Below are 114,354 nucleotides of genomic sequence, written 5' to 3'. Positions count from 1 at the left end.
GTGCGGGATGGCCGGATACCCCGATCCGGTCGAGCTGGCCGGTGCCGAGTGGACCACCCTGGTACCCCGGGCGGCGTTGCGCGGGGATGCCCGTAACCTCTTCGAGGTGGACGACCCACGCCGGTACACGCACGTGCGGCTGCGGATCTACCCCGACGGCGGGGTGGCCCGGCTGCGGGTGCACGGTGTGGTCGTACCCGATCCGGCGCTCTTTCCCGACGGGCAGCTCGACCTCGCGGCGCTTGAGCACGGCGGCCTGGTGGTCGGGTGCAGCGACATGTTCTACGGTTCGCCACGGCAGTTGATCGCGCCCGGCCTGGCCCGGAGCATGGGCGAGGGCTGGGAGACCGCCCGGCGGCGCGACGACGGCAACGACTGGGTACGCGTCCGGCTGGCCGCCCCCGGCCAGATCCGGCAGGTCGAGCTGGACACCAGCCACTTCAAGGGCAACGCACCGGCGGCGGCGACCCTGCGCGGCATCGACACCCGGGTCGCCGACCCGGCGGACGAGACCGCCTGGTTCGAGATCCTGGCGCGCACCCGGTTGCAGCCGGACACCCGGCACCGGTTTCCGGTCGACGCCGTCCCGACCGCCACCGAGGTCCGGCTGGACATCTTTCCCGACGGCGGCATGGCCCGGCTGCGGCTGCCCGGCCGGATCGCCCCGACCGACCTCGGCCGGCTGCGCCGCCGCTGGTCGGAGTCGTTGCCTGCGGCCCAGGCCCGCCAGGTGGGGCAGGTCGGCAGCCGTCTGGGAGCATGGTGGCCGTGACCCGGACCGTACTGCTGCACCTGCTCGACGGCGCCGGCCGGCCACTCGGCGTGCTGCCGAAGTACGACGTGCCGACGCCCTGGTGGCAGGAGATCGGCGACGTGGTGACCGGTGCCCGGGCCCGGTACGGCCTTGACGTGGCCGTACTGCGGCTGCTGCACACCGACCGTCCCGAGCCGCACGGCGGTACGGTCGGCTACCTGGCCCAGCTCGCCCCGGGCACACTGGTGCCGCCCGGCGTACCGCTGGCACCGTCCGAGGTGGACCTGTCGGCGGAGCCGCTGCGGGCGCCCTGGGCCGAGCCGGGCGGGCCGGCGGCGAGCCTGCGCTGGGCCGCTGCCGAACTGCACCGGGCCGGCCGGGGTGCACACGTCGCCGTGCCGCAGCGGGCCTGGAACCTGTCGGCGATCTGGCGGCTCGACGTCGCGGGGGCGGCCGGCGGGGCCGGTGCGCCGGTCTGGCTCAAGCAGGTACCCGGGTTCCTCGCGCACGAGGCGGTGCTGCTGCGCTGGCTCGGCACCGTGGTACCCGACCTGGTGCCGGTGCTGCTGGCCGCCGACGGCTGCGGGCGGATGCTGTTGGAGCACGTGCCGGGCGAGGACGGCTACGGGCTGCACCCCGCTGGGCGGGACGAGGTCGCCGCCGACCAGCACCGGATCCAGCTCGCCTCGGTGGGACAGGTCGAGCGGCTGGTCGCGGCCGGCGTACCGGATCGGCGCGGCGCCGCCCTGGCCCGGGCCGTACGCGATCGGCTGACCGCGCACGGCGTCGACCTGGGGCCGGTGCGGTCGCTGCTGGACGGCCTGCCGGACCGGATGGCCGAGGTGGACCGCTGCGGACTGCCGGACGTGCTGGTCCACGGCGACCTGCATCCCGGAAACGTCCGGATCGACGGCGACCGTCGGGTGATCATCGACTGGGGGGACGGTTTCGTCGGCCATCCCGGCTTCGACATCCTGCGGCTGACCGAGGCACTCGACCCGGAGCCGGCCGGCGAGCTGCTGCGATCCTGGGTCCGGCGCTGGCGGTCGAGCGTTCCGGGCAGTGACCCGGCCCGGGCGGTTGAGCTGCTCCGCCCGGTCGCGGCGTTGCGGCTGGCAGCGGTGTACGCCGACTTCCTGAGCCGGATCGAGCCGAGCGAGCGGGCGTTCCACGCCGCCGACGTGCCGGCCTGGCTCGACCAGGCGGCCCGAACGCACTGAGCCGGCGGAGGTGACTGTCGACTTTCCGTCTCGCCTGCGCTTGTCTGCGCCCGGGGCCGGTCGTAGCGTCGCGGCTATCCCGACGCGACAGGAGCCCTGTTGAGCCAGCCTGTTCCGCCGCAACTCGTCCTGCACTGCCGGATGCTCCACTTCGGCTGGGTGCCGGCGGATCCCGAGGCGGTGGCGGCGACGGTTCCGCCGGGTCTGCGGCTGCCGGCGAACCGGCAGGTCTTCCTCCAGCAGTACGTGGTGGACGACGCGGTCCAGACCTCCGGGCTGGAGAGCTACTCGGCGGCCGGCCTCGGCCCGGATCTCGACCTGACCGACGCGGGCCGGGCAAGGTGGTACACCCACCACCTGAGTTCGAGCCCGCTGGCCCAGGCCCAGGCGGCGGTACGCGGGGTACCGACGGGTGCCGGCCGGACCACGATCGAGATCATCGGCGAGGCGCTGGTGGCGGTGACCGAAGTGGACGGCGCGGCGCTGATCCGTACCACCGCCCGGGTGGGCCACACCACCTCCCGGGTCTACCGGGGCCACGTCCGCTATCTGAGCCGGCTCGGCAGCCAACTCGTCGGCGCCACCTGCCCGTACATCTTCGAGCCGGTCACGCCGTTCGAGATCGAGTCGGTGGAGTTCCTCGCGCCGGACCATCCCGTGTACGCGCTGCGGCCGGCCAACCCGTTGGAGTTGCTGTGGGGCTTCTATTCGCCGCGCTCGTCGTTCGTGCTGCCGGGCAGCGAGGGCTGGGTCGGATATTGACTCCGTCCGGGCCGGCCCGTCCGGTGGGCCGGTCATGACGTCGGCGGCCGAGCTGCGCTCCCGGTACGTCGACCAGCTGCGCCGAGACGGCCTGCTCGGCGGTGCCGACCTCGTCCGGGCGTTCGACACGGTGCCCCGGGAGGAGTTCGTCGCGACCGGTTTCGACGACGGTCAGGGGCGTTGGGTCGGGCCGGCCGATCCGGACTTCCTCTCCCTCGTCTACCGGAACCACCCGCTGGTCACCAAGGTCGTCGACGGCGTGCCGGTCAGCTCGTCGAGTCAGCCGTCGCTGATGGCGGCGATGATCGAGTCGTTGGCGTTGCGCCCCGGCAGCCGGGTACTCGAGATCGGTGTCGGCACCGGTTACAACGCGGCCCTGATGGCGACCCTGGGCGCCCGGGTCACCACTGTGGACATCGCCCCGGACGTCGTCGAGCGTGCCGCTGCGGCGCTGCGCCGGGTCGGGCTCTCCGACGCCGTCGACGTACGCCTCGGCGACGGCTACCTCGGCGCGCCCGGAAACGTCGGCTACGACCGGGTGGTGGTCACGGTCGGGGTGACCGGGGTGTCGCCACGCTGGCTGGACCAGCTCGCGCCGGACGGTTACCTGCTGGTACCTGTCGAACATGCCGGAAACCACCCGGTGCTGCGGGTCCGGCCGGTCGGGCCGGGGTTGGGCGAGGCGCGTGGCGAGCTGCGCGCCGGGTTCATGTCGGCGGCCGGGCCGTTGGCGGTCCGCTCTCCGCAGGCGCATCCGGCGCCCGACCGGAGTGGCACGTTGCCGCCGCCGACCGTGCGGCACGGACCCCGCTGGCGTCCGCCACTTGATGTCTTCCGCTATCACGACCTCTGGTTCGCGGTCGGGGCCTGGGACCGGCGGGCGACCTTCTCCGTCGGTCCACCGGGCGGGTGGGGCGGCCCTGGCGGCTGCCTGTTGCTGGACGAGGTGCACGGCGGCGGGGCGGGACTGCTCGCGGACGGTTCGGTGCAGGCGGCCGGACCGTCCGCCGCCCGGTACGCCGCGGACGCGATCGGGCTGCGGGACCGCTGGGTGGCCCGGGGCGAGCCGACCATCCGCGACTGGACCGCCCGGCTGGTGCCGGCCGGCGATCCCGACCAGCCCATCCTGGTGCCGACCGGCTGGATCCAGCACTAGAGACCCGGTACGGCACCGAAGCCGCCGGACCTGGACAGGGCAAACCGCACAGACCGCTCGTCCGGCCCCGATCCGGTCACGCCCCGTCCGGCCCGGTCTGGGCCAGACGGCTCGCAGTCGGGCCGTTCGCGCACGGTGGGGGGTTTCGGGCGGGTCCCAGCGGGGCAGGCTACCCCGGAATCGGCCTGAGCTGCGGGGTTTCTGATCGCCCAAAGCGGCAACTCCGATGTCGGGTTGCCCCGATCGTGCATGGCGGCGGGGCCGTGTTCACCTGCGGCCTCCGGGCAGCCCGGGCGCCCCGTGGGGTGTCAGGCGAGGACGACCGGCGCGTACCAGCGGTGGCGCCGGGTGACCGGTCAGTCGGCGGCAGAGGTCGTGCCGGTACAGCGCGTGGTCGTCCTGCCCGTGTCGGAGAGCAGGCGACGACCAGGGGAGGACAGTATGTCCAGCGAGATCATGGAAGCCGAGCCGGATCGACCGGACCAGGCGGCGGTGGAGAGCGAGCGCGGAGCTCTCGTCGCGGTGTTGGTGATGGTGGTGCTCGGGGTGGCCGGCATCTTCGCCGTATCCACCTGACGACGTTCGATCTTCGCTGACCGGACCCGCCGGCCGCCAGCGCGGCTGGCGGGTCCGACTCCCGTCCGGTCAGTTGACCACCGGATCCCGCTCCGGCACGGTCCCGGCACCGCCGTCGGACCGGGTGCGCTGGCCGGAATCATCCGGCCGTTCGTCGGTGCCCGGCTCACCGGGGCGTCCGGCGCGCCGGGCCGACCGCAGCGCGACCAGCCCGGTGCCGAGGCAGAGTAGGGCGGCGACGACCAGTGGCAGGCGGTGGTCCGGCAGGACCAGTCCCGCGCCGAGTGGCGTGGCGAGCGCGACGGGTGCGAAGAGCAGGGTGTTGGCGCTGCCCGACACCCGCCCCAGCAACGCCTCGGGCGTGCGGGACTGCACCGCCGTGATGGCGGCCACCAGGGTCCAGGGCAGGCCGATCCCGACCAGCACGGAACACGCCACGGCCGCCGGGGACCAGGGGACGATCCGGCCGAGGGTGCCGAGCGCGAAGAGGGCGGCGCCGAGTGCGCCGACCGCGAGGCTTCCCCGGGTACGCAGCAAGCGGCCGACCAGCAGACCGCCGAGCAGCGATCCGGCGCCCTGCCCGGAGGAGAGCACCCCGACGAACGCGGCCGGCTGGTGCAGGTCCTCGGTGACGACCGCGTAGACGGCGGCGGTGGTGAACCCGGACATCGCGATGGTGACCGAGCCGACGAGTACCGGTGTGCGCAGTTCGGGGTGGCGCCACAGGAAGGCGAGACCCGCCCGGATCCGCCCGCTCCCGTCCTCCCGCCGTGCGGCGTTCGGGGCCTGCGGGCGGAGCTTGAGCAGCGTGTAGAGGCCGGCGGCCACGGTCAGCGCCACGGCGGTGAGCGCGGCCACCGGATGCCCGCCCTGCCAGACGAAGAGTCCAGCGCCGGCCAGCGGGGCGACCAGCTTCACGCCCTCCTGTGCGCTGGTACGCAGCCCGTTGACCCCGCCGAGGGCGGCCGGCGGGAGAGCGGCCGGGAGTACGGCGTTCTCGGCGGCGTCGACCAGGACGAGGCTGGTGCCGTAGCCGACCATCACGAGATAGACCAGCCAGACCTGGGCGTCGGTGCGCACCGTCAGCAGCGACAGTACGGCCACCGCGGTGAGCAGGTGCGTCCAGACGATCAGTCGTCTGCGGGGCAGCCGGTCCACGAGCGCGCCGAGGATCGGTCCGAGCAGGGTCGGGGCGAAGAGGCAGAGGCCGGTGAGCGCGGCCAGGCTGCTGGAGCCGGTGAGGTCGAGTACCCAGATCCCGGAGGCGACGTTGAGCGCGGTACCGCCGAATCCGGAGATCAGCGAGATGCCGACGAAGATCGGGATGTTGCGCCTCTCCGGGCTTCGCCACGCTGCGATGGGCACGTTCCAACCTCCGAGGGCTTGAGCCGTAGGGACTCACATCCTCGGTTCACGAGGCGGCGCCTGTCAACCAGAAGTTAAGTCGAGTTGACTCAACTTGCCTGGTCGACCGCACGGCGCAGTCGGTCCAGTGCCTCCGGCAGGGCGCCCGCCAACTGCTCGGACGGGATCGAATCGAGATCCGCGACGGCCTGGACGGCGAGCGCGTACAGTCCGCCGGGCTCGGCGGAGCGGGCCAGTCCGAGGGTGGTACGCGCGAGTCGGGCCCGCGGATGCCAGTCGGCCCCGTTCGGATCCGTGCTCAGTCGCCGGTGTGCGGCCAGCACCGCCGCGCGGAGCCGGGTGATAGTCGCCCCGTACGAGCTGTCAACGGCCTGTTGACGTTTGCGTTCGGCGCGTACCCGGGCCGGATCCCGGGTCGCCGCACCCGAGAGCCGTACCCAACGCTGCTCGGCCGCCTGTCGGCTGGCCAGCCCCAGTGCCGTGGCGATCTGTGCCCAGCTCGCCCGCTGCTCCCGTGCCGTCTCGACGAGCCGGCGCTCGGCCTCGTCCAGCCCGGCCCGTACCCCCTCCAACAGCCGCAACGCGGCCAGTGGTGGGGGATGCCCGGTACCGCTGCCGGAGGCGGCACCGAGCACCGCCGCGTACGCCGTCAGCAACCGTCCCGCCTCGTCCGACGCTGCGCCGGCCGGCGGATGTGTCGACGGGCTCCCTGACCGGTCCACTTCCTCGGGTTCCTCGGGTGACATCCCAGCATGATGGGACGCCGACCCGGATATGTCAACGATTAGTTGACGCTGAGACGGTCACCCACCCGTTCCGGCCCTGCCTTGTCTCGCGAGCGAGGTTCCAGGAAGTCACCATGGTGACTTCCTGGAACCTCCGTCAGTGGGACGGTGGCTCTGCGGCGTCGGCGGCGGACCCGCGTCGCTAGGCTCTGACGGGTGGAGGAACTGGAGTTGGCGGACTGGCGCGAGCAGGTGACCAGGCTCTACCTGTCCGACCTCGACCTGGCCGGATTCCGGGCGGCCCGGGACGCCCTGTTCGCCGGGCATCCGCAGTCACCGATCCCGCTGGCCGAGCGGGCCGGGTTCACCGGCCTGCGCTACTTCCCGCCCGAGCCGTCGGCCATTGTCGACGTGCCGGTACGCCCGGCCAGCGGCACGCTGAGCATCGACACCGGCGGGCCGGGCGGAACGGTGCGCTACCGCCGTTCGGGCATCGCCGAGACTCCCTGGGGACCGCTGACGCTCTGGTGGATCGAGGCGTACGGCGGTGGGCTCTTTCTGCCGTTCCGGGACGGCACCGCCGGCCGGGAGAGCTACGGCGGCGGGCGCTATCTCACCGACACGGTCAAGGGGACCTACGGTCGGGGCGTGACGGTGCTGCCCGGTGGCCGGCTCCGGCTGGACTTCAACTACGCCTACAACGCCTCCTGCGCCTACGACGACACGTGGGCCTGTCCACTGGCGCCGGAGGAGAACCGGATCACGGCGCCGATCCGGGCCGGCGAGCGCGCCTACCACTGACCCCGCCGGCCCGACCGGTACGCCGCAAAGGTGCCACAGGTCAACCGGTGGCACCGGCCTGCCGCTGGCCCTGCCAGTTCATCCGGCCGATGAGCTGCCGCGCATGGTCGGCGAAGGTCGCGTCGACGGTCACGGCGTACTGGTTGGCCCGCAGGCTGCTCGCCGAGGTGAAGTCGCGCCGGCCGCCGGTCATGGCGTGCGCGATGGCGCCGAAGATGGCGCCCCAGACGGCACCGATGGCGAGCCCCACCAGGATGACGGCCCACCAGTTGCCCACCGTGAAGATGCCGAAGAGCAGGCCGATGAAGAGCCCGAACCAGGCACCGGTGGCCGCGCCGGCAAGTGCGGCCCGGGCGGTCGTCATCCGGCCCAGCACCGTTTCGACAAGGGTGAGGTCGGTGCCGACGATCGCGGCCCGTTCGACCGGAAACTGGTTGTCCGAGAGATAGTCCACTGTGTACTGCGCCGATGGGTAGTCCGGGTACGAGGCGACGGTCACCGTGGACCGCTGCTCCGGCGCGGTCCCACCCTCGCTGCTCGGCGCGTTGAACTGGTCGCCGGACGGCCCGGCGGGAAGGTTGTTTCCACCGGCAATACCAGGCATACCGGACTGCCAAGCCGCCGTCGGGTTCCTGGACATCATGAATCAGCCTCCTTCGTCACGGCTCGATTTCCCGCCTGCCCTGTCTGGTAACCCGTTGCGAGCGCGGTAAACGGAATGGGCCAATTGGGCGCAATCTCCCGTAAGTCCGATTACTGGAGGCGCGGCCTCGAGCCGGCGCGTCGGAGGCGGTCAGTGCACGGGCGCGGTGCCGACCCGTCGCTCCTCCTGCTCGGCGGCCGAACGCACCGCCGCCGCCGTGTGGTCGTCGAGCGGAAAGAACGACTCGACGGAGAGTTCCGCCACCGTCACGTCCAGCGGGGTGCCGAAGGTGAAGACGGTACTGAAGAAGGCGAGTTCCCGGTCGCCGTGGCGGATCCGCAGCGGTACCACGACGTCACCCGGCCCCGGGATCTCCACCTCGGGCTCCGGCTGGTCGCAGGGGTACCCGCGCAACTCGGTGTAGAGGTCCGACAGCTCGGTGTCGCCGCTCAGCGCGACCTGCCGGCGGAGCCGCCCGAGCAGGTGTGCCCGCCACTCGCCCAGGTTGGCGATCCGGGGCGCCAGCCCGGCCGGGTGCAGCGCCAGCCGGAGTGCGTTGACCGGCGGGGTGAGCAGCGGTGCCGCCGCCCCGGCGGTGAACAGGCCGATGCTCGTGTTCGCCTCGACCAGGTACCAGCCCCGGTCCACGGCGATCGCCGGATAGGGCTGGTGGGCGGTGAGCACCTGGCGGACCGCGCCGCGTACGGCGGCCAGGGCCGGAGAGTCCAGCGGGGTACGCGGGTAGATCGGCGCGTACCCGGCGGCGAGCAGCAGGTGGTTGCGCTCGCGCAGCGGCACGTCGAGCTGCTCGGCGAGCCGGAGCACCATGTCGCGGCTCGGCATCGCCCGGCCGGTCTCCACGAAACTCAGGTGTCGGGTGGAGATGTCCGCCTGGATGGCGAGTTCGAGTTGGCTGAGCCGGCGCCGCTCACGCCACTCGCGCAGCAGTTGGCCGACCGGTCGCTGCCGCTGTCCGGCGACCGTCATCTCGTCATCACCATTCCGATCGTACGGCCGGCTGGCGGCTGCGGCCCGCCCGGCCTGGTCAGGGGTGGTATGCCCGGGTGGCCGGGTCACCGCCCTCGCGTGTGGCGGGCGGTGACCCGGGCCGGGGTCAGCTCGTGCAGGCGTTGCCGTTCAGGGTGTAACCGGTCGGCGTGGCCAGGGTCCCGCTGTAGGTGCCCTGGAATCCGATGCTCGTGGTGCCACCGGTCGGCAGCGAGCCGTTCCAGGCCGCGTTGCCGACGCTGATCTGACTACCGGACTGGCTCCAGACGCCGTTCCAGCCGTTGCTGTACCGGACGTTGGAGCCGACGTTGAAGGTCAGGGTCCAGCCGTTCACCGCCGGCCCCTCGTTTGTCACCCGGATCTCGGCGGTGAATCCACCGGTCCAGGAGTTGGCGGTCCAGGTCACCCGGCAGCTCGTGCCGGCAGGTGGGGTGGTGGGCGGTGCCGTGGTCGGTGGCACGGTGGGCGGTGCCGTCGTCGGTGCCGTCGTCGGCGGGGTGGTCGGCGGGTTGGTGGGCTGGTTGGGGGCGGCCATCGCCATGTCGTACGCCCGCTGCGGGACGAACTGGCCGGCGGTGGCGATGCAGCCGTCCGCCTCGCCGGGCAGTTTGATCCAGAGCAGTGCGTCGACCGCCGAGTCGCCGGTCTGGTTGGTGCTCGGCGTGCCGATCGCCCTACCCGCCGGATCGCACCACTCGCTCTGCGGGTCGGGACCGTTGCCGTTCCGGCTGGTGTCCACCACGATCTTGAGGTTCGGTGCGCCGGTCGCCGCGACCACCTGCTTGGCGTAGTTCACCGACTCGGACGTGGTGCGGTAGTTGGAGACGTTCACCGAGATCCCGTCGGCGCTGTTGGCGATATCCGCCCCGACCAGTCGGGAGGCCATCACCGGCGGGCTGAGCCAGGCCGAGTTCGCCGAGTCGAAGTAGACCCTGGCCTGGCTGGAGGCCGCCTTGAACCGCTTGCCGGCGTACGCCATCGACGCCTGGGTCTCGGCCTGCTGCGAAGAGTTCATGCAGTTCGACATCAGCGCGAGCACGTCGGGTTCGAGGATGATGGTCGCCGGCCGCCCGTTCAGGCCGCCGGCCACCTGGTCGATCCACTGCCGGTAGGCGGTGTGGTTGGGCAGCCCGCCGCTGCTGGCGCCGCTACAGTCCCGGTTGGGGATGTTGTAGACCACCAGGATCGGGATCTTCCCGGCCGCGGCGGCGGCGCCGACGAAGGAGTCGACCTGACCGCGTACGGTGCTCGGGTTGTTCTGGGTGAACCACCGGCCCTGCGGGACGCTGGCGATCCGGTCCCGGATGACGGCGGACCGGAAGTCGTTGGGGTTGGCGGCGACCCAGCGTGCGGCGCTGGTGTCCGGGTCGACGTAGAACGCCGAGTCGGCGGCCTTGGCCGGGGTGGGGTTGAACAGGCCGACACCGACCGCTGTCGTCGCGGCGAGTGCCGTGACAGCGACGGCACCGGCCGCGACGAGCGCGGGTCTGAGGTGCATGCGGTACTCCCTTCGGGACGGTGGGAGATCGAGGGGCATCGCTGGAAGCGCTCCCACAGACATCGATTACGGTAGAGCCATGTTGCGTCCGTGTGAAGCCCCGGTTTCGGCCGTACGCCAACACCGCAGGTCAGCGGCTTGCGGCGGTACGCTGCCGGCGCCCTGCCGAGCGGCCGTCCGGCCCGCTCGGCGGCGTTCCGGCACCGCTGAGCGGCGGTCCGCTGACGCTGCGTGGCCAGAGGTTGCCGCTGCCGCGTACGCTGCCAGACGGAGGTGGGCGGTGAACGCGTCGCGTACGACCGGCGGACGATGACATTCGAACCAGCCGCCCGGCCGGAGGCCGGAACACTGCGGCACGACGCCCTCTTCTACCGCGGCGACGACGACTACGTCACAGGCATCGGCTCCTTCGTAACGGCCGGGCTCACCGCTGGTGAACCGGTGCTGATCGCGGTACCCGGAATCCGGCTCGACCTGCTGCGTGCGGCGCTCGGCACCGGCACCGACCTGCGCTTCGTCGACATGGCCCGGGAGGGGCGCAACCCCGGATGGATCATCCCCGGAGTGCTGCACGCCTTCGTCGAGGAGCATGCGCCGCTGCGGGTACGTGTCGTCGGGGAGCCGGTCTGGCCGGGCCGCTCGGTGCTCGCCTACCCCCGCTGCGTACAACACGAAGCCCTGATCAACATCGCCCTCGCCGGCCGGCCGGTCAGCCTGCTCTGCCCGTACGACGCGGCCCGGCTGGACGTGGACGTCATCGCCGATGCGGCCAGCACCCACCCGTTCCTGATCCGCGACGGCGACCGGCGGGCCAGTGCCGGCTACGGCCGCCCGGAGAGCGTGGTCGACTCGTTCAACCTTCCGTTCCCGCCCGCGCCGCCGTCGGCGTCCACGTTGTTCTTCGAGGCCGCCGGCCTCTCCGGGATGCGTGCCATGGTCGCCGCGCTCGCCCGGGAGGCCGGGCTCGGCCGCGACCAGGTCGAGGACCTGCGGGTGGCGGCGAACGAGATCGCCACCAATGCGGTGGTGCACTCCGGGCGCCCGGCGGTGGTCCGGGTCTGGCTCGACGACGAGGGAGTCGTCTGCGAGATCACCGGCTCCAGCGTGCTCACCGACCGGCTCGCCGGCCGCCTGCCGCCGTCACCGGTCAGCGACACCGGGCGCGGCCTGCTGCTGGTCAACTACCTCTGCGACCTCGTACAGGTGCACACCGACAGCACCTCGACAAGCGTCCGGCTGCACATGCACCGCCGGGCAGGCCGGTGACCGGCCCCGCCCCGACCGGTTCCTGACCGCGCCGTGACCCGGTCAGCTCCGGGCCGGTCCGTCCGGCGCGGCAGCGGCAGCGGCGCCCTCGCCCGCCCGTGGCGCGGGTACCTCCGCCGTCCGGCTGTCCGGCCCTCCGTCAGCGGTCCGGCCGCTCGGGGTACGGCTCTCCGGGGTGCCGTCCGGGGTGTGGCTCTGCGGGGCCTCGTCGGAATCCGGGCCGGAGGTGCGGTCCAGGCGACGGTCCAGCAGTTGCATGACCGGGGTGGCCGCCACCCCGTGCACCACCACCGAGACGAGCACCACCAGTCCGGCCGTCGCCCACAGCAGGTCGGCACCGGGGAAGTGCGCGTGCGACGTGGCGTACCCGAGGTAGTAGAACGTGCCGACGCCACGAATGCCGAAGAACGCGATCACCCAGTGCTCGGCGGGCCGGCCCGGCGCACCGACCAGCGAGAGCCGGCCGGTCAGCGGGCGCACGACGAAGATCAGGATCAGGGCCAGCGCCACCGCCGGCCAGGTCAGCGGGGCGAGCAGCCCGGTGACCACCGCGCCGCCGAAGAGCAGCAGCAACAGTACGGTGAGCAGCCGCTCCACCTGCTCGGCGAAGTTGTGCAGCACCTGGTGGTACTCGTGCGACCGCTCCGCCGCCCTGATCGCCCGAGCGGTGACGAAGACCGCCACGAAGCCGTAGCCGCCGACCAGTTCGACCAGGCCGTAGGAGAGGAAGGTGGCGGCCAGCGCGAGGAAGCCCTCCGAGTGCCGGGCCAGCCGCAGCCGCTCGGAGCGGGCCCGGAAGAACAGCTTGCCGAGCAGCCATCCCACCAGCAGCCCGCCGGCCACCCCGAGCAGGATCCGGTAGCCGACGTCCAGGGTCAGCCAGCGCGCCAGCCAGTCGCCGGGCGCCAGCCCCACCATGGCGATCGTGATCGCGGCGTAGACGAAGGGAAAGGCGAGGCCGTCGTTCAACCCGGCCTCGGCGGTGAGCGCGAACCGTACCTCGTCCTCGTTGTCCTCGGCGTCGGTCGGCTCGCCGACCTGCACGTCGGAGGCGAGCACCGGGTCGGTGGGCGCCAGCGCGGCGGCCAGCAGCAGCGCGGCGGCCGGCACCAGCCCCAGCCACCACCAGCCCAGCAGCGCCACCATGGCGATGCAGAGCGGCATCGCGATCGCGAGCAGCCGCCAGGTCGACGACCAGCGCCGCCGGCCGAGCGGACGGTCGATCTTCAGGCCGGCGCCCATCAGGGCCACGATCACGCCGATCTCGGTGAGCTGCGTGGTGATCTCGGCGTGGCTCAACGGATCCGGCTCGGGTAGCCCGAGCGGAAGCAGGAAGACCAGCATGCCGAGGCCGAGGAAGGCGATCGGCATGGAGAGCGGGCGCCGCTCCAGCACCCGGGGCAGGATGCCGGCCAGCAGCGCCCCGACGCCGATCAACGCGTACGAGGTAGCGGAGAGATCCACGCCGGCACTTTTCCCCGCCGGAGTGCTCCGCACGCCTGCGACAGCCGTCAGTCGCCGGGCCGATCCTCCGTGCCTGTCTGCGCCGGAATCATCATCTCGAACCAGACCGTCGAGCCGCGTACCGTCGGATCGGTACCCCAGGCGTCGCTGAGCTGCTCGATCAGCCCGAGACCCCGGCCCCGGCTGCTCAGTTTCTCCGTCCGGGCCCGGGTCACCGCGCCCCGGGTGCCGCTGTCGGCGACCGAGACCAGCAACCGCTCCGGGCTGAGGTCGATCTCCACCCGGGCGGCGGTGCCGGCGTGCAGCAGCGCGTTGGTGGTCAGCTCGCTGGTGCAGAGCACCGCCGCACCTACCACCTGCTCGGGCACCCCCCACAGGTTGAGCTGACCGGTCATCCAGTGCCGTACCCGGCCCGGGGCGGTCGGCTCCGCCGGCACCTCCATGCTCGCCGACCGGCTGGGCGTACTCGCGTGTTCGACGGCGAGTACGGCGACGTCGTCCTCGGTGCTTCCCGGCACCGCACTGCTGGCCAGCGCGCAGAGCGTACGCGGGTCGCCGGTCGCCGAGCCGGCCACCGTACCGGCCAGTGCCTCGAACCCGTCACTCAGGCTCCGCTGCCGCCGCTCCACCACACCGTCGCTGAACAGCAGCAGCGTGTCCCCGGGCGGAAAGTCCACCGTGACCGCCGTGCGCCGCCCGTACAGCCCCAGCGGCACTCCGGGGGGCACCTCGAGGTACCGGGCGGTGCCGGGCTGGCCGGGTGAGCCGCGCCGGACCAGCGGTGGCGGGTGGCCGGCACTGGCCACGGTCAACCGGTCGGTCTCCGGCTCGATCACCCCGTAGACGACGGTGACGAACAGCTCGTCGCTGTGCGCCTCGGCACTCAGGCTCGCCACCAGCCGGTCCAGCCCGGCGAGGACGCCGACCGGGTCGGGATCACTCAGGGCCAGCGCCCGCAGCGCGGCGCGTACCTGCCCCATCAGCGCGGCGGCCTGCACGTCGTGCCCGGCCACGTCGCCGAGGACCACCGCCAACCGGCCGTCCGGCAGCGCGAAGGCGTCGTAGAAGTCGCCCCCGGCCGCGTTGCCGTCGACCCCTGCGTCGTAGCGGGCGGCGATCCGCAGCAGTGGCAGGTCGGGCAGGTGCTCCGGCAGCATGCTGCGCTGGAGCAGTTGCGCGGTGCCGTGCTGGGTCTCGAACCGGCGGGCCCGCTCGGCAGCCTGGGCCACCAGCTCCGCCGAGGCGGCCAGCAGGGCTCGCTCGGCCGGTGGCCAGCGGTGCGGCTGCCGGTAGCCGACGGTCAGTCCACCGCGCAGCGTCGGCGTACGCAGCGGCAGCGCGGCCAGCGCCCGGATCTTCTCGTCGTGCCGGTCCACGGCACTCTGCAACAAGGGCTGGCCGTCACTGGCGAAGCTCGGCGCACCGGTGTCGGCGCTGCGGATCAGCGGGGCGGGGGAGTCGGCACCGTGCCGGCGCCACAGCGGGGGAAGCCGCTCGTCCGCCTCGTCCAGCACCTCTCCCCGGATCCGCCGGACCACCCGCCAGCCGCTGCCGTCGTCCACCCCGAACTCGACCTGGTCGGCCACGAACGCCGACAGGGCGTTGCGCAGGGCGACCCGGGCGACGTCGTCGAGGGTGAGCGTGCCGGCCAGCGCCGAGGCCAGCTCGCCGAGATTCTGCAACCGCTGGGTGACCTGGGGCGCTTCGGCGGCGACCGTGAGCACTCCGATGATGTCGCCGGTGGAGTCCCGCACCGGCGAGTAGCCACGGGTGAAGAGGGGGTGCTCCCGGTAGCCGGGTTCGTCGCGGAAGAGCGGCAGCGGGGCGTCCCGCTCCAGGAACGGCTCACCGGTCCGGTAGACCCGCTCGATCACGTCGCCGACCCCCGGCACCTGCCACACCTCGGCGAAGACCTCGGCGGCCGGCCGGCCGAACGCCTGCGGATGCTTGGTCGGGATCAGCTCGGCGAAGCTGTCGTTGTAGACCAGCGCGAGCTGTGCGCCGTAGGCCAGGGCCATCGGCACCGGAGCCGAGCGGACCAGGTCGACGACCGCCCGCAGCGCGGGATCCCACCGGCCGGGTGGACCCAGCGGGGTCTCCGACCAGCGTCGCTCGGCCGGCGGCCCGGCCGTGGCATCCGGAGTCGGCCGCGCGCCGGCGACGGTGGAGGGGGGAGCGGGTACCCGCCCGACCGTGCCTGGCATGCCAGCAGCCTAACCGGAGCCGCCGAATCCGCTCGTCGGCCCGGTCCGGTACGCCCGATGTGCTGTGATCCCGCCCGCTTCGTGAGCAGGCGGGCGACGGGAGGGGAGGCGGTCGACCTAGCCGGCGTCCACCGGACGGCGCCGCATGGCGTCGTCGGCCAGGATCACGGTGGCGACCATCAGCGACACGCAGAGGCTGAACAACCACGAACTGTCGTCGACCAGCCGGGCGGAGACCGGCGCCTGCACCGCGGTGAGCAGGAAGGCGAGCCACGCGAGGCGACGCTGACGGATGGAGAGGAAACCAGGAGCCTGACGCATCCCGAAATTCTGCCCCGCCAGACGCCGATCGCCGGTCGTCCGTTCGGACGAATTCGGGGCACCTGTCCACTTGATCCGGCTCTGCGGCGCCGCCCGTACACCCCCGGCCAGGCTCGATGGCCAAGCGTCGAGCCGTCCGGCATCATCGGCGAGCGTGTCAGTTCCCTCACGCCGCAGCGCGGGCCTCGCCGTGCTCGTCCTGGCCTATCTGGCCTTCATCAGCCTAGGTCTGCCCGACAGCCTGCTCGGGGTCGGCTGGCCGTCGATCAGCGCCGACCTGAGGGTGCCGACCGAGGCGGTCGGGCTGTTGCTCACCTCGGCCACGGTCGGCTACCTCGTCTCCAGCGTGGTGGCCGGGTTCAGCATCGCCCGGCTCGGCGTCGGCTGGCTGCTGGCCGGCAGTACCGCCCTGGCCAGCCTCGCCCTCGCCGGCTACGCCGCCGCACCCGAATTGCCGGTGATGATCGGCTGCGCGCTGCTCGTCGGCCTCGGCTCGGGTGCGATCGACGCGGGGCTGAACGCGTACGCCGCCGACGCGTTCGGGCCGCGCCAGATGAACTGGCTACACGCCTGCTTCGGGCTGGGCGTCGCCATCGGGCCGCTGGTGATGACCACCGTGCTCGGCGTCGGGCTCGGCTGGCGCTGGGGGTACGGCATCGTGGCCGCCGCCCAGGCCGGGCTGGCGCTGGCCTTCGTGCTCACCGTACGAACCTGGGAGCGGTCGCGCCCGGCCGACGCCGCCGACGGCCGGGACCCCGCACCGGCAACCCCGGCCGGGCCGGTACGCATCGGCGCCACCCTGGCGCTGCCGGCCGTCTGGTTCGGCGTCCTGACCTTCGCGGTGTACGTGGCGATCGAGGTCGGCGCCGGGCTCTGGGCCTTCCTGCTGCTCACCGAGGACCGTGGGGTCAGCCCGACCGTGGCCGGCCTCTGCGTCTCGCTCTACTGGGGCAGCCTCTTCGTCGGCCGGGTGGTGCAGGGGTTCGTCGCCGAGCGGCTGGGCACCCGGACGGTGCTGCTCGGCAGCATGTACGCGATGGCGTTCGGCTCCGCGCTCGTCGCGGTACCCGGGCCGGGTTGGCTGGCGGTGGCCGGCCTCGCCGTCGTCGGGTTCGGCGCGGCGGCGGTCTTCCCACTGCTCACCCTCACCACCGCCGAACGGGTGGGGCGGGAGCACGCGGACCGGACGATCGGATTGCAGATCGGGGCGTCCGGGCTGGGTGCGGCGATCATCCCGGGCGGGCTCGGCGTGCTGATCGGGCGTACCTCGGTCGCGGTGCTCGGGCCGGCCCTCGTCGTACTCTCCCTGATCATGATCGCGCTGTACTGGGCGTCCAACCGACGGGCGGCCCGGCACCCCGTACCGGCCGGCTGAGCGGGTTATCAGTGCGGCCCGTTGCGCCCGGTGGTCGAGGGCCGGTAGCGGCGCTGCTCGTCGGTGCGCTGGTCGGCCTGCTCGGCGTCGTACGGCCGGTCGGTGTCGTCCGCCGCCTCGCCGTGCCCGAACGCCGACTCCGCGCCCGCGTCGTTGCCGGTGACGTCGTCGACCTGCCCGTCGGGCGTCGACGCGCCCATCGCCTCTTCCAACTCCCGTAGCGGCAACTTCTCCTCGTCACGCCAGACGTGGCTGTCCCTGTCGGTCATACCCGTGGCCCTACCCGGCCCACTCGGCGGGCAAACGCCGACGATCCCGCCCGTACCCGCCGATGCCGGGACAGTACGACGGTGGCCGCCGGAAGGGGACTTACCCTTCCGGCGGCCACCGAAGATCGTCGTAGCCGTGCGTGCTACGGCTGCGGCCGGGCGACCGCGCCGCGCCAGGCACCGGTCTCGGTGCCGCGCCGCTCGATGAACTCCTTGAAGCGGTTCAGGTCACCGGCGACCCGCCGGTCCACCACGCCGAGCTTGTCGCCGGCCTTCTCGGCGATCCCGTGCGGTTCGAACTCCATCTGCGCGGTGACCCGGGTGTGGTTCTCGTCGATCCGGTGGAAGGTCACCACCCCGGCCTGCCGGGTGCCGTCGGTCGAGGTCCAGGCGACCCGCTCGTCGGGCAGCTGCTCGGTGATCCGGGCGTCGAACTCCCGGTTCACCCCGCCGATCTCGACCTTCCAGTGCGTCATCGTGTCCGAAATCTGCCGGACCTCCTGGACGCCCTCCATGAACTCCGGAAACTCCTCGAACTGGGTCCACTGGTCGTACGCGGTCCTGATCGGCACCGCCACGTCGACGGACTTGGTCACGCCACTCATCTGGCTCCTCCTTGTCGGTCGGTCTGGTTCTGGCCGTTGCGCCGGTGAAATCCGGGGGCGGTCACCAGCGGCGGGTCTCGTTCGGGTGTCCGAGTGCGGCCCACACCTCGGAGACGGTCTGGAACTGGGTATCCGCCGGCAGCCGATCCAGTTCGGCGAGGATGTCGTCCGGCGCCTCGTTCTCCTCGGCGCTGCGGCGCAGTCCGTCGCGGTCACCGGGCAGCGCGGAGAGCGGGATGAACCGGCCCAGCCGGCTCCGCTGCTCGACCTCCTCCGAGGTCATGCCCTGCGGCGCACCGGAGCGGGTGTCGTTGCCGGGCGCCCTGGTCAGGCCGGGCTGGTCCTCGCCAGCCGGCTCGGGGTCGCGCCACTCCTCCGCGCGGCCACCGACCGAGCCCTGCACCGCGCCCTGCACCTCCCGGTCCATCTGCTCGTCCAGGCGGGGGCCGTGCTTGCTGTTCCCACGTTCCATGTCTGATGCGCTACCCGAGGGGAATCGCGCTAAACGGGATACGGCTACGCCGATCGTCACGGGATCCGGCTACGTCAATCGTCGTCCGCCGGCGACCTGGGCGGCAGCGCGGGCTCCACCGGGTCCTCGGCGCCGCCCTGGCGGGCCCGGCCGCGCTGCACCTCGGCGTTGATCTCCACGCCGAGCATCACCGCGCAGTTGGAGAGGTAGAGCCAGACCAGGAAGGCGATGATCGCGCCGAGGCTGCCGTAGGTGACGTTGTAGGAGCCGAAGCGGGAGACGTAGAAGCCGAAGCCGGCCGAGACGACGGCCCAGGAGACGAGGGCGACCGCGCCGCCGACGGTGAGCCAGCGGAACCGGGGCTGCCGCACGTTCGGGGCGATCCAGAACAGCAGCGAGAGCAGCAGCATGACGATGGCGACCAGAACCGGCCACTTGGCGACGGTCCAGACGGTCCGGGGCGCGTTCCCGAGCGCCAGCGCGTCGCCGACCGCGTCGGTTACCGGTCCGCTCACGATCAGCCCGGTGGCCACCACCGCGAGCAGTACCAGCGCGATCGCGGTCAGCCCGAGTTGCAGCGGCCGCAGCAGGTAGAACGGCCGGCCCTCGGCGACCCCGTAGATCGCGTTGGAGGCCCGAGTGAACGCCCCGACGTAGCCCGAGGCAGACCAGAGCGCGGCCACCACGCCGAAGCCGAGCAGCACCCTCGCCGACCCCTGGCTCTCCACCACGTCGCGCAGCACGTTGAGCACCCCGTCGTTGGCGATCACCGAGCCGGCGCCGATGTCCTTGGCGAGCCCGGCGATGGTGTCGATGGTCTGCTCCCCGTTGGAGACCAGGCCGACCAGCGCGACGATCACTATCGCGCAGGGAAAGAGCGCCAGCACCCCGTAGTAGGTCAGCGCGGCGGCCCAGTCGGCGCAGTTGTCCGTCAGGAAGCGCTTGACGCTGCGAAAGAGTACGCCCCGCCAGGTCGACAAGCGCAACTGGCGCAGCCGGCCCGGGAGGCGGCGATTGCGCCCGGGTGCCTCGGTGACCGGTTCGGTGGTCGACGCCATGCTCGCCCCCTGGTTGGCGGGGCCGGTCGGGCTCGCGGTCGCGCGCCCGGCCGGGTTGCGCTGCCCGGTACCCCGGGCGGGAAACGGACAAACTCTCCGGCCGGCGCGCGGCAGGCCCGGGTTTGTCGACGGTGGCTCGGGAAAGCGAACCAGGGAGACGACCAACCATCCGGAGGAGGAAGATCATGCCCGGACGCGAGGTTCTGCCCAGTACCCTGCGACGCTCGCCGCGCAAGGCCCAGGACACCTGGGCGAAGACCCACGACTCGGCGGTCGAGACGTACGGCGAGGGGCAGCGGTCGCACCGGACCGCGTTCGCCGCGCTCAAGCACTCGTTCGAGAAGGTCGGCGACCACTGGGAGCCGAAGGGGCGTAAGGGCCCCAGCGACGAGCAGGCGGCCGGCGGTGGACCGGCGCGCCGTGCACCGACCGCCGGTGGCGTGGACGCCAACGCCCCGAAGGAGCACCTGATGGACGTGGCCAAGCGGCTCGACGTCAAGGGGCGGTCCCGGATGACCAAGGCAGAGCTGGTCGACGCGATCCAGAAGGCGAACAACCGAAAGACCACCGCCGCCCGTGGCCGGGAGAAGGCGCGCAACCGCCGCTGACCCCGCCGCGAGGCGTTGCCGAACCCGGGCGGTCAGCCGCCCAACTCAGCCGGCACTCGGGTCGCCGGCACTCGGGTCGGTGGGCAGGGTAGGGGTGCGGCCGGTTTTCACCACCGGCCGCCGTCCCCGCCCGGCCCCTCGATGTGTACCACCTTGGTGACGGTCAGTTCGTCGAGCAGTTCGGGGCCGTACCCGAAGCCCTGGCCGCTGCCGCCCCGGGGCTCGGCGGCACCGCCCGGTGCCCCGCCGAAGACGGCGTTGATCTTCACCGTGCCGACCGGAAGCTCCCGCCAGGCCCGCTGCGCGTGGTTCATCGACCCGGTCAGTACCGTCGCCGCCAGCCCGTACGGTGAGTGCGCCGCCCGTGACAGCGCCTCGTCGAACGATTCCACCACCATCACCGGGGCGACCGGGCCGAACGTCTCCTCCCGCATCACCGCCATCTGGTCGGTGCACTCGGCCAGTACCGTCGGCGGGTAGAAGGAACCCGGTCCGTCCGGCACGGTACCGCCGGTGAGCACCGTGGCGCCGTCCGCGACCGCCGCTTGGACCTGCCCGTGCACATGGTCGCGGTGTCGCCGGTCGACCAGCGGCCCGAGTTCGCTCATCGGGTCGCGGCCCGGCCCCGCCCGCAGCGCCTCGGCCCGCTCCACCAGGGCGGCGAGGAACCGGGTCGACACCGGCCGGAGCACATAGATCCGCTCCACCGCGACGCAGAGTTGCCCGGCGTTGGCGAAGGCACCCGTGGCAGCCTGCTGGGCCGCCCAGAGCGGGTCGACGTCACCGTCGACGATCAGCGGGTCGCTGCCCCCGTTCTCCAGCAGCGCCTTGGCGCCGGATCGGGCGCAGGCGGCGGCGATCGACCGACCGGTGGCGGTCGAACCCACGTGCGCGACCACGTCGACCTCCTGCCCGGCGAGCGCGGCACCCACCTCGGCGCCGCCGGTCAGCAGCGACAGCACCCCGGACGGCAGATGCTCGTCGAGCAGCCGGGCGAGCAGCCAACCGCTGGCCGTACTCCGCTCGCTCGGCTTGTAGACGACTGTGTTCCCGGTGACCAGCGCCGCGCCGAGCAGGCCGCAGGAGACCGCGACCGGGTCGTTCCACGGCGTCACGACGGCGACCACGCCACGTGGCTGCGGCACCATCAGGTCGATCGCGTCGGCGTTGCCGCCAAGGGTGCGGCCGCCGCGCACGGGGGCGAGTTCGGCGTACTGGCGCAGCGTCGACACCCCCGCCTGGACCCCGGCGCGGGCGGCGGCCAGCGGCCGGCCCATCTCGGCGGTCTCCGCCTCGGCGAGCCGGTCGGCGGCGGCCTCGATCGCGTCGGCGGCGAGCCGCAGCGCGCCCGCCCGGTCGGCGGGAGCGGTCCGGGCCCACCGGGGCGCCATCGCCCGGGCCGCCTTGACGGTCGCCTCGACCTCGGCGGCGGTCGCCGCCGGCACCTGGCTGACCGGGGTACCGTCGGCCGGATCGAGTACGGTCAGCCATCCGGCGTCGCCGCTGCCGTCCCACACACCGGCGATGAGTTGCTGCACCTGATACATGGAGCGCAGTTTGCCCCGGTACGGGCGGTCGAAACTATTCCGCTGAATGTGGCGGTGCAGGTCCGTGCAGCCGGTGCCCGGGGCCGGGGTGGCCAGGGGTGAGCCGGGGTAGGGTGCTCGGGTGACGGTGCTCGGGGACACCGCCGACGCGGTCGTCGTCGGAGCGGGGCACAACGGACTGGTCGCGGCGAACCTGCTCGTGGACGCCGGGTGGGACGTGCTGGTGCTGGAGGCGACCGGCGAGCCGGGTGGAGCGGTCCGGTCGGCCGAGGTGACCGCCCCCGGCTACCTGAGCGACCTCTACAGCGCCTTCTATCCGCTCGGTTACGCCTCGCCGGTGCTGCGCCGGCTCCGGCTGGACGAGCACGGACTGATCTGGCGGCACGCGCCGGACGTGCTGGCGCACCTCTTCCCGGACGGCGGTGCGGTGCTGCTCAACCGCGATCCCGAGGTCACCGCCGCCTCCGTGGCGCGGTTCGGCGACGGTGACGGCGAGCGGTGGCTCGACGCGTACGCGCAGTGGCGGCAGATCTCCGCGCCCCTGCTCGACGCGCTCTTCAGCCCCTTTCCACCGGTACGTGGCGGACTGGCGCTCGCCCGCCGGTTGCGTACCGCCGGGATGCTGCGGCTGGCCCGCCGGATGATGCTGCCGAGCACCCGGCTCGGGGCGGAACTCTTCACCGGCTCGGGCGGCCCGGCCCTGCTCACCGGCTGCGCGCTGCACACCGACCTCGCTCCGGACGAGCCCGGTTCCGGGGTGTACGGCTGGCTACTGGCCATGCTCGGCCAGCAGGTGGGCTGGCCGGTACCGGTCGGCGGGGCGGGGCGGATCACCGACGCGCTGCTGGCCCGGCTTCGTGAGCGGGGCGGCCGGCTGCGCACCGGTACTCCGGTCGACCGGGTTCTGGTGGCCCGGAACCGGGCCGTCGGGGTCCGCTCGGCCGACGGCCTGCTGTGGCGGGCCCGCCGTGCCGTACTGGCCGACGTGCCGGCCCCGGCGCTCTTCCTCGACCTGGTCGGTGCGGAACGGCTGCCGCCCCGGCTGGTGGCGGACCTGGAGCACTTCCGCTGGGACGGCTCCACGGTCAAAGTGGACTGGGCGCTGGCCGGGCCGGTGCCGTGGCGGGACCCGGCGGTCGGCGGCGCCGGTACGGTGCACCTCGGCGGCGACCTCGCCGACCTGCGACGGTACGCGGCCGCACTGCACCGGGACGAGTTGCCGGCCGAGCCGTTCGTACTGGCCGGGCAGATGACGGTGGCAGACCCGAGCCGCTCGCCGGCCGGTACCGGGTCGCTCTGGGCATACACCCACCTGCCGTTCCGGCGGAACTGGCGGGCGGAGGAGGTCGGGGCGCACGTGGAGCGGATCGAGGCGCTGCTGGAGCGGGCCGCGCCCGGGTTCGGCCGGCTCGTGAGGGCGCGGCACGTGGCCGGGCCGGCGGAGCTGGCGGCCGGCAATCCGAGCCTGGTCGGTGGTGCGGTGGGCGGCGGTACGGCCGCTGCCTACCAGCAACTCTTTCTCCGCCCGGTGCCCGGGTTGGGCCGGGCGGACACCCCTGTCGACCGGCTCTTCCTGGCCAGTGCGTCCGCGCACCCGGGCGCCGGGGTGCACGGCAGCCCGGGGGCGAACGCGGCCCGGGCGGCACTCGCCAGGGACCGCGCCCTGACCGGCCGCGCGTACGCCGCCGCGCTCGCCCGCGCACAGCGCGCCGTCTACGCCTGACCCGGGCCGCTCATCGCCGGCCCGGGCCGTTCAGAGCCGACCCGGGCCCTCACAGCTGACCCGGGCCGATCACGCCTTACCTGTGCCGCTCAGGCTTGACCTGTGCCGCTTGTGCTCGACCCCGCGCCGCTCGCGCTTGGCCGGGCTCGCTTGCGCCTGGCCGGGGTCGTCGGGGCGGCCAGCTTGTCGGCGCTGCCGGCTTCGTCGATTCCGGCGAGGTCGGCAGCCTCCGTGGCCGTCACCGACTCGGCGGCTCCCGCCCCCTCCGTGCTCTTGGTCGACTTCGCGGCCCTGGTCGCCTTCGTAGCCTTGGTCGCCTTCGCAGCCGGGGTCGCCTTCGTCGCCGGGGTCGCCTTCGCAGCCTTCACCGCCTTCGTGGCCTTTGCCGGCCGCGCAGCCTTCGTCGGCTTCGGCGCCTCGACCGCCGCTGCGGCCTCGGTCGGCGTTGCGGCCTCGGTCGGCGTTGGGACTTCGGTCGGCGTTGCGCCCTCGGCGGGTGCTACGGCCTCGACTGGCGTTGCGGCCTCGACTGGCGCTACCTCGGCCGGCGTTGCGACCTCGGCCGGCTTCGTGGCCTCGACCAGCGCTACAGCCTCGGTCGACTTCGTGACCTCGACCAGCGTCGGCGTCTCGACCGGTGTCGCGACCACGGCCGACTCCTCGACCTTCACCGGCTCCTGGACCTTCACCGACTCCGTGACATCCGCCGGCGCCGGTACCTCGGTTGACGGCGACGGCGGGATCTCGTCGGCAGCCGGGCGTTCGACCGTACGGGATGTACCCGGCAACCGGGTGATGTTGCGGTGCCGGCCGCGCAGCTTGAACGGCATCAGCGCGCTTTCGATCTTGGTCGCGGTGGTCATCTTCGAGTCGCCCTCGAGGCGCTCCTGGAACCGGATCGGCACCTCGAGGATCGTGTGCCCGAGCTTGGTGGCCAGGTAGTGCATCTCGACCTGGAAGCTGTAGCCGTTGGACTGCACCCGGTGCAGGCCGATGTCGCGCAGCGCGTCCGCCCGCCAGATCTTGAAGCCGGCGGTGAGGTCCCGGATCCGCACCTGGAGCAGGGTGTGCACGTAGAAGTTGGCCCAACCGCTCAGCGCCCGGCGGTACAGCGGCCATGCCTCGTCGAGCTGTCCTCCGGGGACGTACCGGGAGCCGATCACCACACCGGCCCGGGTGGAGAGCAGCGAACCGAGCATCCCGGGCAGCGCCTCCGGCGGGTGGGACAGGTCCGCGTCCATCTGTGCCACGTACTCCGCACCGGCTTCCAGGGCGCGGGTCATCCCGTCGACGTACGCCCGCCCGAGCCCTTCCTTGCCGGCCCGGTGCACCACCTGGATCCGCTCGGGGTGCTCGATCGCGAGCTTGTCGGCCACCTCGCCGGTGCCGTCCGGGGAGTTGTCGTCGGCGACGAGGATGTGCAGCCCGGGAAGCGGCAGGGCGAGCAGTCGCTCGACCAGCACGGGAAGGTTCCCCGCCTCGTTGTAGGTGGGAACGACGACGGTCAGGCGCACGTCCCGCCAGGGAGAGGGCAGCTGTACGGGTTCGATCATCGGGGCATCCTCGGTTGGCCGACAGCGGTCAGGGGCAAAGCCTAACTTGACGCAGCGCGCGGGCCACAACACGGCCCGGAGGGGGCGAAAACCGGCCCGTACCTCGATGAACTCCGTCTGGGGGCCCGAAAAATCGCCGGCTCGGCGCGGGTAACGGTTCGGCGCTGGATAGCGGCGAGCCGGCCGGGGTATGCCGACGGGTGACGGTGACCGGGCGTCACCGCAGGCCCGACGGGGACGTCGGTCGGGTCGGGCGCGCCCGTCCGGCCGGGGCGCAGTGATGTTTACTCCTCCTGCCCCCGGGAACCCGCCGGCCGTGCGCAACGACCAGGTCGACCCGCATCAGTGCAGGTCAGGGGCACCGCACGGTGGCCCGGCCGGGGTGTGGACCACCGCCGGCCTGTTCGACGCGGTGCTCTTCGACCGGGACGGCACGCTTGTCCACGACGTGCCGTACAACGGGGATCCGAGGCTGGTCCGACCGATGCCGGGTGCCCGGGAGGCGCTCGACCGGCTCCGTGCGGCGGGGCTGCGGTTGGGGGTGGTGACGAACCAGTCCGGGGTGGCCCGTGGCCGGTTCAGTTCCGCCGATCTGGCCCGGGTCAACGCCCGGGTCGACGAGCTTCTGGGCCCCTTCGACACCTGGCAGGTCTGCCCGCACGCCGAGCCTCCACCTGGTGAGTCGGGCTGCCGCTGCCGCAAGCCCGCACCGGGAATGGTCTGGGACGCGGCCCGCGCGCTCGGTACCGAGCCCACCCGATGCGTACTGGTCGGCGACATCGGCGCGGACATGACCGCGGCCGGTGCGGCCGGAGCGAGTGCGGTACTGGTACCCACCGCGGCGACCCGGCCGGAGGAGGTCGCCGCCGCGCCAGCCGTCGCCGGTGACCTGGGCGGCGCGGTCGACCTGATCCTGCGGCGGCACCGCTTGGCCGGCTCGGTGCCGGACGTGCCACGTGGGCGTCCCCGCTGTGTGCTGGTGGCCCGGCCGGACTCGGCCGGGGACGTGCTGGTGACCGGTCCGGCGATCCGGGCCGTGGCCGCCGGAGCCGACCGGGTGGTGATGCTCTGCGGGCCGCGCGGCCGGGACGCCGCCGAACTGCTGCCCGGGGTGGACGAGCTGGTCGAGTGGCGGCTGCCCTGGATCGACCCCGAACCCGGCCCGGTCGACCGGGCCGAGGTGGAGCTGTTGACCGCCCGGCTCGCCGGGACCGGTGCCGAGGAGGCGGTGCTGTTCACCTCCTTCCACCAGTCCGCGCTGCCGCTCGCCCTGGTGCTGCGGATGGCCGGGGTGGGCCGGATCTCGGCGATCAGCCCGGACTATCCGGGCTCGTTGCTCGACGTGCGACACCGGGTGCCGGCGGGGATACCCGAGGCGGAACGGGCGCTGTCACTCGCGGCGGCGGCCGGCTTCGTGCTGCCGCCCGGGGATCAGCCGGTGCTGCGGCTGCGCGCCGGGGCGGAGACGGCGGCGTCCGCCGACGGTACGCTGCCCGACCCGGGGTACGTCGTGCTGCATCCCGGGTCGTCCGTGCAGGCCCGGTCCTGCCCACCCGAACTCTGTGCCGAGATCGTGTCGGCGCTGACCGGCGCCGGGCACCGGGTGGTGGTGACCGGCGGGCCGGGGGAGCGGACCCTGACCGCGCGGGTCGCCGGGCGTACCGGGATCGACCTGGGCGGACAGACCTCGTTGACCGGGCTGGCGGCGATCATCGCCCGGGCGGGTTGCCTGGTCGTCGGCAACACCGGGCCGGCACACCTGGCCGCCGCGCTCGGCGTACCGGTGGTGAGCCTCTTCGCCCCGACCGTCCCGTTCGGACAGTGGGGGCCGTACCGGGTGCCGACCGTACGCCTCGGTGCCGCCGTCGCCGGCTGCCGGCACACCCGGGCCACCACCTGTCCGGTACCCGGGCATCCGTGCCTGTCCGGCATCGAGCCGGCGGAGGTGGTCGAGGCGGTCCGGTTGCTCGGTGCCTCGCCGGCCGCACCACCGCCGGTGGCCGCGCTGGCGCCGCTGGCTCCGGCGCTGGTCGGCGTCGAGGAGGTGCGGCCGTGAACATCCTGCTCTGGCACGTGCACGGCTCCTGGACCACCGCCTTCGTGCACGGCAAACACCGGTACCTCGTCCCGGTCACCCCGGACCGGGGGCCCTACGGCCTGGGCCGGGCCCGCACCTACCAGTGGCCGGACACCGTCGACGAGGTGACCCCGGAGGAACTGGCCGGCGCCGACGTGGACCTGGTGATCCTGCAACGCCCGGAGGAGATCGATCTGGTCGCGCAGTGGCTGGGCCGGCGGGTCGGCCGGGACCTGCCGGCGATATTCGTCGAGCACAACACCCCGAAAGAGGGGAACGTGCCGAACAGCCGCCATCCGCTGGCCGACCGCGACGACCTGCTGATCGCACACGTCACGCACTTCAACGCGCTGTTCTGGGACACCGGCGGCACCCGGACCACTGTGGTGGAGCACGGCATCGTGGCGCCGACCGCGCGGTACACAGGTGAACTCGACCGGCTCGCCGTGGTGGTCAACGAGCCGGTACGCCGCTGGCGGGTCACCGGCACCGACCTGTTGCCGCTCTTCGCCGAGATCGCCCCGCTTGACATCTTCGGCATGGGCGTGGCCGGCCTACCGGACCGGTTGGGGCTGCCCGCCGACCGGCTCGCCGTCTACGACGACCTGCCGCAGGGGCGGATGCAGGCGGAGATCGCCCGGCGGCGGGCGTACCTGCACCTGTGCCGGTGGACGTCGCTGGGGCTGAGCCTGATCGAGGCGATGGCCATGGGCATGCCGGTGGTGGTGCTCGCCGCCACCGAGGCGGTCGAGGCGGTACCGCCGGAGGCGGGTGCGCTCTCCACCCGGCTCGACACGCTGCTGGCGGCCACCCGGCAGCTCGTGGCGGAACCCGAGACCGCCCACCAGCTCGGGGGACAGGCCCGCGAGGTCGCGCAGGCCAGGTACGGCCTGGACCGGTTCCTGACCGACTGGGACCGGTTGCTGGAGGAGGAACTATGCGCGTCGCGATGATCTCCGAGCACGCCAGCCCGCTCGCGGTACTCGGCGGCGAGGACGCCGGCGGGCAGAACACGCACGTCGCCGAACTCTCCGCCGCGCTCGCCGACGCCGGCCACGAGGTGCGGGTCTACACCCGGCGGGACAGCGCCGAGGCACCGGAGGCGGTACGCCTGCGCGACGGGGTCGAGGTGGTGCACGTACCGGCCGGACCGGCGGAGCCGATCGCCAAGGACGAGCTGCTGCCGTACATGAAGGATTTCAGCCGCTGGCTGGTGGCGCGCTGGCGCGGCGACGAGTGGGTGCCGGACGTCGTGCACGCGCACTTCTGGATGAGCGGGCTGGCCGGGATCGCCGCCGGCCGGCAGACCGGGATACCTGTGGTGCAGACCTACCACGCGCTCGGCACGGTGAAGCGCCGCCACCAGGGCGCCGCCGACACCAGCCCGGCCCGCCGGGTCGGCTACGAACGGGCGCTGGGCCGGGCGGTCGACCGGGTCATCGCGCAGAGCCAGGACGAGGTGCGCGAGCTGGTCCGGATGGGGGTGCCGCAGGCCCGGATGACGGTGATCCCGTCCGGGGTCAACGACGAGACCTTCTCGCCCGACGGCCCGGCCGTGCCCCGGGTGCCCGGCCGGCCCCGGATCCTCACCGTCGGCCGGCTGGTCGAGCGGAAGGGCTACCAGGACGTGATCAGGGCGATGCCGATGATCCCGGACGCCGAGTGCGTGGTGGTCGGTGGGCCGCCGGCCGGCGAGGTCGACGACGACCCGCAGGTCCGCCGGCTGCGCGCGCTCGCCGACGAGGTCGGGGTCGCCGATCGGGTACGCCTGATCGGCGCCGTCCCGCGCGAGGAGATGCCCTACTGGTACCGGTCGGCGGACGTGCTGGTCGCCGCCCCCTGGTACGAGCCGTTCGGGTTGACTCCACTGGAGGCGATGGCCTGCGGTGTGCCGGTCGTCGGTACCGCCGTCGGCGGGCTCACCGACACGGTCGTGCACGGGCGTACCGGCGATCTGGTGCCGCCGCGTGACCCGGAGGCGCTCGGTACCGCCGTCCGGGACCTGCTCGCCGACCGGGTACGCCGGTACGGGTACGCCGCCGCCGCACTCGACCGGGCCCGCCGCTGGTACTCGTGGACCCGGACGGCAGACCAGATCGCCGCCGTCTACACGGCGGTCAGCGAGGTGCGCCGGCCGAGCGGGGTGGTCGCCGGATGACCGCGTCGATGGAGGTGCTGGACAGCCACCTGGCCGGGCTCGCCGCCGCGCTGCTGCCGTACCGGACCGAGGCGGCCCGGCTGGCCCGCTGGGGCGACGAACTGGCCCGGCTGCTCGCCGGGGGAGGCCGGATCCTGGTCGCCGGCAACGGTGGCAGCGCGGCCGAGGCGCAGCATCTCACCGCCGAGCTGGTCGGCAAACTGCGCGACGACCGGGCGCCGCTGTCGGCGATCGCGCTCTGCGCCGAGACCTCGTCGCTTACCGCGATCGGCAACGACTACGGCTTCGACGAGATCTTCGCCCGGCAGGTACGCGCGCACGGCCGCCCCGACGACGTACTGCTGCTGCTCTCCACGAGTGGGCGCAGCGCCAACCTGGTCCGGGCGGCCCGAGCCGGACGGGAACTGGGGATGCGTTGCTGGGCGCTGACCGGCCCGACGCCGAACCCGCTCGCCGACGCCTGCACCGAGGTGCTCGCCGTACCCTGCCCGGACAGCCAGGTGGTGCAGGAACTTCACCTGGTCTCGGCACACGTGCTCTGCGCCTACGTCGACGCGTACCTGCCGGTGCCGTTCGGCCCGGCCAGCCACGTCAACCCGGTACCGGCGGTGGCCAGCGTGGCGACGTCACCGGGTACCGGTCCGGGCCGGCCGACCGGTGCCGCCCCGGTACGCCCCTCCGGGGTGGAGGACGAACTGGTGCTGCGGGTACCCGGCACGCTCCGGCCGGCCGGAGCTGAGGAGGCGCCGTGACCGGAAGAATCGTGGTCGTCGGTGACACGCTGCTCGACCGGGACGTGGAGGGCGTGGTGAACCGGCTCTGCCCGGACTCGCCGGTGCCGGTGCTGGACGAGAACAACTGCGTCGACCGGCCGGGTGGTGCCGGGCTGGCCGCGCTCTTCGCCGTCGGGCGCGGGTACGAGGTCGCCCTGGTCACCGCGCTCGCCGACGACGAGGGAGGCGCTCGGCTCAGCCATCTGCTCACCGCTGCCGGGGTGCAGGTCTACGGGCTGCCGCTGCCCGGGGCGACCCCGGAGAAGATCCGGTTGCGGACCCGGGGGCGGGTGCTGCTCCGGCACGACCGGGGCGGGCCGGCCGGACCACCCGGCGAGCCGAGCGAGGCCGTACTCGACCTGCTGGCCGGGGCGGCCGGGATCCTGGTCAGCGACTACGGCCGGGGGGTGGCGAGGCTGCCGGCCCTGCGTACGGCACTGGCCGGCACCGCCGCGCCGATCGTCTGGGACCCGCATCCGCGTGGCCCGGCGGCGGTACCCGGCGTCCGGCTGGCCACCCCGAACGAGGTGGAGGCCCGGGAGTTGGCCGGGGTGGCGACCGGCGGCTCCCGACTGGTCGGCGCGGCACGGTCCGCCCAGACGCTGCGCCAGCGCTGGCGGGTCGGCGCGGTGGTGGTGACGATGGGCGGGGAGGGCGCGCTGCTCTGCCACGCCGGGTCCACGCCGCTGGTGGTGCCGCCGCCGACCTGCGCCGACGGTGACACCTGCGGTGCCGGGGACCGGTTCGCCGCCGCCGCCACAGTGGCACTGGCCGACGGGGCGCTGGTCTCCGAGGCGGTGCAGCAGGCCGTGGCGGAGGCGTCCGGGTACGTGGCGGCCGGCGGGGTGGCGAGTGCCGTACCGGCGGCTCCGCCCCGGGGCGCGGCGCAGCGTACCGGTGCCAGGTCGGCGCCCGGCGGACCCGACTCGACCCCGGACGGTGCCCGGTCGACCGCCGACTCGCCACCCGGCGGCACCGGGCCGGCGTCCGACCCGACGCCCGACGGCGCGCGGTCGGCATCCGGCCCGAGGCCCGACGGCATGCGGCGGGCTCCTGCCGGCCCCGTCCCGGTGGCTCCCGTCGACCCGGTCCCGGCGGCCGGCGGCGGTGCCGACCCGGTGCGGCGGCCCGGGGCGGCGGGGCGGCCTGGTGTGGTGGCCCGGCCGGGTGCGGTGGGGCGGAGCCGTTCCGGAGGTGCACAGCAGCTGGACACCGTGCCGATCACGGCGGTGGACTGGAGCGACCGGATCGGTCCCCGGGCCGCCGGTGAGGTGGTCGCCCGGGTCCGGGCGGCCGGCGGCACGGTGGTGGCCACCGGCGGCTGCTTCGACCTGCTGCACGCGGGGCACGTCGCCACCCTGGAAGCGGCCCGCCAGCTCGGCGACTGCCTGATCGTCTGCGTCAACTCCGACGACAGCGTCGCCGGTCTCAAGGGTCCGGACCGGCCGCTGGTCCGGCACGCCGACCGGGCCCGGCTGCTGGCCGCGCTCGGCTGCGTCGACGCGGTGGTGGTCTTCGACGAGTCGACTCCGCACGCGGCGCTGGCCTGGCTGCGCCCGGACATCTGGGTGAAGGGTGGCGACTACGGCACCGGTGCCGACGGCCCGGACCTGCCGGAGGCCGAGATCATGCACCGCTGGGGCGGTCACACCGTGGTGGTGCCCTATCTGGACGGGCGTTCGACGACCGGGATGATCGCGGCAGCGCGGGCCGGCCGCCGACCGGTGGGACGGACCCGGTGAGCGGCGGTCTCGACGGGGCCGGCGGCGCCCTGTCCGCCCAGCCCGGTGGCCTGTCGTCGGCAAGTGGCGCCGCCGCCGCTGCCGGTGCCCTCGACGGAGCGGTGCTGGTCAGCGGCGGGTCGAGCGGACTCGGCGCGGCAGTGGTGGCCGCGCTCGCCAACTCTGGCGGGCGACCGCTGGTGCTCGACCGCCACCCGCCGGTCGCACCCACCCCCTGGCGGCAGTGCGATCTCGCCGACACCCGGGCCGCCGAGGCGGCCACCCGGGAACTCGCCGAGCAGGCCGGCGGGCTGGCCGGGGTGGTCACCGCCGCCGGAGTCGACGTACCGGGGCGGCTCGGCGAGGTGCCGGCGGAGACCTGGGAACGGGTGGTGGCTGTCGACCTGCTGGCCACCGCCGCCGTGATCCGGGCCGCGTTGCCCTACCTGGAACGCTCGCGCGGCTCGGTGGTCACCGTCGCCTCCACCCTCGGGGTCAAGGCGGTCGGGGACGCGACCGCCTACTGCGCGGCGAAGTTCGGGGTGGTCGGCTTCACCCGGGCACTCGCCGCCGAACTGGCTGGAACGGTCGGGGTGACGCTGCTGATACCGGGCGGGATGCGTACCGCCTTCTTCGACGAGCGCGACCCGCAGTACCGGCCGGGCGCCGACGCGGCACTCAACGATCCCGCGGACGTCGCCGAGGCCGTACTCTTCGCCCTGCGCCAGCCGCCCGGATGCGCGATCCGGGAGATGGTGGTCTGCGCCGACCGGGAAACGTCCTATCCGTGATCCTGGTGCTGCGGGCGCTCGGAGTGGGTGATCTGGCGACGGCGGTGCCGGCGCTGCGCGGGCTGCGTGCCGCGTTTCCGGAGCACACCCTGACGGTGGCCGCCCCGGACTGGCTCACCCCGCTGGTGGAGCTGGTCGGCGACGTGGACAACGTGCTGCCGACCGACGGGCTGGACCCGGTCGACTGGGCCGGGCCGGCACCGTACTGGGCGGTCAACCTGCACGGTAGGGGTCCGCAGTCGCACCGGCTGCTCGCCTCCGCCGGCGCGGAACGGCTCTGTGGCTACCACTGTGCCGAGGCCGGCCATCTCGACGGGCCGGAGTGGCGGGCGGAGGAGCACGAGGTACGCCGCTGGTGCCGGCTGCTGCGCTGGTACGGCATCGCGTGTGACCCCGACGACCTGGACCTGCGCCGCCCGGCGCCCCGGCGGGTACCGGTCGGGGTGACGGTCGTACACCCTGGCGGCAAGGGGAGCGCGCGCCGCTGGTCGGCGGAACGGTTCGGCACGCTGGCCCGGGAGCTGACCCGGACCGGGCACCGGGTGGTGGTGACCGGTTCACCGGAGGAACGGGATCTGGCGCAGCGGGTGGCGACCGGGGCCGGACTGCCGAACACGGCGGTACTCGCCGGCCGGCTCACCCTGGTCGAGCTGGCCGCCGTGGTCGGGCACGCCCGACTGGTGCTGAGTACGGACACCGGGGTCGCGCACCTCGCCACCGCGTACCGGACGCCGTCGGTGGTGTTGTTCGGGCCGATCCGGCCGCAACTCTGGGGCCCGCCGCCGGACCGGCCCTGGCACCGGGCTCTGCACCGGTCACCGGGTTCCGGCCGGGCCTGGCAGCCGGACGAGGAGTCCCGGATCCATCCGGCGCTCGCCGCGATCGGGGTGGACGAGGTGCTGGGGGCGGCCGGGGAGGTAGACCGACTGGGGCGGGGCAGCCGTGCGGTTGCGGCGTAGCGACCTCTCCGCCCCCGGGTACGGGCGGCGCCGGCACGGTCGCGGCGTGGTCTTCCTGGACACGCGGGGGCAGGCGATCCGGGACCGGGACGAGCTGACCCGGCTCCGCGAGCTGGTGATTCCGCCCGCCTGGAAGGACGTCTGGATCTGCCCGCACCCGGCCGGGCACATCCAGGCGGTCGGCACCGACGCGGCCGGGCGCCGGCAGTACCTCTACCACCCGACCTGGCGGGCCCGACGGGACCAGGCCAAGTTCGACCACGTGCTTGAGGTCGCCGCCCGGCTGCCGGTGTTGCGGGAGCAGGTCTGTGCCGACCTGGCCGGGCGGGGCCTGCGCCGGCCCCGGGTACTGGCGACCGTGGCCCGGCTGCTCGACATGGGCAGTTTCCGGATCGGCAGCGACCAGTACGCGGCCGGCGACGACCCGACGTTCGGGGTCGCCACCCTCCGGCCCGAGCACACCCGTACCCGCAACGGCGCGGTGGTCTTCGAGTTCCCGGCCAAGGGCGGCATCGACCAGGTGTGCCGGATCGACGACACCGAGGCGTGCCGGGTGCTGCGGGAACTGCGTCGACGGCGGCGTGCCGCCCAGCGGCTCTTCGGCTACTGGGACGGCCGCAGTTGGCGGGACGTGCGCAGCGACGAGGTGAACGACTACCTGCGTACGGCCAGCGGGGGCGAGATGACGGCGAAGGACTTCCGCACCTGGCACGCCACGCTCTGGGCGTCCCGGGCGCTCGCCGAGGCGGGGCCGCAGCGCTCGGTGACCGCCCGGCGTCGGGTGATCGCCGAGGCGATGCGCCGGGTCTCCGGCCGGCTCGGCAACACCCCGGCGGTTGCTCGGACATCCTATGTGGACCCCCGGCTGATCGACCTCTACCAGAACGGGACGGTCGTCGAGGTGACCCCGGACAGCACCGACGCCGACGCCGAACGCGCCGTACTGGCGCTTCTCACCAGGTAACGAAGCCCCGGTCGCACCGGCCGAGACCAGCGAGTCGGCGCCACGCGCCACGCATCGGCGACCTCCCGGCCGGCGATCCCTGACCCGCATGGTGACGTGCCACAATGCCAGCAATCTCGGCTATACAGGGGAGGCGCCATGTCCACGGCGGCGAAGGCGTCCTCGGTACCCGGCGATCCCGGCGCGATTTCCGCGGTGGCGTTGGTCGGTCGCCACCGTGAGCTGGCGGTGCTGGTCGAGGCGGTGAGCCGACCGCCCTCGCTCGTGGTGGTGGACGGCGAGGCCGGCATCGGCAAGACCCGCCTGGTGGACGAGCTGCGTTCCCGCGAGCCCGACATCGGCCGGCCGGTCGTGGTGGCGGCCTGCCGGCAGGTGACCGACCCGTTTCCGCTGTTTCCGGTGATCGAGGCCGTCCGCCTGCTGCGCGGAGCGCTGCGCGGCGCCAGTCTCTCCACGGTGGCCGGTGCCCTGCGCCCGTTGGTGCCGGAGCTGAGCGACGTACTGCCACCGCTGCCCGAGCCGACCACCGACCGGCGCGTCGAGCGGCATCGCGTCTTCCGCGGACTGGTCGAGTTGCTACGGGTGGCGGGGCCGCTGGTGCTGGTGCTGGAGGACCTGCACTGGGCCGACGCGGACACCCCTGACTTCCTGCGCTACCTGCTGGCCGACCCGCCGTCCGAACTGTCGATGGTGCTGACCTACCGGGACGAGGAGGTCGCCGCACCGGTCCGTGCGCTCTCGGCCCGCCTGCCGGCGGCGGTGCACCAGGCACACGTACGCCTGGCGCCGCTGGACGTCGCCGGCACCGGTGCCCTGGCCGCCGCCATCCTCGGCGTCGACCGGATCTCCGAAGGGTTCGCCGGTTACCTGTGCGAGCGGGCCTCCGGCCTCCCGTTCGCGATCGAGGAGCTGCTGGCGCTGCTGCGCGCCAAGGGCAGTGTGGTGTACCGGCAGCGCAGCTGGGCCCGCCGCGCGCTGGACCGGCTGGACGTACCGGCCGGAATCCGGGACCAGGTGCTCGAGCGGATCGGCCACCTTGGGCTCGACACCCGGTCGGTGCTGGCCGCCGCGGCCGTTCTCCAGGGCTTCGTGTCACTGGCGGTGCTCACCGACACCTGCCGGCTACCGCCACCCCGGGTGTGGGGCGCGGTGGAGGAGGCGCTGGCCGCCGGGGTGCTGGCCGAGGATGGCGACGGGGTGGGCTTCCGGCACGTGCTGGCGGCCCAGGCGGTCTACGGCGCGATCCCCGAGCTGCACCGTGCTCGGCTGCACGCCCAGGCGGCGGAGGCGCTGCGGCTGCTGGACCCGCCGCCGCTGGGCCAGATCGCCGCGCATCTGCGCCGGGCGAGCCGTACGGATTCCTGGGTGGACGCCGCCGAGCAGGCTGCCGAGCAGGCGCTGGCGGTGGGGCACGGCGCGCAGGCTGTCCGGCTGCTGGAGGAGCTGCTGCGCGACGCGCCGCTGACTGCCGATCGGGCGGGGCGGATCGCGGTGACCCTCGGTCGTCTGTTGAGCGGCGGCGACGCCGGCGACGAGGATGTCGTGGACCTGCTGCTGGCGGTTCTGGACCGGGACCTGCACCCGCTGGTCCGGGGCGAGCTGTCCCTGCTGACCGCGATAGCGATGGACGCGGGTCGCAGCGACCTGTACCAGCAACGGGAGCTGTGCCGGGTGGCGGTGGAACATCTCGATCCCCGCCGGCACGACCTGCGGGCCTGGGCGATGGCCTGCCTGGGAATACCGCTCGACCTGGATGTGCCCCTGGCCGAGTACCGGGACTGGCAACAGCGTGCCCTGACCGAGCTGACGCAGGTAACCGCTGCGGAGGTCCAGATCCGGATGCTGGGCAAGGTGGCGATGGTGCAGGTGCTGCACGGAGACCGGCACTGGCCCGAGCTACTGGACCGGCTCGACCGGATCGCCGCGGCCGACCCGGGGGCGGCGCGGCGGCAGCACCGGGTCGAGGCGTGGGCGTGGTACGCGATCGGGGTCGAGGCGTGCTATGCCGGACACCACGACCGGGCCGCCGAGCTGATCGCCCGAGCGTCGGCGTACCCGGGCGCGTGGGAGTTGCCGCAGCGCGGCGCCAGCCTCTTGTCGGCCCGTGCTCTCCTCGACTACTGCACGGGGGAGTGGGACGGCCTGCTGCCCCGGGTGGAGCGGCTCTTCGACCAGCTCGTCGACTTCGTACCGGCGCGGACCGAGGTGGAGCTGATCGCCGGTGGGCTGCGGCTGGCCCGAGGGGAGGTGGCCGAGGCACGGGAACGGCTGGGCGCGCCAGCCACGGACGGCTCGGCCGTGCTCAGCCACGGCGGCCTCGGCACCGCCGCCGCCCTTCGCCTCGCGCTCGCCGACGGCGACCCGGCAGGCGCGGCGGCTATGGCGCGGCAGCAGATCGCGGTGATCGTGCGACGAGGCATCTGGGCCCCGATCGTCCGGTGCCTGCCGGCGATGACCGAGGCGCTGGTCGCCGCTGGCGATCTGGCAGGTGCTCGGGAACTGCTCACCCGGGCGGCCAGGGAGCTGCGAACACTGGATGTCCCGCTGGCCGGGGCAGCCCTGCGCCATTCGAGGGGAGTGCTCGCGGCGGCATGGCACCGGTGCCGGTCCGCCGCCACAGGCCTGCTGGCTGCCGCTGCCGAGTACGACCAGCTGCGCTGCCCGTACGAGGCGGCGCAGGCCCGGGAGCGGGCGGCCGGGTGCCAGTTCGCCGGTGGGGACCCGGCGGGCGCTGAGTCGTTGCGTACGGCACTGGCGACCTACCAGCGGCTGGGCGCCAGCTGGGACCTGGACCGGGCCGCGCGCTCCGCCCGCCGGTACGGGGTGGCCGTCCCGGCCCGGCACCGCCGGGGTCGGCGCGGCTACGGTGACCAGCTCTCCCCCCGGGAGCGTGAGGTGGCTGCGCTGGTGGCCGACGGCCGGACGAACCAGGATATCGCCGACGCGCTGTACCTGTCGGTAAGCACCGTCGAGAAGCACGTCGCAGCGGTGACCCGCAAGCTCCATGCGGGCTCCCGCAGGCAGGTCCGGGACCGGATCTCCGGCGCACCCGCCAGCGTTGCCGGTCCACCGCCGATTTAGTTGGCGGTCTTTCCGCCATTGCTACGCCGTGCCGGCCTGCGCACGCTGCAAGCGTGAATGCCGGACCCTCCTTGCCCGACCCGGAACCGACGACCGTGACGCGGCAGCCGGGTGACAGCCGGGTGGGCAGAAATCCGGCTGCTCCACCGTCTGCGGTCACCGCCGCCGACGACGGTGGACCGACGGAGGCGGACCAAGGTGGACCAACCGACGAGGACTGGCTGCCGTTGTGAGCGATCGGGCGTCTGACCGCTCGGCAGAGGTGGCCGGGGCAGCGAGGGCTCAGATCCGCGGCAGAGATCAGGTAGGAGAGCAGATGCGTCCATTCCGTCGATGTACCGTTTTCGCCACGGCCCTGTTGGTGGCGCTGCCGCTGACCAGGGCCACCGTCCCGGCGAGCGCCGAACCGCCAGGTGCCCTGCCGGCCGTCCCGGCGCTGCGCGAGCTCGCCGGCGGCACACCAAGGGTCCATGACATCACGCTGGTCACCGGGGACCGGGTGCAGGTGACGATCCCCGCCACCGGAAAGCCTCAGGTCGAGACCGAGGTGTCGGCCCGCCCGGACGGCCGGCAGGTCCTCGTGCGGGCCCTGGTAGACCAGGACAACCTCTACGTGCTGCCGTCGGACGCGGCGGAACTGGTCGCGGCCGGGCGGCTGGACCGGCGACTCTTCGACGTCCGGCGCCTGATCGAGGACAATCGCACGGACGGCACGGCCGCCGCGCTGCCGGTGCTCGTCGGCTACCAGGGGCCCGGCCCCGACCTGCGGTCGGCCCGTTCGAGGGCGACGGCGGAGAAGGAGTTGCGGGCCAGGGCGGACGACCTGCCCGGCAGCCGGGAGGTGCGGGCTATCGACAGCATCAACGGTGCCGCTCTGGACGTGGTGAAGAGCGAAGCGGCGGCGTTCTGGGCGCGCGTGTCGCCCAAACCCGGCCAGCTCGGCGCGGGCCTGGACCGGGTGTGGCTGGACGGCACCGTCCGGGTGTCGCTGGACGTGAGCGTCCCACAGACGGGTGCGCCGCAGGCGTGGGCGGCCGGCTTCGACGGCACCGGCGTCACCGTCGGGGTGCTGGACACCGGTGTCGACGCCCAACATCCGGATCTGGCCGGCAGGGTGACGGCGAGCCAGAGCTTCGTGCAGGGGCAGACGGTGGCCGACGGCCACGGGCACGGTACCCATGTCGCTGCCACGATCGCCAGCGCCGGCGGCAGCTTCCGGGGCATGGCACCCGGCGCGAGCCTACTGGTCGGCAAGGTCTGTGACGACGGCGGTTCCTGCAGCGACTCAGACGTGATCGCCGGCATGGAGTGGGCCGCCGCCGACCAGGACGCCGACATCGTCAACCTGAGCCTCGGGGGCGCTCCCACCGACGGTACCGACCCACTGAGCCTGGCCGTCGACGCCCTCACCGCGGGTACCGGTGCGCTGTTCGTCATCGCCGCCGGCAACGTCGGCACGCCCCGCAGCGTCGGCTCGCCCGGCGTGGCCGACTCGGCGCTGACCGTGGCGGCGGTGGACAAGTCCGGCGGGCTCGCCGACTTCTCAAGCCAGGGCCCCCGGGTCGGGGACTCCGCGCTCAAGCCGGAACTGGCCGCGCCGGGCGTCGCGATCAACGCGGCCAAGCCGGGCGGTGGGCACCAGCCGATGTCCGGCACGTCGATGGCAACCCCGCACGTCGCGGGCGCGGCGGCGATCCTGGCCCAGCGGCACCCGGACTGGACTGCGGGCCAGCTCAAGGCGGCGCTGATCGGGACGGCGAGGGACGACAGCTTCTCCGTCTACCAGACCGGCTCCGGGCAGCTCGACGTGGCCGCCGCGATCCGGGCCGCAGTGATCCCGACAACCTCCACGGCGGACTTCGGCCGCCTGAGATATCCCCAGCAGGGCACGTCCAGCCGTACGGTCACCTACCGCAACACCGGAACCCAGCCGGTGACGCTCGCGGTCTCGACGGCACTCACGCAGGCGGACGGCTCGGCCGCCCCGGCCGGGATGCTCGCGGTCACGCCGTCCAGCGTGCAGGTGTCGCCCGGGGGCACCGCCGACGTGACGGTCGTCTTCGACACGGAGAAGGGTGCGGCCGGGCTCTATTCCGGCCAGGTCGTCGCCACGGCGGGCGACCTGACGCTGCGGACACCGGTCGGCGCCTACAAGGAGCCGCTGGGTCACGACCTGACGGTGAACGTGGTGGCCCGGAAGGACGCCACCGCCGTGCACCGAGGCCTGGTCATCATCCGGCGGACGGATGTGGACACCGGGGAGTGGATTCTCCTGCCCGCGGCCGCGACCACGAGCGCGCACCTGGACGAGGGCGTCTACGCCGTGACCTCGGTCGCCCAGTTCGACTACGACGACACCAACGAGCTGAACCACGCGGTGGCGCTGGCCGACCCGCAGGTCAAGCTCACCGCCGACACCACGATCACGCTCGACATGAACCGGGCCGTACCGATCGACGTCCGCCCGGACCGGCCTACCGAGGAGTACGGAGTCACGCTCAACTTCTGGCACCAGGTGGACGGCTCGCCGATGGGCTTCGGTGAGGTGACCGGCCAGCTGCCGTACGGCATCAAGGGCTGGGCGCTGCCCACCGAGCCGGTCACGGTCGGGAAGTTCCACTTCGAACACGGGCACGTGCTCGGCACCCCGGTGCTCACCGCCCGGGTCCCGGAACTGGGCAACCGGGGCACCCTGCACCCGCGGTACCAGAACTACTCGGCGAGCGTGCGGCGGCTGGACGGCAGGGGCCGGCTGCCGATCGTCGACGTCGGGCCGGGCAGCGAGGCCGACTTCGCCCGGGTCGACGTACGCGGCAAGGTCGCGCTGCTGGATGCCGGTGACCGGTCGATCACCCCGGTTTTCGGCGCCGAGAGCGTCATCCCGGAGCTGAACCGGGCCGCGCGGGCCGGCGCCGCCGCGGTGCTCGCCTACGCCAACGAGGGGATGCCTCTGCTGACCGGGTACCAGTTCCCGTACAGCATGTTCCCGCTGGCCACCATCGCGGTGCCGGCGGACGAGGGCCGGGCGATCCGGAACCGGCTGGCCAAGGGCAGGGCTACCTTCCAGTACCACGGTCAGCCGTCCATTCCGGACGTCTACACCCTGTCGTACCTGGAGCAGGGTCGGATTCCCGGCTCGCTGACCCGCCGGGTGACCGACTCGAACCTGGTTCACCTCCGGCAGGACTACCACGCCGACCGGCCGGTCGCGCAGGAGTTCGGGGCGCAGCCGACCTGGCCGACGCTGCTCCCGGTTGACGGCCTTGCTGCGTCCTACTCCCTGCTGACCCTGGAGGAGACGGCCGGTCCGACAGCCCGGACCCAGCACATCGGGCCGGTCTCCGACACGACCCTCTGGTTCCGGCGCGCGATCACGTCCGACCTGGCGGAGTGGCTGGCCAAGGGTCCCAACCACCATTACTCGTACTACCGCGGGGCCATGTACACCGACGAGGTCTTCCACCGGCCGCACAGCCGGGTGGAGACCTGGGGCGCGGGACCCACCCCACCGGGCCCGTTCACCGTCGATTCCCGGACGCTGGCCGTCCTGCCCGGGGGCCTGCCGTGCACGGCCTGCCGGTACACCGGCTGGTTCTCGGCGGACATCATGCCGATCTTCACCATCGCAGTCGACCAGCACGGACATTACGACCAGTTGACCAGCTACTCCAACCTCAAGGAGTTCGAGAATATCGTCGGAGTTGACGAGATCCGCCTCTACGCCGACGGCAGAGAGCTGCCGCAACAGAGCATGGTGGGAGTTCCGGGCATCGTGCCGTACTACGAGCTGCCCGACGGGCCGACCTCGTACCGGATGACCCAGCACTTCGAGAACATCCTGCCGCACGGTGGGTACGGCACCAAGGTGGACAGCGAGTGGACCTTCCGATCGCAGAGTCCGGGCGGCAAGGAGGTTCCACGCGGGTACGACGGGCTCGGCCTCTGCGTCGACAAGTGCGGCACGCAGCCGCTGATCTTCCTGCGCTACGGCCTCGACCTCAACCTCGACAACCGGTTGCCGGCCGGTCGCAAGCACGTGTTCACGGTCGAGCCCTATCGGCAGGTGTCCACCGGTGCACTGCCGAAGGTCGCCGGTCTGACCGTGCAGGCGAGCTACGACGACGGCCGGACCTGGACGCGGTTGCCTGCCTGGCGGCTGGCGGACGGGAGCTACCGCGTCCAGGCGGACCACCCGAAGCGACCCGGTGCCGAGACGGTGAAGTTGCGGACCGAGGCATGGGACTCCGCGGGTAACCGGATCGTGCAGACGCTGCACGACGCCTACGGGTTGACCACCCGAGGCTGACACCGACCGGTAGCGGGAAGCCGCCCGGTACGCCTCGCATTGTGCGCGACGTGCCGGGCGGCCCGGCTGCCCGATGCCCCGCACCGTCGCGGTACGGGGGGACTGCCGCCCGGAGTGCTCAGTCGTTGAGTACGTGCGACAGTTCGTCCCGGAACCGCCGCTCCTTCTCGAGCAGCTTCGAGGCGCTCTGCGCCCGGCTCAACACGTCGGCGATCATCGCCTTCGGGTCGTCCGGCTCGATCACCGGCAGTTCCTCGCCCACCTCCGGGTCGCCGATCCGGGTGATCAGCTCTCCGGCGACGGCGGCGACCAGCGGGCTGGCCGACTCCCGTCCGGCGGCGATGCTCTCCAGCCCGGCGGCGTTCTCCGACCGGGTCCGGCGGCTGCCGTCCGACTCCGCGGCGCTGGCCGCGGTCAGCACCGACTGCGGCAGGCCGACGAGCAGCCCCCACTCGTCGTCGGAGAATCCGAACTGGCGCTGCTGGCCCGATAACTCAGCGGCCGCCCGACATCGGGTCTGCGTTGCGGACGTCCGCCAGCAGTTTGGCGATCACCGCCTCGGTCATCCAGGCGTCGCCGGTACGGTTGGCGGCGCCCAGCCAGTCACCGATGTCCCACATCGCCCGGCAGGCGGCCAGTACGGGGAAGCCGGCCACCTCGCTCCGGCTCAGCGGACGGACCTGCTGGTAGCCGGCGAGAACGGCTGCCCAGCGTTCGCGGTCCTCCGCCGGCGACTCGGGCCCGTGATAGAGAGCGACCAGGTCGTACGCGCGTAGACCGAATCCACAGTGGTCAAAGTCGAACGTGACGAAGCGTCCGTCGCTGTCGCTGTCGCTGTCGCCGTCGATGTTGCTGTTGCCCCGGTGCAGGTCCGCATGGATGATCCCGTATGCGCTGCCGCCGATCGCTCGGAGCCGCTGGATCTCGCCGGTCAACCGCTCGCCGAGCCTGCCGAGCTCGGCGAGGTCCGCTGCGGCCCGGCCCGAGCGGGCATAGGGCGCCAGGCTGGCCAGCGGCCGTTCGACGAGGATGCGTTCGTCGAGGTGGTAGCGGTCGTGGCCGGTGTGGAAGGCGTCCATCTCCAGGTGCATCCGGGCGATGCCGGAGCCGAACCCGCGCCACTGCTCGGTGGTCAGCGTGCCTTCGTGCAGGGGACGGCCAGCCGCGTGGGTGAACAGGGCGAAGCAGCGTTCGCCCTCGGGCGCCGTCAGCCGGCCGAGCCGGTCGCCGACGGTCCGCTGGTACGGCCGGATGACGCCCAGCCCGGCCGCGGCCAGGTGCTCGAGCAGGTCGAGTTCGAAGCGGAGCTCGGATTCCGAACGGATCCAGTATTTCTCGCGGTTGTAGACCCGCAGCACGCGGCGACCGCCCTCGACGTCGGTGACGAGGTAGCTGTCGTTGAAGCCGCGGTTGAGCAGGCTCACCGTGACGGGCGCCGCGACGGCGTACTCCCGTTCCACGAGCTGGGCGAGGTCCTCGGCGTGCAGGAGCGAGTGGGTCACGCGCATATCGAGCGAGCCTACGAGTGGACCGGCCGGCCCACCAGGGCAACCGGAGGTGCCTCGGCCCGGCCGCGTGGCGCTCGTTCGTCCGGTACGCCCCGACCCGTTGACCGGGAACAGCAGAGCGCCCCGCAGCCCTGGCGGGTACGGGGCGCTGCCGTCGCCGCAGCGGCTCAGTCGTTGAGTACGTGCGACAGCTCGTCCCGGAACCGCCGCTCCTTCTCGGTCACCTCGTCACCGCCGAGGCCGAGTACCCCACCGGTCGACGCGGCGGTCACCACCTGCTCGGCGATGGTCAGCAGCCAGTGCCGGTACGCCCCGGCCTCGCCCTCGGAGACCTTGCCGTCGAGCAGCTTCGAGGCGCTCTGCGCCCGGCTCAACACGTCGGCGATCATCGCCTTCGGGTCGTCCGGCTCGATCACCGGCAGTTCCTCGCCCACCTCCGGGTCGCCGATCCGGGTGATCAGCTCTCCGGCGACGGCGGCGACCAGCGGGCTGGCCGACTCCCGTCCGGCGGCGATGCTCTCCAGCCCGGCGGCGTTCTCCGACCGGGTCCGGCGGCTGCCGTCCGACTCCGCGGCGCTGGCCGCGGTCAGCACCGACTGCGGCAGGCCGACGAGCAGCCCCCACTCGTCGTCGGAGAATCCGAACTCACTCGCATATAGCGGTTGCTCGGTCACGGCAACCTCCCTCCACTCCAGAACAAACCATCACATCCCACGGCACGCAGTGGCCGGGGGCAAACCGAATCGCCGTACGGAACGGGCGTGTTTCCGGTGTCGTCCTGTGCTCCGTACCCCAGTCGGCCGTGGATCAGTCGTCCACCGGCTCCAGTAGGCCCTGCTCCCGGACCACCGGCACCGAGAGGGTCTTGTAGCCCACCTCGTCGAAGAGCACGGTCATCCGGTCCTCCTCGTAGCTGAGCACCATTCCGGAGCCCCACTCGGTGTGCCGGACCGCACTGTGTACCGGAAATGGCTCGTTGGCCTTCGCGCCCCGCCGACCCTGCCGGCCGCGATCACCCGCAGCCGCCCCGGTGCCGGCCGGTGCGGCTGCGGGCAACCCGGCCTGGCAGTTGTCGCAGTGTCGGCAGGGTTTCGGCAGCCGCTCACCGAAGTACGCCAGCAGGAACTGTCCCCGGCAGCCCCGGGTCTCGGCGAACGCCCGCATCATGTCGGTACGCGACCGCTGCACCGCCTGCTGCCGTTCCGCCTCGGCAACTGCGGCGGCTGCCGCGTCGACGGGCTTCGGGGCGTAGCGCGGGCTGCCGAGCCGGTTGTCCGGCCGGGTGTCGGCGGCTCCGACCTGCTCCAGCAGCGCGAGGAGTTGACCGAGCTTGCGGGGCCCGAGACCGGTCCGTTCACGCAGCGCGGTCCGCGTGGTGGCTCCGTCCCGGAGCAGTGCGGCGAGGTCGCGCAACTCGTCGGGATCCGGGGCGCCGCCGGTGAAGTAGCGGCGCAGTCCGACGTCCTCGGCCCGCCACAGCAGCAGCGCGCGGGCCGGATCGCCGTCCCGGCCGGCCCGGCCGATCTCCTGGAGGTAGCTGTCCGGTGCGTCCGGCAGCGCCATGTGCGCCACCCAGCGGATGTTCGGCTTGTCGATGCCCATCCCGAACGCGGAGGTGGCGACCATGATCGGTACCCGGTCGGCGAGGAAGTCCTCGTGCAGTTCCTCGCGGGCTCCGGCCGGCATCCCGCCGTGGTAGTACTCCGCCGGGAAGTCGGCCTCGGTCAGCCGTTCGGCAAGCTCCTCGGCGGCCCGCCGGGTCGGCACGTAGACGATTCCGGGCCGGGACTCGGCGCGGAGCAGCGCGAGCAACCGCCGCCACCGGTAGTCCTCGGTGGCGCAGTTCGCCACCTCCAGGAAGAGGTTGGCCCGGTCCAGCCCGGAGACCACCACCTTCGGCTTGTGCAGGCCGAGCCGGTCGACGATGTCGTCCCGGACCGGCGGGGACGCGGTGGCGGTCAACGCGACCACCGGCGGGCGGCCCAGTTCCCGGATCAGGTGTCCCAGCGCCAGATAGTCGGGGCGGAAGTCGTGTCCCCAGGCGGAGATGCAGTGCGCCTCGTCCACCGCGACCATGGCCGGGCGCAGCGCGCGTACCTCGGCCAGCCGATCCGGGTTGCTGAGCTGTTCGGGGGTGGTGAAGAGGAACCGGGCCCGGCCGGTCCGGATCTCGTCCAGGGCGGCGGCCTGCTGCCCGGCGCTCTCCGCCGAGCTGATCCGCACCGCCCGCAGCTCCGGCTGGCCACGGTCGTTGAGCGCGGCGATCTGGTCCTGCTGGAGGGCCAGCAGGGGTGAGATCACCACCGTCGGTCCGGTCAACAGCGTCGCCGGTACCTGGTAGACAGCCGATTTTCCGGCCCCGGTCGGCAGGATCACCAGGGCGTCCCGGCGGCGCATCAACGCACGCATCGCCGTGAGCTGGTCGGGGCGCAACGATCGCCAGCCGAACCGGTGCCGGGCGGCACGACGGAGCCGGGTGGCGTTCAGGGGTGGCAGCTTCATCGGTCGCCGGAGGTACCCCGGCGGCGCCAGCCCGAAACGGCGACCGGCTGTGGCCGACCACTCCGGCCCGGCGACGGCCGGCCGCACTGCCGGCTGCCGACCATCAAGTCCAACGGCGTCCGGCCATCCAGTTCAATGGCGGCCGGAGTCCAGTTCGGCGGCGGCCGGACGTCCAGTTCAGCGGCGGCCGGACGTCCAGTTCAGCGGCGGCCGAACATCGAACGTAGTGCGGCGAGCAGCAGCACGGTACCGAGGATGGCGCCGACGATCCGGACGCCGGGGATGTCGAACCAGCTTCTCTCCTGCGCGGCGAGCAGGTGCCGCGGCAGCTCGGCGAGGCGCGAGGCGGTCTCCGCGAGGTGCGACGCCGTCTCCGCGAGGCGCGCGGTGGTCTCCGCGATGCTGGACTGCATTCCAGCACTCTCGCACGTCGTCGGCGCCGTGTCGCATCTCCGGGCCGTTCCGGCTAATAGGAAGGTTTATTGACTATTTTCCGAGGTGGTGTGACCATGGCAGCACCCGCCGCTACCAGGGCGGGCGCTGTCCACAGTAGATACGGGGGTAACCGGCGGGATGAGCGGAACGACGGACAACCTGTCCAGCCTGGCGGCAGCGGTGCTCCAGCCCGGCTTCGTCGGCACCACCCGACCGCCGGACTGGGTGCGCCGATGGCTCGCCGAAGGACTCGGCGGGGTGGTGTTGTTCGCCCGCAACGTGGTCGACGCCGAGCAGGTCACCGCGCTGACCGACGCGATGCGGGCGGAACGGCCGGACGTGCTGGTGGCGATCGACGAGGAGGCCGGTGACGTCACCCGGCTGGAATCCCGGCTGGGCAGCTCCCGGCCCGGCAACCTGGCGCTCGGCGCGGTCGACGACCCCGAGCTGACCGAGGCGGTCGCCCGGGATCTCGGGGCCGAGCTGGCCGCCGCCGGCATCTCGCTGAACTACGCCCCGGACGCCGACGTCAACGCCAACCCCGACAACCCGGTGATCGGCGTACGCTCCTTCGGGGCCGAGCCGGGGCTCGTCGCCCGACACACAGCCGCCTGGGTACGCGGCCTCCAGTCGGCCGGGGTCGCCGCCTGCGCCAAACACTTCCCCGGGCACGGGGACACCAGCGTCGACTCGCACCTCGACGTACCCCGGATCGCTGTCTCCCGGGCCCGCCTCGACGCGTGTGAGCTGCCGCCGTTCCGGGCGGCGATCGACGCCGGGGTGCAGGCGGTGATGACCGGTCACCTGCTGGTCCCGGCGATCGACGAGGAGTGGCCGGCGACGTTGAGTCGACGGGTCCTGACCGACCTGCTCCGCGAGGAGCTGGGCTTCCAGGGCGTGGTGGTGACCGACGGCATCGAGATGCGCGCGGTCGCCGACCGGTACGGCTTCGCCGGGGCGACCGTCCGGGCCCTGGTCGCCGGTGCGGACGCGATCTGTGTCGGCGGCGAGCACGCCGACGAGGCGGACGCGCTGCGGCTGCGGGACGCGATCGTCGACGCGGTGCTGGCCGGGGTGCTGCCGGAAGAGCGTCTGGTCGAGGCCGCCAAGCGGGTCGGTCTGCTGGCCGCCTGGAGTGCTGCCGCCCGGGCACAGCACGCCGAGTGGATCCCCACCGGGCCGGACGGCTCCGCGTTGGGGCTGGCCGCCGCACGCCGGGCGGTCCGGGTCACCGACGGTACCGCCGGCCCGGCCGGGTTGCCGCTGACCGGCCCGGCCCACGTGCTGGAGTTCGAGCCGCCCCGGAACATCGCGATCGGCGCCGAGACGCCGTGGGGCGTGGGTGCCCCGCTGGCCGCCCTGTTGCCCGGCACCACGACCGTACGGCTGGCCGCCGGTGACCTGGCTGCCGGGCACGCCCCGCCGGCCGGTGCCCTCGCCGGGGCGACCGGCCGGCCACTGGTGCTTGTGGTCCGTGACCTGCACCGGCATCCCTGGATGTCGGCGGCGGTACGCCGGATCCTGGTCGACCGTCCGGACGCGGTGGTGGTGGAGCTGGGGGTGCCTTCCACCGTCACCGGTCGGGTGCACCTGGCAACCTACGGTGCGACCCGGGCCGCCGGCCGGGCCGCTGCCGAAGTGCTCGCCGGTCACTCCTGATCGGAGGGCCGAGCTGCTCGGCGACGGTCCTGATCGGACTCTCGTCCGGCCCGGTGGGGTGAGCGCGGTGGCGAGGTCGGGGCGACCTTCGATCAGTACCACGGCTGTCACGAAGGGTGCCCCCACGTTCACGGCGAGTCGCTGTATCGTTCGTCCGGTGACCCCTCGCTGGCAGCGGGCCGCCCTCACCCCGTCCTGGATCCGGTGGCTTCCCTGCGCCTTCGTCTACCTCACCGTCGTACCCGGGGAACCCCGTTTTCGTCGATCGACCTGGTCGACGATCCCCTGGGACGGATCGGCGTGGTGCGACCCCGGCAGCGTCGACGAGTGGGTGGACCGGGCCCGGCGACGGCGCGCCGGCCGGGACGCCGAGGACGCCGAGCTGCACGCCCGGCAGCACTACGCCTGGATGGTGCGGATCCGCGCCACCCGGATCGAACTCTTCGCCGAGATGTGCCGGCGGCGCGACCTGCCGGTACCGCACACCGTCGGCGAGCTGCTGCTCTGCCTGGCGGAGTTCGGGCTGTTCGAGGTGTCCGAGGGCGACGGCGACGATCCGTGGGTCAGCCCCCGGCTGGACCGTGACCCGCTGGAGGTGCTGCCGCTCTCCGAGGCGGAGCGGGAGTTGGAGGCGCGGGCGCAGCGGGACGACCAGGCCGTACTCGTGGCCATCGCAATCCGCCGGCTGGCCCAGCGGACCCGTCGGCGGTGGCGGCGTCGGCTGGTCAGCACCAGCCTGACCAGCCTGGCCGGCGTGGCCGGGGTCACCGAGGAGCAGGCTCGACGCTCGCTCGTCGACCTGGGTCAGATCGCCGAGTTGGGCATCGACGCCGGCCGTGGCGGCGACCGGCTGCGGCTCAGCGTCCCGTGGCCGGACTTCCGGCTCAGGTTCCCGTTCACCGAACTACCGGCTCCGGAGCACGCCATCTAGACCGCTGGTCATTAGGCCCGATCAGGACCAATGACTACCAGGCCGGTCAGGGGACCAGGCGCAGGATGCGATCGTCGTCGTCGGACGGCGAGCCGCGTCCGTCCCGGTTGGAGGTGAGCACCCACAGCGACCCGTCCGGCGCCGGGGCGACGTGCCGGAGCCGGCCGTACTCGCCGGTCAGCAACGCCTCCGCGCCCTGCCCGTCGGTACCGATCCGATAGAGCCGCTGCCCGCGCAGGCAGGCGAGCCAGACCCGGTCACCTACCACCGCCAGCCCGCTCGGGGACGCCTCGTGGGTACCCCAGGTGGCGACCGGTGCGACGAACCGGGAGTCGTCGGAGTCGCCCTCGACCTCCGGCCAGCCGTAGTTCCCGCCCGGCGTGATCCGGTTGAGTTCGTCGTAGTGGTTCTGGCCGAACTCGGCCGCGTACATCGTCGCGTCGGCGTGCCAGCCGAACCCCTGCACGTTGCGGTGGCCGTAGCTGTAGACCAGGGTGTCGCCGAACGGGTTGCCGGGGGCGGGCCGGCCGTCCGGGGTCATCCGGAGGATCTTGCCGGCCAGACTGTTCCGGTCCTGTGCGGCGTCGCGGTCACCGGCGTCCCCGGTGCCGACGTAGAGCATCCCGTCGGGGCCGAAGGCGATCCGCCCGCCGTTGTGCGTACGCGAGCCGCGCGGGATCCCGCTCAACACGATCTCCGGGCTGCCCTCGCCGAGGCGCAGCCGGGCGACCCGGTTGTCGTCGGCGGCGGTGTAGTAGACGTACACCCAGCGGTCGGTGGCGTAGTCGGGGGAGACGGCGATGCCGAGCAGGCCGCCCTCGCCGGCCGGAGTCGCCTCCTCGATCCGGGCCACCTCCCGGGCCTCGCCGCCGGAGACCTGGAGCACCCGTTTGCTGTCCCGCTCGGTGACCAGTGCCGAGCCGTCGGGAAGGAAGGCGAGCCCCCAGGGCGCTTCGAGATCGGCCACCAGGGTCTGCACGGTGCCGGCCCGGGCCCGGGGCGCGTCCGAGACCGACGGGTCGGCGAACCAACCCCGCCACAGCCCCACGCCGATCCCGGCGGCGGCCAGCGCCACCACCAGGACCACCACGATGACCCACCGACCCGTCCGGCCCGTCGTGCGCACTCCCGGCTTCGCCACGGGTACGACGGTAGCCCGTTCCGGGCTGTCCGGGTGGCGGAGGCGCTACGGCCTGATTGTAGGAGTTGCGGCGCTGCCTGCGATCTCCGGTTGGGAGAGCCCGCCCCGGATCGGGGAGGCGAGCCGGGGCGGGCGTGGGGTGCTGAGTTCATCGCCGCCTTCCCACAGGTTGTCGGGAAGCACCTCCGGGCGCAATTCGGCAAGCAGGTCCAGCACACGCTGACCCCGGCGCAGGCCAAACGGCTCAACCGCTGGCCCGGCCGTTCCAACAGCGAAGGCCAGGTCGTGTCGGCCAGCGTCGCCGGAATGTCCATCAGCACCGACGCGGAAGGCCTGGTCAGCGAGTACGTCACGCTTTGCCTGGACGACGGCTCCGAGCTGTACCTCGTCCCGTGTCCGTGGACGGAGGAGCTGTGACACCCGCCGAACCGAAAGCCATCAGGACCAGCGACCCCGAGCGGTACGAGGCGCTGACCGGGGCGCAGCGTAACCGACAGTTGGCGGCAGCCGCCGCGCGGCGGGGTGACCCCCTGTACAGCAGCGAGCACGACCCCTGCCGCCCCACGCCCTACCAGCGGCAGGCCAAAATTGAGCGTGAAGCCGTACGGGTGATCGGCGAACCCGAACCGCGGGTTTACGGGTCGAACAGGGGACATGCGATGACATCGAGACCCGTAAGAGCCTTCCTCCTCCGCTAGCTCCGCCGGTAGCGTCGTCTCTCTAGTCCCCGGTCGATGCACAGTCACCTTCGAGGGAGCTCCTATGCCCAAGCACTCAGACTACGAACGGATTGAACTACCGGAGTGGTTCGCGCCGAACGGCGAGAAGATGTGGCTGCTGCTGTACAAGGACAAGCCCTACATGAAGGTGGCCGCCTATAACACGACTCTGCGGGTGACCGAGGTGATGAACCGCACTGGCGGTGGACACGTCTTCATTCAGGTCACCGGGCAGGCGGTCGGTGAACAGCCTGAGGACGAAGAGCCCGAAGCGCAGGGCTGATAAACGTATCGGGGCCGCCTACCTTGCCAGGGTGACGCTCCGTCGCATATAGATCTACCCACCGAAAGGTCGAGGCTAAAACCCGACAGCAGGGGTGTCCATACTGGCTGACCGCGAACCGGAGGCATCGGGACCGTCTGCCTGGTGGCGGGCGGCCTCGACCGCTGCCCGGTTACTCCTTGCCGGCCACGTAGACGCCTCGTCCCGGCTGCCCCACGGACGAGGTCCGGGCGTTAGCGAGCATCGGCACCATAGCCATCGCCGCCACCAGCGACGTCGGCGCCGCGCAGGTGTGGATCTGGCCGGGGGCGAGTGCTGCGGCGTGCTCGCTGCCGGCGCCGACGGCCTCCTTGACGTGGCGGTCAGCCCGGACGGCCGATGGGCGGCCACGTTAAACACTGACGGCCTTGTGTTCGTATGGGACCTCGGCGCCGATCCCTTTCGGCGTCGAGTCGTTCCGGACGCTGGCGAACGACTACGACATCAAGGAGCCGATACAACTAGGTTTAGTCGACCGGGCCGATCGCCTTCGCGAGGCCGACGAAGCTCGTCCATGCGGCCGGCTCGAACGCCAGCACCGGGCCGGTCACGTCCTTGCTGTCGCGGACGCCCACGACGCCGGGAAGGTTCTTCGCCACCTCGACACAGGTGGACCCGCCGTTACCGCTGCGGGTCGACTTCCGCCAGATTGCGCCGGTCAGGTCTGCCATGCCGTTGCTACTTCCGTGATCAGGTCCAGTGTCAGGGGCGTGGGCAGGGCTACAGCCCTGATTGCTTCCCACTTTGCCTCCAGCGTATCAATGTCTTCGGGCTTGCTGACCACGCGTGCTTGCAGCGGATCGTCCAGGTGTGCCACGCCCCCGGTCGGGCCCTTGGCCAGGATGAAGCCGCCGGCAAGTCCAGCGTGTGCCCCGGCGGTCAGCGGCACTGCCTGAATGTGGACATGGGGATTCTCGGCGAGCTGGACGAGCTTCCGGCTCTGCTCGGCCATCACCGCGTTTCCGCCGACGTTGCGGCGTAGCGCCGCCTCGTCGATCATCGCGAAGAACTGGGGCGGCCGGCGCCCACCGAGGATGGCCTGTCGTGCCATTCGGGACTCGGTGCGCTCGTCGACCTCGTCGGCGGACATCAGCCCGCCCCAGCCGAGTACCGCCCGCGCGTACGCCTCGGTCTGGAGCAGACCGGGGATCAACGCGGGCTCGAACCAGCGGAGAAGCCTGGCCTCCCGCTCCAGTTCGATCCATTCCCGGAGCCACGTCGGCTCCCGACGCCGCAGTACGTCCGGCCAAAGGTCCCCTACGTCCCTCCCAACAGCCTCTGCGACTCGGTTGCGGTGCCGGGTCTGCGGGATGCGTCCCCGGGTTACCCATCGCGCCGCTGTCTTCGGATCGACGCCGATCTGAGCTGTGAGAGATTCGGCCGTCTGGCCCGATTCGGCCATGGCGATCTGAAGTGCTCGGTTCATTCCTGCTCCCAACTGGACGTCTCGAACCTAGGGAGAACCTCATGAAGCGCGGTGTGATTGTTCCGTAACGGAAAGCATGATTGCAACCACGCATTCCGCCCGGTTCGGCCGCGTTACGGACGGATGCCCACGGAGGTGGTGTCGGTGCGTCGGAGCCTGGCCCATCCCCGTCCACACTCCGGCCGACGGGAGGTACCACCATGAGACTTCGGCGCAGACGGCCCTACCACCGACGCGACTGGCGCCGCCTTTGGCGATACTGCCGGTGTGGTTGGCGCTGGCGCTGTCCCGGCTCGATCGAAGTGGTGCCAGCGCCCTATTCGCCACTGCCCCCGGTCGAGCTGACGGAGACCGAGCTGGCCGAGATCCGCGCCCTGACGCAGCCGCCCCGGCACAGCGAGACCGCGCCGGTGCACGGACGTGACCGGTGATCGGACCACGGAGCCGTTGGGAACGCTTTGCCGCACGACGACGCAGACGCGAACTCCAGGCAGACGGGCACACCCCGACCCAGACGTACGACTGCCGCGAATGTAACCACCCCTGGCCATGTCAACAGGCCCGGCTCGCCCTGCTCGTCGGCTTCGACGGCGACCGGGTCGGACTGTTGGTCTATCTCGGCGCACACCTCGCCCACGCCCTGCAACAACTACCCGACACCCACCCCGCACTGCTCGTCGGCCAGATCCTGCACTGGGTGCCGCGCCGCCGCTGACCCGCCTCATCACCCCCACGCCCGCCCCGGATCGACTCCCCTGATCCGGGGCGGGCACGGGTGCGGAGCCGATCGCGAGCGGCTCAGTCCTCAGCGACGACCGTGGCGTACTCGGGATGCCGATCGAGGTAGGCGACCAGGAACGGGCAGGTGACCCGGACCCGTTCGTCCCGGTCGCGGAGCTGGTCGAGGGTGCCCCGGGCCAGCGCGCTGCCGACACCCTTGCCCTCGAACTGCTTGTCGACCTCGGTGTGCGCCAGCACCTTCGTCCCGGACTCGACCTGATAGCCGATGAAGCCGGCGAGGGCGTCGTCGACCAGGATCTCGAAGCGGCGGCGGGCGGGGTTCTCTTGGACCAGGAAGCTCACCGGAGCAATTCTCCACCCACCAGCCCGGTGCCGTCGGTGACCTCGGCCACGGCGAGCCGGTCGAGTTCGGCGAGCAGCCGGTCGACATCCTCGACGGTGTTGTAGTGGTACACGCTGGCCCGGACCGCCCCGCCACTGTCCCGCAGCCCCAGCGCCGAGAAGTACTCGTACGCGTAGTAGTCGCCGGCCGAGACGCAGACCCCGCGCTCGCCGAGCGCGGCCGCGGTCTGCTGCGGTGTCCGGCCGGCGAGCCGGAACGACACGGTCGGGCAGCGGTGCTCGGGCGCGCCGTAGACGGTGATTCCGGGCAGCCCGGCCAGGCCCCGGCGGAGGCGGTCGAAGAGCCGCTCCTCGTGGGCGAGCGCGGCGGCCAGCCCGGCCCGTACCCGGGACCGGCGGTCACCGGTGGCATCCGGGTCCAGCCCGGCCAGGTGGTCGACGGCGGCCCGGATCCCGGCCAGCAGCGGGAAGCTCGGCGTACCGAGTTCGAACCGCTCCGGTCCCCGGTCGGGGGAGGGGTGCAGCTTCGCCGGGCGCAGCTCCGCCCAGCGGGCCGGGTCGGCGACGACGGCGGACAGGTGCGGGCCGGACCACTTGTAGGCGCTGGTGACGTAGAAGTCGGCGCCGAGCGCGGCGACATCGGTCGGGCCGTGCGGGGTGGCGTGCACCCCGTCGACGTAGACCAGCGCACCGGCCGCGTGCGCGGTGGCGGCGATCCCGGCCACGTCCGGCACGGTGCCGATGGCGTTGCTGCCGGCGGTGAGCGCCACCACCCGGGTACGCGGCCCGACCAGGTCGGCGTACTGCCCGGCGGGCAGTTCACCGGTCTCCGGGTCGAACTCGGCCCACCGGACGACCGCGCCGGTCGCCTCGGCCGCCTGCACCCAGGGCCGGACGTTGGAGTCGTGGTCGAGCCGGGAGACCACCACCTCGTCGCCGGGGCGCCACGCCTGGGCGAGCGTCCGGGACACGTGGTAGGTGAGCGCCGTCGCGCTCGGCCCGAACACCACCCCGTCCGGGGTCGCGCCGAGCAGGTCGGCGACCGCCGCACGGGCCGCTGCCACGAGTTCACCGGAACGCTGCCCGGGAATGTGCGCGCTGCTCAGGTTGGCCACCGCGGTGCGCATCGTGCCGGCCACCGCCTCGGCGACCGGGGCGGCGACCTGGGTGCCGGCGGCCCCGTCGAAGTGCGCGTATCCCTCGACGAGGGCGGGGTAGGCGGCCCGGACCCGGGCGATCTCGAACGGCATGGCAGGCACGATATCGGCCGTTGCCACGATCTTGGCCGGGCCGTTGCCTGGATCACTCCGGGTACCGTTGGTGGGGTGACGAATCCCCCGTACCGCCAGATGACCACCGTCCGTCGCGCTGCCGGTCTCCTCGCCGGCCTGGCCCTCGGTGTGGCCGTAATGGCCGGCTGTAGTTCCGAGGGCGCCAGCACCGACTGCGGGCTGGACGCCTGCACCGTCACCTTCGACCGGGGCGTCGATGCCCAGGCCAGCATCCTCGGCGTCGAGGCCAAACTGGTCGGCGTCGACGGCGACCGGGTGACCATCGAGGTCGCCGGCGAGCAGTTGTCGCTTACCGTCGGCCAGCAGGCCACCGAGGTCGGCGGCCTGTACGCCACGGTGCAGAGCGCCGATGCCGACCAGGTGGTGGTGAGGATCGGCCGTAACGCCGGCTGATCGCGTGACACGGCGGCGGTGGCGGTCGACCGCCACCGCCGACCGCCGGTGGTACGTCGCCCCGCCCGGACGTTTGGAAATCTTCCCGATCGGTCATTGACAGGCCCATGTCAGCGACTTCGACCGCAGGAGCGAGCGCGGCCCGCGCCGCCAACAGCAAGCCCCTGGAAATCCTCGCCCGGGCCGGCTTCATCGGCTACGGGATCGTTCACCTGCTCTTCGCCTGGCTGGCATTGCAGATCGCCTTCGGCCGGCCGGCCGACGACGGCGACCAGTCGGGCGCACTGCGTACCCTGGCCGCCCAGCCACTCGGCCGGTTCCTGGTCGGCGCGATCGGTGTCGGCCTGCTGGCCATGGCGATCTGGCAGGCCACCGAGGCAGTCGGCGGCCACCGGGACTACCGGGGCAAGGAGCGGGTCATCGAACGGCTCACCTCGGCCGGCCGGACCATCGTCTACCTCTACTTCGCCTGGACGGCCTATCAGGTGGTGCAGCAGGCGAACTCGTCCAGTGCGGACAAGCAGCAGGCACTGACCGAGCAACTCATGACGTCCACCGGCGGTCGGTTCCTGGTCGGGCTGGCCGGGCTCGGCCTGGCCGCCCTCGGCGCCGGGCTGATCTGGTACGGCGCGGTGAAGAAGTTCGAGCGGCACCTGAAGACCGGTGAGATGAGCCCGCAGACCCGCAAGCTCTCCCGCCGGCTCGGCGTCGCCGGCTACGTCGCCAAGGGCATCGCGTACGGCATCGCCGGGCTGCTGGTGCTGACCGCCGCGGTGAACTACGACCCGGACCGGGCGCGGGGCCTGGACGCCGCCCTGCACACCCTGCGGGAGCAGTCGTACGGGTCGATCCTGCTCACGCTGGTGGCGCTCGGCATCGCCGCGTTCGCCCTCTTCTGCGTCGTGCAGGCGAAGTACCGCAAGGTCTGACCTTCGCCGGACGTCCCGGGCGTCCGGGAACCTCCGGCCCGACAAAACGCTTCGCAGCCATCGCCGGGTGCGGCTCGGGAGAAGTCCCGCAGCAGCACCCGGCTTTTGGCATGGAAGGAAGAACATTGGTGGACAGCTATCTGTGGACGGTCATCGCGACGGTGGGGGCGGCACTGCTCGCCCTCGGCGTGGTGGAGGCGGTGCACCGGACGGTACGCCGGCTCGGCCGCCGGTCGGTGCTGCTCGACGAACTCGCCGAGCACTCGTACCGGCCCTTCCAGGTGGCGGCGACCGTGCTGGCGATCCAGTTCGGGGTACGGTTCAGCACCGGCTACGGCGTCGGCACCCCGTGGCGGCAGACCCTGCTGCACCTGCTCGTCCTGGCCGTCATCGCCACCACCGCCTGGCTGGTCGCCTCGCTGCTGGTGGTCAGCGAGGACACCGCGCTGGCCCGGTTCCGGGTCGACGTACCGGACAACCGCCAGGCGCGCCGGATCAAGACGCAGATCGTCATGCTCCGCCGGGTCACCATCGCGGTCATCGTGGTGCTGGCCGTCGGGGTGATGCTGATGACCTTCCCCAGCGTCCGGGGTGTCGGCGCCAGTGTGCTCGCCTCGGCCGGGGTGATCGGCGTGGTCGCCGCGCTGGCCGCGCAGAGCGTGCTCGGAAACGTCTTCGCCGGGCTGCAACTGGCGTTCAGCGACGCCGTCCGGCTCGACGACGTGGTGGTGGTCGAGGGGGAGTGGGGCCGGATCGAGGAGTTGACCCTCAGCTACGTGGTGGTGCAGATCTGGGACGACCGGCGGCTGATCCTGCCGACGTCGTACTTCACCAGCAAGCCGTTCCAGAACTGGACCCGTACCCAGGCCGCCGTGCTCGGCACCGCCGAGTTCGAGGTCGACTGGTCGGTACCGGTACAGGCGATGCGCGAGGAGTTGCGCCGGCTGGTGGAGGGTACCGAGCTGTGGGACGGGCGTACCTGCGTACTCCAGGTCACCGACGCGGTCGGCGGAATGGTCCGGTTGCGTGCCCTGGTCAGCGCCGCCGACGCACCGAGGCTCTGGGACCTGCGTTGCCTGGTGCGCGAGCACCTGGTCGGCTGGCTGCGGGACCAGCGGCCGAGCGCCCTGCCCCGGCTGCGCGCCGAACTCGGTGACGCCGCCGTCCGACCGCACTGGCAGTCGTCCGGTTCCCGCCGGCCGTTGCGGGGCGGCACCGTCGCAAGCCGGCCGGCCGAGCACGAGCCGCCGGACGACGCCCGGCTCTTCGGCGGTACCGACGACGGCGAGGCCCGCAGCAGCGCCTTCGTCGGCCCCGACGAGCCGGTCGAGGCACCTCAGCGCTGAGCCTCGCCTCGCCTCGCCGGCTCGAGGTGCCGCAGCGCTGAGCCTCATCGAGCGTGATGCCACGGTGTCATCCTGATGACACCGTGGCATCACCGTGCCGTCGGGGAGCGGCGCCGCAGAGCCCTTGACCTGCCGGATCGGCCGTCATCGGAGCGTCCGGTGGCGGACACTAGCCACAGCGGGGCGGGACATCCCTGCACCTCCGCCGCACCGACGGGCCGGCCGCGCGGCACCGGGGAGGGGCGCGACGAGGATTCCGCGTCGACGAAACGGACATCCGGCGCCAGCAACGGTCGGCAGGATTGAACCACCCGTGACCGGGGCATACAGCCCAGGAGCCGGGATAGGAGGACAGCATGGCCGACGTCGTACGCGACTCCGCTCGACCGGTCGCGGAGCAGTCCACCGCCGAGCTGGTGCAGCGTGCCACCGAGCAGGTGTCGCGGCTGGTACGTGACGAACTGGCGCTCGCCCGGATCGAAGTGGCGGAGAAGGCTCGGCACGCCGGGATCGGGGCGGGACTCTTCGGTGGCGGCGGTGTGCTGGCGCTCTGCGGACTCGCCCTCCTGGTGGTCGCCGCGGTGCTGGCCATGGCACTGGTGCTGCCGGCCTGGGCCGCCGCGCTGGTGGTGGCCGGGGTGCTCTTCGTGCTCGCCGGGATCTTCGCGCTGATCGGCCGACGCCAGTTGCGCCGAGCGGCGCCACCGGTGCCGAAGGCGACGGCGGAGAGCCTGCGCGCGGACGTGCGTACGGTGGCCTCGGCGGTCCGGGACAGGGGACAGGGATGAGTCGCAGCAACGGCTTCGGCAACCCGGAGGCGCTCCGGGCGGAGATCCGGCAGACCCGGGCCGAGTTGGGCGAGACGGTCCAGGCGTTGGCGGCCAAGGCGGACGTCAAGGCCAGGATCAAGGGTTCGGCGGCGCAGACCAGGGATCGGATGGTGCGGCGGGCCGGGCAGACCACCGCGAACGTCCGGTCCTCGGTGCACGACGCCGGTTCGGTAGCGTTGCGCCATCCGGTGTCCTGGGCCGTGTTCGCGGCCGGGGCGCTGGCGCTGGCGGTCGTGGTGCTGATGGCACGAGGGAGACGTGGGTGAGCAGGACAGTCAGCAAGATGGCCTACCGGCCGGTGGGCATCCTCATGGGCATGGCCGCCGGTGTGGCCGCGGGTGCGGTCTTCCGACAGGTCTGGAAGTTGACCGCGGGCGACGGTGAGGCGCCCGACGCGATCGACGAGGACCGCCACTGGGGCGAGATCCTGGCCGCCGCCGCGTTGCAGGGGGCCATCTTCGCGGTGGTCCGGGCCGCTGTGGACCGGGGTGGCGCGATAGGCGTACGCCGGCTCACCGGCCGCTGGCCCGACTAGATCGACCGTTCGGTGCCCGGGGGCGGGATCACCGCCACCGGGCACCGGATGTGAGTACGCTTCGGTTCATGCGTCGATCCCTCGCGCTCGCCGGTGCGCTGAGCCTGCTGCTGACCATCTCCGCAGGCTGCACCGACCGGGGCGCCGATGACCCGGCCGGAGTGGACTCCACCGCCCTGCCCGAGGCTGCCGAACTCCTCAGCGGTGCGGCGACCGAGTTGGGCACGGTGAAGACCGCCCGGTTCTCGATCGCCACCGAGGGAGCGGCCGAGAGCCTCGGGATCAGCGCCGCCGAAGGCGTGATCACCGCGACCGGCGAGGCACAGGGGACCGCCAAGATCGAGCAGGGCGGGCTGCCGCTGGAGCTGTCGTTCGTGGTCAAGGACGGGACCCTGCACGTCAACGGGCTGACCGGCGGCTGGCAGAAGCTGCCGCTGGCGACCGCCGCGGCGATCTACGACCCGACCGCGATCCTCTCCCCGGACCGGGGCGTCGCCAACCTCGTCGGCAGGGCCACCGGCACCACCAAGGGCCGGGAGGAGGTCGACGGGGTCGACACGTACCGGATCGAGGGGACCCTGCCCGGCGCGGCGCTCGGCCACCTGGTGCCGGGAGTGAGCGCGGACGTCACCGGCACGCTCTGGATCGGTGCGGACCGGCGGCTGCTGCACCGGGCCCGGTTCCCGGTACCCGGCCAGTCCGGGACGGTGACGGTGACCTTCTCGGAGTACGACGCTCCGGTCACCATCCGTGTCCCCTGAACCCGTGGCGCGGGCCGGTCACCGGCTCGCGATCGGGGTGGGCGGCGCCGCGGTGCTGCTCGCCGCCCTCGACGCGTACGTCGTGGTGACGCTGCTTGTCGAGATCCTCGGCGACCTGCGGGTACCGGTCAACCGGCTGGAACGGGCCACCCCGGTGGTCACCGGCTACCTGCTCGGCTACGTCGCCGGGATGCCGTTGCTGGCCCGGCTCTCCGACAGGTACGGCCGGCGGGTCGTCATCGAGGTCTGCCTGGCCGGCTTCGCCGCCGGTTCGGTGCTGGCCGCGCTCGCCGACAGCCTGCCGCTGCTGGTCGCCGGTCGGGGCCTGCAGGGTCTGGCCGGCGGTGCCCTGCTGCCGGTGACGATGGCACTGGTCTCCGACCTCGGCTCGGCCCGGCGCCGGGGGCTGACCCTCGGGCTGGTCGGCGCGGCGCAGGAGCTGGGCAGTGTGCTCGGTCCGCTCTACGGTGCCGGGCTCGCCGCGCTGGTCGGCTGGCGCGGTGTCTTCTGGGTGAACCTGCCGCTGGCGGCGCTGGCGATCGTGGTGGTCCGGTTGACGCTGCCGGCCCGGGAGGACCGGCGGGATGCCGTCCGGCAGCGGGTCGACGTCGTCGGTGGGCTGCTGCTGGCGGTCGCGCTCGGGTTGCTGGTGGTCGGCCTCCACAATCCCGATCCGGCACGCTCGCTGCTGCCGCCCTGGGGCCCGGTCACCGTCGGGGCCGGGGTGGTGCTGTTCGGCGGGTTCCTGCTCTGGCAGGCCCGGTCCCGGACCCGGCTGCTGGATCCGGCCGGGGTACGGATGCGGCCGTTCCTGGTCGCCCTCGTGGTGAGCGCACTGGCCGGCGCCGCGTTGCTGGTGACCCTGGTCGACGTGCAACTCTTCGCGCAGACCGTACTCGGCCGTGATGCCGTGCAGGGGGCGCTGCTGCTCACCAGGTTCCTGGTGGCGCTGCCGGTCGGCGCGGTACTCGGCGGGCTGCTCGCCCGTCGCCTCGGCGAGCGGGCCGTCACCGTCGGCGGCCTGGCGCTGGCGGCATTCGGCTACCTGCTGGTCGCCGGCTGGCCGGCGGAGGCGTTGGCGGCCCGGTACGCGATCGGACCGGTCGGGCTGCCCCGGGTCGACACCGATCTGGTACTGGCCGGTTTCGGTCTCGGGCTGGTCATCGCACCGCTGAGTTCCGTGGTACTCCGGGCGGTGCCGCCGGCACAGCACGGTGTCGCCTCCGCCGCGCTGGTGGTGGCCCGGATGATCGGGATGCTGCTCGGCGTCGCCGGGGTGACCGCGTGGGGGCTGTACCGGTTCCAGCAACTCACCGCCGACCTGGTGACCCCGCTGCCGTTCGGTGTGGACCGTGCCGTATACCAGCGGCAGGTCGCCGAGTACACCGCCGAGGTACGCGCCGCCCTCCGGGTCGAGTACGCCGAGATGTTCACCGGCGCGGCCCTGTTCTGCCTGCTCGGCGCCGTTGTGGCGATCGCGCTCGGCGGCCGGGGCAGCGCCGTCGAACCGGCTGTGCCGGCTGGTGACGAGGCCGGGCGGACTTCCCGGGCTGATCCTGTTTCGTCCGGATAGCGGTGCCGCCGCAGTGGTCTGCGGTCGATGTCTGGAGGGCCGCCGGGGTGCGCTCACAGGTCACATGTCGGAGAATTTCGTCGGGTAGGCTATGCGAAGTTTTTGTGTACGTGGTTTGCTGTTCCACGCTGTTGAGAGATGGCGTGGGTCGAGGGAAGTCCTCCTTCGTGGGGGCCGACTCAAGGCGCCGCTGCTCGAAAACGGCCAACCGGCCGCACGGCGTGCTCGGCCGCCAGTTTTAGAAGGAGATACACATGGCGCAGGGAACCGTGAAGTGGTTCAACGCAGACAAGGGCTTCGGCTTCATCACCGTCGACGGCGGGGGTGCTGACGTGTTCGTCCACTTCTCGGCCATCCAGTCCAGCGGCTACCGCACGCTGGAGGAGAACCAGCGGGTGGAGTTCGAGATCGCTCAGGGCCAGAAGGGACCGCAGGCGGAGCAGGTTCGCCCCATCTGATTCCGTGACGGCCGGCCCCCGCCGGCCCGAGTTTCGATTGCTTTGGGATCCGCGTCGAGCCCCGCAGCCCCGCGGGGCTCGACGCGTATCCGGGCTGTCGTCGATGGTCCGGGCTGTCGTCGACCGCAGCCCACACCGTGCCGGGCGACGCCGCCGTTCAGGGCGGTGGCGGTGTACCCCGGCGGCGGGCGCGCAGGCCCAGCACCACAAGTACCAGCCCGGCGACCACCACCACCGGACCGATCACGGCCCAGAGCGGTTCCCCGGTCATCACGCTGCCGCCGAGCCGGCCCAGCCCCTGTAGCGTCCACACGGCGCCGACGACGACGGCCAGCAGCCCGAGCGTGAGCGGAAGCCATCCCTTCATCTGTCTTGTTGCTCCTCCCTGTCGGTCTACCAGCGGTGGTGCACCTGCGGCCGGACGAGTTCGGCGTACACCGCGTCCACCGTCTCGATCGCCTCGGCCGGCAACGGTGCCAGCTCGGCGGCGGCGACGTTGGCGTGGGCCTGGGCGGCGTTGCGGGCACCCGGGATCACCACCGTGACACCGGGCTGGTCGAGGATCCAGCGGAGCGCGAACTGCGCCATCGTGGCCCCCTCCGGCACCGCCGGACGCAGTCGCCGTACGGCCTCCAGCCCGGTCCGGTAGTCCACCCCGGAGAACGTCTCGCCGACGTCGAACGACTTCCCGTGCCGGTTGTAGTTGCGGTGGTCGTCGCTCGGGAAGGTGGTGTGCTCGTCGTAGCGGCCGGAGAGCAAACCGCTGGCGAGCGGCACCCGCGCGATGATGCCGACACCGGCGGCGAGGGCGGCCGGGAGCACCCGCTCGACCGGCTTGTGCCGCAGCGCGTTGAGGATGATCTGCACGCTGGCCACCCCGGGCCGGGCGATGGCGGCGAGCGCCTCGTCGCAGGTTTCCACGCTGACCCCGTACGCCGCGATGCGTTCCTCCGCGACCAGGGTGTCCAGGGCGTCGTAGACGGCGTCGGTGGAGAAGACCGGCGTGGGCGGGCAGTGCAACTGCACCAGGTCGAGTACGTCCACCCCGAGGTTCGCCCGGGAGCGGTCCGTCCAGGCCCGGAAGTTCTCCAGGACGTACGCCTCGGGGGTCTGCGGTACCCGGCGGCCCATCTTGGTGGCGACGGTGAGCCCGGCGTCGGGCCGCTCGCGCAGGAACCGGCCGATCAGTTGTTCGCTGCGTCCGTCGCCGTAGACGTCGGCGGTGTCCAGAAAGGTCACTCCGCCCTCGACGGCAGCGGTCAGCACCGACAGCGCCTCGGACTCGCTGACCTGGCCCCAGTCGGCGCCGAGCTGCCAGGCGCCGAGCCCGATGACGCCGACCTCGCGGTCCAACCGCGGGAATCTCCGCTTTTCCACGCCGGCGAGCCTATCCCGGGACGGGTCGGGGGCTGCCGGGGCGGGACGGATGTGATAAGCAAGACGTACGTACGGTTTGGAGGAGGAGTCATGTGGGATCCCGCCAGCTATCTCCGGTACGGCGACGAACGCTCCCGCCCCTTCCACGAGCTGCTCGGCCGGGTCGCCGCGCGGCGACCCCGGACAGTGGTCGACCTGGGCTGCGGTCCCGGCAACCTGACCGTGACCCTGGCCGCCCGCTGGCCCGCCGCCCGGGTCGTCGGGCTCGACTCCTCGGCCGAGATGATCGCCGCCGCCACCCGCACCCACCGCACCGATCCGCCGGCCGCGACCACCCCGCCCGGCGGCCAACTCGACGCCCCGTCCGGCGGCCCGTCCGGCGGTCAGGTCAACGCCTCGTCCGGCGCCTCGTCCGGCGGCCTGTCCGACGCCGAGCCCGGCGGCCCGTCCGGCGGTCAGGTCAACGCCGAGCCCGGCGGCCTGTCCGGCGGTCGGGTCGAGTTCGCGCTGGCGGATGCCCGGACCTGGTCGCCCGACCCCGAGGTCGACGTGCTGGTCGCCAACGCCGTGTTGCAGTGGATACCCGGGCACCAGGAACTGTTGCTGCGCTGGGTCCGCGAGCTGGGTCCCGGCCGCTGGCTCGCGGTGCAGGTGCCGGGCAACTTCGGCGCCGCCTCGCACCGGGCACTGCGGGAGGTGGCCGACGCCCCGTGCTGGCCGCACCTCGCCGACCTGCTCCGGGCCGACCCGGTCTCCGACGCGGCCGGTTACGCCACCCTGCTGACCGGTGCGGGCTGCGCCGTCGACGCCTGGGAAACTACCTACGTGCACCAGCTTCCCGCCTCCGGCGCCACCGACCATCCGGTGCTGAGCTGGATGGAGGGTACGGCGCTTCGTCCGGTCCGGGCCGCGTTGGGCGGTGCGGGTACGGCCTGGGACGACTTCCGGGCCGCGCTTACCGAGCGACTGGTCGAGGCGTACCCCGTCCGGCACGGGCTGGTGCAGTTCCCGTTCCGCCGCGTCTTCTTCGTCGCCCGTACCGGCGCCCGTTCTCAGTAGGGAGTTTCCGTGACCGACCTTTCGGCCTTCATCGCCGGACTGCCCAAGGTGGAGCTGCACGTGCACCACGTCGGCTCCGCGCTTCCGCGCATCGTGGCGGAGCTGGCCGCCCGGCACGAGGGCCGGACCCGGGTACCGGCGGATCCCGAGGCCCTTGCCGGCTACTTCGAGTTCCGCGACTTCGCCCACTTCGTCGAGATCTACCTCAGCGTGGTCGACCTGATCCGCGACCAGGACGACGTCCGGCTGCTCACCTTCGAGGTGGCCCGGGAACTGGCCCGCCAGCAGGTCCGGTACGCGGAGTTGACTGTCACGCCGTACTCGCACGTGCATCGGGGAATCCCGGCGCCGGCGTTCTGCGAGGCGATCGAGGACGCGCGGCGGGCCGCCGAGACCGAACTCGGCATCTCGCTGCGCTGGTGCTTCGACATCCCCGGCGAGGCGGGGCTGCCGGCGGCCGAGCAGACCCTGCGGATCGCCCTCGACGAGCGGCCGGACGGGCTGGTCAGCTTCGGGCTCGGCGGACCGGAGGTGGGGGTACCCCGGCCGCAGTTCAAGCCGTACTTCGACCAGGCCAGGGCGGCGGGGCTGCACTCGGTGCCGCACGCTGGCGAGACCACCGGTCCGGGGACCATCTGGGACGCGTTGCGCGATCTCGGTGCGGAGCGGATCGGGCACGGCATCTCGGCGGCCCAGGACCCGGCGCTGTTGGAACACCTCGCCGAGCGGCAGATCCCGATGGAGGTCTGCCCGACCTCCAACGTCCGGACCCGGGCGGTCGACTCGATCGAGCAGCACCCGCTGCCCCGGCTCGTCGAGGCCGGCCTGCTGGTGACGGTGAACTCCGACGATCCGCCGATGTTCGGCACCACCCTCAACGACGAGTACGCGGTCGCCGCCCGGCTGCTCGACCTCGACGCCGCCGGGCTGGCCGGGCTGGCCCGCAACGCCGTCACCGCCTCGTTCCTGGCGGCGCCGGAGCGGGACAAGCTGATCGCCGAGATCGACGCCTACCTGGCCGGCTACGGCTCGGGGCCGGGCACCGAGCGGTGAAGAAAGGCTGACCCGGCGCGGGGTGCTGCGGGCGGCCGCGCCGGGTCAGCGTTCATGGGGCCGAGATCGACCGGTACGTCCCGCGCGTTGCGGCGGACGCCGGCCCGACCTCTGCCGTTTGGTGGCGGCGCGCGACGGAAGCCAGGTGTGGGGGACCGTGCTTCCGCCGCGCGCCAGGCTCCACGGGCCGGATCGGGGCGAAACATCTGTGGGTTGTTGGCCCGGTGGAGCAGGATGGGATCGGATTCGATGTTGCCATCGGGGCAGGGCGCTCGGACCCGCGTTAATCCAGACCTAAGGAAGACTTGCACGGAACCAGAAACTCCTTGCCGGGACGCCCGATCCGGTGCGGAAAGGGGCTTCCGGCCGATGCGTCCGGGTCCCGGCGCGCGACCGCCGATCCACCGGCCGGTGACCCGATCGGGCCAATGACCCGACCGACCGCCGCTGGCCCGACCGACCGGCCGATGAGCCGACCGACCGCCGGTGTCCCGACCGGCCGGCCGGTGAGCCGACCGGCCGGCGGAGGAGGCGGAGGAGTGCGTCAGTCGCCGGAGGAGCGCGGCCGGTACCAGCGGCGGCGGGTGACCGCGTCCTTCTCCCGGGCCAGCCGGCCGACCAGTCCGAACCGGCTGACCTGTCGGGGCGCGGCGTCCGGGTCGGCCAGCAGCATGACCACGCTCGCCCCGCCGAGCCGGGCCCGGTCGATGCTGACCGAGCCGCTCGCCTGTTGGGCAACCCGGCGGGCGATGTCCAGGCCGAGCCCGGTGGAGCCGCGGTCGCTGGCTCCCCGGCGCAGCGCCCGATCCGGGTCGGCGATGCCGGGGCCGGCGTCGTCCACCCGTACCGCGATGTAGCCGTCCCGGCGGGTGACCGCGACCTCGAACGCGGTGCCCTGCGGGGTGTACCGGAAGACGTTGCCCAGCACCGCGTCCAGCGCGGCGGCCAGCTCGGCCCGGGGCACCGGCACCGGGATCCGGGTGTGTGCGCCGATGACCCGGTGCGACCGGTTCTGGTCGCCGGCCAGCGCCGACCAGAAGACCATCCGGTCCCGGACCACCTCGCTGACGTCACAGTTGCCCGGCGCCACCTCCTGGGCGACCGTCTTCCGGGTGGTGTTGATCAGTACGTCGATCTCGCCCTCGAGCGTCACGATCGCCTGCCGGATCCGGCGGATCGTCCGGCGCCGGTCCAGTTCGGCCGCGCTGAAGTTCCCGACGCTTGTGTCGTCGGAGTCGAGCGCGTCGGCGTCGAGTCGCAGCACGGTCAGCGGGGTACGCAACCGGTGCGACAGGTCGGCGACGAGTTCCCGTTCGTCGGTGCGGGAGGTGACGAGCCGGTCCGCCATCCGGTTGAAGGCGTACCCGGCCTCGGCCAGCTCGCGGGGGCCGCTCGGCTGGATGCGTACCTCCAGGTCGCCGTCGCCGACGGCAAGCGCCGCCTGTACCAACCCCCGGGCCGAGGCGACCGCCTTGGCGGCGAGCCGGTCGACCACGATCACCGAGGCGATCACCAGCCCGATCGCGACCAGGATCAGCATCAGCCAGGTGCCGCCGGTACCGGCGGTAAGCGCCGCCTCGGAGACGAAGACCTCGACCACGAGTACCCGGCCGGCGACCGGTACCGGTTCGAGCCGGACGACCCCTCCGGCGACCTCGGCGACGATCGGGGTACCGGTCCGGATCGCCCGGTCCACGTCACCGGCGGCGGCCCGGGGTTCGCCGCCGATCGGCAGGCCGTGCACGACCGGCGGGTTGCCGCTGTTGCCGGCGGTCGACTCGACGACCCGGCGGATCGCGGCCGGGTCGGCGCTGACCGCGAGCGCACCGGTGACCACCGCGCTGCGCCGGGCCGCGTCGCCGAGCGCGTCCTCCCGGGCGTCGCGTTGCAGCGCCGTGCCGAGCGGGATCAGGAAGGCGAGCGCGACGATCGTGGTCATGCCGGCCCCGAGGTAGGCCAGCGCCAACCTCAGTCCGGTACCACCAACCGGAACCCGACCCCCCGCACGGTGCGCAGGTAGCGGGGCTTCGCCGCGGACTCGCCCATTTTGCGGCGCAGCCAATACAGATGTACGTCGATGGTCTGATCCTCGCCGACCGATGGCTGCCGCCATACCTCCTCCAACAGTTCCCGGCGGGACACTACCCGGCCGGGCCGTGCCGCGAGATAGGCCAGCAGGTCGAATTCCTTGCGGGTCAGCGCCAGAGGCACCCCGTCGAGGTGTGCGCTCCGTTCGCCGACGTCGATCCGCAGCCCGCCGACGGAGTGTACGGCCGGCTCGACCGTCCGGCTCGCCCGGCCGACCCGGCGGAGCACCGTGGTGATCCGGGCATCCAGGTGGGCGCCGGTGAACGGCTTGACCATGTAGTCGTCGGCACCGGCCCGGAGCAGCCGGACGATCGCCTGCTCGTCATCCCGGGCGGTGGCGATGATGATCGGCACGTCGGTGATGCCGCGCAGCATCCGCAGCGCGTCGGCGCCGTCCAGATCGGGCAGCCCGAGGTCGAGTACGACCAGGTCGGGGGTTTCGGCGGCGACCCGGCGCAGCGCATCGAGCGCCGTACCGACCGCGTGCACCGCGTGCCCGCGGTCGGCCAGGGAGCGCAGCATGGCGCCGCGTACGACATGGTCGTCTTCGACCAGGAGGACGGTGGCCACCTGATGACCGTACTGCCCATGGCAAGTCGGGTGAATCGGTGCCTGGTGCGGTGGTCCGCCCGGATTGCGTGACCAGGGGCGACTCCGGGCGGACCGGGCAGGTTCAGCCGGTACCGCAGGGCTGCCCGTTCAGGGTGAACGCCGTCGGCCGGGGATTGCTGCCGGTGTGGCTGCCGGTGAAGCCGATCCCGACCGATCCGCCGGCCGCCAGGGTGCCGTTCCAGTTCTCGTGCGTCGCGGTGACGGCGGCACCGGACTGCGTCCACCGGGCCGACCAGCCCTGCACCACCCGCTGCCCCTCGGCAGGGAAGGTGAAGCCGAGGCTCCAGCCGGTCAGCCCGGACGTGCCGGTGTTGCGGATGGTGAGATTTCCGGTGAACCCGCCACCCCACTCGTCGACCGCGTACGTCACCTGGCAGGCGGCACCGGCCGGCGGGTTGCTCGGCGGTGGCGTGCTCGGCGGTGGCGTGCTGGGTGGCGGGGTGCTCGGCGGTGGCGGGGTGCTCGGTGGCGGGGTGCTGGGCGGCTGGCCGGCGTAACCGAGCCCGTGCCCGTACCCGAAGAGCGGCGTCTTGCCGTCGCCGTCGTTTATCGGCTGTTGGCTGGCGCTGCTCATCCAGCTCACCGGCAGTTTGCCGGTGGGTGCGCGTACCCCGAACAGCACGTCGGCCACCCCGGCGCCCTCGGTGCCGGGGAGCCAGGCGGCGAGCAGGGCACGCCAGTTCGGCAACTGGCCGGCGATGTCCAGCGGCCGCCCCGAGACCAGTACCACGATCACGGGTACCCCGGAGGCGCGCAGCCGGTCCAGGGTGGCCAGGTCGGTGGCGTCCAGCCCCATCCCGCTCGGCCGGTCCCCGCGCCCCTCGGCGTACGGCGTCTCGCCGACGACCGCTATCGCCGCCCGGTACGAGCTGTCGATGCCGGTACCGCTGGCGTTGTAGGTGACGGTGCTGGAGGAGGCGACCGCGTTGCGGATGCCCTGCAGGATGCTGGTGCCGGGGGTGATCGCCCCGCTGCCGCCCTGCCAGGAGACGGTCCAGCCGCCGCTGGCGTACCCGATGTTGTCGGCGCTCTTGCCGGCCACGAAGATCCGGTTGTTCGCGGTGGCCAGCGGCAGGATGCCGCCGTCGTTCTTCAACAGCACCTGCGAGGCCGCCACCGCCTCCCGGGCCAGCGCGCGGTGTGCCTGGCTGCCCACCGTCGAGAGGTACGACCGGTCGGCCAGCGGCCGTTCGAAGAGGCCCAGCTCGAACTTTTTGGTCAGGATCCGCCGGTTCGCGTCGTCGATCCGGGCCTGGCTCACCCGGCCGGCCTGCACCTCGGCGCGCAGGTGGGTGATGAACTGCTTCCAGCCGGTCGGCGCCATCACCATGTCGATGCCGGCGTTCACCGCCTGCCGCACCTCGGCCGCGGTGAACCCGGTGGCGCCGTCGAGCTGGTCGATGCCGTTCCAGTCGGAGACCACGAAGCCGTCGAAGCCGAGTTCGCCCTTGAGCAGTCCGTTGATCAGGTAGTCGTGCCCGTGCAGCTTCTGCCCGTTCCAACTGCTGTAGGAGATCATCACCGAGCCGACGTCCCGGCGGACCGCCTCGGCGAACGGCGGCAGGTGTACGGCCCGCAACTCGGCCTCGGAGAGCTGGGTGTTGCCCTGGTCGGTGCCGTTCGTGGTGCCGCCGTCGCCGAGGTAGTGCTTGGCGGTTGCCAGCACCGACGCCGGCCGGGAGAGCGAGTCGCCCTGTAACCCGTCGATCACGGTGGTCATCGAGCTGACCAGAGCGGGGTCCTCGCCGAACGACTCGTAGGTGCGACCCCAGCGGTCGTTGCGGGCCACGCAGAGGCAGGGGGCGAAGGTCCAGTTCACCCCGGTCCCGGCGACCTCCTCGGCGGTGGCCCGGCCGATCCGCCGGACCAGTTCCGGGTCACGGGTGGCGCCGAGGCCGATGTTGTGCGGGAAGATCGTCGCGCCGACCACGTTGTTGTGACCGTGCACGGCGTCCGAGCCGTAGATCATCGGGATGCCCAGCGGCGTGCCGAGGGCGCCGTTGGCGAACCTGTCGTACATGTCGGCCCAGCTCGTGGCGTTGTTCGGGGTGGGCGCCGAGCCGCCGCCGGAGAGTACCGAGCCGAGCCGGTAGGTGGTGATGTCGGCCGGGGTGACCGAGGCCCGCTCGGCCTGGGTCATCTGGCCGATTTTCTCGTCCAGGCTCATCCGGGCAAGCAGGTCGTCGACCCGGCTGGCGACCGGCAGTGCCGGGTCCTGGTAGGGCAACGCGGCGCCGCTGGCGGCCGGCCGGGCGCTGACGGCGGGCGGGGCGGAGGCGCCGACACCCGCTGTGACCAGGGCCAGCATGGCGGCGGCGAGCAGTGCGGCGGGAGGTCGGGTGGGCACGGGACGTCCTTCCGGCGGCAGGTTCCCGCACGTCCGGCGCCGCTTCCCGCCGTACGGGCACCGCAGCAATTGACGATCGTCGCTCTCGGCTCAGCCCAACCCTAGGCGGGAGCGCTCCCACCCGCAATCCCGACTGCAAGCAGGGGGCCCTTCTACAACTGAAAGCGATAAGAGGGGGCCCTTCCTTACCGGGACGGCGGCAGTTGCAGCACCCAGCGGTACGCCTGGACCATCCCGGTGTCGAAGCCGGCCGCCGAGCCCCAGAGGAAGAGCCGGAACCGCCGGTACAGCGGCTCGCCCCAGCGCCGCACGATCTCGTCCCGGGCGTCGTCCAGCCGGCGCGCCCACTCCCGACAGGTCAGGTAGTAGTTGTGCCGGTCGTCGACCAGGTTGAGCAACTCGAACGGCGAGTGCGCCACGTGCCGCAGGTACTGGTGCAGCAGCAGCGGGGCCGAGCCGCCCGGATAGACGTACCGCTTCATGAAGGTGGAGACGACGTGCTTGCGGCGCATCGCCAGCGCGTCCAGGTAGACCCGGCCGCCGGGACGGAGTAGTTCGGCGTACTTGCGCAGCGTGGTGCGGTAGTCGGGCAGGTGCTCGGTGACCCCCATGTTCACGATCGCGTCGTAGCGCTCGCCCGGGGAGTAGCCGAAGATGTGCTCCCGGACCACCCGCACCGGCAGCCGCTCGCGGTCGAAGAGTTCGGTGAGGAAGCGCTCCGACTCCACCGACAGGGTGGTGGTGGTGACCTGCACCCCCCGGCGGGCCGCGTGCTCGCTGAACGCGCCCCAGCCCCCGCCGACCTCCAGCACGTGGTCGCCGGGACCGACCCCGATCGCCTCCAGCGCCAGATCCATCTTGCGGGTCATCGCGTCTTCCAGCGGCTCGTCGTCGGAGGCGAAGACCCCCTCGGTGTAGCAGCGGTGCCGGTGGTCGAGGAAGGTCAGGAAGAAGTCGGAGTCCTCGTCGTAGTGGTGCGAGATGGCCCGCCGGTCGTCCTCGCGCCGCCCGCGCAGCAGCGTCGGCAGGAACCGGCCGAGGAAGGCGATCGGATGCCGGTCGGTGAAGAACGAGCGCATCCGCAGCGCCGCCGCCAGGTCACCCTCGACGTCCAGCGACCCCTGGAGGTAGGCGACGGCGACGGCGAACTGGTCGAGCGCGGCCAGTGCCTTGGCGCCCCGCTCGTCCTTGACCACGATGGTGAACTGCGGTGCCCCGGTGCCGAAGGTCCGCACCTGGCCACCGGCCGGTGCCACCGCGAAGGGTACGCCCGGCCCGTTGTCGAAGAAGGTCTGGTATCTACGCTGTAGTGCGCTCACGGCGTCGACGGGTGCCACGGCGTCAATCTAACGCCGTGGCAGCGGCGCCGGCAGGAGGAAAACGCAGGACCGATAGCATCTGGGCAAGCCGACCCCCTCGGTGACGCCCGATTCGTCCGAGATCGTAAGGAGCCACCGTGTCCCAAGCCCGTACCCCCGTCGGTGCCGACCCCGTCGTCGTACCGGCCGGGACGACGGCGGCCGAGGCGGTGGCCGCGGCGGGTCTGCCGCACGCCGGCCCCGGGGCGATCGTGGTGGTCCGCGACCCCGCCGGCCAGCTCCGCGACCTGGACTGGGCGCCCGAGGTGGAGACCGTGGTCGAGCCGGTACGGCTGGACTCCCCGGACGGCCTCGACGTGCTGCGCCACTCGACGGCGCACGTGCTGGCCCAGGCCGTCCAGGACACCTTCCCGGAGGCGAAGCTCGGGATCGGCCCGCCGATCGACAACGGCTTCTACTACGACTTCGACGTCGACCGCCCGTTCCAGCCGGAGGACCTCGACCGGCTGGAGAAGCGGATGCAGGAGATCATCAAGTCCGGCCAGCGGTTCCGGCGGCGCCGCTTCGACAGCCTGGACGCGGCCCGCACCGAACTCGCCGACGAGCCGTTCAAGCTCGAACTGATCGAGGTCAAGGGCGCGGGTGCCGAGGGTGGCGGGACCGGGTTCGACGCGGGCGAGGTGATGGAGGTCGGCGCCGGTGACCTCACCATCTACGACAACCTGGACGCCGAGAGCGGCAAGGTCTGCTGGTCCGACCTGTGCCGGGGCCCGCACCTGCCCAGCACCCGGCTGATCGGCGCGTTCAAGCTGATGCGTTCGGCTGCCGCCTACTGGCGGGGCAACGAGCGCAACCCGCAGCTCCAGCGGGTCTACGGCACCGCCTGGCCGACCCGGGATGCGCTGAAGGCATACCTGAAGGTGCTGGAGGAGGCGGCCCGGCGCGACCACCGCAAGCTCGGCGCCGAGCTCGACCTGTTCAGCTTCCCCGACGAGATCGGCTCCGGCCTGGCGGTCTTCCACCCCAAGGGCGGGATCATCCGGCGGGAACTGGAGGACTACTCGCGACGCCGGCACGAGGCGGCCGGCTACGAGTTCGTCAACTCGCCGCACATCACCAAGGCGCAGCTCTTCGAGACCTCCGGCCACCTGCCGTACTACGCCGACACGATGTTCCCGCCGATGAGGTTCGAGGGCGCGGAGTACTACCTCAAGGCGATGAACTGCCCGATGCACAACCTGATCTTCAGGGCGCGCGGGCGGTCGTACCGGGAACTGCCGCTGCGGCTCTTCGAGTTCGGCACCGTCTACCGGTACGAGAAGTCCGGGGTGGTGCACGGGCTGACCCGGGTACGCGGGCTGACCCAGGACGACTCGCACATCTACTGCACCCGCGAGCAGATGCCGGGTGAGCTGACCACCCTGCTGGCCTTCGTCCTCGACCTGCTCCGCGACTACGGACTCGACGACTTCTACCTGGAGCTGTCGACCCGGGACGACTCGCCGAAGTTCATCGGCTCGGCCGAGGACTGGGCGGAGGCGACCGAGGCGCTGCGTACCGCCGCCGAGGCGTCCGGGCTCGACCTGGTACCCGATCCGGGCGGCGCGGCCTTCTACGGGCCGAAGATCAGCGTGCAGGCCAAGGACGCGATCGGGCGTACCTGGCAGATGTCCACCATCCAGGTCGACTTCAACCAGCCGGAGCGGTTCGGCCTGGAGTACCAGGCCGCGGACGGCACCCGGCAGCGGCCGGTGATGATCCACCGGGCGCTCTTCGGCTCGATCGAACGCTTCTTCGGGGTGCTCACCGAGCACTACGCCGGGGCGTTTCCGGCCTGGCTGGCCCCGGTGCAGGTGGTCGGGATCCCGATCCGGGAGGACCACGCCAGCCACCTGCACGGGTTCGTCGCCGCGCTGCGCGCCGAGGGGATCCGCGCCGAGGTGGACACCTCGGACGACCGGATGCAGAAGAAGATCCGTACCGCCCAGCAGCAGAAGATCCCGTTCATGGCGATCGCCGGGGACGCGGACGTGGATGCGGGGGCGGTCTCGTTCCGCTACCGGGACGGGTCGCAGCGCAACGGGGTACCGCTCGCCGAGGCGGTGGCGCACGTGGTCGAGGTGGTCCGGTCCCGGGTCAACACCGGTCCGACCGCCGAACCGACCGGTGGCGAGGCCGGGTCGTAGGATCGTCGGCGTGACAGGCGCGGCGCCCCACGCGGAATTCGGCATGCCCGACGGGCTCGACCGGCTCTGGACCCCGCACCGGATGACCTACATCTCCGGGCCGGACCGGCCGGGGGAGGGGCACGAGAAACCGGCCGGCTGCCCGTTCTGCCTCGCACCCGAGCGGGAGGGCGAGGAGAACCTGGTGGTGCACCGGGGCGAGCTGGTCTTCGTGGTGCTCAACCTCTACCCGTACAACCCGGGGCATCTGCTGGTCTGCCCGTACCGGCACGTCGCCGACTACACCGAGCTGGACGCCGGGGAGACGGCCGAACTGGCCGACTGCACGCAGGCGGCGATGCGGGTGGTGCGGCGGGTCAGCAACGCGCACGGCTTCAACATCGGGATGAACCAGGGCGGGGTGGCCGGCGCCGGCATCGCGGCCCACCTGCACCAGCACGTGGTGCCGAGGTGGGGCGGAGACGCCAACTTCATGCCGGTGATCGCCCGGACCAAGGTGCTGCCGCAGTTGCTCGCCGACACCCGTACCCTGCTCGCCAACGCCTGGGCGAGCACGGCCGGTTGAACGACGCGCCGCCGGCTGGGCGACGGAGCTGGCGGGAGAGTAGCTGGCGCGCACTGTCGAGCTGGGTGCCCAGGTGGGGCAGCGGCCGGAGCCGGAGCTAGGCGGCGAGGCCGTGCCGGGGATGCCGGTGACCGGTGCGCAGCCCGGACCGGATCGTCCGGGCGATCTCGGGACGGCCGAGTCCGCTGCGGCGGGCGGCGTCGGCCAGTACGACGCTGATGTCGTGGTCGTCCAGCAGATCGAGCGCGGCGAGCTGGCCGAGATGGTATGCCGCCCGGTAGAGCGTGGTGTTGCGGGTGCCGGTCACCGCGCTCGCGACGGTGCTGGCCTCGGCGGCGAGCGCGGCGCTGGCGTACCGGTCGGGGTGGCGGATCCGGTCGGCGCCACCCGGGCCACCGGCCCCCGGACGGGCCGGAGGTGCCGGTGGGAGGAGCAGCGCGGCCAGTTCCGGCGGACAGTCGGCGAGCGGCACGCCGAGCGGGCGGATCCAGCGGTAGTCCCGGCCGCTGGCGTGCCGGGACGGCGGAGCGACGACGTAGCCGCCGACTCCGCGCCAGTCGACGCCGGGCAGCAGACCGCTCCGGTTGCCGACGCCGGTCGCACGCAGATAGAGGTGCCAGCCGCCAGAGCCGGTCCGGACCACCGGCCCGGTGATCCGGCGCTCCCGGACCACCTCGCGCAGCGCGGCGACCCCGTCCGGCGGGTCGACGTCGCAGACGTCGAACCGGTCACCGGTACGCAGCGCCAGGTTGGCCCGGGGCCAGCGGGTCCACCACTGCCGGATCACCTCCGACCGGGTGCTGGCGTCGTGCAGGCCGTGCCGGAGCAGGCTGCGGTGCCACCGGGGATGTTTGCCGGGCCGGTCGCAGTCGGGACGGCGGCAGGTGCAGCCGGTCGCGGTCGGGGAGTGCAGCGGCAACACGGGTACGCCGAGGGCGGCGTACCCCAGGGCGGCGCGCAGCAGCGGTGTCATCCCGACCTCCTCACCGGCCGGATACCCACACTCAGGATATTCGAACATCTGTCCGATCGGTACCGCCGATCAGTGCCATCAGCTCGGGCCAGGACTCGACCCGGCGGACCGCCGGAAGGTGTGACCGGTGGCTGTGCACCTCGTGCTCCCTCGGCCGGAAAAGGTAGCGGTGTGGCACCGACTCCAGATAGGAGAGCACCTCCAGCCGGTCGTCGACGAAGTGCGTCAGACCCAGTGCGGCGGCGATCGGCGCCTTGCCCTGCCGCGTCCGGCAGAAGTGCAGGTTTCCGGCCGGCATGCCGGTACGTGAGTAGAAGTCGTGGTGATCCAGCCAGAGCCGGGTACGCCGCTCCACTCGTTCGCCGCACTTGGACACCAGGTACACGTGCTCGCCGAACGTACCGGCCACCAGGGCGGCCACCGCCTCGAACGCCCCCGGCATCGGCGGCGTACGCCGGAAGTCCGCGAGCAGTGCGGTGTCATCAGTCTCCGGACCCGGCAACGGCCCGGCGGGCGCCGGCACCGGCCCGGTCGTCCGGTCCTCCTCCGGACAGAGCCGGTCCACTTGCTGGACGAGGACTCCGCCGATGTCTATTCCGATTCTCATGCCTCGATGATCGGCAGCCGTTCCGAAGTCGTCCAACGGATTGTCGCCCGTGCCCCGGCCGGGCACCGAGACGAGAGGCCGCCACCCCCCGAGGTCGAGGAAGGGCCCCCGCTACAACAGAAAACGATAAGCGGGGGCCCTTCCTTGCACGTCAGCGGCTGTGGGCGGTGCTGTGCTCCTTGCGGATCTGGTCGGCCAGGTGCGCCGGCATCGGCTCGTAGCGGGCGAAGGAACGCCGGAAGGTACCACCACCAGCGGTCATCGAGCGCAGCTCGACGGCGTACCGGAGCAACTCGGTCGCCGGCACCTCGGCCCGGACCAGCGTGTGGTCGGTACCGGCCGGATCCGGCTCGGTGCCGAGCACCCGGCCGCGCCGGCCGGACATGTCGCTCATCACCGCACCCACGTTGGCGTCCGGCACCCGCACCACCACCTCGTCGACCGGCTCCAGGAGCGTGACCTGGCCCTTCTCGGCCGCGTCGCGCAGCGCCAGCGAGCCGGCGGTCTGGAAGGCGGCGTCGGACGAGTCGACGCTGTGCGCCTTGCCGTCCACAAGGGTCACCCGCAGGTCCACCACCGGATAGCCGGCGACGATGCCCCGAACCATCTGGGTGCGTACCCCCTTCTCCACCGACGGGATGTAGTTGTGCGGCACGGCGCCGCCGACCACCCGGTCGGCGAACTCGAAGCCCGCACCCCGGGGCAGCGGCTCCACCTCGATGTCGCAGACCGCGTACTGGCCATGGCCGCCGGACTGCTTCACGTGCCGGCCGTGCCCCTTCGAGGCGACCGCGAAGGTCTCGCGCAGCGCCACCCGGACCGGTTCGGTCTCCAGGTCCACCCCGCCACCGCGCAGCCGGTCGAGCACCACCTCGGCGTGCGCCTCGCCCATGCACCAGAGCACCAGTTGGTGGGTCTCCGGGTTGCGTTCCAGCCGCATCGTCGGGTCACCGGCGACCAGCCGGGCCAGGTTCTTGGCCAGCGCGTCCTCGTCGGCCCGGCTCTTCGCGACGATCGCCACCGGCAGCAGCGGTTCGGGCATCTCCCAGGGTTCGACAAGCAGCGGGTGCTCCTTGGCCGAGATGGTGTCGCCGGTCTCCGCCGTACCCGACTTGGTGATCGCGCAGATGTCGCCGGCCACGCAGTACGGCACCTCGCGCAGCGCGGCGCCGAGCGGGGAGTAGATGTGCGCGATCCGCTCGTCGGCGTCGTGGTCGGGATGGCCGCGCTCGGCCATGCCGTGCCCCGAGACGTGCACCACCTGGTCCGGGCGGAGCGTGCCGGAGAAGACCCGGACCAGGGAGACCCGGCCGACGTGCCGATCGATGGTGGTCTTGACCACCTCGGCCACCAGCGGGCCGTCCGGGTCGCAGTGCAGGGGCGGCTGCGGCGAGCCGTCGACACCGGTGACGGTCGGCAGGTCGTGCTCCAGCGGGGTCGGGAACGCCGAGGTCAGCAGCTCCAGCAGGACGTCGATGCCGAGCCCGGTCTCGGCGCAGACCGGTACCACCGGATAGAAGTGTCCCCGGGCGACCGCCTTCTCCAGGTCGTCGATCAGGACCTGCGTCTCGATCTCCTCGCCGCCGAGATAGCGGTCCAGCAGGGTCTCGTCCTCGCTCTCCGCGATGATCCCCTCGATCAGCTCGTTGCGGGCGTCGCCGATCGCCGGCAGGTGCTCGGGATCCGGGTCGCGGACCGCCGCCGGCAGCCCGGCGGAGTAGTCGAAGACCCGGCGGGTGATCAGGCCCATCAGGCCGACCACGTCGACACCCTCGTCGTCGAGCATCGGCAGGTAGAGCGGGAGTACGTTGTCGCCGAAGACCCGCTGGCAGAGCGCCACCGTCTCGTCGAGGTCGGCCCGCTGGTGGTCGAGCCGGGTGACCGCGACCGCCCGGGGCATCCCGACGGCGGCACACTCCTGCCAGAGCGCGGCGGTCGCCCCGTCCATCCCGTCGACCGCCGAGACGACGAAGAGCGCCGCGTCGGCGGCGCGCAGCCCGGCCCGGAGTTCGCCGACGAAGTCCGCGTAGCCGGGGGTGTCCAACAGGTTGACCTTGACGCCGTCGTGTCGCAGCGGCGCGCAGGCCAGGCTGATCGAGCGCTGCTGGCGTACCGCCGCCGGATCGTGGTCGCACACCGTGGTGCCCTCGGTCACCACACCGGGCCGCGAGATCGTGCCGGTCGCCGCCAGCAGCGCGTCGACCAGGGTCGTCTTCCCGGCACCGGAGTGGCCCACGAGCACCACGTTGCGAACCCTGCCGGGCTCGTCCACCACCGGCGCCGGGCCGGTGACACCCTTCTCCTGACTCTTCTGCGCCATCGGGGCGCACCTCCCTAAGCCGGTGGTTGGTGGCGACCGCCGCGCGCGACGGGGGAGCTGCCCGGGCGACTCCGCGGCGATATCCTCGGGGGGCCTGCCGTGCTGCCGGAGACGTGCCGGGTGACAGGTGAGCGACGTCACGTCCCCTGCACCGATCTCACACCTGTACAAGTCGTGACACAAGCCTGCGGGGCGAAGTAGGCGCCACCGGGCGTACCGTCGCCGTTCGCGGCCCGTTATGGTGGGACGGCCATGGCGAAGATCTTCCAGGTGTCGGCCCGGGCCGGCATGACCCGAGTCGTCGAACCGATCGCCCGGACCCTGCTGCGGGTCGGGGTGACGCCGAACGCCGTCACCGTGGCCGGCACGCTCGGGGTGGTGGTCGGATCGGTGGTGCTCGGCGCCCGGGGATACCTGGTCGCCGGGGCGCTCGTGGTGACCTTCTTCGCCCTCACCGACCTGCTCGACGGCACGATGGCCCGGATGCGCGGCGGGTCGAGCCGGTTCGGCGCGTTCCTCGACTCGAGCATGGACCGGGTCTCCGACGGTGCGGTCTTCGGCGCCGTCGCCTACTGGCTGGCCACCCAGGACGACCACGTCGGGGTCGCCGCCGCGTTGATCTGCCTGGTCGCCGGTGGCCTCGTCTCGTACGTCAAGGCCCGGGCCGAGGGGCTCGGAATGACCTGCAACGTCGGCATCGCCGAGCGGACCGAGCGGCTGCTGATCGTCGGGGTCGGCGGGCTGCTCACCGGCCTGGGGCTGGACTGGGCACTGGTCACCGCGCTCTGGCTGCTCGCCGCGATCTCGGTCTTCACCGTCGGGCAGCGGATGACGCACGTCTGGCGGCAGGCACAGCGCGCCGAGTTGGGCGTGGACGCGTGACCCGGGTCGGGCCTGGCCGGGTGACCCGGCCAGGCGGTGCGGGCGTGACCGGGTGGGTGCACGAGTGACACCGCCACGGGCCAGCCGGTGACCCCGGTCGAGTTCGGCTACCTGGCCGGCTGGCGGGCCGTACGCGCACTGCCCCGGCCGGCTGCGGCGGCGCTGTTCCGGGCCGCCGCCGACCAGGCGTACCGCAGGCGCGGCCCGGGTACCCGTCGACTCGCCGCCAACCTGCGTCGGGTGGTCGGCCCCGAGCTGCCGCAGGACGATCTCGAAGAGCTTGTCCGCCTGGGCATGCGCTCGTACGCCCGCTACTGGCTGGACGTGTTCCGGCTGCCGTCGCGCAGCCGGGAGCAGATCCGTGACGACTTCCGGCTCGACGGTGCGGAGGTGCTCGCCGCCGAGATGGCCGCCGGCCGGGGCGTAGTGGTGGCGCTGCCGCACTCCGGCAACTGGGACGCCGCCGGTGCCTGGGTGGCCGCGAAGGGCTGGCCGATCGCCACCGTGATGGAGCGGCTCAAGCCGGAGGGCGTCTACGAGCGGTTCCTCGCCTTCCGGCACCGGCTCGGCATGGAGATCCTGCCCACCCACGGCGGCCCCCGGGCACCGTTCGAGGTGCTCGCCGAGCGGGTCGCCGCCGGCTACCTGGTGCCGCTGCTCGCCGACCGGGACCTGTCGGCGCGCGGCATCGAAGTGCGGTTCTTCGGCGGCAGGGCGCGGATGCCGGCCGGCCCGGCGCTGCTGGCCATCCGGACCGGCGCGCCGCTCTACGTGGCGGCGCTCTGGTACGACCCGGCCGGTCCGCGAGGTCGGCTGATCGGGCCGCTGGAGATACCGCCGGCGGATGCCGGCCCGCTGGACCAGCGGGTCCGGGCGCTCACCCAGCAGATCGCCGACCGCCTGGCGGAGGGGATCGCGCAGCACCCGGAGGACTGGCACATGCTGCAACGGGTCTGGGTCGACGAGCCCGGCAGGAGCACCGGGGTGGCCGGTGGGGCCGGTCCGACCGGAGCGGCGGCGGAGACACCGGGTACCCCGTCGATCTCCGAGCCGGCCTGAAGGGGGAGGCACAGTGCGGATCGGCATCGTGTGTCCGTACTCCTTCGACGTCCCGGGCGGGGTGCAGAACCACGTGGTCGACCTCGCCGAGGCGCTGATCGGGCTCGGTCACGAGGTGAGCGTGCTGGCACCGGCGGACGAGGACTCGCCGCTGCCGCCGTACGTGGTGTCGGCCGGCCGGTCGGTGCCGCTGCCGTACAACGGGTCGGTCGCCCGGATCACCTTCGGGCCGGTCTCCACCGCCCGGGTCCGGCGCTGGCTGGCCCGGGGCAACTTCGACGTGCTGCACGTGCACGAGCCGTTCACGCTCAGCCTCTCGCTGCTGGCCGTGCTCTCCGCCCGGGGGCCGGTGGTCGCCACCTTCCACACCGCGATGACCCGGTCCCGGGCGCTCGCCGCCGCGCAGGGGGTGTTGCAGTTCGCCGTGGAGCGGATCACCGCCCGGATCGCGGTGAGCGCGCTGGCCCGCAAGGTCCAGGTCGAGCATCTCGGCGGCGGGGCGGTGGAGATCCCCAACGGGGTGGCGGTGGCGAAGTTCGCCGACGCCGAACCGCTGCCCGGATGGCCCGGCCGGTGTGCACCGGGTGAGGGCGGCACGCTGGGCTTCCTCGGCCGGTTCACCGAGCCCCGGAAGGGCTTCGGGGTGCTCCGGGAGGCGTTCGTCGAGCTTGCCGGGCAACGCCCGGGGTTGCGGCTGCTGGTCGCCGGCCCGGGCGACGACGCCGAGCTGCACGAGGGCGTACCGGAGGAGCTGCGGGACCGGATCACCTTCCTCGGCCGGGTCTCCGAACCGGACAAGGCGCGCATGCTGCGCAGCGTGCACCTCTACGTCGCACCGAACACCGGGGGCGAGTCGTTCGGCATGATCCTGACCGAGGCGATGGCCGCCGGGGCGACAGTGGTGGCAAGCGATCTGGACGCCTTCCGTCGGGTGTTGGACGGGGGGCGGGCCGGGGAACTCTTCCCCACCGGGGATGCGGTGGCGCTGCGGCGTACCCTGGCCAGCCTGCTCGACGACCCGGTGCGCCGTACGGAACTGTCGGCCTGTGCCCGGGAGGTGGTCGAGACCTTCGACTGGCCGACGGTGGCCCGCCGGGTCCTGGAGGTGTACGCCACCGCGATCGAGGCAACCGACGGTCGGGTGCTGGACCAGGAGTGGATCGGGCCGGCCTGAGCCGGATCGGTCGGCCCGGCACTGTTGTGCCCCGCCTGGGTTCGGTGGGCGGAAGCGTCCCCGGTGGGCCGGTGACGTGCCAGGAGACGGAATTGGGGGCCGCACTACGATGCCGGGCATGTGGTGGGTGGTGGGCGGCGTCGCGGCGGTCGTCCTGGTGACGGCGTACCTGGTCTGGATCGCGGCCCGGGTCGACCGGATGCACGTCCGGGTACGCTCGGCGACCCGCGCCCTCGACGCGCACCTGCTGCGCCGGGCGGCGGCCGCCGCCGTGCTGGCCGAGGAGCGGTACGGGGTGGAGCTGTACGCGGCGTCCCGGATCGCGCTGGACGCCGAGGGAGACGAGCGGGAGGCCGCCGAGAACGACCTGACCCGGCAACTGCGGTCCAGCCCGCTTGATCCGGAGGAGCCGGCCGCGGCGGCGGTGATCGGCGCCAGCCGGCGGCTCGCGCTGGCCCGTCAGGTGCACACCGACCTGGTACGCGACGCGCTCTCGCTGCGCCGCCGCCCCGTCGTACGCCTGTTCCGGATGGCGCGCAAGCACGAGCAACCGCGCTATTTCGACATCGACGACCCGACCCTGAGCACCCGTCCGGAACTGTCGGTCGGCTGACCGGCAACCGCACGGCCGGCCGGCCTGAGCCGGACCGTCGACGGCCTGAGCCGGGTCTGAGGCCGCACGCTCGCATGGCGTGAGCCGGGCCACAGTGCAGGCCACCCGGGGTCTGATTGGCTGTCGGTCCGGCGTTGTAGCCCGCGTAGCATCGAGTGCGATCCCACCCCCCAGAACACTGCCGAGGAGCGAGAACGCCGTGTCCGAATCCACCGCCAAGTCCGGTTCCGACAAGTCGACCGCTGCTGCGGAGCAGACCGTCAGTGCCACCGGCGTGGTCGGCACCGCACGGGTCAAGCGGGGTATGGCCGAGATGCTCAAGGGTGGCGTGATCATGGACGTGGTCACCCCGGAGCAGGCGAAGATCGCCGAGGACGCCGGGGCGGTCGCGGTGATGGCGCTGGAGCGGGTACCGGCCGACATCCGGGCCCAGGGCGGCGTCTCCCGGATGAGCGACCCCGACATGATCGACGGCATCATCAACGCGGTCTCCATCCCGGTGATGGCCAAGGCCCGGATCGGGCACTTCGTCGAGGCCCAGGTGCTCCAGGCGCTCGGCGTCGACTACGTCGACGAGTCCGAGGTGCTGACCCCGGCCGACTACGCCAACCACATCGACAAGTGGGCCTTCACCGTGCCCTTCGTCTGCGGCGCCACCAACCTGGGCGAGGCGCTGCGCCGGATCACCGAGGGCGCGGCGATGATCCGCTCCAAGGGCGAGGCCGGCACCGGTGACGTCTCCAACGCCACCACGCACATGCGGAAGATCCGCTACGAGATCCGCCGCCTCGGTTCGCTGCCCACCGACGAGCTGTTCGTCGCCGCCAAGGAGTTGCAGGCGCCGTACGAGCTGGTCCGGGAGGTGGCCGAGACCGGGAAGCTGCCGGTGGTGCTCTTCACCGCGGGCGGCATCGCCACCCCGGCCGACGCGGCGATGATGATGCAGCTCGGTGCGGAGGGGGTCTTCGTCGGCTCCGGGATCTTCAAGTCCGGCAACCCGGCGCAGCGGGCCGCCGCGATCGTCAAGGCCACCACCTTCTACGACGACCCGGACGTGCTGGCCAAGGTGTCGCGCGGGCTCGGCGAGGCGATGGTCGGGATCAACGTGGACGACATCCCGGTGCCGCACCGGCTGGCCGAACGCGGCTGGTGAGGTGACGTGACCGTACCCGTGATCGGGGTGCTCGCGGTGCAGGGTGACGTCCGCGAGCATCTCGCCGCCCTGACCAGCGCGGGCGCGCACGCCCGTCCGGTACGCCGGTCGGCGGAACTGGACGCGGTCGACGGCCTGGTCATCCCGGGTGGGGAGTCCACCACGATCAGCAAACTGGTCGACATCTTCGAGCTGCGCGAACCGGTGGACAAGCGGATCGCCGCGGGCATGCCGGTCTACGGCTCCTGTGCCGGGATGATCATGCTGGCTGCCGAGGTGCTCGACGGTCGACCGGACCAGCGCGGCTTCGACGGCATCGCGATGACGGTGCGCCGCAACGCCTTCGGCCGGCAGGTCGACTCGTTCGAGGCGCCGGTGGAGATCGCCGGCATCGATGGTGGACCGCTGCACGCGGTCTTCATCCGGGCGCCCTGGGTCGAGCGGGTCGGCGCCGGTGTGGAGATCCTGGGCACGGTCACCAGCGGCCCGACGGCCGGCCGGATCGTGGCGGTACGGCAGGGCAACCTGCTGGCCACCTCGTTCCATCCGGAACTCACCGGCGACGCGCGACTGCACCGCTACTTCGTCGACCTGGTCCGCACCGCGACCTGAACCGCCCGCCGCCCGCCGCCCGCTGTCCGCGGTTCGGAGCAGCTCGTTGCCCCAGGTGGCCGTCAGCCGGCCACCGAGCGCAGCTGACCAGGGCGTCGGCCCAGCAGCCGGTCCAGGGCCTCCGCGCTGGCGGCGTCGGCGGGGAGCTGCACCACCAACCGCTGCTGGTCGTCGGCGAGTTCCAACGTCTCGTACCCGAGGCGCACCGGCCCGACCTCCGGATGCCGCAACCAGCGCACCCCGCTGGACCTGACGGCGACCGGACGGCGCAGCCACCGCGAGGTGAAGTGTTTCCCGACGGTACGGCCGAGGCGCTCGGCGAACTCGTCGGTGGCCGGGTCGCCCTGCCGAAGCCGGTGCAACTCGGCGGCCTGTTGGTCGGCCAGCTCCGCCCAGTCGGGAAAGTGCTCCCGGGCGCGTTCGTCGGCGAAGACGTACCACACCAGATTGGGCTGGTCGCCGTCGAGCAGCCCGATCGGACGGGACACCCGGTCGAAAGGGTCGTTCCAGGCGAGCAGGTCGCCGATCCGGTTCACCAGGTACGCCGGCCGGTCCCGCAGCGCGTCCAGCAGCATCCGCGCCTCCGGCCGGACGGTACGCGACACCGTCGGTCCACGTCCCGCGCAGAGTTGCCGGCCGTGGTTGACCGCCGCGAGCTGCCGCAGGTGTTCCCGGTCGTCCTCGTCGAGCCGGAGCGCGTTCGCCAGCGCGGCGAGGATCTCCGGCGACGGTCGGCTGTCGCGGCCCTGTTCGAGCCGGGTCAGGTACTCCACGCTCACCTGCGCCAGCGTCGCGAGTTCGGCCCGGCGCAGCCCCGGGGTACGGCGTCGGTGGCCGGCGGGCAGACCCACCTGTTCGGGTCGCAACGCCTCCCGCCGACTGCGGAGGAACGCCCCCAGTTCTCCGTCCATCACCGGTCCAGTCTGCCGGTGTCGGGGGTCGGAAGGGTATCCCTGCCGGGGCTACCCTCGCGCCGGTCTCCCGGGGGCGGGGGATCGGCGATGGGATCGAGCCATGGACAGTACGCAACGCAGAGAACTGACGCACAGTACGGAGCGGACCGGTCCGCGCGTCGTCGGCGTGGTCGTGGGAAGCAGCCGTCCGGGCCGTCGAGGACCGGCGGTGGCCCAGTGGCTGGTCGAGGTGACGGCCCAGCACCCGGCGGTACGGGCCGACGAGGCAGCCGTCGAACTGATCGATCTGGCGGAGCAGCGGCTGCCGCTGCTCGATGAGCCGGTACCGGCCAGGTTCGGTGACTACCGGCACGAGCACACCCGTCGCTGGGCGGCGGTGGTGGCCGGATGCGACGCGTTCGTCTTCGTCACCCCGGAGTACAACCATTCGATTCCGGCCGTGCTGAAGAACGGCATCGACTATCTCGGCGCGGAGTGGCGGGGCAAACCGGCCGGCCTGGTCAGTTACGGCGTCAGCGGTGGCGAGCAGGCGGCCGGGCATCTGCGGGACATCCTCACCGAGGTGGGGATGGTGCTCGCGCCCACCCGGGTCGGCCTGGGTCTCTTCAGCGACTTCGACTGGTCCGGCGAGGACGATTCCGACCCGACCGCCGCGGGGCGGATCGCGCCGGGCGAGGACCGGTCGGCGGCGGTCACGTCGTTGTTCACCGAACTCCTCGACGCGGCCCGGAACCCGGTCCCGGTGTCATGAGCATGCAGACGATCCTGATCACGTACCAGGTCCGCCCGGACCGGCTCGACGCGCATCTGGCGCTGCTCGTCCCGGTGCACGAGGAACTGGCGCAGCTCCGGCCGGCCGGCTTCCGGTACCTGACGCTGCGGCTGCGCGACTCGAACCGGTTCGTCGACATCGCGATGGGGCCGGACCTGCCGGGGCCACTGGCGGTGATGGAGTCGTTCCGGCGCTACCGGGCCGAACTGGAGGAGCGCTGCACGGAGCGGGAGGTCTCGGAGTTCACCGTGGTGGGGTCGTACAACATGGGGGAGTAGGGCTTTTGCTGGTTCTGAGGTAATTCGTACTATTCCGTAGCCGCTGGCGTGCGGCGGGTGACGGCCACCCGCCGCACGTCGGTAGGATTGTCGAGATTCGGCAGGGCCATCTGGCCGCCACGGCTTCCAGCGGAACAGACCGGCACCACCATGTGCGTCGGGTGCGGAGCGAGGCGTGCGCGGTGCGGTCGAAGCAGGCGGCGGCTAGCAACGGAGGTAACAGATGTCCGGCCACTCCAAGTGGGCGACGACGAAGCACAAGAAGGCGGTCATCGACGCCAAGCGCGGAAAGATGTTCGCCAAGCTGATCAAGAACGTCGAGGTCGCCGCGCGTACCGGTGGTGGTGACCCGGCCGGCAACCCGACCCTCTTCGACGCCATCCAGAAGGCGAAGAAGAACTCGGTGCCGAACGACAACATCGACCGCGCCGTCAAGCGCGGTTCCGGGCTGGAGGCCGGGGGCGCCGACTGGCAGACGGTGATGTACGAGGGGTACGCCCCGGGCGGCGTCGCGCTGCTCATCGAGTGTCTGACCGACAACCGCAACCGTGCCGCGACCGAGGTACGCACCGCGCTGACCCGTAACGGCGGTTCGCTGGCGGACGCCGGATCGGTGTCGTACATGTTCTCCCGCAAGGGCGTGGTGATCGTGCCGAAGGCGGGGCTCTCCGAGGACGACGTGCTGCTCGCCGTACTCGACGCCGGGGCCGAGGAGGTCAACGACCTGGACGAGGCGTTCGAGGTGGTCTCCGAGCCCGGTGACCTGGTCGCCGTACGGACCGCGTTGCAGGACGCCGGGATCGACTACGAGTCGGCCGAGTCCTCCCTGGTGCCCAGCGTCACCGTCCCGCTCGACGCCGAAGGCGCCCGCAAGGTCTTCAAGCTGATCGACGCGCTGGAGGACTCCGACGACGTGCAGAACGTCTACGGCAACTTCGACGTCTCCGACGAGGTCATGGCGGCGGTCGGCTGAGCCGGCAGCGCACGGTGACGCTGGTCGGCGTGGTACGCCGGTTCGACGCCGACCGGGGCTGGGGTGTGCTCGACGCCCCCGAGACCCCGGGCGGCTGCTGGGTGCACTTCTCCGTCATCGCCGCCCCCGGTTACCGGAGCCTGGCGGCGGGGCAGCGGGTCTTCTTCCGGGCCGAGGCGCCTGGGCAGGACGGTTACCCGTACCGGGCCACGAAGGTCTGGAGCGACGGCCCGGTGGAGCCGCCGGACCGGGGGCCGGATGGTGCGGCGCCGGGGGCGTACCGCAGCACCCTGACGATCGTCTACGACGATCCGCCCGGCGGGGCCACCCCGGCCGGTTAGCGCCGACCGATGCCGGTCAGCGTTCGGTGTCGCGGTCGAGTACCGGCTTCACGTCCAGGATCGGGGTGCCGTCCAGGGCCTCCAGATCGCGTACCCGGATCCGGAGACCGTCGATCTCCAGCAGATGCACCCGGTGCAGGCCGATCGGGTTGGGCCGGTCGGGGGAGCGGGTGCTGAAGACGCCCGTCGGCGGTCGGGTCAGGTCGCCTCGGGGATGCACCACGAGCACGTCCCGGCGGGACCTGTCGAACCAGGTGAGCAGGATGACGTCGGTGCCGGGGCGGAGATCGCGCAGGCCGTCGCGTACCGCCGGGTCGAAGACCAGCCACGCCTCGGGAGCGCCCTCGTCGCCCTGCCGGGGTGCCGTGGCCCGGTCGACCAGCGGGGACTCGACCCGCCCGATCGGGACCGGGTCGACCTCGGCTGCGGCGTTGCCGGAACCGTCGGTCACGCCTCGCTCCTTCCACGCTGCCGGCCGAGCGTACCGGGCCCGGCGGCACCCGGTCGCCTCGTCTGCTGCCACCGGCACCTGACGGGGTGCCGACAGCACGCGACTCCTCGCCGGTTCAGGCGCCGAGATCGGTGCAGTACGCGCAGGTGGCGTCGTCGGCCGGCACGGCCTGGCGGGCCTCCGCCTGCCGGACGCGGCGGATGATCGCGGCGGGCCCGCTCGATGCGAGCAGCGCCAGCACCTCCGGCCAGTCGGCGAGCTGGAACCGGTCGACGATCCGGCTGGCCCCGTTGCTGAGCAGGACGGCACCGGTCAGTTCGGAGACTGGCAGGCTGCCGGTGACCGCCTCGGCCGCCGCCCGAGGGTCCTCCTTGGCCACCCAGTACCCGCCCGGCTGGTTGCGGTTGGCACGCAGCACCGCGATGCCCTCACGGCGGATCTGTTCGTACTCGGTGCTGCCCTCGGCCGCAGTCTCCAGTGCGGACCGGTACGGCCGGGCCATCGTCACCTCCCGGGGATCGGCGACGACCAGCGGTGCGCCGGCCCGGTCGAGAACCAGGAACGAGTCGCCCAGCACGAGGTGGTCGGCCCGGCCGTCGCGCAGCCGCAGGATCGCCACGCTCGCCCAGGGACTGCGCGGATCGGTCAGCTCACAGGTGCTCCGGTGCGCGTCCGCCACCCGCTCGATCCCCTCGGCCAGCAACGCCGGAACGGGCTGGTCGCCGTCGGCTGACAGCAGACCGAGGAGTTCCACTCCCAACCGGTGGGCGTACCAGGCCGGGCCGTGCCGGCAGACCACGTCGCTACCGGCGACCCCACCCGCGCCGTCGACAAGTACTGCTGCCGTCGGGACGGCACCGACGAAGTCCTCGTTGCGGCGACCACTCCGGGCCGCGACGCTCGCCATCCCCACCCGCATACCCTGCATCCTCCTCCCACCGCTGTGGAGCATTCGTGATCGCGGAGCGTTCGGCCGGCCCCTGGCATGCCGAACACTCCGGGATCACGGGTACCCGCAAGGGGTGGGTTGGCGGAGGTTGGTGGCGTGGTTTTGCTCTGACCTGTGGAAACGTCACCGGCGACGGGGTGCGGCGTCGCACGGCCGAACAGATCGGACCAGGCCGGAGTGGCCGATCGGGCGAACTTCGAATCAGCCGGGACGGCCCGATCAGATGGTGAAGCCGCCGTCGACGTTGATCGTCGCCCCGGTGACGTACGAGCTGTCGGCGCTGGCGACCCAGGCGACCGCCGCCGCGATCTCGGCGGGTGCGGCGTACCGGCCGACGGCGGTGTGTCCACGGATCGTCTCCGCCATCGGGCTGTCGGCCGGGTTCAGGTCGGTCTCGGTCGGCCCGGGGTTGACCAGGTTCGCGGTGATGCCCCGGGGCCCGAGGTCCCGGCCGAGCCCCTTGGTCAGCCCGGTCAGCGCGGTCTTGCTCATGGAGTAGAGCGCGAAGCCGGGGAATGGCGCGCGCACGGCCACGTTGCTGCCGATGGTGATGATCCGTCCGCCCTCGCCCATGTGCCGGACCGCTGCCTGGGCGGCGACGAACGGGGCACGGACGTTCACCGCCACGGTCTGCTCGAACTCGGCGAGCCCCAGCTCCTGTATCGGCCCGATCAGGAACACCGCTGCGTTGTTGACAAGTACGTCGAGCCGGCCGAACTCGCCGGCCGTCCGGTCCACCGCCGAGACGACCGCGGCCGGGTCGGCGCTGTCGGCCTGGATCGCCAGCCCGCGCCGACCGATCGCCTTGATCCGGTCCAGCACCGCGCCGGCAGCCTCGGCATCCTGCCGATAGGTAAGCGCCACGTCGGCACCCTCCTCGGCCAACCGCACCGCCACCGCCGCGCCGATGCCCCGGCCGCCGCCGGCGACAAGCGCCACCTTTCCATCCAGAACCTGACTGTTCGCTGAAATACCGTTACTCATGCCAACCATCGTGATCGGACGCCGGGCCGGCGTCTGGCGGCGATCGGACGCGTCGTTCCGGGGTATCCGCCACGGCCGCGCCCGCCCCGGACGTACAGCAGGAGCGTTCCGGCCGTGAGCAGAGCCAGCATGACCGTGCCGACCCCGGAGGCGAGCAGCGTGCCGGCGGCACCGAACGCGGTCACCAGCGGTCCGCCGAGGGCGGCGCCGAGCGGTGTCGCGGCGGTGGTGACCGCGCCCCGGGCGGCGAGCACCGCCGGCAGGTCCGCCGGGTCGGCCGCGTTCTGGAACAGGGCGAGGCTGAACGCCGGAAACGGACCGTAGACCAACCCGCCGACGGCGAAGCAGGCCAGGGTGAGCCAGATCGGGGCGTCCAGGCCGAACGGCACCAGCAGCAGTCCCCAGCCGGCGATCACCCCGACGGTCACCGGCCACTGTCGGGCCCGGGTCAGCATCCCGCCGGCCAGGCCGCCGACGATCGCCCCTGTGCCGAACACCGTCCAGTAGCCGCCGAGCAGTCCGGCGGTGGCGGTCAGCTCGTCGGCGACGTAGAGCGGAAGCGCCACCTCGACGGGGCCGTAGAGGAAGTAGAAGACGGCGGTGACCGCGATCAGGCCGACCAGTTCCGGGCGGCGGGCGAGGATCCGGAACCCGGTGCCGGCCCGGCGCCGGTCGCCGGTCGGGGTGGCGGTGGCCGGCAGGCGCAGGCGGGCGGCCTGGATCGCCAGCAGCAGGTAGCTGAGTGCGTCGACGCCGAGCACCAGTGCCGGATGGACGGCGGCGACCAGCAGGCCGGCCGCCGCTGGCCCGATCACGATGGCGGCCTGCTGACTCGTACCGACCAGGGCGTTCGCCGGCAGCCGGCGCTCCGCCGGAAAGATCTCACTGATCAGGGTGTACGTCCCGGCGGTGCCCCACGCGGCGAGCAGCGACGAGACCGCCAGCAGTGCGACGTACCACCCGGCGGTGAGTTGACCCAGCAGGTGCAGTACGACCACCGCGCCCAACGCGCTGGCCCGGAGCACCGAGTTCGCCAGGACCAGGCGGCGGGCGGCGGTCCGGCTCAGCCAGCGGGCGAGCAGCAGTGCCCCGGCGGCGGCCGGCAGCGCGTACGCGGCCACGGCGGCGCCGACGACCAGCCCGGCCCGGTCCGGCGGGGCGAGGCGCAGCGCCAGCCAGGCGATCGCCACCACGCTCATTCCGTCGCCGAGGTGCGAGACCAGCAGTCCGGAGAGCAGCCGGCGGAAGGCTGGCTCGGCGAGTGCGGCCCGGTAGGCGGCCGGCACCAGCCGGGTGGCACGGGTCATCCGGGCAATGTCGCAGTTGAAGCCCGGTTGAGGTCAACGGCCTCGGCTGGCCGGTCCGGCCGGAATCGGGCCGGTGGCGGCGAGGTCGAGGTGAGGCGGCTCACATTACGATACGGAACGGTTCCGTTTCGGTATCTCGCTCACTATTGTCAGTGCGGTCAACAAGCTTCCCCCGCCGCCGGATCCGGCGAAGCGGGGTTCTCGGGGGACGGAACACCGCATGGATTCAACGGAAAACACCGGGCACCCGAGGCGCTGGGCCATTCTCGGCGTGCTCGTGGTCAGCCTGCTGGTGATCGTGCTGGACAACACGGTCCTGAACGTCGCACTGCGCACCCTGGCCGACCCGGTGCACGGCCTCGGCGCCAGCCAGGGCGAACTGGAATGGTCGATCAACTCGTACACCCTGGTCTTCGCCGGGCTGCTCTTCACCTTCGGCGTGCTCGGCGACCGGTACGGGCGCAAGTGGTTCCTCATGGTCGGCCTGGCGATGTTCGGCCTCGCCTCGCTGCTGTCGGCGTACGCGCAGAGCTCCGGCCAACTGATCGGCGCCCGCGCGCTGATGGGCTTCGGGGCCGCCGCCGTGATGCCGGTGACCCTGTCGATCATCTCCAACGTCTTCGACCCCCGGGAGCGCGGTCGCGCCATCGGGGTCTGGGCCGGCGCGATCGGCCTCGGCGTGGCGATCGGCCCGGTGCTGGGCGGCCTGCTGCTGGAGAACTACTGGTGGGGCTCGGTCTTCCTGATCAACGTGCCCGTGGTGCTGCTCGGACTGGTCGCGGTCGCGCTGCTGGTGCCCGACTCGCGGGACCCGAAGCCGGGCCGGATCGACGTGGTCGGCGTACTGCTCTCGGTGATCGGTCTGGTCGCGCTCTCGTACGGCATCATCGACGGTGGCGAGCACGGCTTCGGCCGGCCGCTGATCTGGGCGTCGATCGTCGGCGGGCTGGCCGTACTGGCCGCCTTCGTGGCCTGGGAGCGCCGGGTCGAGTTCCCGTCGCTTGACGTACGGCTGTTCCGGGTACCCCGGTTCGCCGCTCCTGTCGCGGTGATCGGCCTGGTCTTCTTCGCCGCCATGGGCGTGATGTTCTTCAGCGCCTTCTACCTCCAGCTCGTCCGCGGCTACAGCCCGCTGGAGACCGGCCTGCTGATGCTGCCGTTCGCCGTCGCCCAACTCGTCTTCGCACCGCGCAGCGCCACCATGGTCAAGCGGTACGGCGGCCGGGCGGTGGCGGTGGCCGGGCTGGCGCTGACCACGGCGGCGCTCGTGGCGTTCGCCTTCGCCACCGCGACCACGCCGATCTGGATCATCGGGCTGATCTTCTTCGTCCAGGGGGTCGGGATGGCCAACATCATGCCGCCCGCCACCGAGTCGATCATGTCGGCGCTGCCCCGCGAGAAGGCCGGAGTGGGCTCGGCGGTCAGCAACACCGTCCGGCAGGTGGCCGGTGCGCTCGGCGTCGCGGTACTCGGCTCGGTGCTCTCGGGGGTCTACCGGGACCAGATCGAGCCGGCCGCCCGCGCGCTGCCGGCGCCGATCCGGGACGCCGCCTCCGAGTCGGTCTCCGGGGCGTACGCGGTCGCGGAGCGGCTCGGCGGTCCGGCCGGCTCGGCGGTGACGAGCGCCGCCAACGACGCCTTCGTCTCGGCCATGCACTGGGCGAGCGGGCTCTCGGCGGCGGTGGCCGCCCTCGGCATCCTGGTGGTGCTCCGCTGGCTGCCGGGCCGCAACGCCGAGGAGCAGGTGCTGCCGCCGGAGCCGGTGGGTGATCCCGAACTGGTTGCCGCCTGAGCGACAGGGGACAATGGTCAACATGACCGAACCGACGGATGCTCCGCGGGCGCCGGGTCGCCCGCGGAGCATCCGCGCGGACGAGGCGATCCTGGAGGCCGCCCTCGACCTGCTCGCCGAGGGCAGCAGCATCGAGACGCTCTCGATCGAGGCGATCACCACCCGGGCCGGCGTGGGCAAGGCGACCATCTACCGTCGCTGGCCGGGCAAGGAGGCGCTGCTCCAGGACGCCCTGCGCCGGCTCAAGCCGCCACCGCCGCCACCGCCCGGCCGGTCCGTACGCGAGGACCTGATCGCGCTTGTCGGCAACACCGGGCACAACCCGGACCCCCGGGCGCGGCAGATCATGCCCTGCCTGATGCCCACGATCAGCCGCAGTCCCGAGCAGTACCGGCTCTACCAGGAGCTGGTCGAGCCCCGCCGTCGGATGATCCGCGAGGTGCTGCGCCGGGGAATCGACCTCGGCGAACTGCGGGCCGACCTCGACGTCGAGCTAACGCTCGCGCTGCTCACCGCCCCGCTGCTGATCCAGCGGCTGCTCCGCGCCCAGCCCGACCTGGACGAGCGCGACCTGCCGGCCCGGATCGTCGACGCCGTGATCGCCGGCATCGCCGCCCGCTGACCCGCTCCGCCGCCCAACTGGCCCGCCCAGCAGTCCAACTGGCCCGCCGCGCCGTCCCCTGGCGCGCCGAGCCGACGTCCCTGACCGCCGAGCCGACGTCCCTGACCGCCGAGCCGACGTCCCTGACCGCCGAGCCGACGTCCCTGACCGCCGAGCCGACGTCCCTGACCGCCGCGCCGCCGTCCCTGACCGCCGTGCCGCCGTCCGGGGGCGCCGTGCTCAGGGCAGCTCGGCGCCGGCTCCCGCCCCGTTCTGGCCGGCGGAGGCGCGCAGCCGGTGTAGCCGGAGTGCGAGCTGCACCTCCAGCGCCCGCTCCGGCTTCTGCCACTCGGGTCCGAGCAGTTGCCCCACCCGGTCCAGCCGCTGGGTCACCGTGTTGACGTGCACGTGCAGCAGCTCGGCCGCCCGGGCCAGGCTGCCACCGACCCCGAAGTACGCCTCCAGCGTCTTCACCAGCGCGGTCCCTCGGCGGGCGTCGTAGTCCACCACCGGGCCGACGGTGTCGACCAGGAACCTGGCGACATCGCGGTCGCCCCCCTCCTCGACCGCACCGAGCAGCAGGCCGACGAAGCCGAGTTCGGCGCTGCTGGCACCCTCCCCGGCCCGACCCAGCGCGCGCAGTGCGGTGAGACAGCGGTCCGCCTCCCGGGCCGCACCGGCCAGCGACGCCGGGCCGCTCGCCGGCCCGCCCGCACCGGCGGTGACCGGCCGGCCCAGCGCCCGGGACAGGTCCCGGACCACGGTCCGGGCCGCCGAACCGGCGTCGTCGCCGGGCAGCATCAGCACCGCCCGGCCGTCCCGGGCCGCCGCCAGCCCGCCCTGGGCCGAGGCGTACGTGCTGGCCCAGGAGGTGACCCGCTGCCGGATCGAGGTACTGCCGGCGCTTCCGTCGTCGCCGACCGCCACGAGCACGTGCGGGACGTCCAGGTCCACCCCGAGCCGACGGGCCCGACCGCGCAGCGCGGCGACGTCGGAGACCGGCCGGGCGATCAGGTCGTCGAGCAGTTCACCCCGGACCCGTCCCTCCGCCTCGGCGACGCTCTGCCGGAAGAGCAGCAGCAGGGCGGTGACCAGCGCGGCCCGCTCCAGGATCCGCTGGTCGGCGTCGACCAGCTCCTCCTCGGGGCGGGAGACCAGGGCGCCGAGGTTCTCCGTACCGGCGACGACGGCGGCGTACCAGAGCTGGCCCCGGCGCACGCTGCGCCCCTCGGTACGCGACGCCACCACCGCCTCGGCCAGGGCCGCCCGCTCCGGCTCGTCGATCTCGCCGACCCGGGCCAGCGTCCGGCCCTCGGCGTCCAGCGCCAGCAGCGCACCGCCGAGCACCTCGGTCACCGCCGCCGCCACGTCCTCCACCCCGCCGCCGCGCAACACCAGCGAGGTCATCCGGTCGTGTGCGGCGGCGGCCCGCTCCACCGACGCGCTGTGCGCCTGGATCGTCGAGTTGGCCGCCGAGAGTTCCGCCAGCGCGGCCCGGGTCTCGGCGAGCAGCCGCGCCGTGTCGATCGCCACCGCCGCGTGCGCGGCCAGCGAGAGCAGCAGCGACACCTCCTCCCGGGCGAACGGCCGGGCCGACCGGTTGGCGGCGTAGAGCACCCCGATCACCCGGGAGCCGAGCCGCAGCGGCACGCCGAGGATGGCGACCAGCCCCTCCTCACCTACCCCGGCGTCGATCTCGCCGGTGTGGTGGAACCGCGCGTCCTCCGGGTAGTTCGCCGTCGCGTACGGGCTGCCGGTCTGGGCCACCAGCCCGCCGAGTCCGGCACCCATCGGCAGCCGCAGCCCCTGGAACCGGGCCGAGATCGAGCCGTCGGTGACCCGCATGTACGTGTCACCCAACTCGTCGTCGACGAGCGTCATGTACGCCACGTCGGTGCCGAGCAGGTGCCGGGCCCGGCGCACGATCGCCCGCAGTACGTCGTCCGAGTCGCGCAGCCCGGCGAGATCGCTCGCGGTGTCGTACAGGCCGGAGAGTTCCGCCTCGCGGCGCCGCCGCCGTTCCAGCAGGGCGCGTACCCGCAGTGCCACCACCTTGGCCGCCTCGAGTTCGGCGAGCCGGTCGGCGGGTACCCCGGCCGCCCTGGCGGCCACCAGCGGCCCCTCGAACTCGACCGGAGCGGCCTCCCGGGCCAGCAGCTCCAGGAACTCGATCGGCGTGGACACGGGGTCCATTCTGCGGGAGGCGCCCACTCAGTTCGCCGTCCAGCCCCCGTCGAGCGGGATCGAGGCGCCGGTGAGGAAGGAGGCGGCGGGGGTGCAGAGGTAGGCGACGAGCTCGGCGACCTCCTCCGGCTCGATGAGTCGCTTGATCGCCGCCCGGGCCAGCATGATCTGCTCGATCACCTCGCTCTCGGCGATTCCGTGCGCGCTCGCCTGTGCGGCGATCTGCCCCTCGACCAGTGGCGTGCGCACGTACGCCGGATTGACGCAGTTGGCCGTCACCCCGTGCGCCGCCCCCTCCAGGGCGACCACCTTCGACAGCCCCTCCAGCGCGTGCTTGGCGGAGACGTACGCCGACTTGAAGGCCGAGGCGCGCAGCCCGTGTACCGAGGAGATGTTGACGATCCGGCCCCAGTTGCCGGCGTACATGTGCGGCAGCGCCCGCCGGACGATCCGGAACGGGGCGGCCACCATCACCCGGTGCAGGTGGTCGAAGCGCTCCGGCGGGAACTCGTGCAGCGGCGCCACGTGTTGCAGCCCGGCGTTGTTGACCACGATGTCCAGCTCGGGGTCGATCCGGTCGGCGGCGCCGGGGTCGGCGAGGTCCAATCCGAGCGCCCGGCCGCCGATCTCGGCGGCCACCGCCTCGGCCCGGTCGGCGTCCCGGTCCAGCACCGTCACCGTCGCGCCGGCCTCGGCCAGCCGCGCCGCGCAGGCCCGCCCGATGCCGCTGGCGGCGCCGGTGACCAGGGCGGTCCGCCCGGACAGGTCGAGCCGGACGACCGGCGGAACCCTCCGGTCGCCCCCGATCGGGTGGTCGGCCGCGGTCGGGGAGCCGACCTCCTGCTGCCGCCGTCGCGCGGCCTGGTCGTCCCGACCGGGTTCTACCGTCATGGCCGAAAAAGGTACGAGCCAACCGGGCGGCGGCACATGGGCGTCGGCCACATACTCCGGTACCGGCCTATGTGGCGACCGGCGGCGGGCTCGCGGGTCGGCCTCTGATGATCGGGTACGGGCGTGTCGACGTTCCCGGCTCAGGGGCAGGTCGGTAGGGTGTCGAACACACGTACGTGCTGCGGCACGGGGAGGGGGCGGCGTGCGGGTGCTGGGCGTCGACCCGGGGCTGACCCGGTGCGGGGTCGGCGTGGTCGAGGGGGTGCCCGGCCGGCCGTGCACCCTGGTCGCCTACTACGTCGTCTACACCGATCCGGGTGACGAGCTGCCGCTGCGCCTGCTGCACCTGGACACCGAGCTGACCCGGCTGGTCGCCGAGCACCAGCCGCAGAGTGTGGCGGTGGAGCGGGTCTTCAGCCAGCACAACGTGCGCACGGTGATGGGGACCGCGCAGGCCAGCGCCGTGGCGGTGCTGGCCGGGGCGCGGGCCGGGCTGCCGGTGCAGACGTACACCCCGAGCGAGGTCAAGGCGGCGGTCACCGGTTCCGGCCAGGCGGACAAGGCGCAGATGATGGCGATGGTGACCCGGTTGCTGCGGCTGGCCGAGCCGCCCCGGCCGGCCGACGCCGCCGACGCGCTGGCGCTGGCGATCTGTCACATCTGGCGCGGCGGCACCCGGTCCCGGATCGCGGCGGCGGCCGACGCGGTCCGGCAGCGGACGGCGACACCGGCCGCGTCCCGGTCCGGCGCCCGACCGGGTACGCCCCGGCGGGCCGCCCGGCCGGGTCCGGAACGACACGGAGGAACGGGATGATCGCGAGTGTCCGGGGCGTGGTCGCCGGGCTGTCCCCGGACAGCGCGGTGATCGAGGTCGGCGGGGTGGGGCTGGCGGTGCAGTGCGCGCCCGGCACCCTGGCCGGGCTGCGGGTCGGCTCGCCGGCCCGGCTCGCCACCAGCCTGGTGGTCCGGGAGGACTCGCTGACCCTCTACGGTTTCGCCGACGACGACGAGAAGCAGCTCTTCGAACTGCTCCAGACCGCCAGCGGGGTCGGCCCCCGGCTCGCCCAGGCCGTCCTCGCGGTGCACGCTCCCGACGTGGTGCGCAAGGCGATCGCGAATGCCGACACCGGCACCCTGACCCGGGTGCCCGGGATCGGCAAGAAGGGCGCCGAGCGGCTGGTGCTGGAGTTGCGCGACCGGATCGGCCCGGTGCCGGTCGGCCCGGACGGCGCGGCCGGGGTCACCGCCGGCGCCTGGCCGGAGCAGGTGCGCCAGGCGCTGATCGGGCTCGGCTGGACGGCGTCCCAGGCCGACCAGGCGGTGGCGGCGGTGGCCGAGACCGTCGACGGTGAGGTCCCGCCGGTGCCGGTGCTGCTGAAGCAGGCGATCCGACTGCTGGGTAGGACCCGGTGACCGATCCCGAGGGGCTCGTCTCGGCGTACGCCAGCGACGCCGAGCGGGACGCGGAGGTCACCGTACGCCCGAAGCGGCTCGCCGACTTCATCGCCCAGCACCGGGTACGTGACCAGCTCGACCTGCTGCTGCGCGGCGCGATGGGCCGGGGGACCCCGCCGGACCACATCCTGCTCTCCGGCCCACCCGGCCTGGGGAAGCCGGTCTCGGTGGAGGCTCTGGTGCTGCTCGCCGACGGCACCCGACGCCGGCTGGGCGATATCGTGCCGGGGGACCGGGTCGTCACCCGGACCGGCCGGCCGGCGCTGGTCGAGGCCGTTCACGAGCAGGGTGAACTCGACTGCGTACGGATCCGGACGGCGAGCGGTCGGGAGGTGGTGGCGGCGCCGGACCACCCGTTCTGGACCACGGACGGGTGGATGAAGGCGGGTGACCTCACCGACCGGGACGTGTTGGCGAACGTGTTGTGCCCCGAACTGACGGCCAGCGGCGCCGAGTCGACCGACGAGTTCCGGTTGGCCGGTTACCTGATCGGCGACGGCTGTACGTCCAACCAGGTCACCTTCACCGGAGGCGATCCGGACGTGCTCGCCGATTTCCGGTCGGTGTGTGACCGGCTCGGCCATCCGCACCGGACTCGGCCGAACAGCCCTCGCAGCTCCGTCGTCCGGATATCGGGGCTGCGGGGTTGGCTCGCCGAGCACGGCATGCTGGACAAGACAGCGTGGCACAAGCGGGTCCCGCCCTTTGTCTACCAGGGCGACGAGTGGCAGGTCGGTGCCTTCCTCGGGGCGTACTTCGCCTGTGACGGGTCGGTGAGCCGGCGTGGGCGCGACCGGTACGACGTGGTGGTCGAGTTCTACAGCGTCTCGTACGGACTGCTCCAGGACGTGCAGCACCTGCTGCTGCGGCTCGGGGTCCAGTCCCGGCTGAAGCTCAAGCGGGGCACCTACCAGGGGCGGCCGCACGAGTCGTGGCGGTTGACTGTGACAAGCCAGGACGATGTCGCGCGATTTGTCGAGCGAATCACCGTGCTGGGCGAGCGCGGCAGGCGGCTGGCGGAGTGGGCGCCCCGTCGGGATCGGTTCGAGGAGAGCCTCGCCGCCGACCGGGTCGCGTCGGTCGAGCCCGCCGGGCTGCATTCCTGCCGGTGTCTCACCGTCGCCGACGACCACACCTTCACCGTCAACGACTTGGTCGTGCACAACACCACCCTGGCCAACATCGTCGCCGCCGAGCTGGGCGCGGGGATCCGGGTGACCAGCGGCCCGGCGATCGAGCGATCCGGTGACCTGGCGGCGATCCTGACCAGCCTGGCCGAGGGTGACGTGCTCTTCATCGACGAGATCCACCGGATCGCCAAGCCGGCCGAGGAGTTGCTCTACAGCGCGATGGAGGACTTCCGGGTCGACGTGGTGGTCGGCAAGGGGCCGGGCGCCACCGCGATCCCGCTGGACGTGGAGCCCTTCACCCTGGTCGGCGCGACCACCCGGTCGGGGTTGTTGACCGGCCCGATGCGGGACCGGTTCGGCTTCGTCGCACACCTCGACTTCTACTCCCCGGACGAGCTGGACGTGCTGCTCCAGCGCTCGGCGCGGATCCTCGGGGTGCCGATCACGCCGGACGGCTCGGCGGAGATCGCGGGCCGGTCCCGGGGTACGCCCCGGATCGCGAACCGGCTGCTCCGCCGGGTACGCGACTTCGCCGAGGTACGGGCCGACGGGACGGTGACCCTGGAGACCGCTCGGGCGGCGCTGCGGGTCTACGACGTGGACGAGCTGGGGCTGGACCGGCTGGACCGGGCGGTGCTGACCGCGTTGGTGGACTCGTTCCGGGGCGGCCCGGTGGGGTTGTCGACCCTGGCGGTGGCGGTGGGGGAGCAGCCGGACACCGTGGAGGAGGTCTGCGAGCCCTTCCTGGTCCGGGCCGGTCTGCTGGCCCGTACGCCCCGGGGGCGGGTGGCGACCGAGGCCGCTTGGCGACACTTGGGGCGTAATCCGCCAAATGGTACATTTGGGGGAAGTAGGCCCGGAGGGCCCGACCTCTTCTCCGCGGGAGCCCAGGAGGTGTGATCCGTTCGTGATCCGTGCCGCATTCGGTGTTCTCAGGTGCAGGGACTAGACTCGCCGCGGTTTGTACAGGACGTGAGTTCCTGCCTCCGCTCCGGCACGCCCGTGTCGTGACGAGGCCGATGGGAAGGTCATAACAGTGCCTTTGGCAGCAGAGAGCAGCGGCGGAGCCGGAGGCTTCCTACCGCTCCTCATGATTGTCCTGCTCTTCGTCGTCATGTACTTCATGATGATCCGGCCGCAGCAGAAGCGGCGCCGCGAGGCCGAGCAGATGCAGTCCTCGATCGGCCCTGGCGACGAGGTTGTCACGATCGGCGGGCTCTACGGCACCGTCACCAGCGTGGACGACGAGACCGTGATGCTCGAGGTGGCGCCCGGCGTGCAGACGCGGTACGCGCGGCCGGCGGTCGCCCGGGTCGTCAAGAAGGTGGAGCGGCTCGAGTCGATACCGGAAGAGGTCGACGCGAAGGAGTGAGCCCCGCTCGACCTCCCTCGCGGTCCGTGGTCGCCGTGGGCGGAGGTCGGGGCGTATGCTCCGCGCGCTCCCGGTTGAGAAGGACTCGATGACCGACCCGGCCGACGGGGCGGGTTCGGCATCGAAGATAATAGATCGACGGGCCGGTGGGACCCCCACCGGTGCGGTACGCATGTCGCCGGACTCCACCGGCGTCCGACCCGCCGCCCACCACTAGCGGCCGAACCGCGCAGGGAGACAGGAAAGCCGTGGCACCACCTCAGGGACAGATGCGACCCGGGCGGCAGCTGGCCGTCCTCGGGTTGATCTTCACCGTCCTCTACCTTCTGGTGTTCTTCGCCGCCGGGGCCAAGGGAAGCTGGACGGAGCGGCTTGAGCCCAAGCTCGGCCTGGATCTCATCGGCGGCACCCGGATGACCCTGGAGGCGGCCACCGAGGCCGGCCAGGCGCCCCCGGCCAGCTCCCTCGAGGAGGCCCGCCAGATCATCCAGGCCCGGGTGGACGGCCGAGGTGTCGCCGAGGCGGAGGTGGTCACCGAGGGCAACCGCAACATCGTGATCTCGGTACCGGGGCAGAACGCCGACCTCGACGACGTCGGCACCCCGGCCGAGCTGCGGTTCCGCAAGGTGCTCAAGACCGTCGACGGTGGCGGACCGGTCAACACCGCACCGGCGCCCGGTGCCTCGGCCAGCCCGGCGCCCTCCGGCAGCCCGGCCCCGTCCGGCAGCGCCAACCCGTCCGGCCCGGCGGCGACCTCCTCGCCCGGGGCCGGTGGCGGCCAGGGTGGCGGCGCGCCGGCCCCGACGCCCACCCCGTCCGGCAGCGCCTCCCCGGCGCCGAGCGCCTCGGCCAGCGCGGCCCCGGCGGCCCCGGCGGACCAGACCCTCGAGGCGCAGCGCGCGGCGGTGGAGCAGAAGGTCGGTGCCGAGGCCTGGGCCGCGGCCACCGCGCTCCAGGCGCCGGCTGACTTCAACGCGGACCCGGCGCTGGCCGAGAAGCTCAAGCCGTTCGCCGAGCTGACCCCGCAGGAGATCCGGGTCCTGCCGGCAAACGTCCAGTTCAACGTACCGACCATCACCTGCGAGAAGCTCGACCAGCGGGCGCCGGGCTCGATCAAGGAGCCGAACCAGCAGGTGGTGGCCTGTGAGAGCGGTCAGCAGAAGAACCTGCTGGACGTCGCCAAGGTCGAGGGGACCGACGTCGAGGACGCCAGCGGGGTGCTCGACCAGACCAGCAGCCAGTGGGTGGTCAGCCTGGACTTCACCGGTGACGGCCAGAGCAAGTGGACCAACCTGACCCGCGAGGCGTACAACAACACCGACAGCCAGTGCGACCAGGCGGCCCTTGGCGACGAGGGCCGGTGCCGGGTGGCGGTGGTCCTGGACAACAAGATCATCTCCTCGCCGGAGATCCAGGGCGTGCTGACCGGTGACTCGCAGATCACCGGCAGTTTCACCAACGCCACCGCCAACGAGCTGGCCAGCCAGCTCCGCTACGGTGCCCTGCCGCTGACCTTCCAGCCGCAGGAGGCGCAGAACATCACCGCCACGCTCGGCACCGAGCACCTGCGGGCCGGCCTGCTCGCCGCCGGCATCGGCATGCTCCTGGTGATCATCTACGCCTTCTTCTACTACCGGCTGCTCGGCTCGGTGATCTTCCTCAGCCTGGTCCTCTCCGCCATCCTCGTCTTCGGCGCGCTGGTGGTGCTCGGCCGGCAGATCGGCTTCACCCTCACCCTCGCCGGGATCGCCGGCTTCATCGTCTCGCTGGGTGTCGCCGCCGACTCCTTCGTTATCTACTTCGAACGACTCAAAGACGAGATCCGGGAGGGGCGCAGCCCGCGCAGCGCGGTACCCCGCGCCTGGGCCCGGGCCCGCCGGACGATCATCTCGGCGAACGCGATCTCGATCATGGCCGCCGTGGTGCTCTACCTCGTCTCGGTCGGCACGGTGCAGGGCTTCGCCTTCGCGCTGGGCCTGGCCACCATCCTCGACCTGGTGGTCGTCTTCCTGTTCCGGCATCCGATCATGACGATGTTCGCGCGTACCCCGGCGTTCCTGTCGCCGCGGGTCAGTGGCCTCGGTCGGGCGTTGCGTAGCGCGGACGACGACGAGGCGCCGACGACCGGCAAGACCCGCGTGAAGGAGGCCTGAGATGAGCAGGAGTGGGCTCGCCAGCCGCTTGTACCGCGGTGAGGCCGGTCTCGACATCGTCCCCCGCCGCAAGCTCTGGTTCGGCATCGCGGGTGGGTTGGTGCTGCTGACCATCCTGAGCTTCGTGATCCAGGGTTTCCACCTCGGCATCGAGTTCCGGGGCGGCAACGAGTTCCAGGTGCCGACCAGCGTCGGCACGATGCAGCGCGCCGAGGAGGCGCTGGACTCCGCGCTCGCCGACGAGTCGACCCCGGAGGGGCCGGCCGAGGTGGTCTCCGGCCAGCGGGTCGGCGACACCACCTACCTCTTCCGGACCTCACCGCTGGAGCAGCAGCAGGCCAGTGAGGTCCGCGCCGCGGTCGCCGCCGAACTGGGCATCCGGGCCGACCAGATCAGCGACAACCGGGTCAGCGCGGCCTGGGGCGCGCAGATCACCCAGCGGGCCCTGCTCGGTCTGGTGATCTTCGTGGTGCTGGTCACCGGCTACCTGGTGCTCCGGTTCGAACTGCGGATGGCGATCGCCGCCGTGGCCGGCCTCCTGCTGGACCTGCTGCTCACCGCCGGCATCTACTCGGCGGTCGGCTTCGAGGTGACCCCGTCGACGATCGTCGGCTTCCTCACCATCCTCGGTTTCGCCCTCTATGACAGCGTGGTGGTCTTCGACAAGATCCAGGAGAACACCCGGGGCATCACCGGAGGCAGCAGCCAGACGTACGCCGAGGCGGCCAACCTGGCCCTGAACCAGACGCTGATGCGGTCGATCAACACCTCGGTGGTCGCCCTGCTGCCGGTCGGCGGTCTGCTCTTCATCGGTGCCGGGCTGCTCGGCGCCGGCACGCTGAAGGACCTCGGCCTGGTGCTCTTCGTCGGTATGGGCGCCGCGTTCTTCTCGTCGATCTTCTTCTCGACCCCGCTGCTGGTGGCGCTGAAGGAGCGGGAGCCGCGGATCCGGCAGCACACCCAGCGGGTGCTCACCCGCCGGGCCGGCGGTGGCCGGGACGTCTCCGCCACGCGTCGCCCCGCCCGGCAGCCCGGCCAGGCCCGGTCGGCCGCCGCCGAGACGCCGGTCGAGCAGCCGGCGGCCGAGGAGGCCCCGACACCGGCCGCCGAGGCGACCGCGCTGGCCGGGTCCGCGCCGAAGGTCGGCTCCCGGCCGACGGGCAAGCGGGCCGGCGGCGCCCGGGGCGGTCGCTCCGGTGGCAACCGGCCCGGTGGCAAGCGGCGCTGAGCCGGACGAACGGATCGAGAGGCGCCCGACGCGCCGCCCAGGTGGCGGGTCGGGCGCCTTCGCCCGGAAAGGACGCAGTGTGACGGAGACCCCGACCGAGGTACGCGGCGACAGCGGCCCGGTCACCGCCCAGTTGGTGGCCAGCCGGGTACTCGACGTGCCCGACTTCCCGAAGCCGGGCGTCATGTTCAAGGACCTGATGCCGTTGTTCGCCGACGGTGCCACGTTCCGGGCGGTGATCGACGACATCGTCGGCCACCACGGCCGGGACTCCTTCGACGTGGTGGTCGGGATCGAGGCACGCGGCTTCGTGGTGGCTGCCGCGATCGCGTACGCCACCGGGGTCGGGGTGGTGCCGGTACGCAAGGCCGGCAAGCTGCCCCGGGCCGCGTACGCCGCCTCGTACGCCCTGGAGTACGGCGAGGCCACCCTGGAGGTGCACCAGGACGCGTTCACGGCCGGACACCGGGTACTGGTGGTCGACGACGTACTGGCCACGGGCGGTACGGCGCAGGCAACCCTGGATCTCGTGGAGCGGGCCGGCGGCACGGTTGCCGGGTTCAGCGTGCTGCTGGAACTGAGCTTCCTGGACGGCCGCGATCGGCTGGCGCCTCGGCCGGTTCATGCCCTGCTGACCGTTTAGTTCCCGGCTGACCACCACGACCGGCCGGTACGTCCGGCAGGACGGTCACCAGGGCCTCGGTGCGGGTACGATTGCCGTTCGTGGCCGGCCCGGGTGTATGCCCGTGACTGGCGCAGGACCGGCTCGACCGGCTACGGTCGGGTCATTCCCGGCGAAGTGTTGAGGAGGCCGGTGTCTTCCGATGTCGCCCCTCCGGCGGAGGGCATGGTGCATCCCACCAACGAGGCTGATACCCCTGCCGACGCCACGACCAGCGCCGGTGACGGCACGACCAGGGCCGGTGACGGCACGAGCAGCGTCGGTGGTGGCCGGTTTCCGGCAAACGGGTCCGTCGGGACCGGTGGGCCGGCGGAGCCGGCGGTCGCCGCCGAGCAGGCCCAGCCCGACTCCGGGCGGGTGGAGACGCCGACCCGGCCGCTCGCTGCGGTCCAGCCGGCCGCCGACAACCAGGGCAACGGCGCTGCACCTGCCGAGAGCACCCCGGGCAACGGCGCTGCGCCCGCCGCTGGCACCCAGGGCAACGGTGCTGGCAACCAGGGCAATGGCGCTGGCAGCCAGGCCGGGGCCATTGCTCCGATCGCCGGCAACCTCGCCGGAGCCGCTGCTCCGGCCGCCGGAGCGCTCGCCGGCCCCGCCACAGGCGGCGATGTGCTGCCGGCCGGTGTCGGCGCCACCGTGGGAGGCGCGGCGAGCACCGGGTTCGCCGGGATGGCCACCGGGGCCGCACAGCCGCCCTCGAGTAGTTTCGCCCTGGCCAACGCCCCCACCGGGCGCCGGGTCCGGGCCCGGCTGGCCCGGTTCAACGCGCCCTGGCAGACGCCGCAGGTGAGCGAGGTGCTGGAGCCGCTGATCGCGACGCACCGCGCCGCGCATCCCAAGGCGGACGCGCGGCTGCTGCAACGCGCCTTCGACATGGCCGCCAGGTGGCACTCCGGGCAGTACCGCAAGTCCGGTGACCCCTACATCACCCACCCGCTGGCGGTCGCCACGATCCTGGCCAACCTCGGGATGGACACCACCACCCTGGTCGCCGCGCTGCTGCACGACACGATCGAGGACACCGACTACGGGCTCGACCAGATGCGCGCCGACTTCGGCGCCGAGGTCGCGCTGCTGGTCGACGGCGTCACCAAGCTGGACAAGGTCAAGCTCGGCGACGCGGCCAAGGCGGAGACGATCCGCAAGATGGTCGTGGCGATGGCCAAGGATCCTCGGGTACTTGTCATCAAGCTGGCCGACCGGCTGCACAACATGCGTACCCTGACCTTCCTGCCGCCTGCCAAGCGGGAGCAGAAGGCGAAGGAGACGCTGGAGATCCTGGCTCCGCTGGCGCACCGGCTCGGTATGAACACGATCAAGTGGGAGCTGGAGGACCTGGCCTTCGCCAACCTCTTCCCCAAGCGCTACGAGGAGATCAACCGGCTGATCGGGGAGCACCAGCCGCAGCGCGAGGCGCTGTTGCGGCAGGTGACCCAGAAGGTGCAGGTCGACCTCAGGGCCGCCAAGATCAAGGCGGAGACCACCGGTCGACCCAAGCACCTCTACTCGATCTACCAGAAGATGATCGTCCGGGGTCGGGACTTCAACGACATCTACGACCTGGTCGGCGTACGCATCCTGGTCGACACGGTGCGGGACTGCTACGCGGCCCTCGGTGTGATCCACGCGAACTGGCAGCCCGTTCCGGGCCGGTTCAAGGACTACATCGCGATGCCGAAGTTCAACATGTACCAGTCGCTGCACACCACTGTCATCGGGCCGAGCGGCAAGCCGGTCGAGATGCAGATCCGCACCTACGCGATGCACCGTACGGCCGAGTTCGGCATCGCCGCGCACTGGAAGTACAAGGAGAAGAAGGGCGAGACGATCGTCGGCCCGCCGGCCCACATCGACGAGATGACGTGGCTGCGGCAGTTGCTGGACTGGCAGCGCGAGGCGGCCGACCCGAGCGAGTTCCTCGACGCGCTCCGCTTCGACCTCTCCAGCCAGGAGGTCTACGTCTTCACGCCCAAGGGCGACGTGATCCCGCTGCCGACCGCCTCGACCCCTGTCGACTTCGCCTACGCGGTGCACACCGAGGTCGGGCACAAGTGCATCGGTGCGCGGGTGAACGGCAAGCTGGTGCCGCTGGAGTCGACGCTCTCCAACGGCGACGTGATCGAGATCTTCACCTCGAAGTCCGACACCGCCGGCCCGACCCAGGACTGGCTGGGCTTCGTCAAGAGCCCCCGGGCGCGGACGAAGATCCGGCAGTACTTCAACAAGGAGCGGCGCGAGGAGGCGATCGAGGCCGGCAAGGACGCGATCGTCAAGGCGATGCGCAAGCAGGGTATGCCGTTGCAGCGGATGCTGAGCACGGACAACCTGATGACCATCGCCCGGGATCTGCACCTGGCCGACGTCGCCTCGCTCTACGCCGCCGTCGGTGACAGCCAGGTCTCCGCCCAGTCGGTGGTGCAGAAGCTGATGGCCGGCTACGGCGGCGAGGAGGGGGCCGCCGAGGACCTCGCCGAGACCGCCGTGGCGACCCGTCCGCAGCGCCGGGGCAACAGCAACGACCCGGGCGTGGTGGTCCGGGGCGTCAGCGACGTCTGGATCAAGCTGGCCCGCTGCTGCACGCCGGTGCCGCCGGACACCGTCTTCGGGTTCGTCACCCGCTCCGGCGGGGTGAGCGTGCACCGGGACGACTGCGCGAACGCCGAGGACCTCAAGGTGCAGACCGAGCGGATCGTCGAGGTGAGCTGGCGGCTCACCTCTGCCTCGACCTTCCTGGTCGCGATCCAGGTGGAGGCGCTCGACCGGCACAAGTTGCTGGCGGACGTGACCCGGGTGCTCTCCGACGAGCGGGTCAACATCCTGTCGGCGACCGTCACCACCACCCGGGACCGGGTGGCGGTGAGCAGGTTCAGCTTCGAGATGGCCGACCCCAAGCACCTGGGGCACCTGCTCGCCGCCGTACGCAAGGTGGACGGGGTTTTCGACGCCTACCGGGTCACCTCGGGAGCCTGACCAACTGCTGCGAGCTTGCGGGCCGGCACCGCGAGCACGGATCCGCCGTACCCACACCGACGAAACGGCGCCGCGCCACCCCTGACGGGATGACGCGGCGCCGTTGTCGACAGCTGTCCGGTCAGCCGACCGGGGCGCTCATGGTCAGCGACTTGATCAGAACTTCCTTCTTCGGGTGGCCGCCACCGGACTGCTGGGCGAAGGCGCCATCGTCACCGGCCGCGCCGACCTGGGCGACCAGGTCCAGGCCGCTGGTGACGGTACCGAGCACGGTGTACGAGGCGGGCAGCTGCGAGTCGCCGTACACGATGAAGAACTGGCTGCCGGTGCTGCCCGGGGATCCCGAGTTCGCCATCGCGATCACCCCGGCCGGGTACGGCGGGCGCTTGTCCGTCGGCAGGTTCTCCTCGGCGAACCGGTAGGCCGGCCCGCCCGTGCCGTCGGTTTCCTTCCACTTGTCGCCGGTGACGCTCGGGTCGCCGCACTGGAGCACCTGGAGGCCCTGGGTGACCAGCCGGTGGCACTTGGTGTTGTCGAAGAACTTCTTCTCGGCCAGGTGCGTGAAGCTGGCGGCGGTGCAGGGCACGTTCGCGAGGTTCAGCTTGGCGGTGATCGGCCCGAGGTTGGTGTCGATCGTCATCGTCTGGCTGCCGGTGTTCTTCGCCGAGGTCGGCGGCAGCCCGACGTCCTTGGTCGCCGCGTTGCGCTGCTCGGCCGGGATGTCGGTCCAGGCGCAGGTGGCCGCGCCCGCCTGGGTCGAGCTGTCCTTGTCGTCACCGACGCTCATCACCAGCCACACCGTGCCCGCGACCACCAGCAGCAACGCCACCCCGGCGCCGATGCTGGCCTGCACTTGCCGGCGCTTGCGGGCGGCGGCGGCGCGCTCGGCCATCTCCCGTTCCAGCTTGGCCCGCGCCGCGGCGCGCTGCCGCTCTCTGGTGGACGTCACGGTGGCTCCTCCTGGACTATGTGCAGCGCGGCCGGGTCCGCGGCTGGGCTGGTCTCTGCGGTTCTCAGGACTGTCCGGCAACCGTCGGGCTGGCCGACGGCGCCGTCGGCGTCGGGGTCGCCGCCGACGGTACGGCCGTCGGGTCGGCCGACGCCGGCTCACCGACGGTGAGGCTCTGGATCACCACGTCGGTCTTCGGCTTGATTTTGACGCCAGAACCATTGTCCACGGTTTCCATGGCACCGATCTTCTTGATCACGTCGAGTCCGCTGGTCACCCGGCCGACGATCGGGTAGCTGGGCTGGGCCGGGCTGAAGTCCTTGAAGAAGATCAGGAACTGGCTGCCGTTGGCGCCGGGCGGGTTGCCGATCATGGCGACGGTGCCGACCGGGTAGAGCGGCGTGGCCGGAGTGGTCGCCTCCGGGCTGGCGGACGGGCTCGCAGCCGGGCTGGCGCTGGCTGACGGATCGGCGGACGGGCTCGCCGCCGGGGCATCCGGGGTGTTCTCGCTGAAGAAGGTGTAGGTCGGTCCGCCCTGGCCGGTGCCGCTCGGGTCGCCGCAGCGCAGCGCACCCTCGCTGGTCAGCTCGTGGCACTTGGTGTTGTCGAAGAACGACTTCCCGGCCAGGTGGCTGAAGCTGGCCGCCGCGCAGGGCGCGGTCGCCAGGTCCAGCTCGACGGTGACCGGGGCGCCCTGGTCCGTGGTGATCGTCATCGGCCGGGTGCCGGTGGTGGGGAGATCCCGGGTGGGCGGGGTGCCGACGTCCTTGAGGTTCGTGTTCGCCTGGGCGTCCTGGGTGGTCCAGGCGCACGTCTCGGCGGCGGTGTCGTCGGCCGGCTCGCGGTCGAAGCCGCCGAGTGCCCAGAACGAGCCCAGCACGATCAGCAGCAGCGCGAGGGCGGAGCCGATCCCGGCACGGATCTGCCGCTTGCGCCGGGCGGTGGCCGCCCGCCGGGCCATCTGCCGGTCGAGCTTCGCCCGCGCGAGTTTGCGCTGCCGGTCCCTGCTGGAAGCCACCCGAGCTCCCCTTTCCATGTGCCCTGGTCGTCGTCTTACCTCTTACCGCGCCGACGGTCGTCCTGGCCAACGGCACGATCCGCCGCCCCGGCGTCAAGTGCGCCACGCCACACGCCCGCCAGAGTGTACGGGCAACGGCTGGAAAAGTGTTGTACGAGGTCACTCCGAAACCATCGGAGATTATCACTGTGTTCTGTGAGGCCTCCGGGGCAGGTGTATCTGGGCGGCCGGTCGCGGGGGTCGGCAGATATGGTGGGGTCGAAACCGACATCGAGACCTGCGGGTCACACCGCCAGGAAGACCGTCGAATGGGAGGAGCGGACGTGCTCGTCGCCGGCTTCCCCGCGGACGCGTTCGGCACCAACTGCTACGTGCTGGCCACCGCGCCCGGGGAACAGTGTGTCGTCGTCGACCCCGGCATCGGGGTACTCGACCGGCTCGACGACCTGCTGGCCGAGCATCGGCTGCGGCCGGCCGCCGTGCTGCTGACCCATGGTCACCTCGACCACACCTTCTCGGTGGCGCCGGTCTGCGGCGCCCGGGGCATTCCGGCGTACGTGCACCCGGGCGACCGCGAGCTGCTCGCCGATCCGGCCAAGGGGCTCTCGACGGAGCTGACCCGGCTCTTCGGCGGGCGGCTGCCGTACACCGAGCCGGAGGACGTGGCCGAACTGACCGACGGGGCGACCCTGGCACTGGCCGGGTTGGAGATCACCGTCGATCACGCGCCGGGCCATACCAGCGGGTCGGTGCTGTTCCGGCTGCCGGGCACGGGCCCGGCCGTCCGGTCCGACCTGCCCCTTCCACCGGGTGTGGACTGGGCGGCGGAGCAGATCTGCCTGGCGGGCGACGTGCTCTTCGCCGGGTCGATCGGCCGCACCGACCTGCCGGGCGGGAGCTCGTCGACGATGGTCCGAAGTCTGCGGGAGAAGATCCTCCCGCTCGCCGACGACACCGTCGTGCTGCCCGGCCACGGCCCCGCGACCAGCATCGGCCGCGAGCGGGCGAGCAACCCGTACCTGATCGAGGTCGCGGGCCTCGACGGGCCGCGGGTCGGGCCCACCCGGGGCTGGTAATCCCCGCTCCGCAAAGGCGAAATCCGACAGGAGCATCTTAACGCTTCCGCACGGTTGGAAGCCGGGGGATTCCTGGCTCGGACCGCACCCGACCACCATCCTGGGAGGAGGTGATCGCATGTCTTACGTCGTCGGCACCAGCACGGCCGCGCTCTGCCGTGGCGAGGATCGTCCTCGCGGCGTTCCGGTCCCGACACGCGGTGTATCCGCATTCGTCGCACCGGAAGACTCTGACACCCAGCCCGAGGCGGTGCTTGGCTCTCGTACCGCACTGCGAGCAGGTCATCGTGGTGTAGGCGGGCGATACCAGCACCACCTTCCGGCCCGCCCGCCGGCCACGCTCGACCAGTTCCCGTTTCACCGCGCCGATCGCCGCGTCGGCGGCCTTGCGCGCCATCCGGGATTTGGTCAGGAATGTCGGCGTGAAGTCCTCGACGGCGATCAGGGCGTGGTTGTCGACGATCTTCTTCGCCCAGACGCGGGCGTCGTGAGTGTTCTGCCGGGTCGCCTTCTTCGCGATCTTCGCCGCCTGGCGTCTGGCGCGCAGGTAGCCCTTCGACGGCGGGGCACCCTTCATCCGTCGGCGGCGGGCAATCCGGCGTTGGAGTTTGGCGAGTTCGGCGGCGCAGCGTTTCCGGTGGCCGTGGTGTGGCAGGTCGTAGGCGGCGTCCGTCGTGGTCGCGGTCGTGGTGACACCCCAGTCGACACCGATCGCACCCTCGACGTCAGACGCGGGTGTGGTGTCGCGGCGGACGACGAAGGAGGCGTACCAGTGCCCGAGGCAGTCCTGGTAGACCCGGACGCTGGTCGGCTCGGACGGCAACTCGCGGGACCAGACGACCGGAATGGTGACGCCGCCGGGCAGCCGCAGCCGACGGTCGCGGATCGAGAACCCACGCGTGGTGTATTCCAAACTCGGCAGCGTGTCCTTCAGTCGCTTGACCCTCGGCCGGCCCCGCCCCTTCAACCTGAACGAGTGCTGGAGGGCGAGAGCGTAGGTGCGCAGCGTCTGCTGCTGGGCGACCTGGGAGCCGTCGCGCAGCCACGACGAGCGGGCCCGCGTCTCGGTCAGCAGCTTCGACAGCTTGCCGAAGGTCGGCCTACGGCCGGTCCGCTGCTGGTGCACGGCCTCGTTCCACAGCCAGCGACACCGCCCCCACTCAGCCAACAGCGCGGCCCGCGCGGTCGCGCCGGGGCGCAACCGGTAGGTATACCGCACCGTCTCGTCCACGTCCGGCAGCATCTCAGCCGTACCCGACAGTTTTGGCCACACAGAGGAGCCGACACCATGCCGACAGCCACCACACCTGACCGCGCTTGCCTCCCCGTGGCTGAAGCCAGGGGTTTCTCGGGCGGCTTCTGATGAGCAAGCCAACACCGATCTCCGGCTTCCCCGAGTGGGCGCCGCCGCAGCGGATGATCGAGCAGTACGTGCTCGACCGGATCCGCCGCACCTTCGAGCTGTACGGCTTCGCGCCGCTGGAGACCCGCGCCGTCGAGCCGCTGGAGCAGCTCCTGCGCAAGGGCGAGACCTCCAAGGAGGTCTATCTGATCAGTCGGCTCCAGGAGGAGGGGCCGGCCAGCACCGGCGAGGGCACCCTGGGGCTGCACTTCGACCTGACCGTGCCGTTCGCCCGGTACGTGCTGGAGAACGCCGGCCGGCTCCAGTTTCCGTTCCGGCGCTACCAGATCCAGAAGGTCTGGCGGGGCGAGCGCCCGCAGGAGGGGCGCTACCGGGAGTTCCTCCAGGCCGACATCGACATCGTGGACCGGGACACCCTGCCGCCGCACCACGAGGCCGAGATCCCGCTGGTGATCGGTGACGCGCTCGGTGGCCTGCCGATAAGCGGCGCCGACGGGCGGCTGCCGATCACGATCCAGGTGAACAACCGCAAGATCCTGGAGGGCTTTTACCGGGGCCTCGGCCTGGCCGATCCGCTGGCGGCGCTGCGCGCGGTGGACCGGCTGGACCGGATCGGGCCGGACCGGGTGGCGGCACTGCTCGCCGAGACCGCCGGGGCGACCGAGGCGCAGGCCAAGGCGTGCCTGGCGCTGACCGAGATCGCCACCCCGGATCCGTCCTTCGCCGACGCGGTGCGCGGGCTCGGGGTGACCGACCCGCTGCTGGACGAGGGGCTGGCCGAGCTGGTCGCGGTGATGGAGAACGCGGTGGCGCACGCACCCGGGCTCTGCGTCGCCGACCTGCGCATCGCCCGGGGCCTGGACTACTACACGGGTACGGTCTACGAGACCCAGCTGCGCGGGTACGAGCGGTTCGGCTCGATCAGCTCCGGTGGCCGGTACGACAACCTGGCCAGTGACGCCAACGCCCGGTTCCCGGGGGTGGGCATCTCGATCGGGGTGACCCGGCTGCTCGGGCTGCTCTTCGGCGCGGAGGCGTTGACCATCTCCCGCAGCGTGCCGACCTGTGTACTGGTGGCGCTGGCCGCCGAGGAGCGCCGGCCGGAGAGCAACCGGATCGCCGACGCGCTGCGCCGCCGGGGCATTCCCACCGAGGTGTCGCCGTCGGCGGCCAAGTTCGGCAAGCAGATCCGGTACGCGGAGCGGCGCGGCATCCCGTACGTCTGGTTCCCCGGTGCGGACGGAATCGGTGACGAGGTGAAGGACATCCGCTCGGGTGACCAGGTGGCGGCGGCGCCGGATGCCTGGTCACCGCCGGCGGCGGATCTCTGGCCGACGGTGGGCTGATCTTGCATTACCGGGGGTGACGGCCGTAACCTACGCTAACGTAACTTACGCCAGCGTAGGGAGAGCCTGTGACCGTCACCCCCGCCGCACCGTTCAGCCAGACTGCCCTGCTGGTCGAGTTGGAGCCAGTCGTCGCGGAAAACCTCGACCGGCACCTCCGGGTGGCCAAGGAGTGGTTCCCGCACGAGTACGTGCCATGGGGCGAGGGACGGACCTTCGACGGGATCCTCGACGGCGAGGCGTGGACGTCCGAGGACAGCAGGGTGCCCGAGGTGGCCCGGACCGCGCTGGTGGTCAACCTGCTGACCGAGGACAACCTGCCGTCGTACCACCACCAGATCGCGGCCCTCTTCGGCCCGGACGGCGCCTGGGGAACCTGGGTGAACCGGTGGACCGCCGAGGAGGGGCGGCACGGCACGGCGATCCGTGACTACCTGACCGTCACCCGGGCGGTCGACCCGGTGGCGCTGGAACGGGCCCGGATGACCCACATGTCCGCCGGCTACGACAACCCGCACGACGAGGACGTACTGCACTCGCTGGCGTACGTCTCGTTCCAGGAACTCGCCACCCGGATCTCGCACCGCAACACCGGCCGGGTCACCGGCGACCCGCGCTGCGAGCAGTTGCTCGCCCGGATCGCCGCCGACGAGAACCTGCACATGGTCTTCTACCGCAACCTGCTCGGCGCCGCCTTGGAACTGGCACCGAGCCAGACGATGCGGGCGGTCGCCGACGTGGTGGCCGATTTCCAGATGCCCGGCAACGGCATCGAGGGCTTTGCCCGCAAGTCCGTGGCGATGGCGCTGGCCGGCATCTACGACCTGCGCCAGCACCGCGACGACGTACTGCTGCCGGTGCTTCGGCAGTGGGACGTCTGGAACGTGACCGGCCTGGACGCCGACGGCGAGGCCGCCCGCGAACAGTTGGCGGCGCAACTCGACGGACTGGACCGGGCGGCGGCCCGCTTCGAGGAGAAGCGGGACGCCCGCCAGGCCCGGCTGGCCAGGGCCTGACACCGGGGGTGGGGGCGGCCCGGTCCCGGGGGTAACTCCGGGACCGGGCCGGGGTCAGAGCCGGTTGACGGCGTTGTAACCCGCGAACCAGCCGGCGTGGTCGCCGTCGGCGAGCCGGACGTGCGCCACCCCGTTGACCACGGTCCGCCGGTCCAGGTTGATCGGATCGTTGAGCTGGTAGTCGCTGACCACGGAACTGATCGAGTCGCCCGAGGTGATGGTGTAGAGGGTCAGCGGTGCCTGCGCCACAGTCGCCGGACGCAGGATCCGGTAGCCCATCGGCGCGGCCTCGCCGGTCATGTACGAGTGCTGCCGGATCTCCCCGAGGTGGTAGCCGGCGAGCGAGCCGGCGGTGATCTCGTACCAGATCCCCTCCTGGCGGAGGATCTTCAGCCGGGCGGCGGAGGGCGCGCTGCTGCGCCGGCTCAGGTTGATCGTCTTGCTCGCGGTGACCGCACCGGCGCTGTCGAAGCGGTAGCCGGTGTGCTGGCCGGGCTGGAAGGTGACCGGGCCG

Annotated in this window: 104 protein-coding genes and 4 pseudogenes (2 of these 108 running past the window's edge); 64 read left to right on the top strand and 44 right to left on the bottom strand. The window is 72.4% G+C overall.

What is annotated here, in order from left to right:
• The 5 genes from alc to CLT71_RS37920 all read left to right on the top strand — a co-directional run.
• A protein-coding gene (gene alc / locus CLT71_RS10000; RefSeq protein WP_101366872.1) for an allantoicase crosses the window boundary here: on the top strand, positions 1-772 show its 3' portion. Its footprint begins 302 nt before the window's first position; the window shows 772 of its 1,074 coding nt (coding positions 303-1,074); its start codon lies off the left edge, out of view; the stop codon is at positions 770-772.
• On the top strand, positions 769-1,974 hold the full coding sequence (locus CLT71_RS09995; RefSeq protein ID WP_101371303.1) for an aminoglycoside phosphotransferase family protein: 1,206 nt from the start codon (positions 769-771) through the stop codon (positions 1,972-1,974). The genes alc and CLT71_RS09995 overlap by 4 nt, the downstream gene beginning before the upstream one ends.
• Before the next feature lie 99 nt (positions 1,975-2,073).
• Positions 2,074-2,736, top strand: a complete 663-nt coding sequence (locus tag CLT71_RS09990) for a hypothetical protein (protein WP_143743425.1) — start codon at positions 2,074-2,076, stop codon at positions 2,734-2,736.
• Positions 2,737-2,770: 34 nt separating this feature from the next.
• The gene (locus tag CLT71_RS09985) at positions 2,771-3,892 is read left to right on the top strand and encodes a methyltransferase domain-containing protein (protein ID WP_101366870.1); all 1,122 of its coding nucleotides are present in this window, start codon (positions 2,771-2,773) and stop codon (positions 3,890-3,892) included.
• Positions 3,893-4,333: 441 nt separating this feature from the next.
• Complete coding sequence (locus tag CLT71_RS37920; RefSeq protein WP_486483759.1) at positions 4,334-4,468, top strand: hypothetical protein; 135 nt, start codon at positions 4,334-4,336, stop codon at positions 4,466-4,468.
• A 69-nt stretch (positions 4,469-4,537) separates the two neighbouring features.
• Here CLT71_RS37920 and CLT71_RS09975 read toward each other — a convergent pair whose 3' ends face one another.
• Complete coding sequence (locus tag CLT71_RS09975; RefSeq protein ID WP_486483174.1) at positions 4,538-5,833, bottom strand: MFS transporter; 1,296 nt, start codon at positions 5,831-5,833, stop codon at positions 4,538-4,540.
• Between the two features lie 89 nt (positions 5,834-5,922).
• Positions 5,923-6,579: a hypothetical protein gene (locus tag CLT71_RS09970; protein WP_101366868.1), complete on the bottom strand. Its 657-nt coding sequence runs from the start codon at positions 6,577-6,579 to the stop codon at positions 5,923-5,925.
• A gap of 195 nt (positions 6,580-6,774) precedes the next feature.
• On the opposite strand from CLT71_RS09970, the gene CLT71_RS09965 reads away from it, so the two are divergent.
• Positions 6,775-7,359, top strand: coding sequence for a DUF1684 domain-containing protein (locus CLT71_RS09965; RefSeq protein ID WP_101366867.1), 585 nt, complete (start codon positions 6,775-6,777; stop codon positions 7,357-7,359).
• A gap of 40 nt (positions 7,360-7,399) precedes the next feature.
• Here the strand turns inward: CLT71_RS09965 and CLT71_RS09960 are convergent, their stop codons facing one another.
• From CLT71_RS09960 to CLT71_RS09950, 3 genes are all read right to left on the bottom strand, one after another.
• A complete protein-coding gene (locus CLT71_RS09960; protein ID WP_486483173.1) occupies positions 7,400-8,002 on the bottom strand; it encodes a YflT domain-containing protein in 603 nt (200 codons plus the stop codon).
• Positions 8,003-8,152: 150 nt separating this feature from the next.
• Positions 8,153-8,989 (bottom strand): helix-turn-helix domain-containing protein, encoded by an 837-nt coding sequence (locus tag CLT71_RS09955; protein WP_101366866.1) that lies wholly within the window; start codon positions 8,987-8,989, stop codon positions 8,153-8,155.
• 127 nt (positions 8,990-9,116) lie between these two features.
• Complete coding sequence (locus CLT71_RS09950; RefSeq protein ID WP_101366865.1) at positions 9,117-10,508, bottom strand: glycoside hydrolase family 6 protein; 1,392 nt, start codon at positions 10,506-10,508, stop codon at positions 9,117-9,119.
• Between the two features lie 309 nt (positions 10,509-10,817).
• Between CLT71_RS09950 and CLT71_RS09945 the strand changes: the two genes are divergently transcribed.
• Positions 10,818-11,774 carry a sensor histidine kinase gene (locus CLT71_RS09945; RefSeq protein ID WP_101371300.1) on the top strand — a complete coding sequence of 319 codons (957 nt, stop codon included), beginning with the start codon at positions 10,818-10,820 and terminating at the stop codon, positions 11,772-11,774.
• A gap of 42 nt (positions 11,775-11,816) precedes the next feature.
• Here CLT71_RS09945 and CLT71_RS09940 read toward each other — a convergent pair whose 3' ends face one another.
• From CLT71_RS09940 to CLT71_RS09930, 3 genes are all read right to left on the bottom strand, one after another.
• Positions 11,817-13,238, bottom strand: a complete 1,422-nt coding sequence (locus CLT71_RS09940; RefSeq protein WP_101366864.1) for a cation:proton antiporter domain-containing protein — start codon at positions 13,236-13,238, stop codon at positions 11,817-11,819.
• A 47-nt stretch (positions 13,239-13,285) separates the two neighbouring features.
• Entirely contained in the window at positions 13,286-15,442 is a 2,157-nt protein-coding gene (locus CLT71_RS09935; protein WP_101366863.1) for a SpoIIE family protein phosphatase, read from the bottom strand.
• 117 nt (positions 15,443-15,559) lie between these two features.
• The gene (locus CLT71_RS09930; protein WP_101366862.1) at positions 15,560-15,763 is read right to left on the bottom strand and encodes a hypothetical protein; all 204 of its coding nucleotides are present in this window, start codon (positions 15,761-15,763) and stop codon (positions 15,560-15,562) included.
• 154 nt (positions 15,764-15,917) lie between these two features.
• Between CLT71_RS09930 and CLT71_RS09925 the strand changes: the two genes are divergently transcribed.
• On the top strand, positions 15,918-17,138 hold the full coding sequence (locus tag CLT71_RS09925) for an MFS transporter (protein WP_101366861.1): 1,221 nt from the start codon (positions 15,918-15,920) through the stop codon (positions 17,136-17,138).
• A gap of 8 nt (positions 17,139-17,146) precedes the next feature.
• Here CLT71_RS09925 and CLT71_RS09920 read toward each other — a convergent pair whose 3' ends face one another.
• From CLT71_RS09920 to CLT71_RS09905, 4 genes are all read right to left on the bottom strand, one after another.
• Positions 17,147-17,407 carry a hypothetical protein gene (locus CLT71_RS09920; RefSeq protein WP_101366860.1) on the bottom strand — a complete coding sequence of 87 codons (261 nt, stop codon included), beginning with the start codon at positions 17,405-17,407 and terminating at the stop codon, positions 17,147-17,149.
• Between the two features lie 143 nt (positions 17,408-17,550).
• Positions 17,551-18,012 carry an SRPBCC family protein gene (locus CLT71_RS09915; protein ID WP_101366859.1) on the bottom strand — a complete coding sequence of 154 codons (462 nt, stop codon included), beginning with the start codon at positions 18,010-18,012 and terminating at the stop codon, positions 17,551-17,553.
• 61 nt (positions 18,013-18,073) lie between these two features.
• Complete coding sequence (locus tag CLT71_RS09910; protein WP_101366858.1) at positions 18,074-18,484, bottom strand: DUF2795 domain-containing protein; 411 nt, start codon at positions 18,482-18,484, stop codon at positions 18,074-18,076.
• A gap of 74 nt (positions 18,485-18,558) precedes the next feature.
• A complete protein-coding gene (locus CLT71_RS09905) occupies positions 18,559-19,542 on the bottom strand; it encodes a YihY/virulence factor BrkB family protein (protein WP_101366857.1) in 984 nt (327 codons plus the stop codon).
• Positions 19,543-19,727: 185 nt separating this feature from the next.
• Between CLT71_RS09905 and CLT71_RS09900 the strand changes: the two genes are divergently transcribed.
• Positions 19,728-20,150: a ChaB family protein gene (locus CLT71_RS09900; protein ID WP_101366856.1), complete on the top strand. Its 423-nt coding sequence runs from the start codon at positions 19,728-19,730 to the stop codon at positions 20,148-20,150.
• A gap of 107 nt (positions 20,151-20,257) precedes the next feature.
• Here CLT71_RS09900 and CLT71_RS09895 read toward each other — a convergent pair whose 3' ends face one another.
• Positions 20,258-21,697 (bottom strand): aldehyde dehydrogenase family protein, encoded by a 1,440-nt coding sequence (locus CLT71_RS09895; protein WP_101366855.1) that lies wholly within the window; start codon positions 21,695-21,697, stop codon positions 20,258-20,260.
• Between the two features lie 121 nt (positions 21,698-21,818).
• On the opposite strand from CLT71_RS09895, the gene CLT71_RS09890 reads away from it, so the two are divergent.
• Positions 21,819-23,420: a phytoene desaturase family protein gene (locus tag CLT71_RS09890; RefSeq protein WP_101366854.1), complete on the top strand. Its 1,602-nt coding sequence runs from the start codon at positions 21,819-21,821 to the stop codon at positions 23,418-23,420.
• A gap of 788 nt (positions 23,421-24,208) precedes the next feature.
• Here the strand turns inward: CLT71_RS09890 and CLT71_RS09885 are convergent.
• Positions 24,209-24,973 (bottom strand): annotated as a pseudogene (locus CLT71_RS09885) (polyprenol monophosphomannose synthase); the annotation flags it as partial.
• Between the two features lie 280 nt (positions 24,974-25,253).
• On the opposite strand from CLT71_RS09885, the gene CLT71_RS09880 reads away from it, so the two are divergent.
• The 10 genes from CLT71_RS09880 to CLT71_RS09835 all read left to right on the top strand — a co-directional run bounded on the left by CLT71_RS09880 (position 25,254) and on the right by CLT71_RS09835 (position 41,803).
• The gene (locus tag CLT71_RS09880) at positions 25,254-27,029 is read left to right on the top strand and encodes an HAD-IIIA family hydrolase (RefSeq protein WP_101366853.1); all 1,776 of its coding nucleotides are present in this window, start codon (positions 25,254-25,256) and stop codon (positions 27,027-27,029) included.
• Complete coding sequence (locus CLT71_RS09875; RefSeq protein WP_101366852.1) at positions 27,026-28,003, top strand: glycosyltransferase; 978 nt, start codon at positions 27,026-27,028, stop codon at positions 28,001-28,003. Before CLT71_RS09880 ends, CLT71_RS09875 begins: the two co-directional genes overlap by 4 nt.
• Positions 27,988-29,208 carry a glycosyltransferase gene (locus CLT71_RS09870; RefSeq protein ID WP_101366851.1) on the top strand — a complete coding sequence of 407 codons (1,221 nt, stop codon included), beginning with the start codon at positions 27,988-27,990 and terminating at the stop codon, positions 29,206-29,208. Before CLT71_RS09875 ends, CLT71_RS09870 begins: the two co-directional genes overlap by 16 nt.
• On the top strand, positions 29,205-29,960 hold the full coding sequence (locus CLT71_RS09865) for an SIS domain-containing protein (protein ID WP_101366850.1): 756 nt from the start codon (positions 29,205-29,207) through the stop codon (positions 29,958-29,960). Before CLT71_RS09870 ends, CLT71_RS09865 begins: the two co-directional genes overlap by 4 nt.
• Positions 29,957-31,723, top strand: a complete 1,767-nt coding sequence (locus tag CLT71_RS09860) for a PfkB family carbohydrate kinase (RefSeq protein WP_486483172.1) — start codon at positions 29,957-29,959, stop codon at positions 31,721-31,723. Before CLT71_RS09865 ends, CLT71_RS09860 begins: the two co-directional genes overlap by 4 nt.
• Before the next feature lie 101 nt (positions 31,724-31,824).
• Positions 31,825-32,493, top strand: a complete 669-nt coding sequence (locus tag CLT71_RS09855; RefSeq protein ID WP_101371299.1) for an SDR family oxidoreductase — start codon at positions 31,825-31,827, stop codon at positions 32,491-32,493.
• The gene (locus CLT71_RS09850; protein ID WP_101366848.1) at positions 32,490-33,452 is read left to right on the top strand and encodes a glycosyltransferase family 9 protein; all 963 of its coding nucleotides are present in this window, start codon (positions 32,490-32,492) and stop codon (positions 33,450-33,452) included. Before CLT71_RS09855 ends, CLT71_RS09850 begins: the two co-directional genes overlap by 4 nt.
• On the top strand, positions 33,436-34,416 hold the full coding sequence (locus tag CLT71_RS09845; protein WP_101366847.1) for a DNA topoisomerase IB: 981 nt from the start codon (positions 33,436-33,438) through the stop codon (positions 34,414-34,416). The genes CLT71_RS09850 and CLT71_RS09845 overlap by 17 nt, the downstream gene beginning before the upstream one ends.
• A 138-nt stretch (positions 34,417-34,554) precedes the next feature.
• A complete protein-coding gene (locus tag CLT71_RS09840; RefSeq protein ID WP_101366846.1) occupies positions 34,555-37,497 on the top strand; it encodes an AAA family ATPase in 2,943 nt (980 codons plus the stop codon).
• A 316-nt stretch (positions 37,498-37,813) separates the two neighbouring features.
• A complete protein-coding gene (locus CLT71_RS09835) occupies positions 37,814-41,803 on the top strand; it encodes a S8 family serine peptidase (RefSeq protein ID WP_143743424.1) in 3,990 nt (1,329 codons plus the stop codon).
• Positions 41,804-41,921: 118 nt separating this feature from the next.
• Here CLT71_RS09835 and CLT71_RS09830 read toward each other — a convergent pair whose 3' ends face one another.
• From CLT71_RS09830 to CLT71_RS09810, 5 genes are all read right to left on the bottom strand, one after another.
• Positions 41,922-42,224 carry a hypothetical protein gene (locus CLT71_RS09830; RefSeq protein ID WP_486483171.1) on the bottom strand — a complete coding sequence of 101 codons (303 nt, stop codon included), beginning with the start codon at positions 42,222-42,224 and terminating at the stop codon, positions 41,922-41,924.
• A 73-nt stretch (positions 42,225-42,297) separates the two neighbouring features.
• Positions 42,298-43,305, bottom strand: coding sequence for a phosphotransferase (locus CLT71_RS09825; RefSeq protein ID WP_158242206.1), 1,008 nt, complete (start codon positions 43,303-43,305; stop codon positions 42,298-42,300).
• Positions 43,306-43,478: 173 nt separating this feature from the next.
• Positions 43,479-43,985 (bottom strand): hypothetical protein, encoded by a 507-nt coding sequence (locus CLT71_RS09820; RefSeq protein WP_101366842.1) that lies wholly within the window; start codon positions 43,983-43,985, stop codon positions 43,479-43,481.
• A 133-nt stretch (positions 43,986-44,118) separates the two neighbouring features.
• Positions 44,119-45,813 carry a RecQ family ATP-dependent DNA helicase gene (locus CLT71_RS09815; protein ID WP_101371298.1) on the bottom strand — a complete coding sequence of 565 codons (1,695 nt, stop codon included), beginning with the start codon at positions 45,811-45,813 and terminating at the stop codon, positions 44,119-44,121.
• 200 nt (positions 45,814-46,013) lie between these two features.
• A complete protein-coding gene (locus tag CLT71_RS09810) occupies positions 46,014-46,226 on the bottom strand; it encodes a hypothetical protein (RefSeq protein WP_101366841.1) in 213 nt (70 codons plus the stop codon).
• A 160-nt stretch (positions 46,227-46,386) separates the two neighbouring features.
• Here CLT71_RS09810 and CLT71_RS09805 point away from each other — a divergent pair, with 160 nt between their 5' ends.
• Both CLT71_RS09805 and CLT71_RS09800 read left to right on the top strand, forming a co-directional pair.
• A complete protein-coding gene (locus CLT71_RS09805) occupies positions 46,387-47,907 on the top strand; it encodes a glycoside hydrolase family 3 protein (RefSeq protein ID WP_101366840.1) in 1,521 nt (506 codons plus the stop codon).
• 157 nt (positions 47,908-48,064) lie between these two features.
• A complete protein-coding gene (locus tag CLT71_RS09800) occupies positions 48,065-48,838 on the top strand; it encodes a DUF6042 family protein (RefSeq protein ID WP_101366839.1) in 774 nt (257 codons plus the stop codon).
• Positions 48,839-48,884: 46 nt separating this feature from the next.
• Here the strand turns inward: CLT71_RS09800 and CLT71_RS09795 are convergent, their stop codons facing one another.
• Entirely contained in the window at positions 48,885-49,925 is a 1,041-nt protein-coding gene (locus CLT71_RS09795) for a PQQ-dependent sugar dehydrogenase (RefSeq protein ID WP_486483662.1), read from the bottom strand.
• 144 nt (positions 49,926-50,069) lie between these two features.
• On the opposite strand from CLT71_RS09795, the gene CLT71_RS09790 reads away from it, so the two are divergent.
• Together CLT71_RS09790 and CLT71_RS09785 are read left to right on the top strand one after the other, a co-directional pair.
• Positions 50,070-50,396, top strand: a complete 327-nt coding sequence (locus tag CLT71_RS09790) for a hypothetical protein (protein ID WP_101366837.1) — start codon at positions 50,070-50,072, stop codon at positions 50,394-50,396.
• A gap of 345 nt (positions 50,397-50,741) precedes the next feature.
• Entirely contained in the window at positions 50,742-50,981 is a 240-nt protein-coding gene (locus tag CLT71_RS09785; RefSeq protein ID WP_101366836.1) for a hypothetical protein, read from the top strand.
• A gap of 506 nt (positions 50,982-51,487) precedes the next feature.
• Here the strand turns inward: CLT71_RS09785 and CLT71_RS09780 are convergent.
• On the bottom strand, positions 51,488-51,691 hold the full coding sequence (locus tag CLT71_RS09780) for a DUF397 domain-containing protein (protein WP_101366835.1): 204 nt from the start codon (positions 51,689-51,691) through the stop codon (positions 51,488-51,490).
• Positions 51,679-52,446: a Scr1 family TA system antitoxin-like transcriptional regulator gene (locus CLT71_RS09775; protein ID WP_101366834.1), complete on the bottom strand. Its 768-nt coding sequence runs from the start codon at positions 52,444-52,446 to the stop codon at positions 51,679-51,681. Before CLT71_RS09775 ends, CLT71_RS09780 begins: the two co-directional genes overlap by 13 nt.
• A gap of 305 nt (positions 52,447-52,751) precedes the next feature.
• Between CLT71_RS09775 and CLT71_RS37915 the strand changes: the two genes are divergently transcribed.
• Positions 52,752-52,877: a hypothetical protein gene (locus CLT71_RS37915; protein ID WP_486483170.1), complete on the top strand. Its 126-nt coding sequence runs from the start codon at positions 52,752-52,754 to the stop codon at positions 52,875-52,877.
• Positions 52,874-53,161, top strand: coding sequence for a flavin reductase (locus CLT71_RS09770; RefSeq protein WP_101366833.1), 288 nt, complete (start codon positions 52,874-52,876; stop codon positions 53,159-53,161). Before CLT71_RS37915 ends, CLT71_RS09770 begins: the two co-directional genes overlap by 4 nt.
• Positions 53,162-53,244: 83 nt before the next feature.
• Here the strand turns inward: CLT71_RS09770 and CLT71_RS09765 are convergent, their stop codons facing one another.
• Both CLT71_RS09765 and CLT71_RS09760 read right to left on the bottom strand, forming a co-directional pair.
• Positions 53,245-53,529 (bottom strand): GNAT family N-acetyltransferase, encoded by a 285-nt coding sequence (locus CLT71_RS09765; protein WP_101366832.1) that lies wholly within the window; start codon positions 53,527-53,529, stop codon positions 53,245-53,247.
• Entirely contained in the window at positions 53,526-54,779 is a 1,254-nt protein-coding gene (locus CLT71_RS09760) for a cysteine desulfurase-like protein (protein ID WP_101366831.1), read from the bottom strand. Before CLT71_RS09760 ends, CLT71_RS09765 begins: the two co-directional genes overlap by 4 nt.
• A 99-nt stretch (positions 54,780-54,878) precedes the next feature.
• Here CLT71_RS09760 and CLT71_RS09755 point away from each other — a divergent pair, with 99 nt between their 5' ends.
• From CLT71_RS09755 to CLT71_RS09715, 9 genes are all read left to right on the top strand, one after another.
• The gene (locus CLT71_RS09755) at positions 54,879-55,214 is read left to right on the top strand and encodes a hypothetical protein (protein ID WP_101366830.1); all 336 of its coding nucleotides are present in this window, start codon (positions 54,879-54,881) and stop codon (positions 55,212-55,214) included.
• A 107-nt stretch (positions 55,215-55,321) separates the two neighbouring features.
• Positions 55,322-56,143, top strand: coding sequence for a DUF1206 domain-containing protein (locus tag CLT71_RS09750; protein ID WP_101366829.1), 822 nt, complete (start codon positions 55,322-55,324; stop codon positions 56,141-56,143).
• Positions 56,144-56,271: 128 nt separating this feature from the next.
• Positions 56,272-57,489: a mechanosensitive ion channel domain-containing protein gene (locus CLT71_RS09745; RefSeq protein WP_101366828.1), complete on the top strand. Its 1,218-nt coding sequence runs from the start codon at positions 56,272-56,274 to the stop codon at positions 57,487-57,489.
• 356 nt (positions 57,490-57,845) lie between these two features.
• Positions 57,846-58,277, top strand: coding sequence for a phage holin family protein (locus CLT71_RS09740; protein ID WP_101366827.1), 432 nt, complete (start codon positions 57,846-57,848; stop codon positions 58,275-58,277).
• Entirely contained in the window at positions 58,274-58,585 is a 312-nt protein-coding gene (locus CLT71_RS09735; RefSeq protein ID WP_101366826.1) for a DUF3618 domain-containing protein, read from the top strand. Before CLT71_RS09740 ends, CLT71_RS09735 begins: the two co-directional genes overlap by 4 nt.
• A 17-nt stretch (positions 58,586-58,602) precedes the next feature.
• Positions 58,603-58,854: a DUF4235 domain-containing protein gene (locus CLT71_RS09730; RefSeq protein WP_486483661.1), complete on the top strand. Its 252-nt coding sequence runs from the start codon at positions 58,603-58,605 to the stop codon at positions 58,852-58,854.
• 68 nt (positions 58,855-58,922) lie between these two features.
• Positions 58,923-59,615 carry an LppX_LprAFG lipoprotein gene (locus CLT71_RS09725; protein WP_101366824.1) on the top strand — a complete coding sequence of 231 codons (693 nt, stop codon included), beginning with the start codon at positions 58,923-58,925 and terminating at the stop codon, positions 59,613-59,615.
• The gene (locus tag CLT71_RS09720; RefSeq protein WP_486483169.1) at positions 59,605-61,188 is read left to right on the top strand and encodes an MFS transporter; all 1,584 of its coding nucleotides are present in this window, start codon (positions 59,605-59,607) and stop codon (positions 61,186-61,188) included. Before CLT71_RS09725 ends, CLT71_RS09720 begins: the two co-directional genes overlap by 11 nt.
• A gap of 254 nt (positions 61,189-61,442) precedes the next feature.
• Positions 61,443-61,646, top strand: a complete 204-nt coding sequence (locus CLT71_RS09715; protein WP_091424054.1) for a cold-shock protein — start codon at positions 61,443-61,445, stop codon at positions 61,644-61,646.
• A gap of 157 nt (positions 61,647-61,803) precedes the next feature.
• On the opposite strand, the gene CLT71_RS09710 is transcribed toward CLT71_RS09715, so the two are convergent.
• Complete coding sequence (locus CLT71_RS09710; protein ID WP_101366822.1) at positions 61,804-62,013, bottom strand: hypothetical protein; 210 nt, start codon at positions 62,011-62,013, stop codon at positions 61,804-61,806.
• Between the two features lie 26 nt (positions 62,014-62,039).
• The gene (locus CLT71_RS09705; protein WP_101366821.1) at positions 62,040-63,023 is read right to left on the bottom strand and encodes an aldo/keto reductase; all 984 of its coding nucleotides are present in this window, start codon (positions 63,021-63,023) and stop codon (positions 62,040-62,042) included.
• 90 nt (positions 63,024-63,113) lie between these two features.
• On the opposite strand from CLT71_RS09705, the gene CLT71_RS09700 reads away from it, so the two are divergent.
• Together CLT71_RS09700 and CLT71_RS09695 are read left to right on the top strand one after the other, a co-directional pair.
• On the top strand, positions 63,114-64,082 hold the full coding sequence (locus CLT71_RS09700; RefSeq protein ID WP_101366820.1) for a methyltransferase domain-containing protein: 969 nt from the start codon (positions 63,114-63,116) through the stop codon (positions 64,080-64,082).
• Positions 64,083-64,091: 9 nt separating this feature from the next.
• Positions 64,092-65,135 (top strand): adenosine deaminase, encoded by a 1,044-nt coding sequence (locus CLT71_RS09695; protein ID WP_101366819.1) that lies wholly within the window; start codon positions 64,092-64,094, stop codon positions 65,133-65,135.
• Positions 65,136-65,679: 544 nt separating this feature from the next.
• On the opposite strand, the gene CLT71_RS09690 is transcribed toward CLT71_RS09695, so the two are convergent.
• From CLT71_RS09690 to CLT71_RS09675, 4 genes are all read right to left on the bottom strand, one after another.
• Positions 65,680-67,074: a sensor histidine kinase gene (locus CLT71_RS09690; RefSeq protein WP_101371297.1), complete on the bottom strand. Its 1,395-nt coding sequence runs from the start codon at positions 67,072-67,074 to the stop codon at positions 65,680-65,682.
• A 29-nt stretch (positions 67,075-67,103) separates the two neighbouring features.
• The gene (locus CLT71_RS09685) at positions 67,104-67,793 is read right to left on the bottom strand and encodes a response regulator transcription factor (protein ID WP_101366818.1); all 690 of its coding nucleotides are present in this window, start codon (positions 67,791-67,793) and stop codon (positions 67,104-67,106) included.
• 103 nt (positions 67,794-67,896) lie between these two features.
• Positions 67,897-70,182: a glycoside hydrolase family 3 N-terminal domain-containing protein gene (locus CLT71_RS09680; protein ID WP_486483168.1), complete on the bottom strand. Its 2,286-nt coding sequence runs from the start codon at positions 70,180-70,182 to the stop codon at positions 67,897-67,899.
• A gap of 185 nt (positions 70,183-70,367) precedes the next feature.
• Positions 70,368-71,519, bottom strand: coding sequence for a class I SAM-dependent methyltransferase (locus tag CLT71_RS09675; protein WP_486483167.1), 1,152 nt, complete (start codon positions 71,517-71,519; stop codon positions 70,368-70,370).
• Between the two features lie 119 nt (positions 71,520-71,638).
• Here CLT71_RS09675 and thrS point away from each other — a divergent pair, with 119 nt between their 5' ends.
• On the top strand, positions 71,639-73,687 hold the full coding sequence (thrS, locus tag CLT71_RS09670) for a threonine--tRNA ligase (protein ID WP_101366817.1): 2,049 nt from the start codon (positions 71,639-71,641) through the stop codon (positions 73,685-73,687).
• Between the two features lie 43 nt (positions 73,688-73,730).
• Positions 73,731-74,252, top strand: coding sequence for an HIT family protein (locus CLT71_RS09665; protein ID WP_101366816.1), 522 nt, complete (start codon positions 73,731-73,733; stop codon positions 74,250-74,252).
• 97 nt (positions 74,253-74,349) lie between these two features.
• Here CLT71_RS09665 and CLT71_RS09660 read toward each other — a convergent pair whose 3' ends face one another.
• From CLT71_RS09660 to CLT71_RS09650, 3 genes are all read right to left on the bottom strand, one after another.
• Complete coding sequence (locus CLT71_RS09660) at positions 74,350-75,225, bottom strand: bifunctional DNA primase/polymerase (RefSeq protein ID WP_101366815.1); 876 nt, start codon at positions 75,223-75,225, stop codon at positions 74,350-74,352.
• Between the two features lie 31 nt (positions 75,226-75,256).
• Positions 75,257-75,832 carry a hypothetical protein gene (locus CLT71_RS09655; RefSeq protein WP_143743423.1) on the bottom strand — a complete coding sequence of 192 codons (576 nt, stop codon included), beginning with the start codon at positions 75,830-75,832 and terminating at the stop codon, positions 75,257-75,259.
• 151 nt (positions 75,833-75,983) lie between these two features.
• Positions 75,984-78,152, bottom strand: coding sequence for an elongation factor G-like protein EF-G2 (locus tag CLT71_RS09650; RefSeq protein ID WP_101366813.1), 2,169 nt, complete (start codon positions 78,150-78,152; stop codon positions 75,984-75,986).
• Positions 78,153-78,404: 252 nt separating this feature from the next.
• On the opposite strand from CLT71_RS09650, the gene pgsA reads away from it, so the two are divergent.
• The 6 genes from pgsA (at position 78,405) to pdxT (ending at position 83,645) form a co-directional block, all read left to right on the top strand.
• Positions 78,405-79,034, top strand: coding sequence for a phosphatidylinositol phosphate synthase (gene pgsA / locus CLT71_RS09645; protein ID WP_101366812.1), 630 nt, complete (start codon positions 78,405-78,407; stop codon positions 79,032-79,034).
• Positions 79,035-79,121: 87 nt separating this feature from the next.
• Complete coding sequence (locus tag CLT71_RS09640) at positions 79,122-80,093, top strand: phosphatidylinositol mannoside acyltransferase (protein WP_101366811.1); 972 nt, start codon at positions 79,122-79,124, stop codon at positions 80,091-80,093.
• A 13-nt stretch (positions 80,094-80,106) separates the two neighbouring features.
• A complete protein-coding gene (locus CLT71_RS09635; RefSeq protein WP_101366810.1) occupies positions 80,107-81,267 on the top strand; it encodes a glycosyltransferase family 4 protein in 1,161 nt (386 codons plus the stop codon).
• 109 nt (positions 81,268-81,376) lie between these two features.
• Positions 81,377-81,880 carry a hypothetical protein gene (locus CLT71_RS09630; protein ID WP_101366809.1) on the top strand — a complete coding sequence of 168 codons (504 nt, stop codon included), beginning with the start codon at positions 81,377-81,379 and terminating at the stop codon, positions 81,878-81,880.
• Positions 81,881-82,154: 274 nt separating this feature from the next.
• The gene (gene pdxS, locus CLT71_RS09625) at positions 82,155-83,033 is read left to right on the top strand and encodes a pyridoxal 5'-phosphate synthase lyase subunit PdxS (RefSeq protein ID WP_101371294.1); all 879 of its coding nucleotides are present in this window, start codon (positions 82,155-82,157) and stop codon (positions 83,031-83,033) included.
• A gap of 6 nt (positions 83,034-83,039) precedes the next feature.
• On the top strand, positions 83,040-83,645 hold the full coding sequence (gene pdxT, locus CLT71_RS09620) for a pyridoxal 5'-phosphate synthase glutaminase subunit PdxT (RefSeq protein ID WP_101366808.1): 606 nt from the start codon (positions 83,040-83,042) through the stop codon (positions 83,643-83,645).
• A 62-nt stretch (positions 83,646-83,707) separates the two neighbouring features.
• Here the strand turns inward: pdxT and CLT71_RS09615 are convergent, their stop codons facing one another.
• The gene (locus tag CLT71_RS09615) at positions 83,708-84,556 is read right to left on the bottom strand and encodes a helix-turn-helix transcriptional regulator (protein WP_486483166.1); all 849 of its coding nucleotides are present in this window, start codon (positions 84,554-84,556) and stop codon (positions 83,708-83,710) included.
• A 103-nt stretch (positions 84,557-84,659) separates the two neighbouring features.
• Between CLT71_RS09615 and CLT71_RS09610 the strand changes: the two genes are divergently transcribed.
• The 4 genes from CLT71_RS09610 (at position 84,660) to CLT71_RS09595 (ending at position 86,923) form a co-directional block, all read left to right on the top strand.
• Positions 84,660-85,310 carry an NADPH-dependent FMN reductase gene (locus tag CLT71_RS09610; protein ID WP_101366806.1) on the top strand — a complete coding sequence of 217 codons (651 nt, stop codon included), beginning with the start codon at positions 84,660-84,662 and terminating at the stop codon, positions 85,308-85,310.
• Positions 85,307-85,609, top strand: a complete 303-nt coding sequence (locus tag CLT71_RS09605) for a hypothetical protein (protein ID WP_143743422.1) — start codon at positions 85,307-85,309, stop codon at positions 85,607-85,609. The genes CLT71_RS09610 and CLT71_RS09605 overlap by 4 nt, the downstream gene beginning before the upstream one ends.
• A gap of 223 nt (positions 85,610-85,832) precedes the next feature.
• Positions 85,833-86,582: a YebC/PmpR family DNA-binding transcriptional regulator gene (locus tag CLT71_RS09600; protein WP_101366804.1), complete on the top strand. Its 750-nt coding sequence runs from the start codon at positions 85,833-85,835 to the stop codon at positions 86,580-86,582.
• Positions 86,583-86,596: 14 nt separating this feature from the next.
• A complete protein-coding gene (locus CLT71_RS09595; RefSeq protein ID WP_101366803.1) occupies positions 86,597-86,923 on the top strand; it encodes a cold shock domain-containing protein in 327 nt (108 codons plus the stop codon).
• Between the two features lie 16 nt (positions 86,924-86,939).
• On the opposite strand, the gene tsaA is transcribed toward CLT71_RS09595, so the two are convergent.
• The 4 genes from tsaA to CLT71_RS09575 all read right to left on the bottom strand — a co-directional run bounded on the left by tsaA (position 86,940) and on the right by CLT71_RS09575 (position 90,614).
• Positions 86,940-87,374 carry a tRNA (N6-threonylcarbamoyladenosine(37)-N6)-methyltransferase TrmO gene (tsaA, locus tag CLT71_RS09590; RefSeq protein WP_101366802.1) on the bottom strand — a complete coding sequence of 145 codons (435 nt, stop codon included), beginning with the start codon at positions 87,372-87,374 and terminating at the stop codon, positions 86,940-86,942.
• 115 nt (positions 87,375-87,489) lie between these two features.
• Positions 87,490-88,293: a hypothetical protein gene (locus CLT71_RS09585; RefSeq protein ID WP_486483165.1), complete on the bottom strand. Its 804-nt coding sequence runs from the start codon at positions 88,291-88,293 to the stop codon at positions 87,490-87,492.
• Between the two features lie 249 nt (positions 88,294-88,542).
• Positions 88,543-89,307, bottom strand: coding sequence for an SDR family oxidoreductase (locus CLT71_RS09580; RefSeq protein ID WP_101366801.1), 765 nt, complete (start codon positions 89,305-89,307; stop codon positions 88,543-88,545).
• Positions 89,304-90,614 (bottom strand): MFS transporter, encoded by a 1,311-nt coding sequence (locus CLT71_RS09575; RefSeq protein ID WP_101366800.1) that lies wholly within the window; start codon positions 90,612-90,614, stop codon positions 89,304-89,306. Before CLT71_RS09575 ends, CLT71_RS09580 begins: the two co-directional genes overlap by 4 nt.
• A 220-nt stretch (positions 90,615-90,834) precedes the next feature.
• Here CLT71_RS09575 and CLT71_RS09570 point away from each other — a divergent pair, with 220 nt between their 5' ends.
• Both CLT71_RS09570 and CLT71_RS09565 read left to right on the top strand, forming a co-directional pair.
• Complete coding sequence (locus CLT71_RS09570; protein WP_101366799.1) at positions 90,835-92,406, top strand: MFS transporter; 1,572 nt, start codon at positions 90,835-90,837, stop codon at positions 92,404-92,406.
• 13 nt (positions 92,407-92,419) lie between these two features.
• Entirely contained in the window at positions 92,420-93,028 is a 609-nt protein-coding gene (locus CLT71_RS09565) for a TetR/AcrR family transcriptional regulator (protein WP_101366798.1), read from the top strand.
• 219 nt (positions 93,029-93,247) lie between these two features.
• On the opposite strand, the gene CLT71_RS09560 is transcribed toward CLT71_RS09565, so the two are convergent.
• Both CLT71_RS09560 and CLT71_RS09555 read right to left on the bottom strand, forming a co-directional pair.
• Entirely contained in the window at positions 93,248-95,200 is a 1,953-nt protein-coding gene (locus CLT71_RS09560; RefSeq protein WP_101366797.1) for a helix-turn-helix domain-containing protein, read from the bottom strand.
• 18 nt (positions 95,201-95,218) lie between these two features.
• Positions 95,219-96,082, bottom strand: coding sequence for a 3-hydroxybutyrate dehydrogenase (locus CLT71_RS09555; protein WP_101366796.1), 864 nt, complete (start codon positions 96,080-96,082; stop codon positions 95,219-95,221).
• 202 nt (positions 96,083-96,284) lie between these two features.
• Here CLT71_RS09555 and ruvC point away from each other — a divergent pair.
• The 10 genes and pseudogenes from ruvC to CLT71_RS09510 form a co-directional block, all read left to right on the top strand.
• A pseudogene (gene ruvC, locus CLT71_RS09550) lies at positions 96,285-96,797 on the top strand (crossover junction endodeoxyribonuclease RuvC); the annotation flags it as partial.
• A 95-nt stretch (positions 96,798-96,892) separates the two neighbouring features.
• Positions 96,893-97,495, top strand: coding sequence for a Holliday junction branch migration protein RuvA (gene ruvA / locus CLT71_RS09545; protein ID WP_101366794.1), 603 nt, complete (start codon positions 96,893-96,895; stop codon positions 97,493-97,495).
• Positions 97,492-97,695: pseudogene (locus CLT71_RS09540) on the top strand (Holliday junction branch migration DNA helicase RuvB); the annotation flags it as partial. The gene ruvA and the pseudogene CLT71_RS09540, both read left to right, overlap by 4 nt.
• A gap of 219 nt (positions 97,696-97,914) precedes the next feature.
• Positions 97,915-98,511, top strand: a pseudogene (locus tag CLT71_RS37910) (LAGLIDADG family homing endonuclease); the annotation flags it as partial.
• 9 nt (positions 98,512-98,520) lie between these two features.
• Positions 98,521-99,567 carry a Holliday junction branch migration DNA helicase RuvB gene (gene ruvB / locus CLT71_RS37905; RefSeq protein ID WP_486483660.1) on the top strand — a complete coding sequence of 349 codons (1,047 nt, stop codon included), beginning with the start codon at positions 98,521-98,523 and terminating at the stop codon, positions 99,565-99,567.
• A gap of 190 nt (positions 99,568-99,757) precedes the next feature.
• Positions 99,758-100,039, top strand: a complete 282-nt coding sequence (gene yajC / locus CLT71_RS09530; RefSeq protein ID WP_199187883.1) for a preprotein translocase subunit YajC — start codon at positions 99,758-99,760, stop codon at positions 100,037-100,039.
• A 248-nt stretch (positions 100,040-100,287) separates the two neighbouring features.
• Positions 100,288-102,192 (top strand): protein translocase subunit SecD, encoded by a 1,905-nt coding sequence (gene secD / locus CLT71_RS09525; protein WP_199187564.1) that lies wholly within the window; start codon positions 100,288-100,290, stop codon positions 102,190-102,192.
• Position 102,193: 1 nt separating this feature from the next.
• Positions 102,194-103,420: a protein translocase subunit SecF gene (secF, locus tag CLT71_RS09520; protein WP_101366791.1), complete on the top strand. Its 1,227-nt coding sequence runs from the start codon at positions 102,194-102,196 to the stop codon at positions 103,418-103,420.
• A gap of 79 nt (positions 103,421-103,499) precedes the next feature.
• Entirely contained in the window at positions 103,500-104,063 is a 564-nt protein-coding gene (locus tag CLT71_RS09515; protein ID WP_101366790.1) for an adenine phosphoribosyltransferase, read from the top strand.
• A gap of 567 nt (positions 104,064-104,630) precedes the next feature.
• Positions 104,631-107,072, top strand: coding sequence for a RelA/SpoT family protein (locus tag CLT71_RS09510; RefSeq protein ID WP_486483659.1), 2,442 nt, complete (start codon positions 104,631-104,633; stop codon positions 107,070-107,072).
• 121 nt (positions 107,073-107,193) lie between these two features.
• Here the strand turns inward: CLT71_RS09510 and CLT71_RS09505 are convergent, their stop codons facing one another.
• Together CLT71_RS09505 and CLT71_RS09500 are read right to left on the bottom strand one after the other, a co-directional pair.
• Positions 107,194-108,021, bottom strand: a complete 828-nt coding sequence (locus CLT71_RS09505; protein WP_486483164.1) for a peptidylprolyl isomerase — start codon at positions 108,019-108,021, stop codon at positions 107,194-107,196.
• Between the two features lie 64 nt (positions 108,022-108,085).
• Complete coding sequence (locus tag CLT71_RS09500) at positions 108,086-109,039, bottom strand: peptidylprolyl isomerase (RefSeq protein WP_101366788.1); 954 nt, start codon at positions 109,037-109,039, stop codon at positions 108,086-108,088.
• 323 nt (positions 109,040-109,362) lie between these two features.
• Between CLT71_RS09500 and CLT71_RS09495 the strand changes: the two genes are divergently transcribed.
• On the top strand, positions 109,363-110,115 hold the full coding sequence (locus tag CLT71_RS09495) for an MBL fold metallo-hydrolase (protein WP_101371291.1): 753 nt from the start codon (positions 109,363-109,365) through the stop codon (positions 110,113-110,115).
• A 37-nt stretch (positions 110,116-110,152) separates the two neighbouring features.
• Here the strand turns inward: CLT71_RS09495 and CLT71_RS09490 are convergent, their stop codons facing one another.
• Positions 110,153-111,346, bottom strand: a complete 1,194-nt coding sequence (locus tag CLT71_RS09490) for an RNA-guided endonuclease TnpB family protein (RefSeq protein ID WP_199187563.1) — start codon at positions 111,344-111,346, stop codon at positions 110,153-110,155.
• A 131-nt stretch (positions 111,347-111,477) separates the two neighbouring features.
• On the opposite strand from CLT71_RS09490, the gene hisS reads away from it, so the two are divergent.
• Both hisS and CLT71_RS09480 read left to right on the top strand, forming a co-directional pair.
• Positions 111,478-112,824, top strand: a complete 1,347-nt coding sequence (gene hisS / locus CLT71_RS09485) for a histidine--tRNA ligase (protein ID WP_101366786.1) — start codon at positions 111,478-111,480, stop codon at positions 112,822-112,824.
• Positions 112,825-112,892: 68 nt separating this feature from the next.
• On the top strand, positions 112,893-113,840 hold the full coding sequence (locus tag CLT71_RS09480; protein WP_101366785.1) for an acyl-ACP desaturase: 948 nt from the start codon (positions 112,893-112,895) through the stop codon (positions 113,838-113,840).
• 54 nt (positions 113,841-113,894) lie between these two features.
• Here CLT71_RS09480 and CLT71_RS09475 read toward each other — a convergent pair whose 3' ends face one another.
• Positions 113,895-114,354, bottom strand: the final stretch of a protein-coding gene (locus tag CLT71_RS09475) for a D-glucuronyl C5-epimerase family protein (RefSeq protein WP_101366784.1). It continues 1,226 nt past the right edge of the window; 460 of the gene's 1,686 nt are visible here — the last part of the coding sequence; the start codon falls outside the window, past its right edge — the gene reads right to left on this strand; the stop codon is at positions 113,895-113,897.

This window comes from Plantactinospora sp. CNZ320, assembly GCF_002846275.1.
Note: the sequence above shows the minus strand (reverse complement) of the source record. Positions and strands in the feature narration are given on the sequence as shown.

What these genes read in the sequence shown, in the direction of transcription:
- CLT71_RS09985 (WP_101366870.1), top strand. Translation starts at nt 2,771, where the DNA reads ATGACGTCGGCGGCCGAGCTGCGCTCCCGGTACGTCGACCAGCTGCGC.
- CLT71_RS37920 (WP_486483759.1), top strand. Translation starts at nt 4,334, where the DNA reads ATGTCCAGCGAGATCATGGAAGCCGAGCCGGATCGACCGGACCAGGCG.
- CLT71_RS09970 (WP_101366868.1), bottom strand. Translation starts at nt 6,579, where the DNA reads ATGTCACCCGAGGAACCCGAGGAAGTGGACCGGTCAGGGAGCCCGTCG.
- CLT71_RS09960 (WP_486483173.1), bottom strand. Translation starts at nt 8,002, where the DNA reads ATGATGTCCAGGAACCCGACGGCGGCTTGGCAGTCCGGTATGCCTGGT.
- CLT71_RS09955 (WP_101366866.1), bottom strand. Translation starts at nt 8,989, where the DNA reads ATGACGGTCGCCGGACAGCGGCAGCGACCGGTCGGCCAACTGCTGCGC.
- CLT71_RS09950 (WP_101366865.1), bottom strand. Translation starts at nt 10,508, where the DNA reads ATGCACCTCAGACCCGCGCTCGTCGCGGCCGGTGCCGTCGCTGTCACG.
- CLT71_RS09945 (WP_101371300.1), top strand. Translation starts at nt 10,818, where the DNA reads ATGACATTCGAACCAGCCGCCCGGCCGGAGGCCGGAACACTGCGGCAC.
- CLT71_RS09935 (WP_101366863.1), bottom strand. Translation starts at nt 15,442, where the DNA reads ATGCCAGGCACGGTCGGGCGGGTACCCGCTCCCCCCTCCACCGTCGCC.
- CLT71_RS09930 (WP_101366862.1), bottom strand. Translation starts at nt 15,763, where the DNA reads ATGCGTCAGGCTCCTGGTTTCCTCTCCATCCGTCAGCGTCGCCTCGCG.
- CLT71_RS09920 (WP_101366860.1), bottom strand. Translation starts at nt 17,407, where the DNA reads ATGACCGACAGGGACAGCCACGTCTGGCGTGACGAGGAGAAGTTGCCG.
- CLT71_RS09915 (WP_101366859.1), bottom strand. Translation starts at nt 18,012, where the DNA reads ATGAGTGGCGTGACCAAGTCCGTCGACGTGGCGGTGCCGATCAGGACC.
- CLT71_RS09910 (WP_101366858.1), bottom strand. Translation starts at nt 18,484, where the DNA reads ATGGAACGTGGGAACAGCAAGCACGGCCCCCGCCTGGACGAGCAGATG.
- CLT71_RS09905 (WP_101366857.1), bottom strand. Translation starts at nt 19,542, where the DNA reads ATGGCGTCGACCACCGAACCGGTCACCGAGGCACCCGGGCGCAATCGC.
- CLT71_RS09900 (WP_101366856.1), top strand. Translation starts at nt 19,728, where the DNA reads ATGCCCGGACGCGAGGTTCTGCCCAGTACCCTGCGACGCTCGCCGCGC.
- CLT71_RS09895 (WP_101366855.1), bottom strand. Translation starts at nt 21,697, where the DNA reads ATGTATCAGGTGCAGCAACTCATCGCCGGTGTGTGGGACGGCAGCGGC.
- CLT71_RS09880 (WP_101366853.1), top strand. Translation starts at nt 25,254, where the DNA reads ATGTTTACTCCTCCTGCCCCCGGGAACCCGCCGGCCGTGCGCAACGAC.
- CLT71_RS09870 (WP_101366851.1), top strand. Translation starts at nt 27,988, where the DNA reads ATGCGCGTCGCGATGATCTCCGAGCACGCCAGCCCGCTCGCGGTACTC.
- CLT71_RS09865 (WP_101366850.1), top strand. Translation starts at nt 29,205, where the DNA reads ATGACCGCGTCGATGGAGGTGCTGGACAGCCACCTGGCCGGGCTCGCC.
- CLT71_RS09840 (WP_101366846.1), top strand. Translation starts at nt 34,555, where the DNA reads ATGTCCACGGCGGCGAAGGCGTCCTCGGTACCCGGCGATCCCGGCGCG.
- CLT71_RS09835 (WP_143743424.1), top strand. Translation starts at nt 37,814, where the DNA reads ATGCGTCCATTCCGTCGATGTACCGTTTTCGCCACGGCCCTGTTGGTG.
- CLT71_RS09815 (WP_101371298.1), bottom strand. Translation starts at nt 45,813, where the DNA reads ATGAAGCTGCCACCCCTGAACGCCACCCGGCTCCGTCGTGCCGCCCGG.
- CLT71_RS09810 (WP_101366841.1), bottom strand. Translation starts at nt 46,226, where the DNA reads ATGCAGTCCAGCATCGCGGAGACCACCGCGCGCCTCGCGGAGACGGCG.
- CLT71_RS09805 (WP_101366840.1), top strand. Translation starts at nt 46,387, where the DNA reads ATGAGCGGAACGACGGACAACCTGTCCAGCCTGGCGGCAGCGGTGCTC.
- CLT71_RS09785 (WP_101366836.1), top strand. Translation starts at nt 50,742, where the DNA reads ATGCCCAAGCACTCAGACTACGAACGGATTGAACTACCGGAGTGGTTC.
- CLT71_RS09780 (WP_101366835.1), bottom strand. Translation starts at nt 51,691, where the DNA reads ATGGCAGACCTGACCGGCGCAATCTGGCGGAAGTCGACCCGCAGCGGT.
- CLT71_RS09775 (WP_101366834.1), bottom strand. Translation starts at nt 52,446, where the DNA reads ATGAACCGAGCACTTCAGATCGCCATGGCCGAATCGGGCCAGACGGCC.
- CLT71_RS09760 (WP_101366831.1), bottom strand. Translation starts at nt 54,779, where the DNA reads ATGCCGTTCGAGATCGCCCGGGTCCGGGCCGCCTACCCCGCCCTCGTC.
- CLT71_RS09755 (WP_101366830.1), top strand. Translation starts at nt 54,879, where the DNA reads ATGACCACCGTCCGTCGCGCTGCCGGTCTCCTCGCCGGCCTGGCCCTC.
- CLT71_RS09750 (WP_101366829.1), top strand. Translation starts at nt 55,322, where the DNA reads ATGTCAGCGACTTCGACCGCAGGAGCGAGCGCGGCCCGCGCCGCCAAC.
- CLT71_RS09740 (WP_101366827.1), top strand. Translation starts at nt 57,846, where the DNA reads ATGGCCGACGTCGTACGCGACTCCGCTCGACCGGTCGCGGAGCAGTCC.
- CLT71_RS09735 (WP_101366826.1), top strand. Translation starts at nt 58,274, where the DNA reads ATGAGTCGCAGCAACGGCTTCGGCAACCCGGAGGCGCTCCGGGCGGAG.
- CLT71_RS09730 (WP_486483661.1), top strand. Translation starts at nt 58,603, where the DNA reads ATGGCCTACCGGCCGGTGGGCATCCTCATGGGCATGGCCGCCGGTGTG.
- CLT71_RS09725 (WP_101366824.1), top strand. Translation starts at nt 58,923, where the DNA reads ATGCGTCGATCCCTCGCGCTCGCCGGTGCGCTGAGCCTGCTGCTGACC.
- CLT71_RS09715 (WP_091424054.1), top strand. Translation starts at nt 61,443, where the DNA reads ATGGCGCAGGGAACCGTGAAGTGGTTCAACGCAGACAAGGGCTTCGGC.
- CLT71_RS09710 (WP_101366822.1), bottom strand. Translation starts at nt 62,013, where the DNA reads ATGAAGGGATGGCTTCCGCTCACGCTCGGGCTGCTGGCCGTCGTCGTC.
- CLT71_RS09700 (WP_101366820.1), top strand. Translation starts at nt 63,114, where the DNA reads ATGTGGGATCCCGCCAGCTATCTCCGGTACGGCGACGAACGCTCCCGC.
- CLT71_RS09690 (WP_101371297.1), bottom strand. Translation starts at nt 67,074, where the DNA reads ATGACCACGATCGTCGCGCTCGCCTTCCTGATCCCGCTCGGCACGGCG.
- CLT71_RS09665 (WP_101366816.1), top strand. Translation starts at nt 73,731, where the DNA reads ATGCCCGACGGGCTCGACCGGCTCTGGACCCCGCACCGGATGACCTAC.
- CLT71_RS09660 (WP_101366815.1), bottom strand. Translation starts at nt 75,225, where the DNA reads ATGACACCGCTGCTGCGCGCCGCCCTGGGGTACGCCGCCCTCGGCGTA.
- CLT71_RS09655 (WP_143743423.1), bottom strand. Translation starts at nt 75,832, where the DNA reads ATGAGAATCGGAATAGACATCGGCGGAGTCCTCGTCCAGCAAGTGGAC.
- CLT71_RS09650 (WP_101366813.1), bottom strand. Translation starts at nt 78,152, where the DNA reads ATGGCGCAGAAGAGTCAGGAGAAGGGTGTCACCGGCCCGGCGCCGGTG.
- pgsA (WP_101366812.1), top strand. Translation starts at nt 78,405, where the DNA reads ATGGCGAAGATCTTCCAGGTGTCGGCCCGGGCCGGCATGACCCGAGTC.
- CLT71_RS09630 (WP_101366809.1), top strand. Translation starts at nt 81,377, where the DNA reads ATGCCGGGCATGTGGTGGGTGGTGGGCGGCGTCGCGGCGGTCGTCCTG.
- CLT71_RS09615 (WP_486483166.1), bottom strand. Translation starts at nt 84,556, where the DNA reads ATGGACGGAGAACTGGGGGCGTTCCTCCGCAGTCGGCGGGAGGCGTTG.
- CLT71_RS09610 (WP_101366806.1), top strand. Translation starts at nt 84,660, where the DNA reads ATGGACAGTACGCAACGCAGAGAACTGACGCACAGTACGGAGCGGACC.
- CLT71_RS09605 (WP_143743422.1), top strand. Translation starts at nt 85,307, where the DNA reads ATGAGCATGCAGACGATCCTGATCACGTACCAGGTCCGCCCGGACCGG.
- CLT71_RS09600 (WP_101366804.1), top strand. Translation starts at nt 85,833, where the DNA reads ATGTCCGGCCACTCCAAGTGGGCGACGACGAAGCACAAGAAGGCGGTC.
- CLT71_RS09585 (WP_486483165.1), bottom strand. Translation starts at nt 88,293, where the DNA reads ATGCGGGTGGGGATGGCGAGCGTCGCGGCCCGGAGTGGTCGCCGCAAC.
- CLT71_RS09580 (WP_101366801.1), bottom strand. Translation starts at nt 89,307, where the DNA reads ATGAGTAACGGTATTTCAGCGAACAGTCAGGTTCTGGATGGAAAGGTG.
- CLT71_RS09575 (WP_101366800.1), bottom strand. Translation starts at nt 90,614, where the DNA reads ATGACCCGTGCCACCCGGCTGGTGCCGGCCGCCTACCGGGCCGCACTC.
- CLT71_RS09570 (WP_101366799.1), top strand. Translation starts at nt 90,835, where the DNA reads ATGGATTCAACGGAAAACACCGGGCACCCGAGGCGCTGGGCCATTCTC.
- CLT71_RS09565 (WP_101366798.1), top strand. Translation starts at nt 92,420, where the DNA reads ATGGTCAACATGACCGAACCGACGGATGCTCCGCGGGCGCCGGGTCGC.
- CLT71_RS09560 (WP_101366797.1), bottom strand. Translation starts at nt 95,200, where the DNA reads ATGGACCCCGTGTCCACGCCGATCGAGTTCCTGGAGCTGCTGGCCCGG.
- CLT71_RS09555 (WP_101366796.1), bottom strand. Translation starts at nt 96,082, where the DNA reads ATGACGGTAGAACCCGGTCGGGACGACCAGGCCGCGCGACGGCGGCAG.
- ruvA (WP_101366794.1), top strand. Translation starts at nt 96,893, where the DNA reads ATGATCGCGAGTGTCCGGGGCGTGGTCGCCGGGCTGTCCCCGGACAGC.
- yajC (WP_199187883.1), top strand. Translation starts at nt 99,758, where the DNA reads ATGATTGTCCTGCTCTTCGTCGTCATGTACTTCATGATGATCCGGCCG.
- secF (WP_101366791.1), top strand. Translation starts at nt 102,194, where the DNA reads ATGAGCAGGAGTGGGCTCGCCAGCCGCTTGTACCGCGGTGAGGCCGGT.
- hisS (WP_101366786.1), top strand. Translation starts at nt 111,478, where the DNA reads ATGAGCAAGCCAACACCGATCTCCGGCTTCCCCGAGTGGGCGCCGCCG.